Annotated in this window: 100 protein-coding genes, 3 tRNA genes and 1 pseudogene (2 of these 104 cut by a window edge); 37 read left to right on the top strand and 67 right to left on the bottom strand. The window is 60.2% G+C overall.

Going from position 1 to position 114364, the window contains the following annotated elements; genetic code table 11:
- Both ACQKIK_RS01050 and ACQKIK_RS01045 read right to left on the bottom strand, forming a co-directional pair.
- On the bottom strand, window positions 1-585 hold the 5' portion of the coding sequence (locus tag ACQKIK_RS01050; RefSeq protein ID WP_499134430.1) for a CaiB/BaiF CoA transferase family protein. Its footprint begins 618 nt before the window's first position; the window shows 585 of its 1203 coding nt (coding positions 1-585); it begins with the start codon at window positions 583-585; its stop codon lies beyond the left edge, outside the window.
- Window positions 586-852: 267 nt separating this feature from the next.
- Window positions 853-2196 carry a DUF2254 domain-containing protein gene (locus ACQKIK_RS01045; RefSeq protein ID WP_499134428.1) on the bottom strand — a complete coding sequence of 448 codons (1344 nt, stop codon included), beginning with the start codon at window positions 2194-2196 and terminating at the stop codon, window positions 853-855.
- Window positions 2197-2451: 255 nt separating this feature from the next.
- Here ACQKIK_RS01045 and acs point away from each other — a divergent pair, with 255 nt between their 5' ends.
- Window positions 2452-4410 (top strand): acetate--CoA ligase, encoded by a 1959-nt coding sequence (gene acs, locus ACQKIK_RS01040; RefSeq protein ID WP_499134425.1) that lies wholly within the window; start codon window positions 2452-2454, stop codon window positions 4408-4410.
- Window positions 4411-4455: 45 nt separating this feature from the next.
- Here the strand turns inward: acs and ACQKIK_RS01035 are convergent, their stop codons facing one another.
- From ACQKIK_RS01035 to ACQKIK_RS01025, 3 genes are all read right to left on the bottom strand, one after another.
- The gene (locus tag ACQKIK_RS01035) at window positions 4456-5577 is read right to left on the bottom strand and encodes a mechanosensitive ion channel family protein (RefSeq protein ID WP_499134423.1); all 1122 of its coding nucleotides are present in this window, start codon (window positions 5575-5577) and stop codon (window positions 4456-4458) included.
- Window positions 5578-5710: 133 nt separating this feature from the next.
- Window positions 5711-6079, bottom strand: coding sequence for a rhodanese-like domain-containing protein (locus ACQKIK_RS01030; RefSeq protein WP_499134421.1), 369 nt, complete (start codon window positions 6077-6079; stop codon window positions 5711-5713).
- 686 nt (window positions 6080-6765) lie between these two features.
- Window positions 6766-6855 (bottom strand) — tRNA-Ser (locus ACQKIK_RS01025).
- 225 nt (window positions 6856-7080) lie between these two features.
- Here ACQKIK_RS01025 and ACQKIK_RS01020 point away from each other — a divergent pair.
- The 5 genes from ACQKIK_RS01020 to ACQKIK_RS01000 all read left to right on the top strand — a co-directional run bounded on the left by ACQKIK_RS01020 (window position 7081) and on the right by ACQKIK_RS01000 (window position 11910).
- Window positions 7081-8385: an HD-GYP domain-containing protein gene (locus ACQKIK_RS01020; RefSeq protein ID WP_101153030.1), complete on the top strand. Its 1305-nt coding sequence runs from the start codon at window positions 7081-7083 to the stop codon at window positions 8383-8385.
- A gap of 131 nt (window positions 8386-8516) precedes the next feature.
- Window positions 8517-9212, top strand: a complete 696-nt coding sequence (locus tag ACQKIK_RS01015; RefSeq protein ID WP_463308027.1) for a crotonase/enoyl-CoA hydratase family protein — start codon at window positions 8517-8519, stop codon at window positions 9210-9212.
- A 118-nt stretch (window positions 9213-9330) separates the two neighbouring features.
- Window positions 9331-10551, top strand: coding sequence for an aspartate aminotransferase family protein (locus ACQKIK_RS01010; RefSeq protein ID WP_499134419.1), 1221 nt, complete (start codon window positions 9331-9333; stop codon window positions 10549-10551).
- Window positions 10552-10619: 68 nt separating this feature from the next.
- Window positions 10620-10907 carry a hypothetical protein gene (locus ACQKIK_RS01005; protein ID WP_045428440.1) on the top strand — a complete coding sequence of 96 codons (288 nt, stop codon included), beginning with the start codon at window positions 10620-10622 and terminating at the stop codon, window positions 10905-10907.
- 10 nt (window positions 10908-10917) lie between these two features.
- Window positions 10918-11910, top strand: a complete 993-nt coding sequence (locus tag ACQKIK_RS01000) for a succinylglutamate desuccinylase (protein ID WP_499135159.1) — start codon at window positions 10918-10920, stop codon at window positions 11908-11910.
- A 280-nt stretch (window positions 11911-12190) separates the two neighbouring features.
- On the opposite strand, the gene ACQKIK_RS00995 is transcribed toward ACQKIK_RS01000, so the two are convergent.
- The 3 genes from ACQKIK_RS00995 to ACQKIK_RS00985 all read right to left on the bottom strand — a co-directional run bounded on the left by ACQKIK_RS00995 (window position 12191) and on the right by ACQKIK_RS00985 (window position 15139).
- Window positions 12191-12550, bottom strand: coding sequence for a YgaP-like transmembrane domain (locus tag ACQKIK_RS00995; protein ID WP_064482055.1), 360 nt, complete (start codon window positions 12548-12550; stop codon window positions 12191-12193).
- Window positions 12551-12670: 120 nt separating this feature from the next.
- Complete coding sequence (locus ACQKIK_RS00990) at window positions 12671-14704, bottom strand: S9 family peptidase (RefSeq protein ID WP_463308025.1); 2034 nt, start codon at window positions 14702-14704, stop codon at window positions 12671-12673.
- A gap of 114 nt (window positions 14705-14818) precedes the next feature.
- Entirely contained in the window at window positions 14819-15139 is a 321-nt protein-coding gene (locus ACQKIK_RS00985) for a hypothetical protein (RefSeq protein WP_499134416.1), read from the bottom strand.
- A 17-nt stretch (window positions 15140-15156) separates the two neighbouring features.
- Between ACQKIK_RS00985 and fadB the strand changes: the two genes are divergently transcribed.
- The 5 genes from fadB (at window position 15157) to ACQKIK_RS00960 (ending at window position 22315) form a co-directional block, all read left to right on the top strand.
- Entirely contained in the window at window positions 15157-17304 is a 2148-nt protein-coding gene (fadB, locus tag ACQKIK_RS00980) for a fatty acid oxidation complex subunit alpha FadB (protein WP_499134415.1), read from the top strand.
- A gap of 17 nt (window positions 17305-17321) precedes the next feature.
- Window positions 17322-18497 (top strand): acetyl-CoA C-acyltransferase FadA, encoded by a 1176-nt coding sequence (fadA, locus tag ACQKIK_RS00975; RefSeq protein WP_073301589.1) that lies wholly within the window; start codon window positions 17322-17324, stop codon window positions 18495-18497.
- 80 nt (window positions 18498-18577) lie between these two features.
- Window positions 18578-18805 carry a DUF1653 domain-containing protein gene (locus ACQKIK_RS00970; protein WP_045431948.1) on the top strand — a complete coding sequence of 76 codons (228 nt, stop codon included), beginning with the start codon at window positions 18578-18580 and terminating at the stop codon, window positions 18803-18805.
- A 302-nt stretch (window positions 18806-19107) separates the two neighbouring features.
- On the top strand, window positions 19108-21720 hold the full coding sequence (topA, locus tag ACQKIK_RS00965) for a type I DNA topoisomerase (protein WP_127838949.1): 2613 nt from the start codon (window positions 19108-19110) through the stop codon (window positions 21718-21720).
- A 76-nt stretch (window positions 21721-21796) separates the two neighbouring features.
- Window positions 21797-22315 carry a DUF6586 family protein gene (locus ACQKIK_RS00960; protein WP_463308022.1) on the top strand — a complete coding sequence of 173 codons (519 nt, stop codon included), beginning with the start codon at window positions 21797-21799 and terminating at the stop codon, window positions 22313-22315.
- Between the two features lie 37 nt (window positions 22316-22352).
- On the opposite strand, the gene ACQKIK_RS00955 is transcribed toward ACQKIK_RS00960, so the two are convergent.
- On the bottom strand, window positions 22353-23192 hold the full coding sequence (locus ACQKIK_RS00955; protein WP_499134413.1) for a DMT family transporter: 840 nt from the start codon (window positions 23190-23192) through the stop codon (window positions 22353-22355).
- Between the two features lie 177 nt (window positions 23193-23369).
- On the opposite strand from ACQKIK_RS00955, the gene ACQKIK_RS00950 reads away from it, so the two are divergent.
- On the top strand, window positions 23370-23606 hold the full coding sequence (locus tag ACQKIK_RS00950; protein WP_045428419.1) for a hypothetical protein: 237 nt from the start codon (window positions 23370-23372) through the stop codon (window positions 23604-23606).
- Window positions 23607-23682: 76 nt separating this feature from the next.
- On the opposite strand, the gene sulA is transcribed toward ACQKIK_RS00950, so the two are convergent.
- Window positions 23683-24162: an SOS-induced cell division inhibitor SulA gene (sulA, locus tag ACQKIK_RS00945; RefSeq protein ID WP_046163814.1), complete on the bottom strand. Its 480-nt coding sequence runs from the start codon at window positions 24160-24162 to the stop codon at window positions 23683-23685.
- A gap of 10 nt (window positions 24163-24172) precedes the next feature.
- On the bottom strand, window positions 24173-24781 hold the full coding sequence (lexA, locus tag ACQKIK_RS00940; protein ID WP_045428414.1) for a transcriptional repressor LexA: 609 nt from the start codon (window positions 24779-24781) through the stop codon (window positions 24173-24175).
- A 197-nt stretch (window positions 24782-24978) separates the two neighbouring features.
- Here lexA and ACQKIK_RS00935 point away from each other — a divergent pair, with 197 nt between their 5' ends.
- From ACQKIK_RS00935 to ACQKIK_RS00900, 8 genes are all read left to right on the top strand, one after another.
- The gene (locus ACQKIK_RS00935) at window positions 24979-25686 is read left to right on the top strand and encodes a TetR/AcrR family transcriptional regulator (protein ID WP_045428412.1); all 708 of its coding nucleotides are present in this window, start codon (window positions 24979-24981) and stop codon (window positions 25684-25686) included.
- Window positions 25687-25725: 39 nt separating this feature from the next.
- The gene (locus ACQKIK_RS00930) at window positions 25726-26250 is read left to right on the top strand and encodes a L,D-transpeptidase family protein (RefSeq protein ID WP_499134409.1); all 525 of its coding nucleotides are present in this window, start codon (window positions 25726-25728) and stop codon (window positions 26248-26250) included.
- A 16-nt stretch (window positions 26251-26266) separates the two neighbouring features.
- The gene (gene nagZ, locus ACQKIK_RS00925; protein WP_499134407.1) at window positions 26267-27265 is read left to right on the top strand and encodes a beta-N-acetylhexosaminidase; all 999 of its coding nucleotides are present in this window, start codon (window positions 26267-26269) and stop codon (window positions 27263-27265) included.
- Window positions 27266-27279: 14 nt separating this feature from the next.
- Complete coding sequence (locus ACQKIK_RS00920; protein WP_499134405.1) at window positions 27280-28017, top strand: S-methyl-5'-thioinosine phosphorylase; 738 nt, start codon at window positions 27280-27282, stop codon at window positions 28015-28017.
- A gap of 184 nt (window positions 28018-28201) precedes the next feature.
- Window positions 28202-28699 carry an LEA/WHy family protein gene (locus tag ACQKIK_RS00915; protein ID WP_045428403.1) on the top strand — a complete coding sequence of 166 codons (498 nt, stop codon included), beginning with the start codon at window positions 28202-28204 and terminating at the stop codon, window positions 28697-28699.
- 8 nt (window positions 28700-28707) lie between these two features.
- On the top strand, window positions 28708-28899 hold the full coding sequence (locus ACQKIK_RS00910) for an SEC-C metal-binding domain-containing protein (RefSeq protein ID WP_499134403.1): 192 nt from the start codon (window positions 28708-28710) through the stop codon (window positions 28897-28899).
- A gap of 7 nt (window positions 28900-28906) precedes the next feature.
- A complete protein-coding gene (locus ACQKIK_RS00905; protein WP_064482065.1) occupies window positions 28907-29371 on the top strand; it encodes a DUF2489 domain-containing protein in 465 nt (154 codons plus the stop codon).
- A gap of 61 nt (window positions 29372-29432) precedes the next feature.
- Window positions 29433-31970 (top strand): penicillin acylase family protein, encoded by a 2538-nt coding sequence (locus ACQKIK_RS00900; protein WP_499134401.1) that lies wholly within the window; start codon window positions 29433-29435, stop codon window positions 31968-31970.
- A gap of 41 nt (window positions 31971-32011) precedes the next feature.
- On the opposite strand, the gene ACQKIK_RS00895 is transcribed toward ACQKIK_RS00900, so the two are convergent.
- Together ACQKIK_RS00895 and tsaA are read right to left on the bottom strand one after the other, a co-directional pair.
- The gene (locus tag ACQKIK_RS00895) at window positions 32012-32611 is read right to left on the bottom strand and encodes a DJ-1/PfpI family protein (RefSeq protein WP_045428394.1); all 600 of its coding nucleotides are present in this window, start codon (window positions 32609-32611) and stop codon (window positions 32012-32014) included.
- A gap of 95 nt (window positions 32612-32706) precedes the next feature.
- Window positions 32707-33405, bottom strand: a complete 699-nt coding sequence (gene tsaA / locus ACQKIK_RS00890; protein ID WP_499135157.1) for a tRNA (N6-threonylcarbamoyladenosine(37)-N6)-methyltransferase TrmO — start codon at window positions 33403-33405, stop codon at window positions 32707-32709.
- Between the two features lie 416 nt (window positions 33406-33821).
- Here tsaA and betT point away from each other — a divergent pair, with 416 nt between their 5' ends.
- From betT to betA, 3 genes are all read left to right on the top strand, one after another.
- A complete protein-coding gene (betT, locus tag ACQKIK_RS00885; protein ID WP_499134399.1) occupies window positions 33822-35888 on the top strand; it encodes a choline BCCT transporter BetT in 2067 nt (688 codons plus the stop codon).
- 96 nt (window positions 35889-35984) lie between these two features.
- The gene (gene betB / locus ACQKIK_RS00880) at window positions 35985-37457 is read left to right on the top strand and encodes a betaine-aldehyde dehydrogenase (RefSeq protein ID WP_499134398.1); all 1473 of its coding nucleotides are present in this window, start codon (window positions 35985-35987) and stop codon (window positions 37455-37457) included.
- Between the two features lie 55 nt (window positions 37458-37512).
- Window positions 37513-39189, top strand: coding sequence for a choline dehydrogenase (gene betA, locus ACQKIK_RS00875; protein ID WP_499134396.1), 1677 nt, complete (start codon window positions 37513-37515; stop codon window positions 39187-39189).
- 119 nt (window positions 39190-39308) lie between these two features.
- Here the strand turns inward: betA and ACQKIK_RS00870 are convergent, their stop codons facing one another.
- The 3 genes from ACQKIK_RS00870 to ACQKIK_RS00860 form a co-directional block, all read right to left on the bottom strand.
- Entirely contained in the window at window positions 39309-40283 is a 975-nt protein-coding gene (locus ACQKIK_RS00870; RefSeq protein WP_499134394.1) for a 2-oxoglutarate and iron-dependent oxygenase domain-containing protein, read from the bottom strand.
- A gap of 152 nt (window positions 40284-40435) precedes the next feature.
- Window positions 40436-41527, bottom strand: a complete 1092-nt coding sequence (locus ACQKIK_RS00865) for a BMP family ABC transporter substrate-binding protein (RefSeq protein WP_046163801.1) — start codon at window positions 41525-41527, stop codon at window positions 40436-40438.
- A gap of 265 nt (window positions 41528-41792) precedes the next feature.
- The gene (locus ACQKIK_RS00860) at window positions 41793-42473 is read right to left on the bottom strand and encodes an SDR family oxidoreductase (protein WP_499134392.1); all 681 of its coding nucleotides are present in this window, start codon (window positions 42471-42473) and stop codon (window positions 41793-41795) included.
- A 200-nt stretch (window positions 42474-42673) separates the two neighbouring features.
- On the opposite strand from ACQKIK_RS00860, the gene ACQKIK_RS00855 reads away from it, so the two are divergent.
- Window positions 42674-45388: a cation-transporting P-type ATPase gene (locus ACQKIK_RS00855; RefSeq protein WP_499134391.1), complete on the top strand. Its 2715-nt coding sequence runs from the start codon at window positions 42674-42676 to the stop codon at window positions 45386-45388.
- An 84-nt stretch (window positions 45389-45472) separates the two neighbouring features.
- On the opposite strand, the gene ACQKIK_RS00850 is transcribed toward ACQKIK_RS00855, so the two are convergent.
- From ACQKIK_RS00850 to ACQKIK_RS00775, 16 genes are all read right to left on the bottom strand, one after another.
- Entirely contained in the window at window positions 45473-46399 is a 927-nt protein-coding gene (locus tag ACQKIK_RS00850) for an ABC transporter permease (protein WP_045428370.1), read from the bottom strand.
- Window positions 46400-46454: 55 nt separating this feature from the next.
- On the bottom strand, window positions 46455-47561 hold the full coding sequence (locus ACQKIK_RS00845; RefSeq protein WP_064482074.1) for an ABC transporter permease: 1107 nt from the start codon (window positions 47559-47561) through the stop codon (window positions 46455-46457).
- A 10-nt stretch (window positions 47562-47571) separates the two neighbouring features.
- Window positions 47572-49116 carry an ABC transporter ATP-binding protein gene (locus ACQKIK_RS00840; RefSeq protein ID WP_499134390.1) on the bottom strand — a complete coding sequence of 515 codons (1545 nt, stop codon included), beginning with the start codon at window positions 49114-49116 and terminating at the stop codon, window positions 47572-47574.
- Window positions 49117-49353: 237 nt separating this feature from the next.
- Entirely contained in the window at window positions 49354-49809 is a 456-nt protein-coding gene (locus ACQKIK_RS00835) for a carboxymuconolactone decarboxylase family protein (protein ID WP_499134389.1), read from the bottom strand.
- Between the two features lie 10 nt (window positions 49810-49819).
- The gene (locus ACQKIK_RS00830) at window positions 49820-50557 is read right to left on the bottom strand and encodes an SDR family oxidoreductase (protein WP_127838965.1); all 738 of its coding nucleotides are present in this window, start codon (window positions 50555-50557) and stop codon (window positions 49820-49822) included.
- Between the two features lie 127 nt (window positions 50558-50684).
- A complete protein-coding gene (locus ACQKIK_RS00825) occupies window positions 50685-51155 on the bottom strand; it encodes a nucleoside deaminase (RefSeq protein ID WP_046163794.1) in 471 nt (156 codons plus the stop codon).
- 36 nt (window positions 51156-51191) lie between these two features.
- Window positions 51192-51965: an ABC transporter permease gene (locus ACQKIK_RS00820; RefSeq protein WP_499134388.1), complete on the bottom strand. Its 774-nt coding sequence runs from the start codon at window positions 51963-51965 to the stop codon at window positions 51192-51194.
- Entirely contained in the window at window positions 51955-52755 is an 801-nt protein-coding gene (locus tag ACQKIK_RS00815; protein WP_499134387.1) for an ABC transporter ATP-binding protein, read from the bottom strand. Before ACQKIK_RS00815 ends, ACQKIK_RS00820 begins: the two co-directional genes overlap by 11 nt.
- Window positions 52756-52759: 4 nt before the next feature.
- Window positions 52760-53740, bottom strand: a complete 981-nt coding sequence (locus tag ACQKIK_RS00810) for an ABC transporter substrate-binding protein (protein ID WP_499134385.1) — start codon at window positions 53738-53740, stop codon at window positions 52760-52762.
- Window positions 53741-53780: 40 nt separating this feature from the next.
- Window positions 53781-54542 carry an alpha/beta fold hydrolase gene (locus ACQKIK_RS00805; protein WP_499134383.1) on the bottom strand — a complete coding sequence of 254 codons (762 nt, stop codon included), beginning with the start codon at window positions 54540-54542 and terminating at the stop codon, window positions 53781-53783.
- Window positions 54535-55515: an isopenicillin N synthase family dioxygenase gene (locus ACQKIK_RS00800; RefSeq protein WP_499134382.1), complete on the bottom strand. Its 981-nt coding sequence runs from the start codon at window positions 55513-55515 to the stop codon at window positions 54535-54537. Before ACQKIK_RS00800 ends, ACQKIK_RS00805 begins: the two co-directional genes overlap by 8 nt.
- Before the next feature lie 387 nt (window positions 55516-55902).
- Window positions 55903-56847 carry a LysR family transcriptional regulator gene (locus ACQKIK_RS00795; protein ID WP_499134381.1) on the bottom strand — a complete coding sequence of 315 codons (945 nt, stop codon included), beginning with the start codon at window positions 56845-56847 and terminating at the stop codon, window positions 55903-55905.
- Window positions 56848-56889: 42 nt separating this feature from the next.
- The gene (locus ACQKIK_RS00790) at window positions 56890-57555 is read right to left on the bottom strand and encodes a TetR/AcrR family transcriptional regulator (RefSeq protein ID WP_499134380.1); all 666 of its coding nucleotides are present in this window, start codon (window positions 57553-57555) and stop codon (window positions 56890-56892) included.
- 225 nt (window positions 57556-57780) lie between these two features.
- Window positions 57781-58587, bottom strand: coding sequence for an outer membrane protein OmpK (locus ACQKIK_RS00785; protein WP_045428342.1), 807 nt, complete (start codon window positions 58585-58587; stop codon window positions 57781-57783).
- Window positions 58588-58978: 391 nt separating this feature from the next.
- Complete coding sequence (rimO, locus tag ACQKIK_RS00780) at window positions 58979-60301, bottom strand: 30S ribosomal protein S12 methylthiotransferase RimO (RefSeq protein ID WP_045428339.1); 1323 nt, start codon at window positions 60299-60301, stop codon at window positions 58979-58981.
- A gap of 133 nt (window positions 60302-60434) precedes the next feature.
- Window positions 60435-62039, bottom strand: a complete 1605-nt coding sequence (locus tag ACQKIK_RS00775; protein WP_499134378.1) for a sensor domain-containing diguanylate cyclase — start codon at window positions 62037-62039, stop codon at window positions 60435-60437.
- A 298-nt stretch (window positions 62040-62337) separates the two neighbouring features.
- On the opposite strand from ACQKIK_RS00775, the gene ACQKIK_RS00770 reads away from it, so the two are divergent.
- Both ACQKIK_RS00770 and ACQKIK_RS00765 read left to right on the top strand, forming a co-directional pair.
- Window positions 62338-63816, top strand: a complete 1479-nt coding sequence (locus ACQKIK_RS00770; protein ID WP_045428334.1) for an ATPase domain-containing protein — start codon at window positions 62338-62340, stop codon at window positions 63814-63816.
- Window positions 63809-64219 (top strand): response regulator, encoded by a 411-nt coding sequence (locus ACQKIK_RS00765; RefSeq protein ID WP_045428331.1) that lies wholly within the window; start codon window positions 63809-63811, stop codon window positions 64217-64219. The genes ACQKIK_RS00770 and ACQKIK_RS00765 overlap by 8 nt, the downstream gene beginning before the upstream one ends.
- A gap of 20 nt (window positions 64220-64239) precedes the next feature.
- Here the strand turns inward: ACQKIK_RS00765 and ACQKIK_RS00760 are convergent, their stop codons facing one another.
- The 17 genes from ACQKIK_RS00760 to ACQKIK_RS00680 all read right to left on the bottom strand — a co-directional run bounded on the left by ACQKIK_RS00760 (window position 64240) and on the right by ACQKIK_RS00680 (window position 82649).
- The gene (locus tag ACQKIK_RS00760) at window positions 64240-65310 is read right to left on the bottom strand and encodes an acyltransferase family protein (protein WP_499134374.1); all 1071 of its coding nucleotides are present in this window, start codon (window positions 65308-65310) and stop codon (window positions 64240-64242) included.
- A gap of 39 nt (window positions 65311-65349) precedes the next feature.
- Window positions 65350-66348: a glycosyltransferase gene (locus ACQKIK_RS00755; protein WP_499134373.1), complete on the bottom strand. Its 999-nt coding sequence runs from the start codon at window positions 66346-66348 to the stop codon at window positions 65350-65352.
- A 125-nt stretch (window positions 66349-66473) separates the two neighbouring features.
- Entirely contained in the window at window positions 66474-66698 is a 225-nt protein-coding gene (locus tag ACQKIK_RS00750) for a hypothetical protein (protein ID WP_499134372.1), read from the bottom strand.
- 384 nt (window positions 66699-67082) lie between these two features.
- Window positions 67083-68300: a glycosyltransferase family 4 protein gene (locus ACQKIK_RS00745; RefSeq protein ID WP_463307998.1), complete on the bottom strand. Its 1218-nt coding sequence runs from the start codon at window positions 68298-68300 to the stop codon at window positions 67083-67085.
- 145 nt (window positions 68301-68445) lie between these two features.
- A complete protein-coding gene (locus ACQKIK_RS00740) occupies window positions 68446-69564 on the bottom strand; it encodes a glycosyltransferase family 4 protein (protein WP_499134370.1) in 1119 nt (372 codons plus the stop codon).
- Between the two features lie 16 nt (window positions 69565-69580).
- The gene (locus ACQKIK_RS00735) at window positions 69581-70918 is read right to left on the bottom strand and encodes a hypothetical protein (RefSeq protein ID WP_499134369.1); all 1338 of its coding nucleotides are present in this window, start codon (window positions 70916-70918) and stop codon (window positions 69581-69583) included.
- Window positions 70915-72234 (bottom strand): hypothetical protein, encoded by a 1320-nt coding sequence (locus ACQKIK_RS00730; RefSeq protein WP_499134368.1) that lies wholly within the window; start codon window positions 72232-72234, stop codon window positions 70915-70917. The genes ACQKIK_RS00735 and ACQKIK_RS00730 overlap by 4 nt, the downstream gene beginning before the upstream one ends.
- On the bottom strand, window positions 72179-73438 hold the full coding sequence (locus ACQKIK_RS00725) for a glycosyltransferase family 4 protein (RefSeq protein ID WP_499134365.1): 1260 nt from the start codon (window positions 73436-73438) through the stop codon (window positions 72179-72181). The genes ACQKIK_RS00730 and ACQKIK_RS00725 overlap by 56 nt, the downstream gene beginning before the upstream one ends.
- A gap of 44 nt (window positions 73439-73482) precedes the next feature.
- Window positions 73483-73986: a transcription/translation regulatory transformer protein RfaH gene (rfaH, locus tag ACQKIK_RS00720; RefSeq protein WP_045428307.1), complete on the bottom strand. Its 504-nt coding sequence runs from the start codon at window positions 73984-73986 to the stop codon at window positions 73483-73485.
- A gap of 47 nt (window positions 73987-74033) precedes the next feature.
- Window positions 74034-74777: a WbqC family protein gene (locus ACQKIK_RS00715; protein ID WP_064482095.1), complete on the bottom strand. Its 744-nt coding sequence runs from the start codon at window positions 74775-74777 to the stop codon at window positions 74034-74036.
- Window positions 74778-74797: 20 nt separating this feature from the next.
- Window positions 74798-77008 (bottom strand): polysaccharide biosynthesis tyrosine autokinase, encoded by a 2211-nt coding sequence (locus ACQKIK_RS00710; RefSeq protein ID WP_499134363.1) that lies wholly within the window; start codon window positions 77006-77008, stop codon window positions 74798-74800.
- A gap of 64 nt (window positions 77009-77072) precedes the next feature.
- Window positions 77073-78002 carry a glycosyltransferase family 2 protein gene (locus ACQKIK_RS00705; protein WP_499134361.1) on the bottom strand — a complete coding sequence of 310 codons (930 nt, stop codon included), beginning with the start codon at window positions 78000-78002 and terminating at the stop codon, window positions 77073-77075.
- Between the two features lies 1 nt (window position 78003).
- Entirely contained in the window at window positions 78004-79530 is a 1527-nt protein-coding gene (locus ACQKIK_RS00700; RefSeq protein ID WP_499134359.1) for a lipopolysaccharide biosynthesis protein, read from the bottom strand.
- 22 nt (window positions 79531-79552) lie between these two features.
- Window positions 79553-80734, bottom strand: coding sequence for a DegT/DnrJ/EryC1/StrS family aminotransferase (locus ACQKIK_RS00695; RefSeq protein ID WP_499135155.1), 1182 nt, complete (start codon window positions 80732-80734; stop codon window positions 79553-79555).
- A gap of 60 nt (window positions 80735-80794) precedes the next feature.
- On the bottom strand, window positions 80795-81568 hold the full coding sequence (locus tag ACQKIK_RS00690) for a hypothetical protein (protein WP_499134357.1): 774 nt from the start codon (window positions 81566-81568) through the stop codon (window positions 80795-80797).
- A 745-nt stretch (window positions 81569-82313) separates the two neighbouring features.
- Window positions 82314-82390 (bottom strand) — tRNA-Met (locus ACQKIK_RS00685).
- Window positions 82391-82572: 182 nt separating this feature from the next.
- Window positions 82573-82649, bottom strand: a tRNA-Met gene (locus tag ACQKIK_RS00680).
- A gap of 410 nt (window positions 82650-83059) precedes the next feature.
- Here ACQKIK_RS00680 and ACQKIK_RS00675 point away from each other — a divergent pair.
- Complete coding sequence (locus tag ACQKIK_RS00675) at window positions 83060-83365, top strand: hypothetical protein (RefSeq protein ID WP_499134356.1); 306 nt, start codon at window positions 83060-83062, stop codon at window positions 83363-83365.
- 335 nt (window positions 83366-83700) lie between these two features.
- Here the strand turns inward: ACQKIK_RS00675 and ACQKIK_RS00670 are convergent.
- Window positions 83701-84430, bottom strand: a pseudogene (locus ACQKIK_RS00670) (EAL domain-containing protein); the annotation flags it as partial.
- Between the two features lie 95 nt (window positions 84431-84525).
- Complete coding sequence (locus ACQKIK_RS00665) at window positions 84526-86622, bottom strand: carboxy terminal-processing peptidase (protein WP_499134354.1); 2097 nt, start codon at window positions 86620-86622, stop codon at window positions 84526-84528.
- Window positions 86623-86917: 295 nt separating this feature from the next.
- On the opposite strand from ACQKIK_RS00665, the gene ACQKIK_RS00660 reads away from it, so the two are divergent.
- Complete coding sequence (locus ACQKIK_RS00660) at window positions 86918-87880, top strand: NAD(P)H-quinone oxidoreductase (protein ID WP_499134352.1); 963 nt, start codon at window positions 86918-86920, stop codon at window positions 87878-87880.
- 33 nt (window positions 87881-87913) lie between these two features.
- On the opposite strand, the gene ACQKIK_RS00655 is transcribed toward ACQKIK_RS00660, so the two are convergent.
- The 5 genes from ACQKIK_RS00655 to minC all read right to left on the bottom strand — a co-directional run bounded on the left by ACQKIK_RS00655 (window position 87914) and on the right by minC (window position 91947).
- On the bottom strand, window positions 87914-89203 hold the full coding sequence (locus ACQKIK_RS00655; RefSeq protein ID WP_499134350.1) for a M18 family aminopeptidase: 1290 nt from the start codon (window positions 89201-89203) through the stop codon (window positions 87914-87916).
- Between the two features lie 130 nt (window positions 89204-89333).
- Complete coding sequence (locus ACQKIK_RS00650) at window positions 89334-89969, bottom strand: RluA family pseudouridine synthase (RefSeq protein WP_499134348.1); 636 nt, start codon at window positions 89967-89969, stop codon at window positions 89334-89336.
- Window positions 89970-90054: 85 nt separating this feature from the next.
- Entirely contained in the window at window positions 90055-90312 is a 258-nt protein-coding gene (minE, locus tag ACQKIK_RS00645; protein WP_019341568.1) for a cell division topological specificity factor MinE, read from the bottom strand.
- The gene (gene minD / locus ACQKIK_RS00640) at window positions 90309-91124 is read right to left on the bottom strand and encodes a septum site-determining protein MinD (RefSeq protein ID WP_499134345.1); all 816 of its coding nucleotides are present in this window, start codon (window positions 91122-91124) and stop codon (window positions 90309-90311) included. The genes minE and minD overlap by 4 nt, the downstream gene beginning before the upstream one ends.
- 91 nt (window positions 91125-91215) lie before the next feature.
- Window positions 91216-91947, bottom strand: a complete 732-nt coding sequence (minC, locus tag ACQKIK_RS00635) for a septum site-determining protein MinC (protein ID WP_045428283.1) — start codon at window positions 91945-91947, stop codon at window positions 91216-91218.
- A 159-nt stretch (window positions 91948-92106) separates the two neighbouring features.
- On the opposite strand from minC, the gene ACQKIK_RS00630 reads away from it, so the two are divergent.
- Window positions 92107-93057, top strand: a complete 951-nt coding sequence (locus tag ACQKIK_RS00630; protein WP_499134343.1) for a lipid A biosynthesis lauroyl acyltransferase — start codon at window positions 92107-92109, stop codon at window positions 93055-93057.
- Here ACQKIK_RS00630 and ACQKIK_RS00625 read toward each other — a convergent pair.
- From ACQKIK_RS00625 to ACQKIK_RS00610, 4 genes are all read right to left on the bottom strand, one after another.
- The gene (locus ACQKIK_RS00625) at window positions 93047-93892 is read right to left on the bottom strand and encodes a pirin family protein (RefSeq protein ID WP_499134341.1); all 846 of its coding nucleotides are present in this window, start codon (window positions 93890-93892) and stop codon (window positions 93047-93049) included. The genes ACQKIK_RS00630 and ACQKIK_RS00625 overlap by 11 nt on opposite strands.
- Window positions 93893-93983: 91 nt before the next feature.
- A complete protein-coding gene (locus ACQKIK_RS00620; protein ID WP_101153055.1) occupies window positions 93984-94727 on the bottom strand; it encodes an MlaA family lipoprotein in 744 nt (247 codons plus the stop codon).
- A 19-nt stretch (window positions 94728-94746) separates the two neighbouring features.
- Window positions 94747-96039, bottom strand: a complete 1293-nt coding sequence (locus ACQKIK_RS00615; protein WP_045428273.1) for an alpha/beta fold hydrolase family protein — start codon at window positions 96037-96039, stop codon at window positions 94747-94749.
- A gap of 431 nt (window positions 96040-96470) precedes the next feature.
- Complete coding sequence (locus tag ACQKIK_RS00610; RefSeq protein ID WP_499134338.1) at window positions 96471-96695, bottom strand: DUF2061 domain-containing protein; 225 nt, start codon at window positions 96693-96695, stop codon at window positions 96471-96473.
- 268 nt (window positions 96696-96963) lie between these two features.
- Here ACQKIK_RS00610 and ACQKIK_RS00605 point away from each other — a divergent pair, with 268 nt between their 5' ends.
- The 5 genes from ACQKIK_RS00605 (at window position 96964) to ACQKIK_RS00585 (ending at window position 101739) form a co-directional block, all read left to right on the top strand.
- A complete protein-coding gene (locus ACQKIK_RS00605; RefSeq protein WP_045428267.1) occupies window positions 96964-97278 on the top strand; it encodes a DUF485 domain-containing protein in 315 nt (104 codons plus the stop codon).
- Window positions 97278-98933, top strand: a complete 1656-nt coding sequence (locus ACQKIK_RS00600; protein WP_499134335.1) for a cation acetate symporter — start codon at window positions 97278-97280, stop codon at window positions 98931-98933. Before ACQKIK_RS00605 ends, ACQKIK_RS00600 begins: the two co-directional genes overlap by 1 nt.
- Before the next feature lie 191 nt (window positions 98934-99124).
- A complete protein-coding gene (locus ACQKIK_RS00595) occupies window positions 99125-99931 on the top strand; it encodes an SDR family oxidoreductase (RefSeq protein WP_064482107.1) in 807 nt (268 codons plus the stop codon).
- 108 nt (window positions 99932-100039) lie between these two features.
- On the top strand, window positions 100040-101185 hold the full coding sequence (locus ACQKIK_RS00590) for an MFS transporter (RefSeq protein WP_499135152.1): 1146 nt from the start codon (window positions 100040-100042) through the stop codon (window positions 101183-101185).
- A gap of 131 nt (window positions 101186-101316) precedes the next feature.
- Window positions 101317-101739 carry a hypothetical protein gene (locus ACQKIK_RS00585; protein WP_046163764.1) on the top strand — a complete coding sequence of 141 codons (423 nt, stop codon included), beginning with the start codon at window positions 101317-101319 and terminating at the stop codon, window positions 101737-101739.
- Window positions 101740-101742: 3 nt separating this feature from the next.
- Here the strand turns inward: ACQKIK_RS00585 and ACQKIK_RS00580 are convergent, their stop codons facing one another.
- The 5 genes from ACQKIK_RS00580 to ACQKIK_RS00560 form a co-directional block, all read right to left on the bottom strand.
- The gene (locus tag ACQKIK_RS00580) at window positions 101743-101973 is read right to left on the bottom strand and encodes a YheU family protein (protein ID WP_046163763.1); all 231 of its coding nucleotides are present in this window, start codon (window positions 101971-101973) and stop codon (window positions 101743-101745) included.
- Window positions 101974-101983: 10 nt separating this feature from the next.
- Window positions 101984-104749 carry a hybrid sensor histidine kinase/response regulator gene (locus tag ACQKIK_RS00575; RefSeq protein WP_499134331.1) on the bottom strand — a complete coding sequence of 922 codons (2766 nt, stop codon included), beginning with the start codon at window positions 104747-104749 and terminating at the stop codon, window positions 101984-101986.
- Between the two features lie 187 nt (window positions 104750-104936).
- Window positions 104937-106136 carry an osmoprotectant NAGGN system M42 family peptidase gene (locus ACQKIK_RS00570; protein ID WP_045428247.1) on the bottom strand — a complete coding sequence of 400 codons (1200 nt, stop codon included), beginning with the start codon at window positions 106134-106136 and terminating at the stop codon, window positions 104937-104939.
- A gap of 142 nt (window positions 106137-106278) precedes the next feature.
- Window positions 106279-108021 carry an N-acetylglutaminylglutamine synthetase gene (gene ngg, locus ACQKIK_RS00565; RefSeq protein ID WP_499134329.1) on the bottom strand — a complete coding sequence of 581 codons (1743 nt, stop codon included), beginning with the start codon at window positions 108019-108021 and terminating at the stop codon, window positions 106279-106281.
- Between the two features lie 82 nt (window positions 108022-108103).
- Complete coding sequence (locus ACQKIK_RS00560) at window positions 108104-109876, bottom strand: N-acetylglutaminylglutamine amidotransferase (RefSeq protein ID WP_064482111.1); 1773 nt, start codon at window positions 109874-109876, stop codon at window positions 108104-108106.
- A gap of 221 nt (window positions 109877-110097) precedes the next feature.
- Here ACQKIK_RS00560 and ACQKIK_RS00555 point away from each other — a divergent pair, with 221 nt between their 5' ends.
- On the top strand, window positions 110098-110571 hold the full coding sequence (locus ACQKIK_RS00555; RefSeq protein WP_499135151.1) for a MarR family winged helix-turn-helix transcriptional regulator: 474 nt from the start codon (window positions 110098-110100) through the stop codon (window positions 110569-110571).
- A 28-nt stretch (window positions 110572-110599) separates the two neighbouring features.
- Here ACQKIK_RS00555 and ACQKIK_RS00550 read toward each other — a convergent pair whose 3' ends face one another.
- Window positions 110600-111454 carry a LysR substrate-binding domain-containing protein gene (locus tag ACQKIK_RS00550; protein ID WP_045428240.1) on the bottom strand — a complete coding sequence of 285 codons (855 nt, stop codon included), beginning with the start codon at window positions 111452-111454 and terminating at the stop codon, window positions 110600-110602.
- Between the two features lie 95 nt (window positions 111455-111549).
- Here ACQKIK_RS00550 and ACQKIK_RS00545 point away from each other — a divergent pair, with 95 nt between their 5' ends.
- Window positions 111550-111789: a DUF1127 domain-containing protein gene (locus ACQKIK_RS00545; RefSeq protein WP_046163759.1), complete on the top strand. Its 240-nt coding sequence runs from the start codon at window positions 111550-111552 to the stop codon at window positions 111787-111789.
- Between the two features lie 52 nt (window positions 111790-111841).
- Here ACQKIK_RS00545 and mnmC read toward each other — a convergent pair whose 3' ends face one another.
- The gene (gene mnmC / locus ACQKIK_RS00540) at window positions 111842-113815 is read right to left on the bottom strand and encodes a bifunctional tRNA (5-methylaminomethyl-2-thiouridine)(34)-methyltransferase MnmC2/FAD-dependent 5-carboxymethylaminomethyl-2-thiouridine(34) oxidoreductase MnmC1 (protein ID WP_499134325.1); all 1974 of its coding nucleotides are present in this window, start codon (window positions 113813-113815) and stop codon (window positions 111842-111844) included.
- Window positions 113816-113998: 183 nt separating this feature from the next.
- Between mnmC and pap the strand changes: the two genes are divergently transcribed.
- Window positions 113999-114364 carry the 5' end (the start) of a polyphosphate:AMP phosphotransferase gene (gene pap, locus ACQKIK_RS00535; protein WP_046163757.1) on the top strand. 1116 nt of this gene lie beyond the right edge of the window, so only the first 366 of its 1482 coding nucleotides appear in the window; its start codon is at window positions 113999-114001; its stop codon lies off the right edge, out of view.

The following is a 114364-nucleotide window of genomic DNA, read 5'->3' as shown; positions in this document are numbered from 1 at the left end:
GCTGCGGTTACGCTCTAGCACGGCGAGTAGCACCCCGATCACGCCATACAGCGACGACAGCGAATCGCCAATGCTGACGCCCACTCGCACTGGGGGCTGACCAGGGTAGCCAGTGAGGTGGCGCAGGCCGCCCATGGCTTCGCCAATGACGCCGAAGCCGGGCAGGTCACGATAGGGGCCGGTCTGGCCGTAGCCGGAAATGTGCAACATGATCAGGCGCGGGTTGAGCGCCGACAGCTCGTCCCAGCCAAGGCCCCAGGCTTCTAGCGTGCCGGGGCGGAAGTTCTCCACCACCACATCGGCTTCGGCGACTAGCTGACGGACGATCTCCTGGCCTTCTGCGGCTTTCAGATCCAGCGTCAGGGACTGTTTGTTGCGCGATTGGACGTGCCACCAGAGTGACGTCCCGTCCTTGAGTTTGCGCCATTTGCGCAGCGGGTCGCCAACGCCCGGCGGCTCGATCTTGATCACCTCGGCACCGAACTCGCCGAGCATCTTGCTGGCAAAGGGGCCGGCAATCAGCTGGCCCATTTCTATGACCTTAAGGCCATGAAGGGGCAAGCTGTTGTCATTCTGTTCGTTCATCGCAACACCTTATGCCCGGTCGTTTTGTCTTCGAAGGATGACCGAGCGGCACCCTGGGGGCAATTACGGAATAGCCATGGAAGGCTTTCGAAACGGAGGAGAGACGATCGAAACATCGCGTCGCTTGCAGACCGGTAAACGGGCAAGTCGGTCCGATCTGGCTAGGTAGCCGAAGAGGCCAGCCTGCCGCACCGGCCACTCGCTCAGTCCGTGGAGCTCCAATACCAGCCTTTGACACTGGCGCCCGCCGAGCCGAACGAAGCTGTGCTAGTCAGTTGGTCTCGTTTGGCGCTCCCGGTCGATCGGCAGAAGCGCTACGGCCGGTTGTCTGATCTGAAGTTCCGCCACCCGCTCGATCACTTCGTTTACCGCTTGACGGTCATGCGGGTTTCCCACCTTGGCATCGGCGTCGTCTCGCAGGGCTCGAATTTCGTCATGAAGCGCTTCCCGCTGCGCGTCGCTTGGGTTGCCATGTAGCGCGTTCTTCAGGCACTGCAGCAGCGTGACCAGTACTTGCGGATCATGGCCGCCGTAGATGCGGATTGGCGCGATGACCGTCTGCAGCATGCGGGGCATGCCCAGTTGCGGATAGAAGAGGCGCGGACGCCCTTCGTCAATGCAGCCCAGGTCGTAAGCCGGCAGGCCACCGAGCCGTTTCAGCAATACGCCGAGCAGGTTGATCGCCCGCATAGCCGTGCCCGGATCGTTGATCGCTGGGCTGATCGCTTTGACCGCTATTTCCGAAATCTGCCGCATGCCGTAAGAGACGTTGGCGCCGGCGAATTCATTGTCGTGAAAGTCGAAGCAATCGAGCATTTCGTTTGCCTCTGTGTCGCTTAGCCGGGTGCTGAGCTTGATCAGCGGATGCCCTTCGATCAGGAAGAAGCCCGGCTCTACCTGAATCATTGCGGTCAGGTTGTGCTTGCGCAGCACCTTCCCCAGGCGGCGTTCGTTTACCTCGCGCAGATAACCCGGTCGAGCTGCGGGCAGGCACCACCAGTCGGTGGCGTCGGGAATGTCAGCGACGCCCGCGATGCGTTTTTTGCGCTTCTTTAGATTGGCCGATGCGTCGTTGTAGAGCTGGCTGAGGATCCATTCGACTTGAATTGACTGCGAGACCGAGCGAATGAACACGACGAATAGCGCCATACAAAACATGCCGAACACCAGTGCCAGCAGTAGCCCGAGTGCAGGCACGCTTGCTGGAGCTTTGCCGTTCAGCGTGCCGATCATCATCAGGCAATAGACGATGCTGCCCAGATAGATGCCCAGTATCACTTGGTTGCGCAGATCGCTAACGAGGCCGGGCAGCACTCGAGGTGACAGGCGCGCCGCGGCACCATTGAGCACGACCATCACCATGGAGAAGCTGAATACGGTAAGGGAAATGATGCCGGTAATGAGCGTGCCTAGAACCTCCCGGCTGTTGTCTGCATCGACCAGCCCGGGTGGCAGCCTGTCGCGCAGGGCGGGAGCAAGGCTGGTCGACTCGAACGCCAGAACCAACATTGCCAGCACCGCATAAACCGCGGGAATCAGGACCGGGTAGAAGGCGATGCTGTCGGTTACGCGTTTGACCGCACGAAAGACCATATTAGCTGGCGCAGACATGACTGAGACCTGGCGTGACGGGCGTTTGGCCCTGGCAGGTATATGACCACGGAGCGGGAGGGAGTACGCCTTGGCCGAAGCGTCTATGCTCTATAGCAGCGTGGTGTTCCGCGACGGCTTAACGTCTTTGGAACGCTGTTAGGCCCGTGTAGCTCGAACGTGAAGTCGCTCAGGCGCTTGGTTTGGTTCGTATGGTTCGCCTGTGAGGCAGGGTTATTCGAGACGATAACAAGACCGACGAATGAGGTGTTCGCCATGAGTGCTGCGTCCCTGTATCCGGTAAGTCCAGAGGTGGCGGCCCAGTCGCTGACCGATGAAGCCACCTACAAAGCCATGTATCAACAGTCGGTGGTCAATCCTGACGGCTTCTGGCGCGAGCAGGCCGAGCGCATCGACTGGATCAAGCCGTTTACCCGAGTTAAACAGACGTCCTTTGACGACCACCATGTCGATATCAAATGGTTCGCCGACGGCACCCTGAACGTTTCGGCCAATTGCCTGGACCGCCATCTCGAAGCTCGGGGCGATGAGATTGCGATCATCTGGGAGGGCGACGATCCGGCAGATCACCGCGAAATCACCTACCGCGAGCTGCATCACGAGGTGAGCAAATTTGCCAACGCGTTGCGCGGACAGGACGTGCATCGGGGCGACGTGGTCACCCTCTACATGCCGATGGTTCCGGAGGTCGCCGTGGCGATGCTGGCTTGCGCGCGCATCGGCGCCATCCACTCCGTGGTGTTCGGTGGTTTTTCGCCGGAAGCCCTAGCCGGAAGGATTATCGACGGCAATTCCAAAGTAGTGATCACGGCCGATGAAGGGCTCCGTGGTGGGAAAAAGGTGCCGCTGAAGGCCAACGTGGATGAGGCGTTGACCAACCCGCAGACGCACTGCGTGCAGAAGATCATTGTGGTGCGGCGCACTGGTGGCGACATCCGCTGGCACCCGCATCGCGACATCTGGTACGAGGACCTGATGCGCGTGGCTGGGGATGTTTGTGCGCCGAAGGAAATGGGCGCGGAAGAACCCCTGTTCATCCTGTACACCTCGGGCTCCACCGGTAAGCCGAAAGGTGTGCTGCATACCTCCGGTGGTTATTTGCTCTACGCGGCCCTGACCCAAGAACGGGTATTCGATTACCGCCCTGGTGAGGTCTATTGGTGTACCGCCGACGTCGGTTGGATCACCGGGCACAGCTACATCATCTACGGTCCACTGGCCAACGGCGCCACCACCCTGATCTATGAGGGTGTACCCAACTATCCGGATGTCACGCGGATCGCCAGGATCATCGACAAGCATCAGGTGAATATCCTCTACACCGCGCCGACTGCGATTCGTTCGATGATGGCCGAAGGCCCGGCTGCGATGGAGGGGGCCGACGGGTCGAGTCTGCGCTTGCTCGGTACTGTGGGGGAACCGATCAACCCTGAGGCCTGGCATTGGTATTACGAGACGGTCGGCAAATTGCGTTGCCCGATCGTCGATACCTGGTGGCAAACCGAGACGGGCGGCATTTTGATCAGCCCGCTGCCAGGCGCGACCGCACTGAAGCCAGGCTCCGCAACTCGCCCCTTCTTCGGCGTAGTGCCCGGCCTGGTGGACAATCTCGGCAACCTGCTCGAAGGGGCAACGGAGGGCAATCTGGTCATCCTGGATTCCTGGCCTGGGCAGATGCGCAGCATCTATCGAGACCACGATCGCTTCGTCGATACCTACTTCAAGACCTTTCGCGGCATGTATTTCACTGGCGATGGCGCCCGCCGTGATGAGGACGGCTACTACTGGATCACCGGGCGGGTCGATGATGTGTTGAACGTTTCCGGACATCGCATGGGCACTGCGGAAATCGAAAGTGCGATGGTCGCGCACCGCAAAGTGGCCGAGGCGGCGGTGGTTGGCGTACCGCATCCGCTCAAAGGGCAAGGCATCTATGTGTACGTGACGCTGGTGGCGGGTGAGGAGGCTTCGGATCAGTTGCGCCAGGAATTACAACAATGGGTCCGTAAGGAAATCGGGCCGATTGCGGTGCCCGATGTCATCCAGTGGGCGCCGGGCTTACCCAAGACGCGTTCAGGCAAGATCATGCGCCGCATTCTGCGCAAGATCGCCACAGACGAACACGACGCACTAGGGGATATTTCGACCTTGGCTGATCCGGGCGTAGTGCCGCAGCTGATCGAAACCCACAAGCAAATGCGTCCGATGAGTTGAGCGGTCGGCGGTGATCGGCTCTCGGCCGGTCGCCGCCACCGACTGTCAGCCATTTGTCAGCGAGCGTTGCGACTCCTCGTTGGCGGCCGGTTTTTCCTTCGGGACACCGGCAACCGTCACCTCGGGAAAGCTGCCACCGATGAACTCGACACTGCGGGTCGGGAAGGCGAATTGCAGGCCCATCTCGCGGATGCCGTCGAGCAGCTGCAGGTTGATCTCTTGCTGGGCGTCCATGTAGGCGTTGTAGTCCGAAACCTGCATGATGTACACGACTTCGAACGTCAGCTGGCTGTCATCGAAGGCAAGGAAATGCGCCCGGTCAAAGTTCGCATTCTCCACGCCATCAACGATCCGCCTCACCAGCGCTGAGACTTCGCGCACCTTATCCGACGGCGTGCTGTAGGTGATGCCGAACTTGAACACGATGCGGCGTGTGTTCATGCGCTTGTAGTTGTGCAGGATCTGCTTGAGCAGATCGGCATTGGCACAGACGATCTGTTCGCCGCTGAGGGCGCGAATCCGTGTCGTCTTCAGCCCAATGTGCTCGATGTTTCCCGCGACTGCACCAAAAACGACGAAGTCGCCGATCTCGAAGGGCTTGTCGACGCCAATCGATAGCGAAGCAAAAATATCGCTGAGCAGTGTCTGTACGGCCAGGGCAATAGCGATACCCCCGACGCCCAGGCTGGCGACCATCGCCGTGATGTCGACGCCGAGGTTCGCCAAGATCGAGAGCAACATCATCGTCCAGATCACGATGCGGATCATGATCCCGATGATCGTCGTAGTGACTGGGTTTCGAGCTTTGCCGTCGTGGGTCAGGCTTTCCATCCACAGGCGAACGGCCGTATCCATCCATAGTGCAATCTGGAATGCTAGCGCGATGAACCAGCCGTGGGACATCGCCGTTTCCCACCGTTCTGGCAGCTCAACGACCTTGAGGGCGATCAGCAGCGATAGGGCAATCAGCAGTATGTGGCTGGTGCGGCTGAGCATCTCCGCGGCAAGACCAACGAAACCGCTTCTGGAGCCCTTTGCCATCTTGCGAAGGCGGTTGGTGATGATCCGCAGGATGGTCTGCAGGATGAGATAGCTGGCAATCGTGATGCCAGCAATTATGGCGATGTTGATCCAAAGGCCTTCGTTCAACACCACATCCCAATTCATCAAGTGGTTTCCTCCCGGTATGCGCGACCAAGCGCTTAAGCAGTGGCTCCTTTTTCAGTAGCCACTGCGGCGCATTAGTTCCCACGATAAGGGTAGGCGAAACGAGGATGGGGCGCGGTGAGGGCGCGTGCTCTCAGCGAAGCGGCACGAGCCCGTTCAGATCCTGATAACCGCCAGCGTTGATCACTTGGCTATAGCCCAGCTCCTGAAGCAGATCCTGCGCGGCTTCCGCTCGGCGGCCGCTACGGCAGTAGAGGACTACGGGAGCATCTTTGTCCGGAGCAATCGCGGCGATGCGCTCGGCAAGATTCTCCGTCTCGATACGTGTTGCACCGGGTAGGGCACCTTCGGCGAACTCCTGTTCGGTGCGCACGTCGATCAAGACGGTGTTCGTGTGCTGCAAGGCTTTCAACGCGGCAGACTGATCGACCTGGGCAGCAATGGCTGCAGTGGTCGTTACCGTTGCCATCAATGCAATCAACAGTCGGTACAGGTTTTTCATTGGTTCCCTCATTCTTGCAGTCTTAGCTGATCAGTCGAGTGAGGTTCGGCAGGATCAGAATCACCGCGGTGGCGAACAGGATCATCGTAGCCTGCCTGACCTTTTTGTGTTTAAACATGATGGCGGCCTTTTGATTTTTCTGATTGTTCTGGCGGAGCAACTTAGCTGTTACAGAGCGGGTTAGCTTGGCGAGTTCTGGTCTAAGCTCCAGCGTAAACAAAGCAATATGCGGGCCATGAGAAAATGATGAGGATGTACCGAACGTTGTCGTTCGGGCGAAGGTTCGCGGGCGAGCGGGCAGGTGCCCTGGTTTCGCCGCGGGGCACTCTGCCTGGCCGGGCGGTTCGGTTTAGAGCGCTGGTGCACCTGGTCTACCACTGACGCTGGTTTTATTCGGGTCGTCGTCGAGACGAGGCTTTTGCTCCATGGCCTGGCAGAAGCCACTCGGGATGTTCGCTTGCCGCATCGCCAAACTCAAATGGCTACTGACTCGATTGGAAACGTCTACTTTTTTGCAGCTTTAAATACGGGTGGAATCGAAACACTAAGGTAGCGGTGGGGCCGTTCAGCGCTGCGCTCATCCTGGTGAAGGGCGCGGCCTATGACCGGCGGCTGAGCGCGATTCTGGACGGATTCTTTGCGGCAGAAACGACAAAGCCCCGACAGGCGGGGCTTTGTGTTTGATCTGGCGGTGAGGGTGGGATTCGAACCCACGATACGATTTCTCGTATACACACTTTCCAGGCGTGCTCCTTCAACCGCTCGGACACCTCACCGGGTCTCGAAAGACGCGATGTCCTTCGAGGCGCGCTAATGTAGCGGAAGAGCATGCGGATGGCAAAAACTTTTTTAGTTTTTTCATGCGCTTAAGGGTTTGTTGGAAATCCCGACAGGCGCGCGTGGCAATGAACCTATCGTTGCTCTAGGGTTCGAACTACAAAGAAATGCTGTGCCTGTGCGCAATCATGCGTGGTGAATATTGAGAGCCAGGAAAGGCTTTGATGAAGTTATTCAAAACAAAGCGTAAACGGCCGGAGGTGGTAGAGATCGCCACCAAGCGTCGTCTGCACGTCAGCCACTTAGAGCTCGGGATGTATATCTGCGAGCTGGATCGCCCGTGGCGGCAGACAGACTTTCTCTTTCAAGGCTTCCCCCTGCTTAAGCTGGAGCATATCCACGCGGTGCGCGAACGCTGTGATTACGTGTTCGTTGACGACACACGGCGCGTGCTGATCGATCAGGGCCAAATGATTGTGCCAACGGCGACTCCGCTGCGCGTGACGCGCAAGATGACCCGCATTCCGCTCTCGCTTGAGGTGCAGGAAGCACGAGAGGCCTATCTCAGCAGCAGCTTGGTTCTGGATCAGGTGCTACTGGACGTCCAGCAAGGGCGGGCGATCGATACTAAGGCCTGTCAGGCACTGGTTAAGCGAAACCTCGAAAGCATGCTGCGTAACGAAAGCGCCATGCTCTGGCTGACGCGTCTGAAGTCACAAGATCTCTATACGAGTCTGCATTGCCTTTCTGTGTCCATACTTGCCATGGGATTCGGTACGCACCTTGGGTTGGCCGACGATAAGATCGAACTATTGGGCATCGCTGGGCTGCTGCACGACGTGGGCAAGATGAAAATCGACCCGACGATCCTGAACAAGCCAGGCAAGCTGACCGAGGAAGAATTTCAGCACATCAAGCTGCACCCGACGTTTGGTTATCAGGCCTTGTGCAGCCAGGAAGACATTCCTGCCGCTGCGATTCAGGCGGCGCACGGCCATCACGAACGGTTGGATGGAAAGGGTTATCCGCAAGGGCTCGCGCATTACCAGATCCCGTTCACGACCCGGGTGATTACCATTGTTGACGCCTTCGATGCGATTACCAGTCATCGAGCTTACGACGACGCACGCCCGATCCAGACGGCGTATGACGTGTTGCGCAGCAGTGCCGGGCAGCAGTTCGACGAAGCACTGGTGCATGAATTTATTCGCTGGCTCGGCGTGTTTCCGGTCGGAACTTTGGTGGAACTGCACACGGGTGAGGTTGGGTTGGTGCTTGAGAAACACCCACATTTGCACCTCAGGCCGAAGGTGGTCGTGTTACGGAGTTCGAACAAGACGCCTTGCGAGCCTCGTTATCTGGATCTGTCCCAGTTGACTGTCGATGCCGATGGGACGCCATATCGGATCAGTAGCGGGATCCCGGATGGGTCCTATGGACTGTTTATTGCTGATCCGCAATTGCAGAGGATCCTGCATCCCGAACTGCTTGCCGTCCTTGAGCTCGAGCCGGAGCCGGTCGACGACTAACCGTGCTCGCTTTTCCCGCTGACGCCCGTCCAGCGAAGGTTGCGAACCATGACTTGCCGGTCAGTCACGATGCTTTACCTCTTGGGTTCTGCTGGGTAACGTCTGCGAACTTTTAACAAGGAATATTCATCATGAGTGATCTGGTTTCCTACGAACTCGAAGACGGTATCGCCACGCTGACGCTGAATAACGGCAAGGTCAACGCTCTGTCTCCGGCCATGTTCGACGCGCTCAATGCGGCTTTCGACCGTGCCGAGCAGGACCGCGCCGTGGTGATCCTCACTGGCCAGCCGGGCATCCTGTCCGGTGGCTATGATCTCAAGGTCATGACCTCAGGGCCAGAGAACGCCATTGCGCTGGTGACCACGGGCTCGAAGTTCACGCTGCGAATGCTGGCTCATCCTTTCCCGATTGTCGCGGCCTGTCCGGGGCACGCGATTGCCAAAGGCGCCTTCCTGCTGCTTTCGTCGGATTACCGCATCGGTGTCGAAGGCGCGTTCAATATCGGCCTCAATGAAGTACAGATCGGTATGACCATGCACCATTCGGGTATCGAACTGGCTCGAGACCGTTTAACCAAGCCTGCCTTTCAGCGATCGGTGATCAACGGTGAGATCTTTAATCCGCAAGCTGCAGTCGAGGCGGGTTTCCTCGACAAGATAGTCCCGGCCAATGAGCTGATGGATGCCGCCAAAGCGGCGGCGGCCCAGTTGAAGAAGATCAACATGACCGCGCACAAGAACACCAAGCTCAAGGCACGCAAGGCCTTGCTCGAAACCTTGGAACGGGCCATTGAACTCGACCAGCAGCATTCAGTCGTGTCCTGAAGAGAATTTTCGCCGGGCCGCCCATTGCTGGCGGGCCTGCGTTTAAACTGCGCATGCAACGCCCCGCTATGGCGGGGCGTTTTATTTCCTATCCGTGTCGCATCCCAGGAGAGTCCTGATGTCCGCCCCGCACACCCCGGTAGAACGCGCTGATTTCGACCAGGTCATTGTTCCCACTTTCGCACCCGCCGCTTTCATTCCCGTGCGTGGCCAGGGTTCACGAGTCTGGGATCAGAGCGGGCGAGAGCTGATCGACTTTACCGGTGGCATTGCCGTCAATGTGCTCGGTCATGCCCATCCGGCGCTGGTAGCAGCGCTGACCGAACAGGCTGGCAAACTCTGGCACATCTCCAACATCTTCACCAATGAGCCGGCGTTGCGTCTGGCCAAGAAGCTCACTGCAGCGACCTTTGCCGACCGGGCGTTCTTCGCTAACTCCGGCGCCGAGGCCAACGAGGCGGCCTTCAAGCTGGCGCGCCGCTTCGCGCATGACAACCACGGGCCGGAGAAATGCGAGATCATCTCCGCAATCAACAGCTTCCACGGCCGGACGTTGTTTACCGTGACGGTGGGCGGCCAGCCGAAATATTCCGATGGGTTCGGGCCCAAGATTCAGGGGATCAGCCACGTCCCCTATAACGATCTCGAAGCACTCGCCGCGATGATTTCGGACAAGACCTGCGCCGTGGTGCTGGAACCGATTCAGGGCGAAAGTGGTGTTGTGCCCGCTGATCAGGCTTATTTGGAAGGTGCTCGCAAATTGTGTGACCAGCACAACGCGTTGTTGATCTTCGATGAAGTCCAAACCGGTATGGGCCGTACCGGCGAGTTGTACGCCTACATGAACTATGGCGTCACGCCGGACATCCTGACCAATGCCAAGAGCCTTGGCGGCGGCTTTCCGATTGGCTTGATGCTGACCACTGATGAGATCGCTGCGCATTTCAGCGTGGGTACTCATGGCACCACCTACGGCGGCAACCCGCTGGCGTGCGCCGTGGCCGAGGCGGTGGTCGATATTGTCAACACGCCGGAGGTGCTGAACGGCGTGAAGGAACGGCACGAGCGCTTCAAGCGTGGTCTGCTGGAGATCGGCCAGCGGCATGGCCTGTTCAGCCAGGTCCGCGGCATGGGCATGCTGATCGGCTGTGTACTTGATGACGCTTGGAAAGGTCGCGCGCGCGAGATCTTCGATGCGGCTGAGCGCGAAGCGCTGATGATCCTGCAGGCCGGACCCGATGTGATCCGCCTGGCCCCGAGCTTGATCATCGAAGAGGCCGATATCGCTGAAGGGCTGGCCCGTTTTGAGCGCGCTGCGGCAAAACTGAGCCAGGCCTGAGGCATAGGCTTTGAAACCGGCAGGGCAGTGATTTGTCCTGCCTTTTTTCCTTATCGAGAGTGTTGAGTATGAGCGACAGCCTGCAATTGATTCTTGAAGACGTAGACGGCACCCAGCTTGAGACGTCGTGCACCCGTTTTGCCGTGATGTGGCAGGGTCGGGAGGTCTGGATCCAGCAAGTCGGCAACAACCAGCTGATGATCGGTGTCGACGTGGAGGACGGCGACACTGAGTACGCCAATCTGCTGCTGCGTCCGCTGGCGACCAACTTGGTCAGCCTTGAGCTTGAGATGGAGCCGGTTGAGTCCGGCGAGGATGAGCACGTTCATGGTCCAGACTGTAACCACGACCACTGACGGCTCCGAAATGCCGACGCTGGGTCGGCTATTGGCGCTGACGGTTTCGGGTGACGTGCCGGCGGAGAGCGTCCAGTTCACTGATGGCGGGGCCCGGCTGCAATGGCTGGGAGAGGGTGCCTTAGAGGTTACTCCGGCGCGCGGTCAGGATGTGGGGCTTGATCTGGTGCTATCGGCGGGCGTGCATGGCTGTGAAGCCATTCCGATTGAGCTACTGGATCGCTTGATACGGGCGATCGCGCGCAACGAGATTCGCCCCCGCGCGCGGCTGTTGTTGCTGTTCTGCAACCCGCCCGCCATGCGGCAGGGCGTGCGTCGTTTAGGCCAGGATCTGAATCGGCTTTTTTGTGGCAAGCACGCGGCGAGCGAGCTTGGCGACGAGACGCGCCGCGCGGCGCAGCTGGAGGAGTGGGTTGCAGCGTTTTTCCAAGAGCCTGGCCGTCGGCGCTGGCATTACGACCTGCACTCGGCCATGCGTGCATCGGTGCTGCCGCAGTTCGCCGTCTGCCCTTGGGTAGACGGTCGCGAAGTCGCCCCGCAAAGCCTGACACGTCTTCAGCACGCTGCGGTCGATGCAGTGCTATTTCAGGAAAAGCCTTCCGGTACCTTCAGTGCTCACACGGCGACGCGACATGGGGCTGAGGCTTTTACACTGGAAATGGCCGAAGCCCCAGAGGGCGTATGGCCTCAGTGTCTGGACGAATTCCTGCAGACCGCTCGGGGCTGGATCGAAGCGGTTGAACCGGTACGGGACGAGTCGCACCATCGGCCCTTGCTGAAGTTTCGGCTGGCGCGTGAAATCATCAAGCAGAGCGATCAGTTCGTTCTGCGGCTCCCTGCTGACATCCAGAACTTTACCCCGCTGTTGCCCGGCACTCTGCTGGCGGAGGACAAGCAAGGTGTGCACTGGCTGGCGGACGAGCAGGATGCGCGGATCCTGTTTCCGTTATCGGATGTTGCGATCGGCGAACGTGCCGGGCTGATTGTCGTCCCGCGCGAGTGAGCTGCAATCTGTTTGATCTCTTTGCGGCATACCTGTCTCAAGGCGAAGCGTTGGCTTTTGCTTCGAATCGACGGGAGCCGCTCTTAAAGACCTACCGCCCCAAGGCGCGCCTTTTACACAGGGCTCGGGAGCGGTTCTGCTTTTTGATTAGTGTGGGGGGATGCTGGCTCGGGGCGCCGCTTTCGTTTTTGGCCAGCAAGACGGCCCGCTTTCGCTGGCGGGGCGAGCTTTCCATGCGAGCGGATTTGGAGCAATTACCGCTCGCGTAGCAGAAGCCCGATCAGACACCCGCTCGCGGATTGTCGAGCGAGTCGTTGCCGGTCACCGTCGCAGTGCCGGTGGCCGCCTGGGCATTGGTTTTCAGGCGCACGTCATCTGCCTCACTGCGCTCGAGCGGCATGCTTCGTGAATTGCCCTCGGCCATTCTGGCTTGTTCGTTCACCTCACTGAGCATGCGCTTGGCTTCGCACTGGCCGGAAACGCCTCTCGCCAATGCCATCCCGCCTACCGCCAGCTGCAGGACGCCACCCAAGCCGCCGCGCCCAAGGCCTTTACCAAGGAAGTACAGGCCGCCAATGATCGATGCTGCGCGCTCCCAGCCGTGCACGTTCTGTGAAGCCTGGTCAGATGTCCTGCTCATGGGTAATCACTCCGAAACGATGGTGTGATAGATGACCCCCGGGCGCGGGTCTCGTTCCTACCGCAAGTCGGCAAGGCCGCGCCGCCAGCAAGGAGCGGCGGCAACTGTGCAGCACCGCTGCTAGCGGGTTGTCTTGTCAAAGACCTTGAGCACAAAGGCATATTCCAGCGCTACGTCCTTCAACGCCTGATAACGACCGCTCATGCCGCCGTGTCCGGCACCGAATTCGGTTTTCAGTAGCAGTAGGTTGTCGTCAGTCTTTTGGGCGCGCAGCTTGGCGACCCACTTGGCGGCCTCCCAGTACTGCACTCGGCTGTCGTTGTAGCCAGCTACCGCAAGGATTGCCGGGTAAGGCTGGCTGCCTACGTTCTCATAGGGCGCATAGGCCTTGATGCGCGCATGCACCTCGGGCTGATTCGGGTCGCCCCACTCGTCGTACTCGGTCACTGTCAAAGGCAAGTCGGCGTTGAGCATGGTGTTCAGGACGTCGACGAATGGCACTTCGGCGATCGCCGCACCGAAGAGGTCCGGCCTCAGATTGAGCACGGCGCCGATCAGCAGACCGCCGGCGCTCCCGCCGCTGACGGCGAGTCGAGCCGGTTCGGTGTAGCCGTCGGTTATCAGTTTCTCGGCACAGGCAATGAAATCGCTGAAGGTGTTCGGCTTGTGCTCCAGCTTGCCGGCCCGGTACCAGGCCTCGCCAAGGTCGCCACCGCCTCGGACGTGGGCAATGGCGAAGATAAAGCCGCGATCTAGCAGTGACAGTCGGGCATGGGAAAACCAGGGGTCCAGGCTGTGGCCGTAGGCGCCGTAGCCATAAAGATACAGCGGCGCGGGTTTGCCAAATCGCTCTCGACGTCCGACCAGGCTGATCGGCACCTGACTGCCATCGTCGGCTGTTGCCCAGATACGTCGGCTCTCATAGGCATCGGCATCGAAGGGGCCTTCGACCGGAGTCTCCTTGAGTACCTCCTGCTTACCGTCGGAGAGGTTCAGCTGGCGAATCTGAGCCGGGCGGTTCAGTGCTTCGTAGCGCAGCCGGATAACCGGGCTATCGAATTCAAGCGTGTTGTGTACATGGAGGCTGTAGGCTGCATCCGGCAGTTGCAGCCGGTAGGGCGCGCCGGTTGATGGGCGAACCTCGATGATAGGAAGCCCGGCCTCGCGCAGGCTCAGCGTGACCGCATCGGCGTTCAGGCTGATGTCTTCCAACATTACCGAGTCACTGTGGCCGATCAGCTCGTTCCAGTGCTCGCGCTGCGGCGTGCACCCCGGGGCCTGATACAGCGCGAAATTGATCCCTGCCTGGTTGCTGCGAATCAACCAGCTCCACTCGTCATCGAGAAGGCCATGGTCGGGGTAGTACTCGTGGTCGTCTTGGCGCGGAGCAAGACAAAGCCAGTTTCCCTCGGGCTCATCCGCAGACAGCACCCAGGCTTCGCTGGTTGTTTTGCTGTTCGAAAGGATCACCAGTTGGCGTTCGGAGCTGGTCCGGTAGCAGTGCACGAAATAGCGCCCGTCCGGATCGTGGTAGACCTCCGTGCGCTCCTTGTCGCCCAGCCGGTGGCGGTAGATCTTGTGGGGTCGATGGGTGTCGTCCAGCTCGCCGAAGAACAGAGTACTGCTATCGTTAGCCCAGGTCATGCTGCCGTCGCAGTCATCAAAGGGCAGGGCGGTCACTGCGCCTGTGCTCAGATCCTTGACGAACAGTTGATAGATCTCATCGCCCTGAGTATCGAGGCTGTAGGCCAGTTTGCAGTGATCTTGGCTGACACTGAACGCACCTAGCGAGAGGAAGCCACCTGCGGCCAATTCGTTGGGATCAAGCAGCAATTGCTCCTGATTTTCATCGACATTGAATGAGCCATCTGCCGGCCGTGGGCATCGGTAATGACGCGGATACTCATCACCCGCAGTGGTGCGCTGGTAATACAGCCAGGGGCCCCAGGGCGACGGCAGCGAAAGGTCGGTCTCACGGATACGGCCTTTAATCTCTTGAAACAGCGATTCACGCAGTTGAGCTTGGTCAGCCAGCTGTTCTTCCAGATAGGCGTTCTCTGCCCTCAGGTATTCGAGTACCTCGGGTGCGTCGCGGTTCTCCAGCCACTTGTATGGATCCTGGCCTGTTTCGACGCGGGCAATGGGGGCAGACATGCGTAACTCCTGGAGCGCGGCCGCGAACTGGCGCAGCTGTACGAAATTTGGGTAAGAGCACCGAGTGTACAAGGTGCCCAGAGAGTTGTGACGGTGCGTGAAGGCGGTGGTCTATCAACGATGTGGCTGGCGATCAGCTGCATGAATGACCGTCCATGCAATAAAAGCTGGGCCTGCTGGCCGCGTGAGGGCCTGGTCTTGGCTAGGCTTATTGGTCTTGGTCCGGGTGAAGCGTCTTTGCAGCTTGGCCTGTCGATTGACATTCCGGTGCTTTTCAAAGAAGGTGTGCTCACCCAAATCAAACGGGCGTATGAATCGAGCGTTTGCCACGCAAATGCCGTCAGCCCGGTTTATCGTGTCGGTGGGTGTCGTTTCACCGGTAACGGTGACGGTCTTCGGACCGATGACGTGCGACACGTAACGTTCAGCTTCCATACCGTGGAGATCAGTTGATGATTTACGAAGGTAAAGCCATCACGGTTAAGGCTCTTGAGAGCGGCATCGTCGAATTGAATTTCGACCTCAAGGGTGAGTCCGTCAACAAGTTCAATCGCCTCACCCTCAGCGACCTGCGCCAGGCAGTCGACGCCATCAAGGCGGACGCTTCGGTTAAGGGCGTCATCGTTACCAGCGGCAAGGATGTTTTCATTGTCGGCGCGGACATCACCGAGTTCGTCGATAACTTCAAGATGTCCGATGAGGAGCTGGTCGCCGGTAACCTCGAAGCGAACAAGATCTTCAGCGATTTCGAAGACCTCGGTGTCCCGACCGTCGCGGCCATCAATGGCATCGCGTTGGGCGGTGGTTTCGAGATGTGCATGGCCGCTGACTACCGCGTCATGTCCACTGTTGCCAAGGTCGGCCTGCCAGAAGTGAAGCTGGGCATCTACCCAGGTTTCGGCGGTACCGTTCGACTGCCGCGTCTGATTGGCGTGGACAACGCTGTCGAGTGGATTGCCTCTGGCAAGGAAAACCGCGCTGAAGACGCCCTCAAGGTTCGCGCCGTAGACGCCGTGGTTGCCCCCGAGCAGCTGCAGGCCGCCGCGTTGGATCTGATCAAGCGCGCCATCTCCGGCGAGTTGGACTACAAGGCCAAGCGTCAGCCGAAGCTGGACAAGCTCAAGCTCAACGCCATCGAGCAGATGATGGCTTTCGAAACCTCCAAGGGTTTCGTGGCCGGTCAGGCGGGTCCGAATTATCCGGCGCCGGTCGAAGCGATCAAGACCATTCAGAAAGCCGCCAATTTCGGACGCGACAAGGCGATCGAAGTGGAGGCCGCCGGCTTCGTCAAGCTTGCCAAGACGTCGGTCGCGCAGAGCCTGGTCGGTCTGTTCCTGAGCGATCAGGAGCTGAAGAAAAAGGCCAAGGCCTACGATAAGCAAGCCCGTGACGTGAAACTGGCTGCCGTGCTTGGTGCCGGCATCATGGGTGGTGGTATCGCCTATCAGTCGGCTGTCAAAGGCACGCCGATCCTGATGAAGGATATCCGCGAAGAAGGCATCCAGATGGGCTTGAACGAGGCCTCCAAGCTGCTCGGCAAGCGCGTCGAAAAAGGTCGCCTGACTCCGGCGAAGATGGCCGAAGCCCTCAATGCCATTCGTCCCACCATGTCCTACGGCGACTTCGGGCACGTCGACATCGTCGTCGAAGCCGTTGTCGAAAATCCGAAGATCAAGCAGTCCGTGCTGGCTGAAGTCGAAGGCCTGGTACGTGATGATGCGATCATCGCCTCTAACACTTCGACCATCTCCATCAGCCTGCTGGCCCAGGCGCTCAAGCGTCCGGAAAACTTCTGCGGCATGCACTTCTTCAACCCGGTGCACATGATGCCGCTGGTGGAAGTGATTCGTGGCGAGAAGACCAGCGAAACCGCGATCGCCACCACCGTTGCCTACGCCAAGAAAATGGGCAAGAGCCCGGTCGTGGTCAACGATTGCCCGGGCTTCCTGGTCAACCGCGTGCTGTTCCCGTACTTCGGCGGCTTCGCCCGTGCCATCGCTCACGGTGTGGACTTCGTCCGTGCTGACAAGGTGATGGAGAAGTTCGGCTGGCCCATGGGCCCGGCGTATCTGATGGACGTGGTCGGCATGGACACTGGCCACCACGGCCGTGACGTGATGGCTGAAGGCTTCCCAGATCGCATGAAGGACGACACCCGCACGGCTGTCGACGTCATGTATGACGCCAACCGCCTCGGCCAGAAGAACGGCAAAGGCTTCTACGTCTACGAGATGGATAAGAAGGGCAAGCCGAAGAAGGTGGTCGATCCGCAGTCCTACGAGCTGCTCAAGCCGGTGGTCAGCGAGACTCGCGAGCTGTCCGACGAGGACATCATCAACTACATGATGATCCCGCTGTGCCTGGAAACGGTCCGCTGCCTGGAAGACAACATCGTCGAAACCGCTGCCGAAGCTGATATGGGCTTGATCTACGGCATCGGTTTCCCTCCCTTCCGTGGTGGTGCACTGCGCTACATCGATTCGATCGGTGTCGCCGAGTTCGTGGCCTTGGCCGACAAGTACGCCGACCTGGGCCCGCTGTACCAGCCGACTGCGAAGCTGCGTGAAATGGCTGCCAACGGCCAGAGCTTCTACGGTTAATTGAGGAATAAAGAGATATGAGCCTTAATCCGAGAGACGTCGTCATTGTCGACTTCGGCCGTACCCCGATGGGTCGTTCCAAGGGCGGCATGCACCGCAATACCCGCGCCGAGACCATGTCCGCGCACCTGATCGATGGCTTGCTGGCACGCAACTCCAAGGTCGACCCGGCCGAAGTGGAAGATGTGATCTGGGGCTGCGTCAACCAGACCCTTGAGCAGGGTTGGAACGTGGCCCGCATGGCCTCGCTGCTGACCCGCATCCCGCACACCAGTGCCGCGCAAACCGTCAGCCGCCTGTGCGGCTCCTCCATGAGCGCATTGCACACCGCCGCTCAGGCGATCATGACCGGTAACGGTGATGTCTTCGTCGTTGGCGGTGTCGAGCACATGGGCCACGTCGGCATGATGCATGGTGTCGATCCGAACCCGCAGCTGTCGCTGTATGCCGCCAAGGCGTCCGGCATGATGGGCCTGACTGCAGAAATGCTGGGCAAGATGCATGGCATCACCCGTGAGCAGCAGGATGCATTCGGCGAGCGCTCGCATCGTCTGGCCCACAAGGCCACCGTCGACGGCATGTTCAAGGATGAAATCATCCCGATGGAAGGCTACGACGAAAACGGTTTCCTCAAGGTCTTCGACTACGATGAAACCATTCGTCCCGAGACCACCCTCGAAAGCCTGGCGGCACTCAAGCCGGCCTTCAACCCGAAGGGCGGTACCGTGACTGCAGGTACGTCTTCGCAGATCACCGACGGTGCGTCGTGCATGATCGTCATGTCGGCGCAGCGCGCACAGGATCTGGGCATCCAGCCGATGGCCGTGATTCGCTCCATGGCCCTGGCGGGCGTGGATCCGGCAATCATGGGTTACGGCCCGGTGCCGGCGACTCAGAAGGCGCTCAAGCGTGCTGGTCTGACCATGGACGACATTGATTTCGTCGAGCTCAACGAAGCCTTCGCCGCTCAGGCGTTGCCTGTGCTGAAGGATCTCAAGCTGCTCGACAAGATGGAGCAGAAGGTCAACCTGCATGGCGGCGCCATCGCGCTGGGTCACCCGTTCGGTTGCTCGGGCGCTCGTATTTCGGGCACCCTGTTGAACGTGATGAAGCAGAACGGCGGTACGCTGGGCGTTTCCACAATGTGTATCGGCCTTGGCCAAGGCATCACCACAGTGTTCGAACGCGTCTAAGCTAGTTGGCGACACGAAAACCGGGGCCTCGTGCCCCGGTTTTCATTTTGATGAGCGATTTTTTTTCAGAGGCAGCCGCGATGCACGTCACGCCAGGCCGTTACCGCCATTACAAAGGCCCCGAGTACCGCGTATATGCAGTGGCTCGGCACTCCGAAACGGAAGAGTCGCTAGTCTTCTACCAGGCGCTATACGGGGATTACGGCTTATGGGTGCGCCCGCTTTCGATGTTCACCGAGACGGTGGAGGTCGACGGTGAAACGCTTCCCCGTTTCGCCCTGATCGAAGCCGAGTCCAGCCGTTTTTAGGCGTCGCCCGGACGAGCTGGCTTAAGCCCTGCGCTTGACCTCGGCTCTATCGCCACTATATATAGCGGTGCTTTCGAACCGAGTGAAGACGACTCCCCTCGGTTTCGGACGATAAAACCCCTGCCAGGCAGTTAGGCTGCCAATGGATTTGGGTACGGATGATTCTGGAGCAATTGATTGCTCTTCGCAGGCTGGCTAGGCTGCTTCGCTTCTTAACCGGCAGGCCGGGTGACGTTTCGACGTCGGGCTGCGGCCGGTTCAACACTCTCAGTTCACCTCTCGATTCAGGAACTCTCCTCTCCATGGGTAAATCGCTGGTCATCGTGGAATCACCGGCCAAGGCCAAGACAATCAACAAGTATTTGGGCAACCAATACGTGGTGAAGTCGAGTATCGGCCACATCCGCGACCTTCCCACCAGCGGCTCTGCCAACAAGGAGCCGGTCAAGCGCGGCAAGGCCGCAGCGGCCGAAGCCCCGGCGCTTTCGCCGAAGGAGAAAGCCAAGCGTCAGCTCTTCACCCGCATGGGCATCGATCCCGAGCACGGCTGGAAGGCGAAGTATGAAATCCTGCCCGGCAAAGAAAAGGTCATCGACGAGCTTCGTCGCCTGGCCAAGGAAGCCGACACTATCTATCTCGCGACCGACTTGGATAGAGAAGGGGAGGCCATCGCTTGGCACCTGCGCGAATCCATTGGCGGCGACGACAGCCGTTACAAGCGCGTGGTATTCAACGAGATCACCAAAAAGGCGATCCAGGAGGCCTTCTCCAAGCCGGGCGATCTGGACATCAACAGGGTCAATGCGCAACAGGCGCGGCGCTTTCTCGACCGGGTGGTGGGCTACATGGTTTCCCCGCTGCTCTGGGCAAAGATCGCTCGCGGACTCTCTGCAGGACGCGTGCAATCGGTTGCGGTGAAGCTGGTAGTCGAGCGGGAGCGCGAGATCCGTGCGTTCGTGCCTGAAGAATATTGGGAAGTACACGCCGACCTCAACACGAGCGGCAATGCCAAGGTCCGCTTCGAGGTTGCTCGCGAAAATGGCGAAGCCTTCAAGCCGCTCAACGAAGCGCATGCAATGGCGGCGCTCGAGCAGCTCAAGGATTCCACTTACAGTGTCACCAAGCGTGAAGACAAGCCGACCAGCAGCAAGCCGTCCGCGCCGTTTATCACATCGACCCTGCAGCAGGCCGCAAGTAACCGCCTAGGCTTCGGCGTGAAGAAAACCATGATGATGGCGCAGCGGCTCTACGAAGCCGGCTACATCACTTACATGCGTACCGACTCGACCAACCTGTCGGCTGATGCTCTGAGCATGGTTCGTGGCTTTATTGAAGACGAATTTGGCGACAAGTATCTCCCTGAGAAACCGAACTTCTATTCCAGCAAGGAAGGCGCTCAGGAAGCGCACGAGGCGATTCGTCCTTCGGACGTCAATTTGCGCCCGGCACAACTGACCGGCATGGAACGTGACGCCGAGCGCCTCTATGACCTGATCTGGCGCCAGTTTGTCGCCTGCCAAATGCCGCCGGCTCAGTATCTTTCAACCAGCGTCACAGTGACCGCCGGAAATTACGAGCTGCGCGCGAAGGGTCGGATCCTCAAGTTCGACGGTTACACCAAGGTCATGCCGCAGCAGAGCAAGAGCGGTGAAGACGACGTCCTGCCGGACATGAATAAGGGCGACGGGATGAAGCTGATCAAGCTCGACCCGAGCCAGCACTTCACCAAGCCACCTGCGCGCTTCTCCGAAGCGAGCCTGGTCAAGGAGATGGAAAAGCGCGGAATTGGTCGGCCGTCGACCTATGCGGCGATCATCTCGACGATCCAGGATCGCGGCTATGTCTCTCTGCATAACCGCCGCTTTTATTCCGAGAAGATGGGCGACATCGTTACCGAGCGTCTCTCGGAAAGCTTCAACAACCTGATGGACTATGGTTTCACTGCCGGCATGGAAGAGAACCTCGACGATGTCGCACAGGGTGAGCGCGAGTGGAAACATGTACTCGACGAGTTCTACGGCGACTTCAAGAAGAAGCTGGAGGTGGCTGAGGCGAGCGAGAACGGGATGCGTGCCAACCAGCCCACGCTGACCGACATTCCGTGCAAGGTCTGCGGACGTCCGATGATGATTCGCACAGCCTCCACTGGGGTCTTTCTCGGTTGCTCCGGCTACAGCCTCCCGCCTAAAGAGCGCTGCAAGTCCACAGTCAACCTCATTCCGGGCGATGAGATTGCCGCTGATGACGAAGGGGAGTCCGAATCTCGCGTGCTCTTGGGCAAACATCGTTGCCCGATCTGCAGCACGGCGATGGATGCTTACCTGCTCGACGAAACCCATAAGCTGCATATCTGTGGCAACAACCCCGATTGCACGGGTTACGAGATCGAAGAGGGCCAGTACCGCATCAAGGGCTACGAGGGGCCGAGTCTGGAGTGCGACAAGTGCGGCAGTGAAATGCAGCTCAAGACGGGCCGTTTCGGCAAGTTCTTCGGTTGCACCAACGGCGAATGCAAGAACACGCGTAAGTTGCTCAGAAGCGGTGAGGCGGCTCCGCCGAAGATGGATGCGGTGAAGATGCCTGAGCTTAAATGTGAAAAGGTCGACGACACCTATGTACTGCGCGATGGCGCTTCCGGTTTGTTCCTGGCCGCCAGCCAGTTTCCGAAGAATCGCGAGACCCGGGCACCGTTAGTACTGGAGTTGATTCCTCACAAGGATGAGATCGACCCGAAGTATCACTTTCTGCTGAGTGCGCCTCAGAAGGATCCGGAAGGCCGCCCGGCTGTGATCCGCTTCAGCCGCAAGACCAAGGAGCAGTACGTGCAAACTGAGGTCAACGGCAAGCCGACTGGCTGGAAAGCCTTCTTCGATGGCAGCAAGTGGAAAGTAGAGGACAAAAGCACCGGTAAGTAACTGGCAGCCTCGGGTCGGAGCCAGGTTTGTAGCGGGCTTCGACCTGTAGCGTTTCAAGTCTTGGGAGAGCGTCGCCATGGCTCATGAGCTGTACACCCGTACCAACCAGAAAATTTACTTCGCCGGACTCGCACTCGAGAATTGGCGGCGGGCCGAGGAGAAAGGCGCGCTGAATGCGCCAGGCCTGATCCAGGCCGAGCGCGAGGCTAGTCTTTTTCATCTATATGGCGCGCTGCTGGGGCTATGTCACGAGATTGCTGGCTACTACCGCCTGCCTGGCGCTAGCGCACCGCGTCCAGAGCTATTGCTGATGCCATCAGTGCAGGGCTCGTCATCGAGCCCGGAGCTCGCCGAGCTGATTGAGTTGGCCGAGCATCCTGAAACCTGGCTGGCACAACTGCTGAAAGCGTACTCAGCACTCTTCGAGCCGCCTCGTGCGCCTGCTAAGACCAAAACCGATCCAACCATGCCGTTGATCGAGGCGGTCAGTGTAGATGCGCAAGTCCCGGCGCTGGCGCGTGAAGAGCTGGAGGCTTGGCGAAGCAGCCTGAAAGAGCTGGCCTTACGCTTTCGCGAGTCGCTTACCGAGTGGTAAGCGACTAGACATGCAACGTTGCTGTGTCTGTACTGGATCAAGTACTTGGTTTAAGGCGCATGACCAGCGCAATGCCTCCAAGAATCGCAAGGCCGGCGGCCAGCAACTTCCCGGTCAAGGGCTCCTCTAGCAGCAGGCTCCCCGCCAAGGCGGTAAGAAGTGGCACGCTCAGTTGCACGCTGGCCGCCTGGATGGCCCCCAAGCCGGGGAGCGCTGCGTACCAGATGGCGTAACCGATGCCAGAGGCCAAACCGCCAGACAGCAGCGCATAGATCAATCCGGCGCTGTCCCACTCCAGCGTGTTCAACGCAAGCAGGCATAACAGGACGGCGATTGGCAGGGTGCGAATGAAATTGCCCGCAGTAGCGGCAAGTGAGTCCGGCGTTCCTTTACCCAGTAGCGAATAGACCCCCCACGCCGCTCCTGCCAGCACCATCAGAAGTGATGCCGATAGCGGCGGTGTGTTTGTTCCTGGCAGCAGAAGCACAAGCAGCCCTGCTCCTGCCAGGAGCATCCCGGCTGTCTGCCCCCGATGCAAGCGTTCACCGTGCAGCATCCCCCAGGTGATCATGCTTAGCTGCACGGCTCCGAACAGCAGCAGCGCGCCGGCGCCAGCGTCAAGGTCGAGGTAGGCATAAGAGAACGAGGCCGCATAGGCGAAGAGTACGAGAGCGCCCCGCCAGCTGCCTGAGCTTGAAGAGGACCTCGCACGCAGACACAACAAAAGCCACAACACCAGTGCACCGGCAAATAGGCGTAGCGCAGTGAAGCTGGCCGGATCGATCTGGCTGTCCCGCAGAGCTGCGCGACAAAGCAGCGAATTGCCGGCGAAGGCGAGCATGGCCAGCGCGGTCAGTAGCAAGGTTCTTATTGTCATCCTGCGGTCCGGTCTCAATAGGCAGCCATCCTACTGTGCCGTCGCGTTAACGCGCATCTGCTTCCTGCCTGCGCGAGACTATGTAGCAGTTCAGCATCGTGTTTTGGCAGCTAAACCCAAAGGCTGCCGCCTGGGCGGTCGGCTGTTACAATGCGCCGTTTCAAGGGGAGCATGCCAATGCCAACGTCTTTTCTGGAAATCGTCGAGCTACCCGACGGCAGCATTGTGCTGCGTCGTGCCGAGGACGAAGGCGTGTTGGTCACGCTGGATTTTTCTGACGATGCCAAGGCGTTCCTGCAAGGTCAGCATGTTGAAGTCGCTAAGGCCATGTTCAACATTGGCGTGCAGATGGCGGGGCGCGTATCGGAGGGTGATTTCGAGCGGGAGGAAGAAGGGCCGCGCGTGTTGCATTGAGGGGTAAAGACGCCTGGTCGCCTTTGCGGCTCCTGGCGGGTTTCGGCACATCCTTATGCCAACCGGTTGGGGCGTATTAGCTACCCAGACGTATGTTCAAGCTCTGTGCATTGCCTTGGGCCGCCGCCACGCGCAGCTTCAGGCGGCCCGCCTTGTCGATGCGTGGGAACCAGGTAATGACCGTGTGGCTGCAGCCTGATACCAACGCCTTGCATGCCAGCTCAAGCGCAGTCTGGCTATCGCGGGCCTGGAGCAACAGAATGCGGTCACGATTCAGTCCGGTTTCTCGCAGCCAACTCTGTGAAAGCGATACAGGCGGTGCGATCAACGTGAGCCAGCGAGTATCCGCTGCCTCACTGAGCTCGCGCAGCATGGGAGCCAGCAACTGGCGGCAGTGATCCCCGCTACCGGTCAGGGTCATTTCACTCAGGCAGTCGTCGGCGGGCTGTGGGGCGTGCGTTATCTCTGCGAAGGGTGTCAGGCGATGCGCGATCAGCCCTTCGAACAAGGAAAGCTGCGGTGGTTTGCCTGCGGTGGGTTGGGGATGGTACTGCATGAACCTCTCCTTAGCGGCGTATTACGCCGACGCTCAAACCTTCGATAACCAACTCTTGCTGTTCAAGATCAACTTCAATAGGCGCAAACTCGGCATTTTCGGCAAGCAGCCAGACCTTGCTACCTTCACGTTTAAAACGTTTAACAGTTACTTCGTCATCGATTCGGGCCACGACAATCTGTCCATTCCGTGCTTCACGCGTGGTATGGACCGCTAGCAGATCCCCATCAAATATGCCGATATCCTTCATGCTCATACCGTGGACGCGCAGTAGGTAATCAGCCTTCGGCTGGAAAAATGAAGGATTGATCTGGCAAGATTCTTCGACATGTTGCTGCGCCAGAATTGGCGCACCGGCAGCAACCCGGCCGATTACCGGAAGGCCGTTGTCCTCGGTAGCCGGTTCGAAGCCTGGAATACGTATCCCGCGAGAGGCGCCGGGCGTCATTTCGATGGCGCCTTTGCGAGCCAAAGCCTTGAGGTGCTCCTCTGCGGCGTTGGGCGATTTGAAACCCAGCTCCTGAGCGATCTCGGCACGTGTCGGCGGGTAGCCGTTGTCTTCAAGGCAGCGCTTGATGAAGGCGAGAATTTCCGACTGGCGAGGGGTCAGCTTGATCATCAAAAGGGTCTCTGTTCTTTTATACAGTGACTGGGATTATATACAGTACCGAATGCTTGGCAATCGTTGTTTGACTGGGCGACAGGTAGGCTGTGCGCGCGCAGTAAAGGGGCGCCGAAGCATTTCGGCGCTATGTCGGTTGACTTGGTGTAGGTTGAAACGTAAGTTTCAAACAGATGTTTGTCGGGGGAGAGGGCATGGCGCAGTCCGAAACAGTCGAGCGTATCCTGGATGCGGCGGAGCAGCTATTCGCTGAGAAGGGGTTCGCCGAGACGTCGCTGCGTCTGATCACCAGCAAAGCCGGCGTCAACCTGGCCGCAGTGAACTATCACTTCGGTTCGAAAAAGGCACTTATTCAGGCAGTTTTCTCGCGTTTTCTAGGGCCGTTCTGCATCAGCCTTGAGCGGGAGCTGGATAGGCGCGAAGCGCAGTCTGACAGGAAGGAAAGCCTCGAAGAGTTACTGGAGATCCTGGTCGAGCAAGCGCTGGCAGTGACGCCGCGTAGCGGCGATGACCTGTCCATCTTCATGCGTCTGCTGGGGCTTTCCTTCAGTCAGAGCCAGGGGCATCTACGTCGCTATCTCGAGGACATGTACGGCAAGGTGTTTCGCCGTTACATGCATCGAGTGCACGAGGCCGCGCCGTCGATCCCGCCGATCGAGTTGTTCTGGCGTGTGCATTTCATGCTGGGCGCTGCGGCTTTCAGCATGTCGGGTATCAAAGCGTTAAGGGCTATCGCCGAGAACGATTTCGGCGCAAGAACCTCGATTGAGCAGGTCATGCGCATGATGGTCCCGTTTCTTGCGGCGGGTATGCGGGCCGACTCGGGTGTCGCAGATCCAGGCCTGGCGCAGGCCCATCCAATTGCCCGACGCAACGCCTTGGCAATGCCAGCCAAGGGCTAGGGTGCATCCTCAAGGGGCGATCGGCTAAGCTAGCCGCCCATGAATGACCTCGATTTCCTCCATATCTCGATCGCTGACCAGACGCTCTACGGGTTTGCCAACTCCTGCCTGCGCCTCCGTTTCCCAGTTTCTACCGCGCTTAATGGTGCTGGTGAACGCAATGGCACCGGTTGTACGCCACGAGGCCGTCATCAGGTGCGCGTGCGCATTGGTGAGGGCTTACCTCCGGGAGCCGTTTTGCGCGGACGGCGTTGGACCGGGGAGGTATGGGATGCCGATCTGCATGAACGGTTTCCTGGCCGTGACTGGATTCTGACCCGGATCCTCTGGCTCAGCGGTTGCGAGCCGGGGTACAACCGGATGGGGCCAGTCGATACTTTTCGCCGCTACATCTATCTGCATGGCACGCCGGATTCGGAGCCTATGGGAATTGCGCTCTCCCACGGCTGCATCAGGTTACGCAATGCCGACCTGCTCGAACTCTTTCCCCGTGTGCCCGCTGGCTGTGCCGTGTATATCGGCGAAGCTGCATGCCCGGATTGGTCAAGCGCAACGCTGATATAAGGATTCGCTCGATAACATGCATGGCTCTTTGATGCTGGATATTGCCGGTACTTGGCTGACCGCCGAGGACCGACAATTGCTACGCCAACCGGAAGTAGGCGGGCTTATTTTATTTGCCCGGAATATCGAAAACCTTACTCAGGTCCAGGAGCTTTGCCGAGCGATTCGAGCGGTGCGGCCTGATCTGCTGCTAGCGGTCGACCAGGAAGGAGGGCGCGTCCAGCGGCTGAGGCGTGACTTCGTCCGGTTACCGGCGATGCGCGAATTCGCCTCCCGTCCCAATGCGCAGGAGCTGGCAGAAATTTGCGGGTGGGTGATGGCGACTGAAGTGCTCGCAGTCGGTCTCGATTTCAGTTTCGCGCCAGTGCTGGATCTCGATTACCAGCGCAGCGCTGTGGTTGGTTCGCGTGCATTCGAGGGTGATCCACAACGGGCCAGCGAGCTGGCCGGCGCTTTCATCAGGGGCATGCACAGCGCCGGAATGGCGGCCACTGGCAAGCACTTCCCAGGTCACGGCTGGGCCGAAGCGGATTCTCATGTCGCAATACCGGTCGATGAGCGTGGGCTGGATGAACTGCGCGGCCAGGATCTCGTTCCTTTCCGCAAGCTGGCCGCCGAGCTTGATGCCGTGATGCCCGCCCATGTTATCTACCCGCAAATAGATGACAGGCCCGCTGGTTTTTCTCGGCGTTGGTTGCAGGATGTCCTTCGCGATGAGTTGGGATTCCGCGGCTTGATTTTCAGTGATGACCTATCGATGGCTGGTGCGCATGTCGTCGGTGATGCCGCGAGCCGCATCGAGGCGGCGCTGATGGCGGGTTGCGATATGGGGCTGGTGTGTAACGATCGCGGGGCTGCTGAGCTTGCATTGTCGGCGTTGCAGCGGCTTGGGGCGCAGCCATCACCGGCTTTGGGCAGGATGCGCAACCGGGCTTGCGGCTCCCTTGAATACAAACAGGATCCACGCTGGCGCGCATCCGTCGCTGCACTCAAAGCGGCCGAACTGATCGCTTGACCAAGGAAACACAGATGACTGTCCATGCCATTATCGGCGGCACGGGGCTTACCGAGCTGCCTGGGCTGACCCTGCTTGAAGCGATACCCATGGAAACGCCCTACGGTCCGCCATCGGCCGAAATCTTGCGTGGAGAGTATGCCGGTCGCGAAGTGCTGTTTCTCGCTCGGCATGGTCACCCGCACCGGGTTCCGCCACATCAGGTCAACTATCGCGCCAATCTGTGGGCGCTGAAGCGTGCCGGCGCGCAGGCCGTTATCGCAGTGAATGCGGTCGGAGGCATCCACTCGGCCATGGGGGCCGGTCACCTCTGCGTGCCGCATCAGTTGATCGACTACACCTACGGCCGCGAGCACACGTTCTTCGAAGGCGACATCGAGCATGTCACCCATGTCGACTTCAGCTATCCCTATGACGAGCCCTTGCGCCAGCGCCTGATCGCCGGTCTGGCTGCTGAACGTTACCTGTTCAGCAGTCATGGCGTGTATGGCTGTACTCAGGGGCCGCGGCTGGAGACGGTCGCTGAAATCGCCAGGATGGAGCGCGATGGTTGCGACATCGTCGGGATGACCGGTATGCCCGAGGCGGTGCTTGCGCGTGAACTGGAGCTGCCCTACGCCTGTCTGGCGCTGGTGGTCAATCCGGCTGCGGGCAAAAGCAGTGGGATCATCACCATGGCGGAAATCGAGGCTGCGCTGGCTGAAGGGATCGTGAAGGTACGTGCGGTGCTGGCTCGCGCGCTGGCTAGTTGATTGCAGTCCCGCCAGCTGGTGCCGTGGCTAGCCAGTGGCATGCTGGCGCTAACGGCGTTGACGGCTTCGCCAGGCGTCGTCAGAACGGTCGCAAAGACGTAGCACGTCACTGCTAGTTTCGCCAAACAACCCATTGCGGGCGATTCGCTGCTTGCTACACTTGGCCGTCCTTTGGAGTACCGGAATGCTTTGCCACGCACCCATAAGAAGAATATCCAGAACGGTGATGTTGTTGAGTCTGCTGGCCGGCCTTGCAGGCTGTTCCACCTGGTTCAGCAGTGATTTCCGGGATCCCCGCGTCCAACTTAAAAACGTCGAAATCATCAAAGCCAGGCTGCTCGAACAGGAGTTCATGCTGCGCTTTCGCATCGACAATCCCAACGAGCAGAGCCTGCCGGTTCGCGGTTTGGTGTATACCGTCCACCTCAACGACATCGAGCTGGCAAGCGGAGAGTCTAGCGGCTGGACAACCGTTCCAGGAAACGGCTTCGAGTATTACGAGGTGCCGATACATACCAATCTCTGGCGGCACATGAAGTACATTGTGCGTCTGTTGGAAAAGCCGGATCGCCCGATTGCCTATCGTCTGGATGGTGAGTTGAAAACCGGTCTAATGCTCGGACGGCGCGTGCACATCTCAACCAATGGCGAGATAATCCCCGGCAACTTTATCCCGGAGTAGCAGTACCGATGAACCACGAAACACACGTGCACGGTCCCGATTGCAATCATGATCACGCACACCAGGACCACGGGCATGTACACGGCCCGCATTGCAACCACAGCCACGATCCGGTGCGTAATCCGCTGAAGGATGTCGGTCGGAACGATCCCTGCCCATGCGGCAGCCAGAAAAAATTCAAGAAGTGCCACGGAGCCTGATCCGCGCATGACACCCTTCGCCATAGTGTTGCTCATAGCTGCCCTGCTGCTGATCGCGGCCCTGGCGGGATACGCCCTGCATCTATGGCGCAGGGTATGGCGCAGAGAGCAACAGCTAGCGGAGATGCAGGCGCAGCAGCACGCAGCGCTTGCCGCAGACCTGCGCGTGCTCGCGAGCAGCCTGCTCGAAGAACAGGTCCCTCTGATCGAAGGTGCTATCCGGATCAAGGTGCTGCTGGATAACTTCGATTCCGCGCTGGGTCAGGACCCGCGCTGTCAGGTTTTTCAGGTGCTCTTCGAGGAGACCTCGCAAGTCCCTACTCATGACGCCTGGAAAGCGCTGGATCGTTCTGAGCGTCGCCATCATGAGGCACGCTTCAGTGCGCTCGAACTGCAGCACAAGGCCGAGGCGCGCCGCTCCGCCCGCTGGCTGCTTGATGAAGCACTGCCAAAGAATCACCAAGCCGCCTGAGCGCGACGGCAGACCACATCCTTTTTCATATCTCTACTGCCCTGCCCGCAAGGAGCCGTTGATGCCACTGCGCCTGCCGTTTTTTCTGGTTCGCCTGACGTTGGGCGCCGTATTTGTGGGCGGAGCCCTTAGCGGCTGCCAGGCCTATCTGGACAGTCGCTACAGCGACAGTCTGCCGCCTGCCCAGGGCGTCCAGGCGATTACGGGGCTGGACAAGAGCGTAAGCATCCGTCGCAACACGCTGGGTATGCCGCTGATTGAAACGGCGAGTTTTCATGATGCGCTGTTCGGGTTGGGTTACGTACATGCCACTGACCGGCTGAGTCAGATGGTCAGCATGCGGCTCATGGCCCAAGGGCGCTTGGCTGAAATGGCCGGGCCTGGAGTGCTTGAGGTCGACCGCTTCATGCGTGCGGTAAACCTTCGGCAAAGCGCTGCGGTGCTGTATCGGGAAAGCTCGCCGCGGATGAAGCGCTTCTTCGAGGTGTATGCCAGAGGCGTTAACGCCTACCTGTTCCGTCATCGCGACAAGTTGCCGATGGATCTTGCAGTCACAGGCTATACGCCCGAGTACTGGAAGGCTGAAGATTCGGCACTGGTGTTCTGTCTGTTGAACTTCGGCCTGGCGGTCAATCTTCAGGAAGAAATCGCATCGCTGGTCATGGCGCAGAAAGTCGGTGCGGACAAGGTCGCCTGGCTGCTGCCCACCTACCCAGACGAGGCGTTGCCGTTTGAGGAGGCCGACAAGCTCAAAGGCTTGAAGCTTACCGGCGATATTGCTGGGCTTGCTGCGCTTGAGAGCGCTGCCGCCCAAGTTGCCTCGCTCAACATGCTGGGGGTCGCCGCTTCGAACAATTGGGCCATTTCCGGCAGCAATACGCGCAGTGGCAAGCCGATCCTGGCCAATGACACGCACTTGCCGCTGTCCATGCCGTCGTACTGGAACTTCGTGCAGATTCGCTCGCCGAAGTTTCAGGCTGCGGGCGTGACGATTGCTGGCGTGCCTGCTGTGGTCGCCGGGTTCAACGGCAAGCTGGGGTGGGGCATGACGATGGTCATGGGCGATACCCAGGACCTCTTTCTCGAGCAGGTGCGGCGCGAGGGTAGCCGTTTGCTGTATCTGGCCGATGGCAAGTGGGTGCCGGCTCGCGAGCGAAATGAGACCTTCTTTATCAAGGGCGCGCGCCCTGTCCGAGAAACGATCTATGAGACACGCAACGGGCCGTTGCTCAATAGCGTTCTAGGGGAGCGCAAACACCCCTTGCAGCCGCTGCAGTTGAGCAGTGGTTACGGGCTGGCTCTGAAGACCAACCAGTTCGAGGCTGATCAAACGCTGGATGCATTTTTCGACCTGACCCGTGCGCAATCCGTCGACCAGGCGTTCGAGGCGACCCGCGATATCCGTGCTGTGGCGCTGAACATCGTGTTTGCCGACCAGCAAAGTACCGGCTGGCAGGTCACCGGACGCTATCCGAACCGGCGTGAGGGGTTGGGCCTGCTTCCGTCGCCCGGTTGGGAAGGGCGTTATGACTGGGACGGTTACGCCGATCCCATGCTTCACCCCTATGATCAGGATCCGATACAAGGCTGGCTGGGGACCGCCAATCATCGCACCGTGCCTAAGGGCTATGGCATGCAGCTGTCCAATTCCTGGTACTACCCGGAGCGTGCCGAGCGTATTGCCGAGCTGCTTGGTCGGGGCAAGCAGGACACCCGCAGTGTGATCGCAATGCAGTATGACCAGACGACAACCTTTGCGGCCAAGCTGCAGACCATGCTGCAGGCGCCGGGAATGGCGGAGCCGCTGAAAGCCGCCATCGATACGCTTGCCGAACCTGAGCGGCGCCGGGCACGTGAAGCGCTTTCGACCCTTCTGCGCTTCGATGGCAAGCTCGCTGCTGGCTCTGCGGACGCAGCGCTGTATGAAACCTTCCTGATGGAGGCGGCACGCCAGACCTTTCTCGACGAGTTGGGGCCGGAGGGTAGCGCCGCTTGGAAGGCCCTGGTCGAGGCCGCAAACGCCTCCTATTCGGCACAGGCCGATCATCTGCTCGGCCGGGACGACAGCCCGTTCTGGGACGATATCGGTACGCCCCAACAGGAAGACAAGCCGGCCATTCTGGCGCGCTCACTTGCCGCTTCGGTCAGTCGTATGGAAACTGCCCTGGGTGCTGACCGAAGTGCCTGGCAGTGGGGGCAGCTGCATACCTACACCTGGAAGAGCGGCACTACTCAACTGGCGCCTTACATGTCGCCCAGCCAGCGTGCCGGCATCAATGCGATCAACGGCTATCTGGATCGGGGGCCGGTAGCGGCTGGTGGCGATCACAGCACGCTGAACGTGTCGGCCTACCGCTGGGGCGACAATTTCGATACCTGGCTGATCCCGGCAATGCGGATCATTGTCGACTTCGGTCGTGATGAGCCGATGATCGGGCTAAACAGCACCGGTCAGTCGGGCAACCCGGCCAGCCCCCACTACGCAGACGGCATCGAGGCCTGGTTGAAAGGCGGCTACATGAGCTTCCCATTTAAGTCGGAGAATCTCGACAAGGTCTACGGCACCCAGCGATTGCTGCTCACGCCGGCGTCTAAATAGCCGCTGATCGGTGGACGAAGCAGTACTGGTGCTGTTTCGGGTCAGCTGTTCTTGCGCCAGTCGAAATCCATTTGTCGGGCGGTGGCTTCGGCCAGTTCGCGGCCAGCGATACGCTCGACCAAGTGCAGGCTCATGTCGATACCGGCCGAAATACCTGCCGAGGTTACGTAGCGGCCGGTATCAACCCAGCGGCAGCCTTCGACCACTTTGAGCAGCGGGAACATCGCTTTCAGTTCGCTGATGTCTTCCCAGTGCGTGGTCACCTTATGCGCGTAGAGCACGTTGGCTTTCGCCAGCAGGAATGCGCCCGTGCACACCGAGGCGGTGAGTCCGGCCTGCGCGGCGGTTTTCTCGATCCACCGAACCACCTCTGGGTTCTCCAGTTCGTTGGTGACCACTCCGCCCGGAACGATCAGCAAGTCGATGGTGGGGTGGTTGGCAAAGTTGTAGTTGGGTTGGACGACCAGGCCCGCCCTGGCGCGCACGAGCCCCTTGCGCGCAGCGATGGTTGACGTCGAGAAGGGCGGTGGCTGACCGTCGCGCAGCGCCAGCCGCGTCGCGGTGGTGAATACCTCGTAAGGCCCCGTAAAATCGAGCACCTCGACGTCGGGGTAAACGTAGATACCGACGAATGTGGGCATGACGGGCACCTGTCGTATGCGCTGAGCTTAAGAGGCGATTACTCGAGCCGGTATGCAGGATATTCCTGAATGGTCTTGCGAAGGTCTAGGTCAGCCTAGCTGGCTGCTCGTGTCACTTCCAATACCGTGATGGTTGATGGCTCTGGGTAGTGCCATCGGACCTCGACATCCCAGAGCTGGGTGCCGTAGCGGCGTTCCGGTGCTGGCGTCTGATAGGCCGGTCGTGGGTCCTGTGCCAGGCATTGTTCGATCAAGGCTTGCAGCGGCTCGCCCAGCCGCGCCGCTTCGCAGTGCGCCTGTTGCAGGCTGGCCTCGGTCCAGCTCACTGCAATGAGGTTGGGTGCGTCCTCGGCCAAGCCGTTATGGGCATCCGTCACCACGTCGGCATAGGGGACATAAGGCTTGATGTCCAGCACCGGTGTCCCATCGAGCAGATCGATTCCCGACAGATAGAGACGGCCTGGCTCGATCCGGTCCAGTTTCACCACCGACTGCCCGATGCCGTTGGGCCGGTGCGTCGCCCGTGTCGCGAATACGCCAACCATTCGGTTGCCACCTAGACGTGGCGGCCGTACTCGCAGACGGGGTTCGGCCTCCAAGGCTTGATGAAAAAGAAACAGCAGCCAGACATGGCTTACCTGTTCCAGTCCCTCCAGCGCATGAACCTGATCGAACGGTGCGACCAGTTCCAGTACGCCTCGAGCCGCGGGTGCCAGTTGCGGCTGGCGTGGAATGGCGAACTTTTCCTTGAAACAGGAGCGGACGAAGCCGACGGGGGAAACGAAGTAGGACATGGTGATCAGCCAGGCGCGGAGGGGCGCCATCTTACCCGTTGCGGTGGCGGATCGCGCCTACGCGCAAGGCTGGCGCAGCGATCTGCAATAGCTTCAAAGCCCGACCCGTGCGTACGCATGCTCCCGCTTTGCCCCCGCTCGCTATCTGCGGCCCCATGCAGAGTTTCGATAATTCGTGTAGGATAGCCGCCCTTTTTTCGAACATAGGCTACGTTTGTTTTACGGCTGTACGCTTCACACTTTTCCAGTGCCGCGCTCGCCAGAGCTTTACGGCAGTTTTTGGCGCGTCGCCCCTGACGCAGCCCCGCATACAGGCAGCAGCAGTGCAGCCGCTTGGGCAGTCGCAAAACGTGGCAGCCGCATTTCGTCGCGTCGCGATGTCCTAAAAGCCAGAACAAGTTCAGGAGATAGAACTGATGAACGAGGCTGAGCTCTCACCCAGTCACACTGACCCAACCCGAGATCGTATCAATCCGGTCGTTTTCTACAGTTCGGCGGTTGCCATCGTACTGTTTGCGATCTGGACGATGTTTTTCACGGAGCCATCCCTGACGGTCATCAATACCGTCCTAGGCTGGATTTCAAACACCTTTGGCTGGTTCTACTTTCTAGCCGTACTGGTGTACCTACTGTTCGTGATTGTCATTGCGACCACGCGCTACGGCAAAATCAGGCTAGGCCCTGATCATTCGAAACCGGAATTCAATGTCGTTACCTGGGCGGCGATGCTGTTCTCCGCCGGTATCGGCATCGACTTGCTGTTTTTCTGTATCGCTGAACCGATCACTCAGTATCTGGAACCGCCGGTAGGCGTAGGCGGCACCGCGCAGGCGGCAAGGCATGCCATGGAGCTGACGTTCCTGCACTGGGGGCTGTCTGGCTGGGGTGTCTACACCCTGGTGGGCATGTCGCTGGCTTACTTCAGCTTTCGCCAAGGGCTTCCTCTTTCGATCCGCTCGTCGCTGTACCCGATTTTCGGCAAGGCCATCTACGGCCCCATCGGGCATACCGTGGACACGGCCGCAGTGCTAGGCACCGTGTTCGGAATCGCCACAAGCCTCGGCATTGGCATCATTCAGCTCAATTTCGGCCTCAACTACATTTTCGGCGTGCCTGAAAGCACGCTGACCCAGTCGGTGTTGGTCGTGTTGATCGTGGTGTTCTCCGCGATATCGGCGGCGACCGGGGTGGAGCGGGGCATCCGTCGGCTCTCCGAGTTCAACATGCTCCTCGCAGTGTTGCTGCTGCTGTTCGTGTTGTTCGCCGGCAAGACCACCTTTTTGCTGAACGCGTTGGTGATGAACATTGGCGACTACTTCTCCAATTTCATCAGCCTGTCGTTCGATACCTACGCTTATGACCAGCCCACCGATTGGCTGAATGCCTGGACGGTATTTTTCTGGGCTTGGTGGATTGCATGGGGTCCCTTCGTCGGGCTGTTCCTGGCGCGTATCTCGCGGGGGCGCACCATCCGTGAGTTCGTGATTGGTACGTTGCTGTTGCCGCTGGCTTTCATGATGGCGTGGATGTCGATCATGGGTAACAGCGCCATCGACATGGTCATGAACGGTGCCGTTGAGTTCGGCGCGCAGGCGGTGAGTAATCCGGGGTCTTCGATCTACCTGTTCCTGCAAAGCCTGCCCTGGGCCGGCCTGACGACCGCCGTGGCGACCATCCTTGCCATTGTGTTCTTCGTGACATCCGGTGATTCGGGCTCGCTGGTGCTGTCCAATTTCACCTCGATTCTCAAGGACGCCAACAGCGATGCGCCGGTCTGGATGCGCATACTCTGGGCCGCGATCATCGGCGTGCTGACCCTGGCGCTGCTGATTGCCGGCGGGCTGAGTGCGCTGCAGGGCACCGTGGTCATCATGGGTCTGCCGTTCTCCATTGTGCTTTTGTTCATGATGGTCGGCCTGTTCAAGGCGCTGCACGTCGAAGGCGTGATGGCGGACAGTTATCAGAAGAGCCTCTCAGGACAGCTGTCCGGCCGTGCGACGCTTGAGCATGCTCACATGAACTGGAGTCAGCGGCTGTCCCGGGCGATGAGTTTCCCGAGTCTGTCGCAGATCCGCCGCTATCTGAAAGAGACATGCCGGCCAGCGATGGAGGAGATCCAGAAAGCGCTCGGCGAGAAAGGCGTGCCGGTGGAAATCATCGAAGGCGAGGCTGGCAACGAGCACCTGATCCTCAACGTACATCTTGGCAGCGAAATGGACTTCACCTACCAGATCTGGCCTGTTCGCAGCTCGATGCCGTCTTTCGCGGTGCGCACATCCAGCAGCAGTGCGCACTATTACCGGCTTGAAGTGCACCTGCGACAGGGGAGCCTTGGTTACGACCTGATGGGCTACTCGAAGCGCCAGCTGATCGAAGACATCCTCGATCACTACGAGCACCACATGCAGTTCCTGCACCTGCAGCGCGAGAAAGGCAGCCTGGCGGACGGCTCGTCCGAACCCGGTACCGCAAGCGCCACCTGAGTGCGACCACGACGGACCTACAGGTTCGTCTTGGTACCTGAAACGTGGCAATGGCCTATCCGGTCGTTGCCACCTGGACATCCGAAGAGGTAAATCATGGCCCGTTACCCACGGCAACAACTCTATATCGATGGCGCTTACGTCGAGGCCAGCGGTGGAGACGTCTTCGAGAGCGTCAACCCGGCCAACGGCGAGGTTCTCGCCGAAGTGGCGCAGGCCTCGCGTACCGATCTTGAGCGCGCGGTGGTCAGCGCTGAGAAAGGTCAGAAGATCTGGGCAGCACTGACCGGCATGGAGCGCTCGCGTGTGCTGCGCAAAGCGGTCGACATCCTGCGTGAGCGCAACGATGAGTTGGCGCTGCTGGAAACCCTCGATACCGGCAAACCGCTGATGGAGACCCGTAGCGTCGATATTGTCACCGGTGCTGATGTGCTCGAGTACTACGCAGGCCTGGCGCCGGCCATCGAAGGCGAGCAGATTCCACTGCGCGACACCAGCTTCGTCTATACCCGCCGTGAGCCGTTGGGTGTGGTGGCCGGAATCGGCGCTTGGAACTATCCGATCCAGATCGCATTGTGGAAAGCCGCACCCGCTCTGGCTACCGGCAACGCGATGATCTTCAAACCGAGCGAAGTGACCTCGCTGAGCGCGCTCAAGCTGGCAGAGATCTTCACCGAAGCCGGCTTGCCGGCGGGCGTGTTCAACGTGCTGACCGGCACCGGGGCGGAGATCGGTGCGTTGCTCACTGAGCATCCGCGCATCGCCAAGGTTTCCTTTACCGGCGGCGTGGCAACGGGCAAAAAGGTCATGGCCAGTGCGGCCAGCTCATCGCTCAAGGACGTGACCATGGAGCTGGGTGGCAAGTCGCCGCTGATCGTCTGTGACGATGCCGACCTGGACCGTGCCGCCGACATCGCTGTCATGGCCAACTTCTTCAGCTCCGGTCAGGTCTGCACTAACGGCACCCGCGTTTTCGTGCCGCGCGCCTTGTTGAGCGAGTTCGAGGCGAAGCTGCTCGAGCGGGTCAAACGTATCCGCATGGGCGATCCGCAAGACGAGCAAACCACCTTCGGCCCCATGGTCAGCTTCGCCCACATGCAGAACGTGCTCGGTTATATCGCCAAGGGCAAATCGCAAGGTGCGCGCCTGCTCTGCGGCGGTGAGCGCGCCACCAATGGCGAGTTCGGCCGTGGCGCCTACATCGAGCCGACCATCTTCAGCGACTGCACCGACGACATGATCATCGCCCGTGAAGAGATCTTCGGCCCGGTACTCAGTCTGCTGGCCTACGACGATGAAGACGAGGCAGTGCGCCGCGCCAACGACAGCGACTACGGTCTGGCTGCTGGTGTTGTCACCCGTGATCTGGCGCGTGCCCACCGCATCATTCATCAGATGGAAGCCGGAATTTGCTGGATCAACACCTGGGGTGAATCCGCCGCGCAGATGCCCGTCGGCGGCTACAAGCAATCCGGGATTGGCCGCGAAAATGGTATCTCGTCGCTGGCGCATTACACGCGGTTGAAGTCCGTACAGGTAGAGCTGGGCGAGTTCGCGTCGGTTTTCTAAGCGAGCAGGCTGAGACGAGCGCAGGACAGCGCTCGCCAACGCGACAGGAGGATTCATGGAATACGACTACATCATCATCGGTGCCGGCTCTGCGGGTAATACGCTGGCTGCACGCCTGACCGAGGACGCGGATGTCAGTGTCCTGCTGCTGGAGGCCGGCGGTCCTGACTATCGCCTCGATTTCCGCACTCAGATGCCGGCAGCACTGGCCTACCCGCTGCAAGGCACGCGCTATAACTGGGCTTACAAGACAGACCCAGAACCCCACATGAACAACCGCCGCATGGACTGTGGCCGCGGCAAGGGCCTGGGCGGCTCGTCGCTGATCAACGGCATGTGCTACATCCGAGGCAACGCGTTGGACTATGACAACTGGGCGACCATGCCCGGTCTCGAGGGCTGGTCCTACTTGGATTGCTTGCCATATTTCCGCAAGGCCGAAACCCGCGACATCGGCCCCAACGACTATCACGGTGGCGATGGGCCGGTCAGCGTGACCACGCCCAAGCCCGGCAACAATATTCTGTTCCACGCCATGGTGGAGGCGGGCGTACAAGCCGGCTATCCCAAAACCGAGGATCTGAACGGCTACCAGCAGGAAGGCTTCGGCCCGATGGACCGCACCGTCACGCCCAATGGCCGTCGTGCCAGCACGGCACGTGGCTACCTCGACCAGGCCAAGGATCGCCCGAACCTGACGATCATCACTCACGCCGTGACGGATCGCGTGCTGTTCGAAAGCAAGCGCGCTGTTGGCGTGAAATATCTGCGCGGCCGTGAGCAGGCGACCACTGCACGAGCGCGCCGCGAGGTGCTGCTCTGCGGCGGTGCCATTGCCTCGCCTCAGGTGCTGCAACGCTCCGGCGTCGGTCCGGCAGCATTGCTCAAGGGGCTTGGTATCGAGGTGGTTCACGACTTGCCTGGCGTCGGCCAAAACCTGCAAGACCATCTCGAGATGTATCTGCAGTACGAATGCAAGCAACCGGTTTCGCTGTATCCCGCTTTGAAATGGTGGAACCAGCCGGCAATCGGCGCTCAGTGGCTGTTCGGTGGCACGGGCATCGGCGCCAGTAATCAGTTCGAGGCGGGCGGCTTTATTCGCAGTCGCGATGAGTTCGAATGGCCGAATATTCAGTTCCACTTCCTGCCGGTGGCGGTCAGCTACAACGGCAGCAACGCCCACGACGGCCACAGCTTCCAGGCGCACGTCGGTTCGATGCGCTCGCCCAGTCGCGGGCGGGTCCAGATTCGTTCGACCGACCCGAACGTCGATCCCAGCATCCTCTTCAACTACATGGCCCACGAGCAGGACTGGCAGGAGTTTCGTGATGGCATTCGCCTGACCCGCGAGATCATCAATCAGCCGGCGCTCGATCCCTTCCGTGGCAAGGAACTGAGCCCTGGCATTGATGCTCAGAGCGATGCGGATCTGGATACTTTCGTCCGTGAGCATGCGGAGACGGCTTATCACCCGTCCTGTTCCTGCAAGATGGGCACGGACGACATGGCAGTCGTCGATGGGCAGGGCCGCGTGCACGGCGTGGAAGGCTTGCGTGTAGTGGATGCGTCGATCATGCCGCAGATCATTACCGGCAACCTCAATGCCACCACCATCATGATCGCCGAGAAGATCGCTGACCGGATTCGTGGCCGTCAGCCATTGCCGCGCAGCACAGCGGCTTACTACGTCGCCAAGGATGCACCGGTGCGCAAGGCACCTGTGCGGGGCTAAGTATCGCCGGGGTTGGTACGGGCTGGCGGGCACGTGATGTGCCCGCCAGTTCTTTGCTGGACCCTTGAAAGGCGTTCCTGCCAAGGATGCTTGCGGCTCATCCCCGTGGTGCAGTGCGGTCAATTCACTGCAGCTGAAGCTTCCCGGCGATAGGCGTAGGTCTCGGCGAAACGCGAAAGCATATAGGCACTACAGGTTGTGTCCGGATACTTGGGCGGATTGTCCTGGCTCTGGCAACCGGGCAGGCAACTAATGATCGTGTCCGGGTTCGGCTCGGCAAAGAAGGGCATCGAGTAGCGATCGACGCCCAGCGGGCTGATCACTCGATGCGGCGTTGACTTGTACCGGTCGTTACTCCAGCGCGCCATCATGTCGCCGATGTTGACTACGAAGGTGCCCTCGATTGGCGGCGCATCGATCCACTCTCCGCGCACGTTCTGTACCTGCAAGCCGCCAGCCTGATCCTGGTACAGCAGCGTGATACAGCCGTAGTCGGTATGGGCGCCGGCACCTTGTTGCTCGGGCGCCGTTGCGGTCTGGCGTGGCGGGTAGTGGATCATGCGAAACACGCTGATCGGCTCGATGAAGCGCTCATCGAAAAAGTTTGATTGGACGCCTAGTGCGTTGGCCACGGCGCGAAGAAGGGTACAGGCCAGCGCATGCATGTCTTGATAGTGCTGTTCGAACAGCGCCGGCCATCCTTCGAGCTCGGGATGGCGATTCGGCCCCCGCAACGGCTTGCTCGCCAGCACCTCCGGATGATCGGGAGGCATATGGAAACCCATATCGAAGGTTTCCTTGAGGTCACTTGGCTTGGAGGGGTCGAGTTGTTCGGTCGCAATCGCTCCGTAACCGCGGTGATGGGTGCTCTTGGTGATATCGATTTGTAGTTTCTGCTCGACGGGCAGTCCGAAGAACTGTTCGGCAGCACCCTTCAGCTGGGCGATACGCTCGGCACTGATCGGATGGTTGCGGATATAGAAAAAACCCCAGTCACGGCAAGCCGTGTCGATTTGACGGGCCACTTCGTGCCAGCCCTTAACATCCGAGGCGTAGAGCGGCGCGATGTCGATAATGGGGAGTGGTGTGTGCATGGATAGCTCCGAGGAATGCTCGCTGCGGTCTTCTCGTACCGTCAGCCATATAGGGTTTCACCCCTTGCCAGCGGTTCTCCGGAGGGAGGGACGGCACGGCAAATTCCAGGTGCCGCGCCTGTTCTGGCGCGGCTAGCGCAGCGGCCGCTGGGTTACTTCGGCAGATCGGCAGTGATGCCGTTGACGTAGTAGTTCATCGAGGCCAACTCGCCGTTGCTGGCGGTGGCACCCTCGGCAATACGCACGGTGCCGGTCTGATCCTTGATCGGGCCGGTGAATGGGTGAAACGCCCCGCTGCGGATGCTGGCGATGATGTCTTCTGCCTCGGTTTTCACCTCAGCGGGTACCAGATCGCTGATCGGCAAGCTGATGGTTTCCTCTGCCAGACCACCCCAGAAGTCCTGCGGCTTCCAGCTGCCGTCGACGACTGCCTTTGCCGATTTGCTGTAGTGCGGGCCCCAGTCGTTGACGATGGACGTCAGCACGGCCTTCGGGCCGAAGTGGGACATGTCCGATGCATAGCCGACCGAATAGACGCCTCGGCGCTCGGCGGCCTGGATCGGCGCCGGGCTGTCGGTGTGCTGGAAGACCACATCGACGCCCTGGTCGATCAGTGCGTTGGCAGCATCCGCCTCCTTGCCCGGATCGAACCAGGAGTTCACCCACACCACCTTGATTTCGGTGCCGGGGTTGTACTTATCGAGCGCTAACTGGATGGCGTTGATGTCGCGGATCACTTCAGGAATCGGGAAGGAGGCGATGTAGCCGACCTTCTTGCTCTTGGTCATCTTTGCCGCGAGGAAGCCCCCGACGTAACGACCTTCATAGGAGCGCGACAGGTAGGTGCCAAGGTTCTTGTCCTGCTTGTAGCCGGTGGCGTGCTCGAAGGTCACCTTGGGGAATTGCTTGGCGACCTTGAGCGTCGGGTTCATGTAGCCAAAGGACGTGGTGAAGATCAGGTCATAGCCACCCTTGGCCATGTTGCGGATCACTCGCTCGGCATCGGCGCCTTCGGCAACGTTCTCGACGAAGGTGGTCTCGACCTGCTCGCCGAGCTCTTTTTCCAGATACTGGCGGCCCATCTCATGCTGGTAAGTCCAGCCGTGGTCGCCGATCGGGCCTACGTAGACAAAGCCGACCTTCAGCGGATCAGCGGCGAAGGCTGCGCCAGTGGAAAGGGCACTGGTGAAGCCGATGGCAACGGCAAGGCTGCGCAGCAAGGCGCTCCGTGGTTTCTTCTGCATGTGAATGACGCTCCTGTGTGTCATGACGCGAGGGCCGTAGCGGCTGCCTGTCCGATTGCAAAAAGCTGACCAGATGGACAGATCGCCGTGTTGCCGGCTCGCGGATGTCAGGAGGTGCCCACCAGCGCTGTGCACTGGAGCGCTAGTGGTGCGTCATTCGTTCGGGCTGCCCCAGGGCAGTGCACTGCTTGCTCGGCAGGGGCTACCAGCTCTCAAGCGTCAGCGCCGGCTGATGCAAGTCGAGCAGCCGACGCACCTTGTTGCATTACCAGGGCAGTTGATCGCCTTTGTAGTCGAGGTAGTGATGCCCGCCACGGCCCAGCGCCAGGGTGACCTGCTCGACCATTCCGCGTGTACTGGTCTGAACATCCAACGGCGCTTGGTCACCGCCCATGTCGGTCTTCACCCAACCGGGGTGCATGGACAATACGGTCAACCCGGTCTCGCCCAGCTCGGATACGAAAGTGCGGGTCATATGGTTGAGCGCGGCCTTGCTCGCGCCGTAGAGCGACATGCCCATGCCGGGACCGGTCCCGACGCTGCCGAGGATGGAGCTCATGAACACAATGACGCCTCGCTCGGGATTGACCGCTGGTCGCAATTTTTCGGCCAGGCGCAGCGGCGCGACAGCATTGGTGAAGAACAGCTGACCCACTTCCGCCTCGGTGGCCTGAGTGGCCGGCTTGTCTTGCGGCCCGGCAATGCCAGCGTTGACGAACAGCACATCCAGCTGTGTGCCCTCTAACCGCTTGGCCAGCGCATCTACGCTTGCCGCATCGTTCATGTCGAGTGTTTCCACGCTCACTCGTGGAATCTGGCTGAGCGCGTCGGCCTGCTGCGAGTTGCGAACCGTGGCAATGACCTGCCAGCCTTCGCTGGAAAATTGCTTGGCGAGGCCTAGGCCCAGACCGCGGGAAGCGCCAATCACGAGTACGGTTTTTTGCATGAGAGATCCTTGTGGTGAAGGGGGGTTCAAGCATAGCGCGGCGCAACGACATCAGCGCGTGCGGGGCGGCTGCGACATTCGACCGCTGCCTCTGTGTTGCAACGCGTGTCCCCGCGATAGCTATGTTGATCTTTATTGGGCTCTCATGAGACCACTGCGTTGCCGGATTTGGCACCGCAAATCAACACCAGGGGGATCCAATGCCCGAACAGCAAATCCAATCGCGCCGCTGGCATGCCTGCGAGGCTGACGAGACGTTGTGTGAGCTTGAATCGTCGGCTACCGGACTGACCCGCCAAAGCGTAGAGGAACGGCTCTCTCGATACGGAGCGAACCGTCTCGACGAAGCCAAACCTGCAAGCGTGCTGCAACGGCTGATGCGTCATCTCAACAACGTGCTGCTGTACGTGCTGATTGCTGCCGCGGTGGTGACCGGTTTGATGGGGCACTGGGTCGATACCTTCGTGATCCTGGTCGTGGTGGTGCTTAACGTCGCCATCGGGTTCGTGCAGGAAGGCAAGGCGGAGAAAGCATTACAGGCGATCCGCCACCTCCTGGCGCCCCATGCGGTGGTGCTCCGCGACGGACATCAGCAGGATATCGATGCGGCTGAACTGGTCCCCGGTGACGTGGTGCTGCTGGCGTCCGGCGACAGCCTGCCGGCAGACGTGCGGCTGCTGCAGGCGCGCAACCTGCGTATCGACGAGTCGGCGCTCACCGGTGAATCCGTCCCGGTGGACAAGCAAGTCGACACCGTGGCCGATGACGCGCCCATCGGCGATCGGCTCTGCATGGGCTACGCCGGTACGCTGGTAACCCAAGGTCAAGCGCGCGCCGTGGTCGTTGCCACCGGGGCGGCTACCGAGATCGGCCGCATTGGTCGCATGCTGGAGTCGGTCGAGCAGGGCACGACGCCGCTGCTGCGCAAGATGGAGCAATTCGGCCGCATCCTGACGATGGTGATCCTCGCGACCAGCGCCGTGCTCTTCCTGTTCGGCACGCTGGTACGCGGCATGGGCGCCGGCGAAATGTTCATTGCGGCGGTGGGGCTTGCGGTAGCGGCAATCCCGGAAGGGCTGCCGGCGATCATGACCATCACCCTGGCCATTGGCGTACAGCGGATGGCGACGCGAAACGCGGTGATTCGGCGACTGCCTGCGGTCGAAACGCTGGGTTCGGTGACGGTGATCTGCTCCGACAAGACCGGCACCCTCACACGCAACGAAATGACCGTGCAGGAGGTGATCTGCGCCGGCCAATCGCTGGAGGTCGAAGGTGCCGGCTATGCACCGCATGGCGCGCTGCTGGTCGATGCTGTGCCCATCGAGCCGGCTGCGTTGCTGGCCCGATCGCCAGCGGTCAATGCACTGATGCATGCGGCAGCGTTGTGCAACGACGCCAGCCTGCACGAGAAGGATCAGGTGTGGACGCTGGCCGGCGATCCCACCGAGGGCGCACTGCTGACCCTTGCAATGAAAGCGGGGTTGTCACCGACCAATCTCCATGTCGATCATCCTCGGCTGGATGTGATTCCCTTCGAGTCCGAGCACCGCTTCATGGCGACGCTGCACGCTACCGATAGCGGCAGCGAGGTGCTGGTCAAGGGCGCGCCGGAGCGCATTCTGGCCATGTGCTCACATCAGCTTATGGCCGATGGCGAGGAGCTGTCGCTTGAACAGGCTCAGTGGCATCAGCAGGTCGAGGCGCAGGCGCAAGCCGGTCGCCGCGTTCTGGCGCTCGCTCGGCGCCAATTGCCCGCCGACAAGGACATGCTCGAGCACGCCGACGTCGCCAACGGACTCACTTTGCTCGGGCTGGTCGCCATTATCGACCCGCCGCGCGAGGAGGCGATACGCGCAGTTGCGGAGTGTCGCGCTGCCGGAATTCGGGTGGTGATGATTACCGGCGACCACGGCGTCACCGCGAGTGCCATTGCCAGACAGCTCGGGATGGGGGATGACATCAAGGCCATCACCGGACCTGAGCTGGAACGGATGGGCGAAACGGCGATGCGTCAGGCAGTGGCCGAAGCCCGGGTGTTCGCGCGCGCCAGCCCGGAGCACAAGCTGCGCCTGGTGCGGGCGCTACAGGCCAATGGCGAAGTGGTCGCCATGACCGGCGATGGCGTCAACGACGCGCCGGCGTTGAAGCAGGCCGATGTGGGCGTCGCCATGGGCATGAAGGGGACGGAGGCGGCCAAGCAGGCCGGTGCGATCGTGCTGGCGGACGATAACTTCGCCTCGATCGCGCATGCCGTGGAAGAAGGCCGCACCGTTTACGACAACCTGCGCAAGACGGTGACTTTCCTTCTGCCCATCAATGGCGGCGAGTCGTTGTCGTTGCTGCTGGCCGTGCTGCTCGGCATCGCCTTGCCGATCACGCCGGTGCAGGTGCTGTGGGTGAACATGGTCAGCTCGGTGGCGCTGGCGATGGTCTTGGCGTTCGAACCCACCGAGGCGGATGTCATGCAGCGTCCGCCGCGCCGGCCGGACGAGCCGATGCTGTCGCGATTCGTTATCTGGCGGATCTTCTTAGTCTCCGCGCTGTTCCTGGCGGGCATTTTCGGCATGTTCGAGTGGATGCGCGCTCAAGGCGCTACGGTTGAGGCAGCGCGTACCGTGGCGGTCAATACGCTGGTCTGCATGGAAGTGTTCTACCTGTTCAGCGTGCGCTACCTGAAGGCGCCCTCGTTCACTGCGGAAGGCGTGAAGGGCACGCCGCGGGTGCTGATGGCAGTATTCGGCGTTTTCCTCCTGCAACTGATGTTTACCTATGCGCCGTTCATGCAGTCACTGTTCGCCTCCGAGGCGTTGTCGCTGACCACTGGCATGTTCGTGGTACTTGCCGGGGTGGCGGTGCTGGTCATTCTGGAGATCGAAAAGGCGCTGCTACGGCGTTTGGGCCTCGGCCTGTAGGGACGACGTATTGCGCAGGGAGCGCATGGAAACGAATGGCCGCAGATGGAAAGCGAGGCCTGGAAGGCCCGCTTTCCTGGCCGATCAATGACCGGCTTTCCAAGGTTGCCCCAGCGACACCGGTGCATACAGGCGGGTGCGAATCGCGTCGCGTGAGAGCAGCACCAGCACGACGATGGTTGCCACATACGGCAGCATCGCCAGCAGGTTGCCGGGGATCGACAAGCCGATCCCTTGAGCCACCAGATGCAGGATGCTGGCAAGGCCGAACAGATAGGCGCCAAGCAGCACACGCCCTACACGCCAGCTGGCGAATACCACTAGCGCCAGGGCGATCCAGCCGCGCCCGGCAGTCATATTTTCGGCCCACATCGGGGTATAGGCCAGCGACAGATAACCACCCGCCAACCCGGCCATGGCGCCTCCGAACAGCACCGCCAACGCCCGAACCCGCAGGACCGGCAGGCCCATGGCGCTTGCCGCGTTGGGGTTCTCACCGACTGCTTGAATGATCAGGCCGACGCGGCTTTTCAACAGCACCCAGGCAACCAAGGCGAAAAGCGCGAAGGACAGGTAGACCAGCAGGTCCTGGGCGAACAGCATGCGACCGATCAACGGAATGTCGCTCAGGAAAGGAATGGCGATCGGTTCGAAACCGGCCAGCGGCTTGCCGACCCAGCCGGCACCGATGAATGAGGACAGGCCGACGCCAAAGATGGTCAGCGCCAGGCCGGTAGCCACCTGGTTGGCATTGAAGCCCAGCGCCACCAGCGCGAACAGCTGCGACAGCAGCATGCCGCCCAGGCAGGCAAACACCACGCCCAACCAGAGGTTGCCAGTGGCAAAGGCGGCGATGAATCCGGCCACTGCGCCGAACAGCATCATGCCTTCCTGACCGAGATTGAGGACGCCGGACTTTTCGCAGACCAGTTCGCCGAGTGCGACCAGCAGCAGCGGCGTGCCGGTCCGGATCATGGCGTAGAAAATGTTGGTGAGTAGGTCGATATCCATCAAATCAGCCCTCGAGCTGTAATCGGCAAAGCAAAAGAGAAGTGGGGCATGAGGGTCATGCGGCTGGCTCCGGCTCGAGCGCCGAAGTGTGCGGCTTGCGGCTCCAGCCTTTCAGACGCGGCCGATAGAGAATCAACACGTCGCAGGCCAGCAGGAAAAACAGGACCATGCCCTGGAACAGCTGAGTGATCGACTGCGGCAGGTTGGCCGCCATCTGGGCGTTTTCGCCACCCAGATAGAGCAGTGCCATCAGCAGGCTCGCAAACAGAATCCCGATGGGATTGAGCCGACCGAGGAAGGCGACTGTGATGGCGGCATACCCGTAGCCAGGCGATACCTGGGGCACCAATTGGCCGATCGGGCCGGTGACTTCCGCAACTCCGGCCAGTCCAGCCAATGCACCACTGATCAACAGGGCAATCCACACCAGGCGCTTTTCACGAAAGCCGACGAAGCCAGCGGCACGCTTGTCGAGGCCAAGTACCTTGATCTGAAAGCCGAGAAAGCTCCTGTGCAGCAGCACCCATATCACCACCAATGCCAGCAGGGCGAAGTAGAAACCGCCATGCACGCGCAGATCTTCGAACAGCTGGGGCAGACGGGTGGCGTCGCCGAACATCGCCGACTCGGGGAAGTTGAAGCCTTCAGGATCTTTCAACGGCCCATGCACCGCGAACAGCAACAGGTTCAGCGCGATGTAGTTGAGCATGATGCTGGTGAGGATTTCGTTTGCATTGAACTGAGTACGCAGCCAGGCGCAGAGACCAGCCCAGGCGGCGCCACCGAGGGTGCCCGCCGCGAGCGTAAGGGGCAGCGCCCAGCGCGAGTCCCAATCGATGATGTTCACCGCCAGCGCACTGCCGGCCAACGCGCCGATGAGCAACTGACCCTCGGCGCCGATATTCCAGATACGGGCGTTGTACACGACAGCCAGGCCCAGGGCGCAGAGCAGGATCGGTAACGCCTTGACCAAGAGTTCGGAGACGCCGTAGAGGTCACTGACCGGATCGATCAGCAGCACCCGCAGCGTCTCCAGCGGCGGGTGACCCAGTGCGACGAACAACAGCGCGCCGCTGATCAGCGTCAGCAACGCAGCAAGCAGTGGCGACAGCCAGAGCATTGGTCGCGATTCATAGCCGCGGGGTTCTAGGGATAACAACATACGAAGGCTCTCAGGCAGCGGTGGGCGTGGGTTGATCGAACTGACCGGCCATCCAGCGACCCACGTCCGTGGGGCTGGTCTCGCGTGTGGCACGCAAGGCCGACAACCGGCCGTGGCTCAGGGCGGCGATGCGATCACTGATCTGGAACAGCTCTTCGAGGTCTTCGGATATCACCAGGATGGCGGCGCCGGCGTCGCGCAGCTCGATCAGTGCGCGGTGGATCGCGGCCGCGGCTCCGACATCGACGCCCCAGGTCGGATGCGCGGCGATCAGCAGCTTCGGTTGCTGGAGAATCTCGCGGCCGAGAATGAATTTCTGCAGATTGCCGCCGGACAGGCTGCGTGCCGGGGTGTGGCTGCTTGGCGTCTTCACTGCGAATGTCTCGATGATGCGTCGCGCGAACGCCTCGACGCGGCTGTGCCGGATCAGGCCACCTCGCACCATTCCGTCCTGCTGGAAACCGGTGAGCAATGCGTTGTCGGCCAGGCTCAGTTCAGGCACCGCACCATGGCCGAGCCGCTCGGCTGGAACGAAGGCCATGCCATGACGGCGTCGCGCATCGGGGCGCAAATGCGCCACCGGAGCGTCGAGAAAGCGGATGTGCTGACCCTGCTGTCGGCTCAGCCGCTGCTCGCCGCTCAGCAGGGCCAGCAGCTCATCCTGACCATTGCCGGCGACACCGGCGATGCCCACGATCTCCCCGGCACAGACTTCCAACATCAAGTCCTGCAGCGAGACCCCGAACGGATCGGCGTTGTGCCAGGACAGCGATTCGACGCGCAGGAACGGCGTGCCACCGCGGGCTTTCGGGTATTCGGCTTCAAGCCCCTCGGCATCACCTACCATCAGCCGCGCCAGATCCATATCGGTGCACTGCGCCGGTACGCAATCGCCGGAGACACGGCCGCCACGCAGCACCGTCGCGCTCTCACAGAGCGCGCGCACCTCGTTGAGCTTGTGGCTGATGAACAGGATGCTGCAGCCTTCGGCAGCAAGCCGGCGCAGCACGACGAACAGATCATCGGCCTCTTGCGGCGTGAGGACCGACGTCGGCTCATCGAGAATCAACAGCTTGATGTCCTGCATCAGGCAACGAACGATCTCCACCCGTTGGCGTTCGCCGATCGACAGGCTGTGCACCAGCCGCTGCGGCTCCAGCGGCATGCCGTAGCGCTGCGACACCTCGCGGATCTTCGGCTCCAGCTGTCTTGGCGTCCCCGCGCCGGTGCCCAGCGCCAAGGCAATGTTCTCGGCCACGCTCAGGGTTTCGAACAGCGAAAAGTGCTGGAACACCATGCCGATCCCCCGGTCGCGCGCCTGCGCCGGGTCGCGCATGATCACTGGCTGGCCTTCCCAGCAGATCCTGCCGGCGTCGGGTTGCGTCACGCCGTAGATGATCTTCATCAGCGTGCTTTTGCCTGCACCGTTCTCGCCCAGCAGGGCGTGGATTTCGCCGGCCTGGATCGAAAGGTCGATGCGGTCGTTGGCCAGGCAACCTGGGTACGCTTTGGTGATACCGGTCAGTTGCAGGCGTGCGGTCTGTGGTTCGGGCATGTCGGCGTCCGCTGAAATTCTCATGGCATGGCAGTAGCAAAAAGCTGGCCAGCCAGTCAGGAAATGCCGAGAAGAACGGGGTAGCGAAGATGCGCCGCTGGACGCTGGTCAACCGAGCGCTGTGGGTGCTTCGCTTTGGTGCTTGCTTGTCGGATGGGTCCGGCATGTGCACCGTTGCAGGGCGTGGCAACTGATGCACGTGAAGCATGCCGCGCCGGCAGGCGCGGCGTTTGCGTGCTACGGCGCGACTGGGTCAGGCACCTCGCGCAACGCCTGCGCCGCATCGATGGCTCGAGGAAAGCCCGCGGTGACGGTGGTCAGGTACACCACTTCTTTCAGTTCATCCCGTGTAACGCCAAGGCGCAGCGCGTAGCCGGCGTGAACTTTCATATAGGGCAGGTTGCCCTGTGCGGCGAAGGCTGCGACCACCGCCAACTGACGAGTGCGATCATCCAGGCCGTCGCGCCGCCAAACATCGCCCAGCGCGTACTCGGTTATGCCGTCGGCAAGAAATGGATAGTCCTCGCGCAGCGCCTCGAGGACGGGTTGACCGGCACCGCCAGACAGATGATTGATGACGTCGACACCACGATCGTGGCGCTCGTTGCCGACCGCATCCAGCGAGGCGAATGGTAGCGAGCCGAGCAGGCCGAGGCAGGCCGCGCTCAATGTGTTTCCCGTGAGCAGGGGCATCGCGGCGTCCTCAGTAGGGGCTTGCGGTTGGCCGGACCACCAGTTCGCTGACATCGACATCAGCGGGTTGCTCGACGGCATAGGCGATGGCCCGAGCGATGGCCTCAGCGGGAATGGCAATCCGGCGGAAGTCATCCATGGCTGCCCGCGCGCCCTCATCGGAGATGCTTTCGGCCAGTTCCGACTCGGTGACACCGGGCGACACCAGCGTGACGCGGATATCGCCGCCGACCTCCTGGCGCAGCCCTTCGGAAATGGCGCGAACCGCGTATTTGGTGGCGCAGTAAACAGCAGCGGTGGGGCTGACTGCATAAGCGCCGATGGAGGCGATGTTGATGAACTGACCTGAACGCTGGCGCTGCATCAGCGGAAGGCCGGCCGCGATGCCATGCAGCACGCCACGGATGTTCACGTCGATCATCCGGTCCCATTCGTCGACCTTCAGGGCATCGAGGCGCGACAAGGGCATTACCCCGGCGTTGTTGATGATCACGTCGACCCGACCAAAGCGCTGCTCGGCGAAATCGACGAAGGCCTGGGTATCCTCGCGGCGGGTCACATCCAATGCACGACAGGCCGCGATACCGCCTGTTTCGGTGATGCTGGCGACAAGTTTCTCTAGTCGTTCGACGCGTCGTGCGCCCAGTACGACCGTGGCGCCTTCGGCGGCCAGCAGCCGCGCCGTCGCTTCGCCGATACCACTGCTGGCGCCGGTGATGAGTACGATTTTTCCGTTGCTGTTTGACATGTGCAGCACCTCCGCTAGGTCATTCGAATCGACGCCCATGCGCCGTGATTTGAATGCTAGGCAGAGGGTCGCACCTGGCGTTATGTCGATCCTGCCGAGGGCTTGCCTGATTCTGGCCCTGTGCAGCTCACCAGATACCGTCGTGCAATGCAGCCGCTTCCTCTTCAAGCAGAGGACCGATCACTTCGACCTTGCGTTGGCCGGCTTCGAAGACCACGCGGCAGGGCAGATCCAGCGTCGGGTTTTCCGGATGATTACCGGTAATGGCTTTCAGGCTGCGTTCGGAGAGGCCGTACACCACCCGCCCAAGGCCCACCCAGTACGCGGCACCGGCGCACATGGCGCAGGGCTCGGCGGAGGTATACATGGTGCAGCGGGAGAGGAATTCCGGCGTGTAGCGGGTCGAGGCGCGCGTCATCAGCACGCGTTCGGCGTGGCCGGTCATGTCGTGATCCGGCATGTAGGCGTTGCCCTGTTCGAGCAGGGTTTCACCGTCGGGGCCCACCAAGATGGCGCCGAAGGGATGCGTGCCCTCGGCCAGGGCACGACGGGCGACATCGAAACTTTTGCGTAGCAGGGCGGCGTCGTCTAAGGGCATGTCGAAATGTCCATGGATAGTAAAGAGGCGGCGGGGTCAGCCTTCGTTCTTCGGCACGCTCCAGGTGAACAGCAGGCGCTGCACCAGGCCGACCGTTTGAAACAGGCCCAGGCTGATGATCACCAGCATCATCAGAGCGGCGAACGCCTGCGGAACCTGGAACATCGACGTCGAGAAGTTGATGAAGTAACCCAACCCTTTGTCCGCCGCGACGAATTCGGCGACCACTGCGCCGATCACGGCCAAGGTGATGGAGATGCGCAGTGCCGAGAACAGGTGAGGGATGGCATAGGGCAGGCGGATGTTGCGGAACTCGCGTGCCCGGGATGCGCCCAGCGAGCGCGACAGTTCGATCAGTTCCGGCGGGGTCGCCAGCAGGCCGGTTACCGTCGACACCACGATTGGGAAAAAGGCGATCAGAAAGGTGATAAACACCCGTGGCATGTCTCCTGCGCCCATCACCACGACGATGATCGGCGCCACCGCGACAATCGGCGTCGACTGGACGATAACCAGCAGCGGGTAGAGCGTGCGAGACAACAGCCTGGACGAGGCGAGGGCGATGGCCAGCGGAATGCCGATCAGAATCGACAGGCCATAGCCGAGCAGGGTGACACGCAGGGTCGCGAAAATGTGCTCGGCCCAGATCGTTGGGTCGAGTTTCCAGGTGGCGGTGAGGATGGCGCTGGGGGAGGGCAGCACGAAAGCGGGCAGGCTGAACGCCCAGCAGGCCGCCTCCCAGAGTAGTAACAGGCCGAGCAGCGCCAGCCCTGGGGCGAAGCGTTCGCCCATTGCTCGATTAAAGGCCATGGCGGCTGAACACCTTGCGACGGATGTGATTGGCGAGCTCGTTGAAGCGGGGCTCGGTAAGGGTGTCAAGGGACCGTGGCCGTGGCAGGTCGACGTCTATGATTTCGGTTATCCGCCCTGGGCGCGCCGACATCACCAGAATGCGGTCAGCCAGCAGCAGCGCTTCGGGGATCGAATGGGTGATGAACAAGACCGTCTTCGGACGCTGGGTCCAGATGTTTAGCAGTTCCAGGCTCAGCTCGTCGCGGGTCAGGGCATCGAGCGCCGAGAAAGGCTCGTCCATCAGCAGGATTTCGGGGTCGTGTAGCAGCGCACGAGCAATGCCTGCGCGCTGCTGCATGCCACCGGACAGCTCGTCCGGGCGCTTCCCTCCGAATTCCTTGAGGCCGACCAGCTCGAGCAATTCTTCGCCGCGCTCACGCTCTTGAGCGGTGACCCGGCCGTATTTGTGCTTCATCGGAAAGGTCAGGTTGTCGCGGATCGTCAGCCAGGGCAGCAAGGTTGGCTTTTGGAACACGATGCCGACTTCGTCACGCGGGCCATCGAGTTTCTTGCCGTAAATGCTCACCTGGCCGCTGGTGGGACGAATGAGGCCGGCGAGGATGCGCAGCAACGTCGACTTGCCGCAGCCCGAAGGGCCGATCACCGCGATAAACTCGTGGCGATCGATGGCGAAGCTGGTGTCGGCGAGCGCCACTACTTCGCTGCCGTCCGAGGAAGTGAACACCTGCCGAACCTGCTCGAAGGTGATGCTCGGCCGGGCAGCCGAGCGGGTTTCGATCTGATTCATGCGGTTACTCGACGAAGCCGTTGGCAATGACCTGGGCCGGGTCGAGGCTGTCGCTCGGCAGGTTCTGCGCGCGGGCGACCCATTGCCAGGTGGTCTCCAGGCGCTTGGCATCGAACTGGGCAGTGCCCTCGGCTTCGCTAATGTCGTTCTGCATCAGCGGGACCGACGCGGTGAACTGCTCCACGGCCTGCTGCTCGTCGATCTCCGGGACCATTTTCTTGAGCGCAGCCGCGGCTGCAGCCGGGTCCGCAATAGCCATTTCTTGGGCCTGGCGGTAGGCCTTGATGAATTTCTTGGCGACCTCGGGTTTGTCCTTCAGGAAGCGCTCGGAGGCGATCAACGACAGGCCATAGCCGTCGAAGCCGTAGTCCGACCACGGGATGACCTTGAGCTGTTTCCCGGCTTCCTGCATCGAACGGGCAAAACCGGGCGCTACGGTGACCCAGTTGATGGTCGCGTCAACCTTGCCGGTGGCCAGCATGGGCGCTAGCGCGCCGGGGTCCAGCTTGAGCAGCTTCACCCCATCGCGAGCGATGCCGTTGGCTTCCAGGACCAGCGGAAACACCACATTCGAAGCAGAAAACGTCGGGGTGGCGACAGTCTTGCCGGCGATGTCCTTGAACTGATTGATGCCCGAGCCTTCGGCGGTGAAGAAGGCGTCTGGTTGTTTGTTGTAGATCGGCGCCACGGCGACCACCGGTACGGGCCCTTGCGCTCTCGCCTGCAGCACTGACGCCAGCCCAGCGCTGCCAAAGTCAGCGCTGGCGGTTGCCAGTTTGGTGACCACGTCGCTGCCGCCGCGTGCACTGGCGATTTCCACTTCAATGTCCTGCTCGGCGAACAGGCCCTTGTCGACACCAAGATAGATCACCGCCTTGTCGCCAGCGGGTAGCCAGTCGTTCAACCAGCGCACGGTATCGGCCGCAAGCGCCGCTTGGGAGAACAGGGCCAGCAGTGAACTGGCGATCAGGGTTTTCTTGAACATGGGGCGTCGCTCCTTGATAGGCGTCACGAGAGGGTGTCGATCAGAAAACGGGGTTGGGATGACGTGAAAAGAACGGCAGCAAGCTGGCGAGCAATAACTCCGGGGCGGCCAGTTGCGGTGCATGGCCACAGTCGAGGGTGACCCGCTCTGCGCCCGGCACCAGCTCTTGCATCCAGCGCTGGACGGCCGGGACTACCGAGCGGTCCGTACCGCATTCGATGTACAGGCGTGGCAGGCGACCAAAGCGCTCGGCTGTCCAGCGCGCCACGACTGCGCGCCCACCGTCCGGCTGTGAGCCCAGCCGTTGCGCGGCGGCCAGTGCTTGGGGCAGCTGTACGTCATGGAAGAACAGCGCACAGGCAATCTCGGCGGGAACGCGAGTGCCGAGCCCGTCGACGCTGCGTTGCAGAAAGGGGCCCACTCCAGACACTTCTGGCGCTGTGCTGACCAGCTCTGCGCAGGCATCGGCAAAGGACAGGCCGCTGGGCAACATCATGCCGGCTACATAGGTGACGCCTGCGATGCGTTCGGCGCGCTTTTCGGCCACGGCTGTCGCCGTCATCCCGCCACCGGAGTGCGCCACCAACTGCACGGGCCCTTCCAGCTGATCGATCAGGGCACATACGTGCGCGGCGTAGATGTCGAGGCTTACCGCGGCGGCTGGCGTGTCATCGCTACCGTTTCCGGGCAGGTCCACGGCGTGAGGCCTGAATCCGGCAGCCCGCAGCCCGTCGAGCAAACGGTCCCAGACCCAGCTTCCGGCCCAAGCGCCGTGAATCAATACGACATGACGGTCAGGCATACGTCCTCCTGTACATCTCGCGGTAGTGTTCTTCCACCGTCACGCCGGGGTAGCGCGGCGTTTCGCCGGCTTCGAGGCAGGTCGGGATGCAGCTCACCTGATGGTCAGGGTTGCCGCCGTAGAAAAAGGGCACGCTGTAGCGCTCGTGCCCGGATAGATTCACCACGCGATGCAGGGTCGAGCGGTAACGGTCGTTGGTCCAGCGAGCGATCATGTCGCCGAGGTTGACGACGTATGTACCGGGCAGCGGCGGGGCGTCCATCCAGGCTCGCGCGCTATGGCTCCAGACCTGCAGGCCAGGATTATCGTCCTGCAGCAACAGCGTCAGGCCGCCGAAGTCGGTGTGCGCGCCGCACCCCTTCTCGCCAGGTGCTGCCATTTCGGGTTGCGGTGGATAGTGCAGCAGGCGCAGGGTGGCCATGGCTTGATGACAAAAGCCGGCGAAGTAGTTCTCCGGCAACTCAAGCGATAGCGCCAGGCCTGCCATCAGACGCTCGGCGAGATCGGTCATGGCGGCGTGATAACGCTCCATGGCGGGGCGGAAGCCATGCAACGCCACCGGCCACTGGTTCGGCCCGTGATTGAAGCGCCCGGCTTGCACGCGCGGATCGTCTGCCGGCAGGTCGCGGCCGAGGTAGAAGCCTTCCTTCAGGTCAGCCGGCGCGCCGGGCTCCAGGCACTGGCCTCGCAGCGCTTCATAGCCGCGGTTGGCTGGTGACGTGGCCTTGTCGAGTGCTCGTTTGGCCTCGTCAGGCAGGTCGAATAAATGCCGCGTCTGCTCGAGCACGGCCGCTTGTAACCTCGCATCGATGCCATGCTTGTATATGTAGAAGAAGCCCCACTCACGGCAGGCCTGTCCGATCTGCCCGGCGACGGCATTGCGTTGCTGTGAATCGCTGCTGAGCAATCCGGTCAGGTCGATCAGCGGCAGGTAGCACGCTTGGGCTGGGTCTGAACTAAGTGGGTAGGCCATGACATGGCACCTGCAACGGAGGGGCGGGGGCCCGTTGTGGCGCAGTATCCGGTGCGTTAGCTGTACGCAAAAGAAGAGAATATCGAGCATCCCGATGCCGTTTCGGCATCGGTTGTGACTGCCTCTTTTGAGGGCGGGAAACGCTCTAATACGGGGCTTATGACACCCTGCGCCGGCGTTGGGTTGGGTTGCTTGGCGTCATTGTTTGGCGAGGCGCTGCGCCCCGGAATGGAGCACTCAGGGTGCCTGCCAATGAGGTTGAAAAATTTCACATGCCAGGGTTGGCGCGTCGAATACAGAGCGCGCCGGCGATTGAAATCTGAGCGCGCAGAGAGATAAGGCGAGGAGGGGGATCGGACGGTGCGGGTAGAAGGTGAACAGAGGGAATCAGGTGCACTCGGTCTCGGCGCGCTCGTATTGTTCGCGGCGGGTGATTTCCTCGCAGAGCGCGCGAACGAACGCGTCCACCGCCACCGGGAGGTAGCGCGAGCTGCGCACGTACACACCGAGATCACTGAGCACCTGACCATTGTCGTTTAGTGGCAAGTGCACAAGCGTGCCAGTGGACAGTTCCGCTTCGATGCCGATGCGCGTCTGGAACGCGATGCCGGCGCCACGTTTGGCCATTTGCGCTGCAAGCTCCACCGAGCTGGTTTCCAGTGCGGCTTTCTGCGGCGAGCGGGTGCGCGCCAACACCGGGGCGAGCAAGTGATGAATCGAAAGGTCGCTTTTCGCCAGGATCAGGCGGTGTTCGGCACAGGTTGAGAAACTCACCTCGCGGCGTCCCGCCAACGGATGATTGGCAGGCACAATGGCACCGAGTCGAAAGTGGCCGACGCCCAGTTGCTGCAAATCAGCGGTTCGCCGCAGCGCAAAGGCGATCCCGATATCGGCCTGGCCGCTGGTAACCGCCTCGGGAATGGCTTGCGAGCCCAAGCTGGTCACCCCCACGGTGATATGCGGATAGCGCGCTGTCATGCTTTCGAGCACCGAAGGCAGCAGGTCGACCGTGACGCCCGAAACGGTGGCGATTTCCACATGGCCGGTGCGCAGCCCCTGCAGTGCGTCCAGCTCGGAGCTGGCCCGCGCAGCGTCCTGCAAGACCACGAGCACGTGGCGAGCGAATACCTCTCCTGCAGCGGTCAGACGCAGCCCGGCCGGCAGCCGCTCGAACAGCGGTGAACCTATTTCGGCCTCAAGTTTGAGGATCTGCCGGTTCACGGCAGAGGAGGCCACGTTGAGCCGACGCGCGGCTTCGCGGATCGACTGACAGCGTCGCACCATGTCGAAGTAATGGATCGCGGGGGAATGAATGCGCAGACGACGGGACATACAGATTGGCGGCTCGGGGTGGGCGGCGGAATGGCGCTGGGATCAGGGGGGCGGCGTCAGGCCACAGCCTTTGAGAATCACCCTGATCAGCGTCTCGGTGCCACGTTCGAAATCGTCCTTGGTGATGCGGCGCTGGCCAGTGATGCGCCGTATCTGGTCGGAGAAATCAGCGTAGTGCTGAGTGCTGCTCCAGATCAGGAAGATCAGATGCATGGGGTCGATCGGGTCCATCTTGCCGGCATCGCTCCAGCCCTGCAGTACGGCGGCGCGACCGCGAAACCACTCGCGATAATCCTCGTTGAAGTGTGCGGACAGGCATTCGCAACCGCTGATGACTTCCATGGCAAAGATTTTCGAGGCCTGTGGCTGTTTGCGAGAGAACTCCATCTTGGTGCGGATGTAGTCCGCCAGCGCAATGGCTGGGTCGTCTTCCACGGTCAGATGATCGAATGCGCTATCCCAGAGCTCGAGGATATGGCGCATCACTTCGACATAGAGGCCGAGTTTGTTGGTGAAGTAGTAATGCAGGTTGGCCTTCGGCAGCCCGGCGCGAAGCGCAATCGCATTCATGCTGGTGCCCTTGTAGCCGTGGCGGGCGAATTCTTCGGCTGCGGCTGAAAGGATCAGCTCCTCGTTCTTCTGACGAATCCGTCCGGTGCGTTTACCATCGGTGGGCGTCTGCGGCAGCAAAGCGTCGAAAGTAGTCATAAGGTCCTTTCCCTGTGTCGGCGGCATCAGGCCCGATGCGCTATCGAATGCTAGCCTACGCGGGCTACGGAGAAGGTGGCTACAGACCTTCGGACGGGTCGTGTACCCACGCCGAACTGAAGCGGGGGTCGAGAAAGCACAACAGCGGCACCGTTTGGGCGCCGCTGCTGGTGAACAAGACCGTTCAAGGCGGCATGCCGCCCGTGGAACGAGCGGCTGTGCATATTAGAAATGCACCTTCACGATGGCGTTCCAGGCGCTCTGGTCGGTCGGGCCGACAAAGTTTTCGCTGACGAAGCCGCCATCTTTGATGCCGTACTTGTTCGACCAGTAGTCATATTCGATACCGACATAGAGCTGACCGGCCTTCTGGTACACGGCCTTGCCGAGGTCGTATTTAACCTGCGGGTTGATGTGCAGGTTCTTCGATTGGAAGTCGTCCGAGCCTTCATTCCCGGCGTCATTGACCACCCAGTCGATATAGCCATCGATGAGAATGTCCGAGCTGCCGACGGGAATGGTGATGGCCCAAGTCGGGGTGATCTGCCACTGGCCGGAGGCCTTGTTACGAATGCCGTCAGGCTTGCGGTAATAGGTGTTGATGGCCAGACGGTCGAAGCCCGGGACTGCTAGATCAACGGCGGGGCCGAGCAGGTAGTTCTGCACTTCGTTCTCGCCGCGCTCGTAGGTGAAGGCCACCAGCACATCCTTGATCGGGCCGTACGAGAAATCCATTCCGGTGGTCTTGCCGAGCGACAGACGCGGGCTGAACTCGCCGTAGTAGGTGCGTGCGGCCTCGCTGTCGTCCTGGCTTTCATTCCACTTGTAGTCGACGAACAGGAACACGTCGCCATAGGTCCAGCCACTGGCATGTTCAAAGGTCAGGGTGTGCTGGGTATCGGGGTCGACCTTGAAATCGTTCCCGTACAGATAGGTCAGGCTGTTGTTTTGCCAGAGCATCGGTGCGGCGATTGCCTGGCCAGCGAGCATCATGCTGCTTGCGAGTGCGGCAGTGGTCAGTATGGATTTCATGTGGCGCTCCTGTTGCGTTATGTGTGCTTTTTCTTGGCCGAACGGTCAGATGAATCTGACATAGCAAGTCTTGAGCCAAATGCTATGGGCTGCCCGTATTTTCGGCTTATTTGTTATTTTTCAATAGGTTGTAGTTATCGGTTAGCGGCGATTCCGGCATCGTGCGCTCGCGGGTTATCTTCCTGCCCCAGAAAGAACCTGACCGAACGGACAATGCTTCATCTCGATGCAAGCCTTTCGCCATCCGCCCGGCTCGGGCGAGCTGGTATTCATTGACGGGCTGCATGTTGAACCTGTCGTTAGGGCCATCTAGAAGTGTCGGGACGGTGGCGCGTTGCTGAACACAAAAAAGCCCCGCGGGTACGGGGCTTCACGTTTCGCGCGGTAATGATCAGATCACTTCGGCCCAGAGATCGTATTCGTCGGCGTTGGTCACGCGGACGCGGACCTTTTCGCCCGCCTGAAGTGGACGCTCGCTGTCGATGTAGACCATGCCGTCAATTTCAGGGGCGTCGGCCCATGAGCGACCGATGGCGCCGTCCTCGTCCACCTCGTCGATCAGCACGTCCAGTTCTTGTCCGATCTTGCGTTCCAGGCGCGCCGCGCTGATGGCTTGCTGATGGGCCATGAAACGGTCCCAGCGGTCCTGCTTGACGTCGTCCGGTACGGCTTCAAGGTCCATCGCTTCAGCGGGCGCGCCCTCGACCGGCGAGTACTGGAAGCAGCCAACACGGTCGAGCTGGGCTTCGGTCAGCCAGTCGAGCAAGTACTGGAAGTCCTCTTCGGTCTCGCCGGGAAAGCCCACGATGAAGGTGGAGCGGATGGTCAGCTCTGGGCAGATTTCACGCCACTTCTTGATCCGGGCCAGGGTCTTGTCTTCGAAGGCTGGGCGCTTCATGGCCTTGAGCACCTTCGGACTGGCGTGCTGGAAGGGAATGTCCAGGTACGGCAGGATCTTGCCCGCAGCCATCAGCGGGATCACGTCGTCGACGTTCGGGTAGGGATACACGTAGTGCAGTCGCACCCACACGCCCATGCTCGACAGCGCCTGGCACAGCTCGAGCATGCGCGTCTTGACCGGCTGGCCATTCCAGAAATCGGTCTTGTACTTGACGTCAACACCATAGGCGCTGGTGTCCTGGGAGATCACCAGGATCTCCTTCACGCCGGCTTTGACCAGGCGCTCGGCCTCGCTGAGCACGTCGCCCACCGGACGGCTGACCAGCTTGCCGCGCATGGAGGGGATGATGCAGAAGCTGCAGGTGTGGTTGCAGCCTTCAGAAATCTTCAGGTAGGCATAGTGACGCGGGGTCAGCTTGATGCCCTGCGGCGGCACCAGATCGACGAAGGGATCGTGATCGATGTTCGGCGGCACCACTTGGTGTACGGCGTTAATCACCTGCTCGTACTGCTGTGGGCCGGTTACCGCCAGCACGCTGGGGTGCACGCTACGGATATTGTCTTCAGCAACGCCCATGCAGCCGGTGACGATCACCTTGCCGTTCTCGGCGATGGCTTCACCGATGGCATCCAGCGACTCGGCCTTGGCGCTGTCAATGAAGCCGCAGGTGTTGACCACCACCACGTCGGCGTCCTCGTAGGACGGCACGATCTGGTAACCCTCCATGCGCAGCTGGGTGAGGATGCGTTCAGAGTCGACCGTTGCCTTGGGGCAACCCAGGCTGACGAACCCGACTGTTGGCGTTTTGCTCATCGACTTTGAACCTCGAAAACCGCGCATGAAAAAGGCGCGCGAGTATATAGAGCTGGGCATTTTTTAGCCATGTCTGCCGTCGCCCGGCGAGACCAGAACGCTGTGAGCACCGAGCAGTGGATGCTCGCAGAGGTCAGGTGCCCGGTTCGGACTCTTGCGGCGAGAATTTGTCCGGTTCAGCGATCTCGGAGCGATTCCGACCGTTTTGCTTGGCCCGGTACAGCGCAGCATCGGCCAGCTTGAGGGCACGCTCAATAGCCTGCGCATGCACGGGCCAGACCGCGATTCCCAATGAAATAGTGATGTGTTCGACCACGGGGATTCGTTCCTGCTCGACGCTACCGCGCAGCCGCTCAGCTACCCGCGTGGCGGACTCGATATCGGCATCGGGCAACAGCATCAGAAATTCTTCGCCACCGCTGCGACAGAGGATGTCGGCGTCGCGTGAGCACGTCTTCATTAATTGAGCCATGTGGCGAATTACCTCATCGCCTGCATCATGGCCAAAGGTGTCGTTGATTCGCTTGAAGTGATCAATGTCCAGCGCGATCACACCAACCGGTCGGCCTGCAGCGCTCAGCAAATCCAGGGCGAGGGCGAGTCCTCGACGATTGTGCAACCCTGTCAGCGGATCGGTCTGTGCATCCAGCTTGAGCTTGCCGATGCGCTGGTGGAGCAAGGTAATACCGACCTGCATGGCGCGCTTGAGCTGCGCCGCTTCGAAATACCAGGAGCGGATACGCTGAATGCGCTCAGCGCTATCTGGGGCATCCATTTCGCTGGCGCGCTGGGCCAGCTGAGAAAGCGGTCGCGTTATCAACGTCGCCAGTCCCCAGATGCAAAGCAGCGTCAGCAGGGCGAGCGGTGCCGTCTCACGGATGACTTTTAGCATCAGATCATCGAGCGGCTGCAGCGTGTCGGCGGTTGGTCGCTGGGCCACGATGCCCCAGCCTGCTGCCGGGGAGGCCGCATAGCCAGCCAGCATATCCACGCCTTGACTGTTGATCACTCGAAGGCTGCCGGACTCCCCTTGCAGCACCCTGTCGATGACTTCGTTCTCGGCCACTACTGTACCCAGGCGTTTCGGCTGCGGGTGATAGAGGAGCCTTCGTGACTGGTCGACGGCATAAAGGTAGGAGCCGTCCTGATAGAAGTGCTCGCCCAACATGCTATGGAGGATGTTGCGCTCGCGCAGAGAAATCACCCCGCCTATGTAGCCGAGGTAGGTACCGTCACGGGCGACGATAGGATGCGAAATAAGGATTACCAACCTACCTATTGCCGACGTGTACGGGCTGCTGATCAGCGGCTCGCGCTTAGCCAAGGCTCGGAGAGCACCCTGTGAGTTCAGTTTCTGCCCAACCAATAGGCCGGTATTCGGAGCGGTCGCCAGCACTTCGCCCTGTGCGCTGACAACGACGATGGCATTGAAGCTGTCTGTCTGCTGCCGAAGCCGTCTGGCTTCCTCGTGCAGTACATCGTTGTCAGAAAACTGGGCGGCAATATTCTCAGCGCTGACGGCCAATTGCTGCTGGGCAGAATGAAAGAACAATTCTGTCCCGTCTGCCAGTTTTGCCGCATAAGCGCGGTTGGCAGCCAGCGTGCTGCCGATCAGCGAGTCACGCTGGACGTTATAGCTGGCGTAGAAGCCGATACCGAGCGTGATCAAGCCACTCAGCATTGCCAACAGGATGATCAGTCGGCGCAAGTCCAAACGGGGTAGGCGAACGGTTTGCATAGATCTAGCTGTAATCAGTCTCGGTGAGCGGCGTGATGTTAGGGGTTTTGTTGATGTGTCTCCAGCGCTGCCGGCGATCAGCCGGATATAGGCCTGGTTGCACAGGCTTGAACGTCTAGTTCGCGAGACCGTACCACGGCCATAGCTTGGGCGAGCAGGCTGTTAGCTTATTTCGGATCAGCGCCGTGTATGGAACATGAACAACCGAGCGCGGCAGGTGACCAATGTTCACCGGCAAGTAATTAGGTCCGGGGTCCCTTTGCTACCATGCGCTCATTGATCGAAACGGAAAGCTGCTGTGACCGACAACTCTACCTATTCGCCAACCGCGCCGACTCATGTTCCGACCGGCGTGCCAGGGTTGGACGCTGTCCTCAAAGGTGGGCTGCTACCCCGAGCGGTCTATATCGTTCAGGGTGGGCCTGGCGAGGGAAAGACCATTCTTGCCAACCAGATCTGTTACAGCTGGGCGGCTCGTGGCGAGCGCTCGCTGTATGTCACCTTGCTGGCTGAAACCCACCACCGTCTGCTTCGTCATTTGCAGAACATGCGATTCATGGACAACCAATTCGCCGGAACTTCGGTGGTCTATGAAAGTGCTTTCGACATTCTGCGTACCGACGGATTGGAAGGCATCCTTCGCTACCTCACGCGCAACGGCAAGCGCCAGCAGGCTTCGCTGATCGTGATTGACGGCCTGTTCGCGCTGGAAGAAAACGCCGCCTCAGAGCGAGCGTTCCGTGAGTTCATCAACGACTTGTCGATCTACGCTGACGTGGTTGGGTGCACCATTCTGTTGCTGACCAACAGCAAGCGCGACTCCGGTAGCCCTGAGTTCACTATGGTTGATGGTTGGTTGCACCTGGGGAGCGACGAGGACCAGTTCCGCACCTACCGCTATTTACAGGTGCGCAAGTTCCGCGGCAGCGACTTCATCTCCGGTCGGCACATGACCTCGATCACCAGCGACGGTTTTCGCGTGTTTCCGCGGCTCGAGGCGGTCACTGGCGATTTACAGTCGGCAAACATGCGCGACGAGCGCTTGAGCACAGGCGTCGCCGGTCTCGACGACATCATTCAGGGCGGCATTCCTTTTTCCTCGACAACCTTGCTGGTAGGCCCGACAGGGGTGGGCAAGACCACCTTGGGACTGAGCTTCATCTGCGAGAGCAGCGAAGCCGAGCCTGGGCTCATTTTCGGCTTCTACGAGGACGCGCACAGACTGCGACGTCGTGCGAAAGCGCTGGGCCTTGAGCTAGGCGCGATGATCGACAGCGGCGTGGTTGAGGTGGTCCATCACTCCCCGACGGAGCTGTTACAAGATCAGCTCGCTGAAGAAATCATCGAGGAGGTCCGCCGTCGGGGCGTCAAACGGCTGTTCATCGACGGCATCGACGCGTTCAAGCAGGCGGCGGTGAACGAGCAGCGGCTGGGCCGTTTTGTCAGCACGCTCACCGCTATCCTGCGTTGCGAGGGCGTGACTACGGTATTTAGCGCCGAGCTGGCCGAGATCGTCGGTGGCGAACATGGGCTGCAGTTCGCGGCGGTCTCGGCGATAGCGGAGAACATCATTCTGCTGCGGTACGCGGAACTCGAGTCGAGGCTCTACCGTACTCTAGCCATTTTGAAGATGCGTGAAAGCGGCTTCGATCCCTATGTATATGAGTTCTATCTGGGCGAGGGAGGATTCAAGCTCGGAGGGAGGATGGAGCGTACCGAGGGGGTCGTGACGGGGCAGCCCCACCGTCAGACCCTAACGGGAGGGCGGGATGCGTGACGAGCAGCCGCAAGAGCTCGACCCGCTCGTGTTGCTGGTCGAGGACGAACTCGGCCTCAGCAAGCTGATGGTGATGATTCTCGAGGACGAGGGCTACCGAGTCGTTGAAGCGGCAAATGGCGCGCAGGGCTTGGCCAAGCTTGAGCAGGAAAAACCGGCGCTGATCATCACTGACTATATGATGCCCGAGCTCAATGGCTACGAGATGGTTTGCACGATACGCAAGAACCCGGCGTTCGACGACGTGCCGATTCTGATGATGAGTGCTGCCTTGCCTCAGCAGTTGCCGGTCGACGATCTGGTCGATCATTTTCTGCCCAAGGGCACCGGGCTTGAGAAGCTGGTGACCACCATTCGCCATCTCATCGAGACTGGCGGCAAGCCTTTAGAGCCGGCTCCCTAATGGCCGGCCGGCTGCTGCGCTCAGGGCGCCGGGGTTAGGCCCGCACCGCTGATACCTGGGCGATTGCTTGGCAGGAAGCGCTTTAGGCGCAACGCTGGCGACTCGATCAGATGCCAGGACAACGCAGCCATGGCGATGCTCGCTGCCAGGCTGATCGCCATGAACATTGGCAGCGAAAGCTTCGGGTCCAGCCAATGAACCAACAGCTGCTGTACTGGGAAACTGAAAATGTAGATGCCATACGAAAAGTCACCGTATCGGCCGAAGCGTGACAGTCGCGGAATTCTCAGGTGCGCCAGGTAAATGGTCAGGTAGGGCAATGTCAGCACATGAACGAGGAACCACCACTCGGTCCTCGCGCTGATCAGCGAAAGCGTAAGCAGCACGACCGCGATCTTCCAGTTCCAGGGCAGGATCTTGCGATACAGATAGAGCGCTGATCCGAGAAAGAAAAACATGCCCAGGCGAGTCACCTTGCGCAGCATGTCGCTCTCCAGCCCAAGGTTAGGCGCCAAGTGGAAATGGATGAACATAAGCGCGATTGGCACTGCCAGTACGGCGATTCGTCCGAACAGTTTGAGCAGCCCCAGCAACAACAACATCGTGTACATCAGCACTTCATAAGGCAGCGTCCAGACTGATCCATTGACCGTCTCGGGGAACGGGTTTTCGGTGAACACGCCAGGCAGGTGGAACTGGGTGAACAGCGCCACATTCGTGAGATAGCGGACGGTCTGGCTATTGAGCAGGTACTCGCTCAGCGACAGTTCGGTGGCCAGCGGGCCGACAATGAAAGCCGTGAACAGCGTCGATACCGCCAGCGCCGGAAATATTCGCAGCGCTCGTTTGCCGGCGAAGTCCAGGCTGCTGCGGCTGTGAATCCAAGATGCGGCAATCAGAAAACCGCTCATGACGAAGAATAGATTCACCGCTATGTCGGCCGTATCCATGGAACCGGTGAACAGCCGCACCGGTTCGACAGCGCCCAGTCCCGATAGCCAATAACAATGGCCAAGCACCACTGCGGATGCAGCGAAGAAGCGTAGGAAGTCAAAGTTGTTTTCGTCGCGTTGCACCGATGCGATATCCACACGCGTCTCCTAATCAAGTCCACACTCGGGTGGACCGAGTCAACGCAATGGGAAGGTCTTGTTCATGCCCAATGCACCGCTCTCGCCGTCATGGATGGCCTGCTCGAGAAGCGCCAGGCGCTCCCGGCTGTTACGCAAGCGCGCAAAGAGGCGCAACAGGGTGAGAAAGACCGCTCGGTTGAGCCAATGGAGGCGGGGCGAAGCGGCCCAGACGTTTTTGTCGAACCATGCTTGATTGCGCGCGGTGTAGTAGGCGCGGAAATCGGATTCACCGAGCAGGAAGGTTTCGTAGATGTTGCTGGTGCGCTCCTTGATGTTCCAGGACTGCTCCAGCTCCTCGATCACGGCTTCGGTAAAGAGATACAGTCGTCCACCGCTGGCGGTAATACGCCGGGTGTACTCGGTATCGTCAACGTAGAGGACCAGTTCCTTGAGCGGCAGACCTATCCGTTCATACAGGCTTCGATGGGCGAGCATGCCGCCGTAGGGGGCGAATGGCAGGCTGATGCTCGTGGGTCGCCTACTGGGCCGCTTGCCCCAGGGCAGCCGACGCCAGAGTTTGTAGGGCAGCTGGGCGATATGAAAACCGAAGTAGCTGGAGCGCGGTTGGCGGATGTACCGCGGGGGCACGCCTTGCGCAACGTCGGCTTGTTGCGTTGCCCGATAGCCCAGCACCGCGACCCGATCCTTGCCGAGCAGGCCAGTGAGGCGCGCAAGCTCGCGGTGCAGAATCGATACCGCGGCAGCCGTGGGCGCGTTGTCGTCGTCCATCATCCAGATGTAATCGGCATCCGTAGCCAAGGCGGCCTGAAGGCCCACCGCGTAGCCATTGGCCGAACCGGTGTTCTCTATCAGCTCGATCAGGCGGACCTGGTTCGGCCAGCGCTCCGTCAACTGATCGAGTGGTGCCAGCGCCGCGTTGCTTACCACCACCACGTCGCTGATGGCGGTAAAGCTCAGGGCTCGTTCGATCAATTGCTGGAGATAGGGCAGCCGGTCGCCGTAGGTCACGGTAACCACAGTGGTTTTCGAAGTCATGGTTGTCTCGGCGTGAATCCTGAGGATGCCCGCTACCTTGATAGCGTGGCTCCATCTGGCAAGGCCCTTGCGGCGATGCGGTGGGAGCGATAGCGGGAACTCGTTGAGCGTGGTCTACAGCTGAATCAAACGATCTTGCCGGATGCGTTGCTGATTGCTAAATACGGTCCATTGGCCGATTGATCGGCGGAAGAGGGGCTATCCTCCTCTGCGGTAAAGAACGCGTGGAAGACACTGATCAATGGGTTATTACCGGGCATGCCGGCGATTGCCGGAGCCTGGAATATTTCCGTATAGGAATACCCGTCTGCATACACCAGCGTTTTCTTGGTTTGGTCTGCACTGTCCATGGCGTCTCCAAATAGGTCGCGGGTTAAAACGAGTAACGAATGCTTTCGCCTGAGCGGATGTACTGGCTGCCGGAAAGCGGCTTCGCCAAGCGAATCGGGGCAGGAGATGGTGTTTCGGCGTGGTTGACACCGATGCATGGGCTAACGCTCTGGCGTGGCCCGAGGTTGTAGGAGTTTTTTCCAGCCGTACAGTGGGACGTGCCCTGCGCAGCACTTTCATACTCGTGCAGGTGCTGCTCATCGTATGCTGAGCCGGATTTGTGGCTGGCGTTTGTCGTCCCGCTGATCAGCAGCGCGAGGCTTAAAGCCGATAGGGTCTGAATGCGTTGTGTTGCGGTGGTTGTGCTCATCCTTGAAGCCTCGCAATGGGGAATGAGGGCTCGGTCAGGCGTGCTTCATCGGTACAGCCGTCGGGTAAATCTGAGCCACGCTCAGAGGGGTTACCGTTGGTCGATGCAACAGCGCGTCCTGCCCTTGAAGCAACGAAACCTCTCGAACCTTAGTATCAACGAACGCCTTAATCTCCTGCCTGAATCGTTCGGTTGAAAATCGCTCTGCGCTTGTGCGGCAAGTCTCAGGCAGGATCAGATGCGCTTGCGCCTCGAATTGCCCCACAGCGGCTATCAGTGACTCCGGCGTCTGTTCGGTATAGAACACGCCCGTCGGCTCGGGGTGGTCGATTCCTCGTACGGTTTCCAGTACACCCCCCCTGCCATAGGCGATAACGGGCGTGCCGCATGCCTGAGCTTCGATGGGTGCTATGCCGAAGTCTTCTTCCGCTGCAAAGACGAAGGCGCGGGCGCGCTGCATGTGGTGCAACAGCACCGCGAAGCTCTGATACCCCATCAGCGTTACGTTCGACGTGGCGAGCTCCTTGGCCTTTTCCATCTCAGGTCCGCTGCCGATCACGACCAGCTTCTTGTCCGGCATCCGCGAAAACGCCTCGACGATCATCGGGATGCGCTTGTAAGGCACCATTCGCGAGGCGGTCAGGTAGTAATCCTCTTTCTCCGCGTGGAGCGTGAACTGGCGCGTGTCGACCGGCGGGTAGATCACCGTGGATTCGCGTCGGTAGCTCTTATTGATTCGCCGCCCAATGAAGTGCGAGTTGGCGACGAAGTCATCCACGCCGCTGGCGGTGCGCTGATCCCACATGCGCATGTAGTGCAGGAGCATGCGTGCCAGCTTGGCCTTGAAGCCATGGTCCAGGCTCGCTTCGTGCAGGTATTGATGTTGCAGATCCCAGGCATAGCGAATCGGCGAATGCACATAGCTGATATGCAGTTGGTTGGGGCCGGTCAATACGCCCTTGGCGACGGCGTGACTGCTGGAGATCACCAGGTCATAACCCGACATGTCCAGCTGCTCGATGGCCAGTGGCATCAACGGCAGATACTTCTGGTAGTGCGTCTTCGCCTTCGGCAGTTGCTGAATGAAGGTCGTGGTGGCGCGCTTGCCGCCGAGGTTGGCGCGGTCCTCGTCAGAGAGGAAGTCGATCACGGAATACAGGTCGGCTTCCGGCCAGACGTCCAGCAGTCCGGAAAGCACCCTCTCGGCACCGGCGTAGGTCACTAGCCAGTCATGAATTATGGCGATTTTCATTGCGATGGCCTTTTGTAGGTTGGGGAGTGGCGGCCGTCACCTCAGTTGCCGTGACGGGAATCGCAGTCGCAGCCGATGGCTTTACTGCTGTACCGGCGGGCGGGGTGGTGCGTCGGAACAGTCAGGTGGCGGACCGGGCCTCGGGCTAGTGCTTTGGCTGGCTGAATGGCAGCGAATGGATGCCCGCAACATTGGTATTTCGTGCTCCAGTGAACGCTTTGTCGATGAGCCTGGAAACCTGACGAGCCGAGGTGTTCCAGCAATACCGCGCGACGTTAGCCTTGCCTCGTCGCCGCAGGTCCTGACGTAAGGCGGCGTCGTTGAGGATTCGCTGCATGCTCTGTGCGATGTCCTCGACGCTCAGGGGGTCGAAGTACAGTGCGCTGTCGCCCAGAACCTCCGGAATAGATGCGGCGCGCGCAGCGATGACTGGGCAACCGCAGGCCTGGGCTTCGAGCGGCGGGATGCCGAACCCTTCATACAGCGAAGGAAACACGAAGGCAGTCGCACCCTGATAGGCCTCGACCAGTTCCTCATCGGTTAGCCTGCCCAGCATGCGAATGCGCCGACTACCTGGCACATCGTGAAGGCTGCCCGAGAAGATCCGGTTCGAGTCGCCAATGATGCGTAGCTCGACTTCACTCCGACCTTCCATGCTGAGGAATGCCGCCACCATACGGGCGAAATTCTTGTGTGCACTGGGTGACGACACCGCCAGCAGGTAAGGCGCCGCCTCGCGTGGGCATTGCTCTGCGCAAAATGGTTGGAAACGCCCGTCCACGGCGTTCGGCACGACACATATGCTGCTTGCCGGATAACCGTAATGGCGGGCTATTTCCTTTTTGGAAAAATCGCTGACGGTGATCAATGCTTTGGTTCGTCGAAGCAATAACGGGGTCAGGTTTCGGTACATGGCTCTGAATGTCCTGGAATAGCTTTCCGGGTGCCTGATGTAGGTGATGTCGTGGTGCGTTGCGATCTGGTTGCCATAGAACAGAGGGGCGGTGTTGCACAGCGAGACCAGGGGGGGGTAGCCGTTGCGTGCCAGCCACAGCGGGAGGTCCAGCTGCTCCCATACATGCCCTCGGTGTCGGCCAATACGTCGGACCTGCAATTGCTCCGCGCTTTCGTGCAGGCGTATGTCTTCGGGTGCGACGAAGACCAAGTCGTCGCGCAGGTCCTTAAGCTGCAGGGAAATCTGTTCAGCGAACCGCTGTACGCCCCGCATGTCCTGGGTCAGGAAGCGAGCATTGATCACGATCATCTTGAGTTCCTTCTGTTCAACGAGTCGAGATGGGTTGCAAGGGCTCGGATCCGACCGAATCAGGCCCGAGGCTGAGGATTTTCGGAAACGCGCTGAGTTCGACGCGGGCGGCGCAGTGGTCCGCGTTGCTCGGGCATTGCCAGGCGATAGCGGTGGTCCATCCCTTGTCGGGCTGAGCGGTATCCAGCAGTTTCAGGTTGCTGGCTGACTTGCCTGCCGAGGTGATGGTGACGGGGCGGGTCTGGTCTGTAGTGCTCCAGGCCACCAGAAGCTGTTCTTCGTCGTTGCCGAAGCGCAGCAGAACGCTGTTTCTGGATTCCTCGACCCGCCCTAGGAACTGGTAATCCTTGATGATCGGACTGATCGCTTCGAGCACCCGGTACGCAGGTTTTGGCGAGTAGTCCTGCCTGAGCAGGCCGAAGTTGTGTTCCCGTTCGCGCTTTTCGGTGCCGTCGTTGCGGAAGTCGTACCACCAGTATCCGCGCACGTTGGCTAATGTTCTGGCGAGGAAAAAGCTCCGTGCCAGATAGGCTGCCTGTAGGGTTTCGTCGATGCCGCAGGCACCTTGGTGCGCAGGCCAGGCCATTTCCGTCAGGTAAAGCGGCACCGGTTTATTGGCGGCACGGGACAGTTCCATGTCGACGCCGGCGAGCCATTCGATCCAGGCTTCCGGTGTGTTCTCCCCTCGACGCCTGCAATGAACGTAGGGGTGCAACGAGAGGCCATCGACCGATTGCATGATTCCGGCTTCGATCAGGCGCAGCGCGAAGCCGGATTCGATGCCCTTCGTGGTCACTGCACCGGCCAGTACCTTGGCGTACGGGTCATGCTGGCGGATGATGCCCGCGGCATCGGTGATCAGCCGGGCGTAGTCCGCGGTGAACTGCGGATCGACCGGGTCCTCGACGTCCCATTCGTTCCAGATCTCGTAGTGCTTGATGCGGCCGCGAAACTGCTCGGCGGTGAACGCCACGTAGCGGTTGAATGCGGAGCGTACCGGTTCGCTGCGTGGCTTCTCGCCGTCGCCGTGAAAGCGATTGCCGTAGCCAAGAATGAACAGGCTGTCGATCCCCTGCGCTTCGTTGCCGGCAAGATACTTAGGCCAGTGCGGTTCCACCTTGAGCTGATCGCGCCTGCGCTCGAGGAAGGCCCAGTGCGCATCGGTGCGCACGGACTCGATGCCAGCTTGTTTCAGCATCTGCACGCCCTTGCTGGTGCTGTCGCGCAGGTGCAGATCATGCGAGCAGACCCCCAGGATGAACGGGTCCTCAGCTGGCTGTGCCGGTGCCTGCATGGCAAAGACGGTCACAGCGGCGGCAAGTGCCAAACGGTGCAATGGATGGCGACATTTCATGACCGGTCGTCCCTGTTTCTTCGCTTGTCGAGCTCAAGGCCGTAGCGCGTTGATACCGAAGCAATCGGGTGGTGACGCTCACGCGGTGTCAGGGCATGTGCGATGGCCATGCCGAGGAATAGGGTGGCCGTAGTGACTTCCAGTACGTCGGTTGCCCAGCCAATCAGGATGGTGCAGAAAACGATCCCCAGCAGCGCGTCGCGAATGCGCGGGCCACGGTCATGCAGGCGCAACAGCAGCGGAAACAGCAACAGATACAGCAGCACGCCGAATACGCCGAGCATTCCCCATAGATACAGCGCGGTGTTGTCGGCGATGCTCAGCAATTCCAGCCAGGCCAATGGAAAGGCTGCCGCGCTGCTGCCTACTGCACCGAAACCCGCGCCCCACCAGCCCCAATCTTCATTGGTTACGACGTCGATGAAATTCGGCCAGCTGTGAATCAATCGATCATTGAAGGACGCCAGCAGGCTGGCGCTATAGGCCTCGCTTTGTGGAATGTTCAATAGCAGGCTGGCGATCGGCAATGCCATTCCGGTCAGCACGGCAATGAAAAATGCCGTGGCGCTGGGCAGGCGATAGCCGGCCAGAAACAGCATCATCAGGGTCAACAGGTAAGCCGCCGCGGTGGACTTATTGGTCGTCAGAAAGATTGCGCCGAAGGCCAACGGGTACAGCGCCATCCGTAACAATCGCGACTGCAGGAACGCCGCCAGGAACAGGCTGTACAAGGCGATCATCACGGCCAGGTTGGTCGACATCCTGGCGAACCCGGCGAGACGGTCGGTACTGCCGAAGGCCCATGATTTGTTAGCGGTCAACTCGACGTCGCCCATCATGTAGCTATAGCCCTTCCACGGCACGCTGGTGAACATGTCCAGCGCAATGCCGAGCAGGGACGCGATCAGGCACAGGCCGATTACCCAGCTGAGCAGGCGGGTCCTCTGTTCCAGGTAGCCGCCGCAGAACAAGCCGAACAGCAGCGGAATGTAGATGAACAGACTGAAGCCGACATTGCCGAGCGTGGCGCCGTGCAGCAGCGCGAACAGGCTCGAGACCAGCACAGCAAACAGCACCAGCCACACGCCGGGTTTGCTTTGCGTCCTGGGTAATTCCAACGCAACTGCGGCGACGCAAGCCAGCTTTGGCAGGTAGAGCAGGGCGGACACGCCAGCAACATCCAGGTAGTAGCGAAGTGCGCCGGCAAAGGTTTCGCTGATCAGCAGCGAGGCCGCGATCAGCGTGAGCACAGTGGGTTTGTCAATCGCCAGCGGTCTCGACCTGCGGTGCGAAATGGTCAGCGAACTCGGGTTCATCGTGGGCGCTCCGGCCGTGCAGCGTGGAATACAGGATCGACTGGTACTGATCGAGCATTCGTTCCGTATCTAAGAAGGTGGCGACGCTATCGCGTGCCTGGCTGGACAATCGATGGCGCAGGCCACTGTCCAGATAGAGCTTGAGCATGGCCCTGCCGAGGGAGTCGGGATCGGTCGGCTTGCACAGCAAGCCATTCAGGTTGTCCCGGATGATCTCCGGCAGGCCGCCCATGTTCGTGGCGATGACGGGCAGATGCTGTGCGCAGGCCTCGACCGCCACCAGCCCGAAAGGCTCAGCCCAGATTGACGGTACGACCAGAACATCGATCCCCTGCATGAAGCGTTCTGAAGGCTGATAGCCGACGAACCTCACTTTGGAAGGGTCGGCCAGCTCGTTGAGCTTCGCTTCGTAATCCAGCTTGCCGCGACCGGCGATTTCCAGCGTGGCGTTGATGGACAGCGCCTGGAACTGCTCGATCAGCCAGCCCACCCCCTTGTTTTCAGACAGCGTGCCGATGTAACCGAAGCGCAGCAGGCCGCTGTGATGCAGGCGTGGCTTGGCCGAGTGGCTGTGGCTGGAGTCGACGCAGTTGTGCACTACATGCTGGCTGGCCCTGCTGAAGTAGCCCTCGGCCGTTATTCGATCGAGGACGAAACGACTCACTCCGATGACCGCTGCGACCTGAGCCGACGCAGCAGCATGCGGCTGGCGAAAGGCCGAACACATGCCGCACTGGCGCTCGCAGCTTCGGCCCTTGCTGAACATGGTGTCCTTGGGGCAAAGCAGGTAAAGGTCGTGCAGCACCTGAGCGATCGGCAGCCCGGCCGCGCTGATCTCATCCCAGGCCGATATCGACCACCCGGTGAGGTTGTTACACACCACAACGTCAGGCCGTTCATGCTCGATGACGTGGCGCACATGCCGCCGCATGCTTCGGTTGTAACGGTCTCGATAGTGCCAACCGAGCCGCAACAGTCGGCTGGGACGGGACTGGGTGAAATGCCAATAAAAGTTATCCAGCCCGGCTCGGTAGATCCGCACGCCGTCGAGCTCTTCTTCGTGCAGCCCGGCCTCTGGTCCGGTCGCCAGTACGACTGTGTCGCAGCCGCGTCGCTGGAGCCCTTCGGCGATCTGGCGGACGACGATTTCGGCGCCGCCGCCGATATGGGGCGCATACAAACTGTGTAGAACTAGAACTTTCATGGTGTGCCCCTCAATGAGCCGTCAATCCGATCGACAGGCCAGCGCTAGGCCAGAAGGGCGGCAATGCTGCAGAGGTAGCGCGTGGGCACACGGACCTTTTGTTCACGCTGCAGCAGGTTCAGCAAGATCACCGAACGCTTCTCGCCGTCAGCGCTGACAAAGATCGCCTCGAGCTCGTTGAAGCTGCCGCCGTGCAGCTGCACCTTTTCGCCGGGTTCGAACTGCGGCTTCTGGGACGGGGCCGCCAGGCGTTGGCGCAACTGCTCGATCAGCTCGTCTCTGACCGGCGTCGGCTCGCTACCGAAGGCCACCACTCGGGCGACGCCGCGAGTGGAGCGGATCGGATACCAGTTATCCAGCTGCCGATCGAGACGGATGAACAGGTAGCCCGGAAAGAGCGCTTCGTCCGCCTTTCCGTTCCCTGCGGCGTTTGGCTTTACTGGCCGGTAGCACTCGAAGTGCTGACGTCGAAGATTGTCTTCGGCGCGGCTTTCCTGGCGGGGTTTGGTCTGGATCAGGTACCAGCGAGCGCTGCTGAGCGAGGTCATATGAACTGCCTTCCGTAGTGAAAATTTCAATGTCCGTTCTGTCGACGTCATGCGCCTTGCAACGTGGCCGACTGCTCTATTCCCTCGACCAGAGAAAAGCGTTTGAGCAGTGCCTGCGCTTCGCTTCGGCTGTTGAACATCAATACGTCGATGATCGACAGCGAGGGCACGAAGGGATGGTTGAACTGCGGATAGCTCAAGTCATCCATGCGCAAAAAGCGCAGCACCAGTCCGTTCGATCTGAAGTAGGCAGGACAGTAGAGCGCCGTGCCGCCAATGGGGTTGATGTATAGCTCGGCGTTCATCTTGTGGGCGATGGTGACGACGCGTTCCTGCTTGTCCATGCGTGCCGGCAAGCCCAACTCCGAGCCGATACGGATCGGTGTGGCGATCTGCAAATAGGCACAGATCCGCCGAATGGAGTTTTCGATGAAGCGCGCCAGGTTGCGTTCCGGATGAGCCAGAATCTGGCGCACCAGCGTTATCACCTCGGTCTTGTGTGGTGCGCGTGAGTAGCTCAGCTCCAGCGTTTTCAACAGTTTCTGAGCTTCCTGCTCGAACTCGTCGCATAGCCAGCGCTGGTTGATCGGGGAGAACTGGCTCGCTTTGCGCAACGGGAACGTGATCAGTTTTGGCTGCCCGTTCGCCAGCACGCGGTTACGGTTAATCCAGGAGCCCTTGACGTACTGAAGGTCGTCGCCCAGCACAAAGACATCGCTGCGCGCGATCAGCTGGAAATAGCCAAGGTAGGGGAACAGGTAGGGCTGCATCATCGAGACGGTTCTGAGCACGGGCTTATCCCTCGCGTGTGTCAGGCTTTTTGAGAATAGCTGTAGTAACCGTAGGCCCCGGTCTCGTAGGCGGAGCTCGAGGCCCGGCGTTTGACGCCGTTGAGGATGGCGCCCTTGAGCAGTACGCCGTTCTGCGCCAAGCGTCGCTTGGAGGCTTCGACCTGGCCGGCGGTGCTCAGCCCATAACGGGCCACCAACAGGCAGGTGCCGGCTTGTTGTGCAACCAGGACGGCATCCGTTACTGCCAACACCGGTGGTGTATCGACGATCACGAAGTCGTATTCACGCTCGGCTTCTTTCAGCAACCGGGCGAAGTTCTCGTGCATCAAGAGTTCCGAGGGGTTGGGCGCGGAATGCCCGCTAGCGATGAAATGCAGGTTGGCCTGATCGGTTTTGTTGACGACGGCGGCGAGTTGCAAACCGCTGGCTAGGGCGTCGGACAGCCCGTTGCGTGGCGCCAGGCCGAACATGCCGGCCAGATAGCCTCGCCGCATGTCGGCATCGATCAGTAGTACGCGCTGACCGGCCTGGGCGATGACCGAGGCCAGATTGCTGGCGACGAAGGATTTGCCCACCGAGGGAGTAGGGCTGGTGATGACCAGCACCTGATTGCGTGCCTCGAGCATGGCGAATTTGAGGCTGGTGCGCAGGCTGCGGAGAGATTCGATCGCCAGGTCGGCCGGATCGGCGCGACCCAGCAGCTTGCTTCGGCCATCGCGGATTTTCCGCAACCGGTACAGGTGCTCCTGTTTCGGCGAGAAGGGCAGCGCCGCATACACGGGAGTACCCAGATTTTCGATGGTTTCGGGGCTTTCAATACCGCGATAGAACACCTGTCGCAGCAAGATCACCATCGCCGACACCAGCAGCCCGACGAAGATCGCAACCAGTACCACCAGGGGCTTGATGGGCTTGGCCGGTTTTTCCACCACCGCGTACGCGCTGTCGATGACCCGCACGTTCCCGATGGTGCCCGCACGCAGGATGTCCTGCTCCTGTGCCTTGTCCAGCAACAGCGTGTAGGTGCGCGTGGTGACCTGCATGTCGCGGTTCAGGCGCAGGAGTTCCTGCTGCGTCATCGGCAGGGTGTCGATTTTCCCCATCAGCGCGGCTTTCTGCGCCTGCAACTGGCCGATCTTCTTCATCAGCGTCTGGTAGGTCGGGTGTTCCGGCGTGTAGAGCTGGTTGTATTCAGTGCGCTTGAGGTTGTGCTCGGAGATCTGGGATTCCAGCGCGACGATCTGATCGAGCACGCCCTTGGTCTCGATGCTGATATCCACCGACTGGGCGCTGGTCTGATAGTCGTTGAGGGCGGCTTCGGCCTTTTCCAGCTCCTTGCGCACCAACGGCACCTGAGTCCGCAGAAACTCCAGGCGCTGGGCTGCTTCGGCGGAGCTGCGTTCGATGTTCTGCAGCACGTACAGACGACTGATCTTATCGAGGACGCGATTGGCTTTCTCCGAATCCGGGTCCTCGAGCGTGAGATAGATAATTCCGGAGTCCTTGCCGGCTTCCCCCACTTTCAGTCGCTTCTGGTAGTCCAGCGCGGTGGTCTGCGGGCGGCTGCGCACGACGATGAACTCGGTGCCGGGACGGGCCTTGAGTTCGGCGACCTGTACCCGAAAACCGTCGTGCTGCACGGCCTCGTTGGTCTTGCCGGTCAGCAGCAACTTTTCATCAGCGTCGTACAGACGGTATGAGCCGGCAGTGCCTGCACGTAGCAGCATTTTCTCGCCCAGGTAGGCTTCCGGCACGTCCAGCTGGAAGATGTCCAGCTTTTCTCCGCCCCAAGCGTAGCTGTCCATTCCCAGTATCGGAGCAGCCAGCTCGCCGTCTTCCACGGGATCGTGTTGGCGGGCCAGGTAGCTGCCAAGCAGCGGGACGTACTTGGGCCGTGCGGTGATGTACAACTTCAGATCATTGACCGTGCTTCCCAGCACAGCACGGGATTTGATCAGCTCTATTTCGGTAATCGCCTGGGATACCGAGTTCGGTCTGGGCACGGCTTCCGGAATGCCGGTGATACCCGCCTTCTTCGGCTCGATCTGGATCATCGCGGTGGCTTCGTAGATGGGGGTGGCGACGATGGCATAGGCGATGCCGAGCAGCGCGAAGAGGGTGGTGATGGTGAAAATAAGACGCTTGTGATCGAACGCCACGCGCAGAATGCGCGCCAGATCGATCCGGTTATCGCCGTCGTAGTCCAGCGAAGAGCGGGCCATTGCAGTCATTGCGGGTTCCTTCCTTGAGTGTTGCGCCATCGGTGCAGCAGCGGGCGTGACGGCCAGGTGTTCGTCAGACACCTGGGGTCAGCCTGCGCAAAAGATTGATGCTGATGTTCTGGAAGACCTGGCCCAGCGCCTGGAGCTTGCTGAGTGGGGAGATCGAAGCGAGTACCTGAGCGAACACCTGAATCATGAAGTACTCGTAAAGCGACGGGTCGCCGATGCGCTGGTAGTAACGAGCGAGGTTGTAATAGGCGTGCGTGGTCATCTGGATGCGTTGCTTGCTGCTGCGCATCGAGAAGATGCCGCCTTCGTGCACCCGGTAGGCCGCAGGTTTGATCTCTTCGATGAACTTGCCCTTGCCATGAGCACCAAGCAATGACCACCAACAGATGTCCAGAACCTCGACACCGTGCAGCTCCGGCGGAAGCTCATGCAGCAGATTGCGAAAGCAGACGGTCAGGGTTGAAATCGGGCGCGCCTGTTTCAGCTGTAGAGCGCTCGCGTCCTTTCGATATTTGCCGGTCAGATGAGGGGTACGGACGACGCCCTGACTGTTGAACATGAATGCATCGTGATAGGTCATCACGTAGTCGCGATGTTTTTCGAGGAAGTCCACCTGTAGCTGCAGCTTGCGCGGGTCCGTCCAGTAATCATCCCCTTCGCAATAGGCGATGTACCTGCCGCCGGCCTGAGCGAACAGGCGCGTGCTGAACGGCACCCCTAGGCTGTACTGGTTCTCCCGCTGATAGATCGGCTTGATCAGGTTCGGGTAGCGCGCGGCGTATTCACGGATGATTGCCGTGGTGCTGTCCGTCGAGGCGTCGTCATGGACGATCACCTCGAATGGGAAATCGGTTTCCTGCCGGATGAATTCTTCCAGCGTTTCCTTTATGAACGCTGCATGGTTGTAGGTCAGGCAGATGATGCTCAGCAGGGGAGATCGTTGATTGCCCCACGCTGCCATGACGTCCTGTTCGGTTTTCGATTGGGTATCCATTTCAAACGCTCGACTTGGTCATCATTACGTAAAGCCGCATCACTACCGGCCTGGAGGTGAAGGCCACCAGCGTCAGGCAGATCAGTCCGCTGACGGCCAGCCCTAGAAGAATGTCGAATCGGTTTTCGCTGGCGATGGCGGCGAACACCGGTTCGCCGATCAGCAGACCCAGGCCGGTCATGGCCGTGATACGCAACAGATCTTGTAGCCAGGGTCGATGCAGGCCGGCACCGAAGCGCTTGTGCACCATCGACGGCCAAATCAGAAAGGTCAGCATGCGTAGCCCGAACCAGGCCAGCGCTGCGCCGTACACGCCATGCTCAAGGGTTGCGTAAATGACCACGGGAATGCTCAGCACTGCACTGACCAAGCTGAACCACACATGGAGGCGCAGCTGACCGTAGGCGTATTGCAGATAGAACTGAAAGGCGGTGACGGCCATGATCGCGCTGCCGACCACGTACCAGGGCAGTATCTGGCGGCTCCATTTCGCTGCCTCTGCGTCACCGGTCCAGGCGAAAACCAGATCGGCGGCGTGAAATGCGATCACGCCGGCCAAGGGAAACAATAGGCTGCAGACGAACCGGGTCGCGTTCAGGTAGAGCGCCTGCATATCGGCGATCCGGTCTTCAGCGACGAGCATCGTCATCCGCGGCAGCAGCGTCTGCACCAGTGGATTGGTCAACGTCATGATGCCGGTCGCCATCAGAGCGACCAGCGAGAAATAGCCGTACTCTTTAAGCGGTAGCACGTTGGACAGCAGCACCTTGTCCAGCTGCGTCAGGACGATCCACAGCACCGAGGTCAGCGAAATGCCAGCAGCGAAGGGCAGAACCGGCTTGATCACTGCCCAGTTGAAGCCGGTCAGCAGCTTCGGATTGGGCATCAAACTGTACGCCTTGACGGCGAAGATAAGCGTTTCGAGCAGTCCGACAGCGGCCTGGAATACAAAGAAGTCCTGTGGGTTCTGGCTGATATTGGCCACCAGAAACAGCCCACCGAAATAGCGCAGCGTGGCGACGATGACATTTGCGCTGTTCAGCCATGCATGTAGCTCAAGGCCTTGCAGGCCACTCTTGTAGAGGGTGGCGTAGAGTTTGAGGCCGATCATCAAGCCCATCAGGCTGATGCAATGGACGATCGTGGCGCTGCTCAGCTCCTCTGCCTGCAACCATTGGTGAGCGATCCAACCACTGGCGAAATGGATGCTGAGCGCGGTGAGCAGTGCCAGCGGCAGAAAGATGAGTTCGAACGAACGCAGCAGCTGTCCCGGTTCGTAGCGTTGCGCCGCGGAGCCGTTACGACCGCGAAAATGCGCTATTTGACGAACCAACGAAGGGGACAGGCCGGCGTCCAGCAGCTGCAGCCAGGCCTGCAGGACTGCGAAAAAACCGATCAGGCCATAGGCCTCGGCGCCCAGGTGCCCGAGATAGAAGGGCAGGATCAGAATCCCGATGAGCATGGCGTACGCTTGGCCTGCGTAGCTAAGGCCGGTGTTGCGAAGCATCGATAGATTTCGATCGGACATGTCGTCAGCCGTTCTGATTGAGTCAGTAAATGCGCTTGTACGCTGGGGCTGGCGCGCTTAAACGGTCTTCCAGCAACAGACTGGCAGCGACCTGAGGCCAGACGCGTTCGGTGGCCAGGCGTCTGCCCTGCGATGACTGATTCAATAGCGTTTCGATAACCGTGTTCTGGACGTGCCGTGGCAGGCCCGGGTAGATCGGCAGGCACAGCACCCGGCGACTCAGGGCGCGGGACTCGGTTTGTGGGATCTGCGGCTGCACGTAGCTGAGCGTGTCTAACGAGGGGTAGAAGTAGCGCCTCGGGTTGATACCCTTGTTCTTAAGCGCCGCCCGGCACTGCAGTAGTTGGTTTTCATCCGTCAGGGCTATCGGGAAGTAGCTGTGGTTGCGTTGTGAGTACGGCTGCTGGCGCTGCAAGTCGAAATGATCACCGAGCTGTTGTTCGTAGCGGCTGGCGATTTCCTCGCGTTGCTCCAGAATCAACGCCATCTCGTCGAGGATGCACAGCCCCATTGCGGCGGCAAATTCGTTGAGTTTGGCGTTGATACCGATGCCGTCGATGATGTCGGTGTCGACAATGCCGAAGTTGCAGAGCAAGCGAATCCTTTCCGCCAAGGCGTCATCATTGGTGACGATGGCGCCGCCCTCGATGGTGTGGAACAGCTTGGTAGCGTGAAAGCTGAGCGTGCTGATGTCGCCCCAGTTGAATACCGACTGGTCCTTGTAGCGGACGCTGAACGCGTGGGCGCCGTCGTAGATCACCTTCAGGCGATGCCGCTGCGCAACCTGCGAGATAGTCTCAACGTCGCACGCATTGCCGAAGACATGGGTGGCCACGATCGCTTGGGTGTCGGCCTCTATCCTCGCTTCGATCGCCTTGGGATCCAGGTTCCAGGTGGCCTTGTCGATGTCCGCGAATATCGGCCGGACGCCCTCCCACTGCAGCGAACTGGTGGTGGCGACGAAACTGAACGGAGTTGTGATGGCGCTGCCGGAGAGATTCAGAGCCCGATAAGCGATCTGCAGCGCCAAGGTCCCGTTGTTGGTCAGGATGATATTCCTGACACCCAGGTAATCGCGCAGCCGCTCCTCCAGCTCAGTCACCAGCGGACCATGATTGGTCAACCAACCGGATGCGTAGATGCTGTCGACGTAGCCCAGGAATTTGGTTTTATTGCCCAGATACGATTTGGTGACATTGATCATCTCGATGTCCTTATCGGTCGTCACGTCGGATAGCAGACGCAAAAAAGTGCGTCTGTCAGATCACGCAGTAGGTTGCGTACCCAGGGCTGTTGCGCGTCGTGCCCGACGCTGGTTCAGCTTGAGGATCATGCGGGTCGCGAAGCTACCGGCGTGGGGATCGCCATAGTGGAAGATGGCTGTTGCGCGGCGGTGGGAGGGATCGCAGGGTTCGTTCGCATGCAGTGTGCGGTAGCCCCAGAACAGATAGAGGTTGCCCGGGACAAGTTGAAGCTTTTCGGGTCGCAAAAGCTTGTGGCGGATGGCCGCGCTGATCAGTTTTCGACTCAGTGCGTTCTGCAATAACGCTTTTTCCACAACGTTAACCAGGACATTGGAGCGTATGCGGCGACCGTTGGGGAACAGAATGAGATCACCCCGATCGACCCCGTCTTGAGGAATTTCGATGGGCAGTAGTGCGGTGACCAGACTGGCGTCGTAGTGAAAGCAATTGGACTCGCGCCGGCCTGAGGTCCCCTGCACACAGCGCAGGACTTTAAGTATTTCATCGCTATAAGCGGCTTGCCCTGCGCCCGCCTGATAGACACTTGCCAACATATTCCGAAACTCTGGCGAAGCGCCTAGCGCGCCCAATAGACAACTCTCTATTTCGCCGCCACCATGATGAGCGAAATAACTTCCCTTATGTTTTTCGGCCTCGACCCGGACGCTTTCTTTAAGCGATGCCAGTTGTTCGCTTGATAGGAAGTTGGTAATGCAGGAACTTCCTTTGTTATTTATTTCGCTGGTAATTAACTGAAGGGCTGACGCTTCCAAGTTGCGAAAAGATGTATTCACGATGCACTCCAGTTGGATAATACAGTCGAGTAAGCGTTTTAGTCAGGTATTAGGAAAGTCAAATCTTCTCGACAACGGTATTGGCTGGTGCAGGTGGCATTACCGTTGAGAAAACTATGAGCCCAAGTAGCGCTGCATAGACTTCCCGCTAACGTAATTCGTCCTGGCGAACCTACCGCCACCAGCCGCTTAGGCGCCTGTGGCCCTGTCTGCGTTGTTGTTGAACCAGAGTTGCGGGCTCCGCAGTAGGCTTCAGGCAGAGCTACCGCACTCGGCTAGAATTCGAGATAAGCATCAAAGTATTTATTGTCGCAGGCAGCCCAGCTACAACTGGGGAAACGCCATCCATGTGCATCAGCGCAGTACCGGCTTCCTTTGGTTTGCCGCCCTAAATGAACTGCTGCTGATTTATGTGATGTAGTTAACATTCAGAACCTGACGGCAGTCAAGATCCGAAAAAAAAAATAAATGCACCAACAGGGTGCTTTGTCTCAATTCATTGATAGCAAAGGGAGTTATTACTCTGATAGGCAGGCGAAGGTCGGGAGGGGCTTAGTTTGGCTCAATCTTCGGAACTAATCCGTTTGATCTACGACCATTTGCGCAACAAATAGATGTGCGCTGAAAGCTTCTTCATTTATTCCGAAAAATTAAAAGAAGGGGCGGGTTTTATATGCGAGATAAGTTATTTATGTGGCAAAGCGAACAGCAAAAAAAAGGCCACTCAATGAGTGGCCTTTCTATTTGGTTGCGGGAGCCGGATTTGAACCGACGACCTTCGGGTTATGAGCCCGACGAGCTACCAGACTGCTCCATCCCGCGTCTGTGGGCGGCATTCTACAGGCTGACGAACCCGTGTCAACCTTCCGCGGCGATAAAGCGTTTTATTTTCAGGTGGTTAGCCAGGTTGGCTGGCTTGGCACAACGAGCTGAGCGTATCCGCTCAGGCGTCATGCGGCGATACAAACGAAAAAGGCCACTCGATTGAGTGGCCTTTTCGTATTTGGTTGCGGGAGCCGGATTTGAACCGACGACCTTCGGGTTATGAGCCCGACGAGCTACCAGACTGCTCCATCCCGCGTCTGTGGGCGGCATTCTACATCTTTCGGTTGATCTGTCACGGTTTTATTGCCAAACGGACAATCTTTCGTCAGGCAGTTAGCGAAACATGCGCGGCGTGGGGCTCGGCCGAGGCGGGCTGGTGTCGAGCTGGTCGTGCGCTAGGGGACGCTTTGTGATGGTGACGCGCGATTCGCAGCATGCCCCAAAGCATCGCCAGGGCGGCTGCACTCCAGCCAATCACTATCAGAAGAATTACCAGTGGCGGTGTGATCATCGTTGGATTCCTTTCTAACTAGACATCATCTGCTCTCGATGTAGTGGACCGCGAAATGCAAACAACGGTTCCGCTTTCCATCTGTCGGCAACGTGGACCTATGCCGGCAGCCGGCTGCCTAAATAGCTGGGAGCGCTCGAATAGAGGAGAAGGGTATGCGGAGCTATTTGCCTATCGCGCTGGTAGCGGCGCTTGCAGCTACAGCCACGGCTACAGCTGGCGTCACAATGCCAGGCACCGTTCAGCTGGCGCAGAACTCGGGCTCGGTCGATCGAACCCTAGGTAATGGGTCTATGGGCACCGGTGCGGGTATCGAGCGACTATCGGAAGATTCCGAGAAGGATCGCAAAGTACCCGACCAGCGACCGCAGCAGGCGTATGAGCAATCCAATCATGGCGACACGGATACCGATATGGAGCATCGCCCGCGCCGGACGTTGGGTGATCGAGATCAGGATTAATCGAACCCGTTTTATGAGCCGATAACGGCAAAAGGAAAATGTCGTCGCCCGATGCTGCCTCCACTGCTGCTAGCTTCGACGAGATCATCCATCGTCAGTGGTGGCGCTGCTGTGACAGGTCGCCGGACAGCAGCTGTTACTTACGTTGAAGCCCACTTGCGTGTCGCGCTGCGATGTTCAAATTTGCCTGTTGATGGAACAGCTACAACAGGCTGCCCGAATGGAAGGGAAGGAGCGCGCTTTGCTTGGCTGCCAGAGCGCCCAAGCCGGGTGGTCGTCCCCTAATGGCTTGCCATGGTTTTCAAAATTGGGCAAACGAAGGCTAGCACTGGCGCTTGGCTCCTCCTCAGGTCGCCCCAACAGATAGCCCTGAACCAGGTCGATGCCCATATCTGAAAGGACGTGCAGTTCTTCACTCAGCTCGATGCCTTCCGCGATGACCTGAGCCTGTGACGCTCTGGCTATCTTCATGATCGATTCGACAAACTCGCGCTTCACGGCGTCGCGGTGAAGACCGTCTATGAAGTAGCGGTCAATCTTGACGTAATCGGGGCGCAGCTCCGACCACATGCGCAGGCTGGAATAGCCAGCACCGAGGTCGTCCAGAGCGATGGAAAAGCCCATGTCACGGTAGTGATGCAAGGCTGCACGCAGCAGCTCGAAATCGTCGGTGGGCGTCTGCTCCGTAAGTTCGATCACCACCTTGTCGGCAGAGATGCCGTATTGATGCAGTAACTCTAGAGTGCGGCCCGGCTTGTGCTTAGCATCCAACAACGTTTCCGGAGACACGTTGAGGAACAGTTTGCTCTGCAGCTGCTGCTGGCTGTAGCGACGACAGGCGTTCTCGCGACAGGTCATTTCCAGCTCATTGAGTCGGCCGGCATGTCGAGCTGCTGCGAGCAGGTTGATAGGGGAGTGTAGCGAGGTGTTCGATGGCCCTCGTGTCAGCGCTTCGTATCCAAGGATCAGTCGTTCGGAAAGCGACACGATGGGCTGGAACAGGCTGGTAACGCTGCCGTGAGCAAGGATGGAATCCAGCGTGCTCAACTGCTCGGTAACGGTCATGATGGTCTCGTGCGGCCTTAAAATGCGAAGGGCCGCACAATGGCGGCCCTTCGCATTTCACGACACTACGATGTCATTTTGATGACATCTGTTGTTTAGCGCTCGACAGGCTGGTTCTTAGCCATCGTCTCTTGCAAGCCCAGGTAATCCAGCAGAATTCTGCCGCTTTCTGACAGATAGGCATCGTCCTCGGGTTTGATTTTTTTATCTTCAACGTGCGGCGTCGTCTCATCTTCTTTTTCGAGCTTGGCCAGTGGCTCCTCGCCCTTGGCCTTGCGCAAGGTGTTTTCCAGTGTCAGCTGACGCTTCTCGATCCGCTCCTGCTGCGCCCGGCGCTTTTCCTCGTTGAGACTGATAGTCGTCTCGTGAGTAAGCTCCTGCGTCAGTGCGAGGCGATCCCGAGTAAATACAAAGTCTGGATTCTCATTGGTCCGCCCCTCATGACGAGCCTTGAGTTCGGCGAGGAACGGCTTGAACGGATTCATGTCCGGGCTGACCGCTGCTCGAATGCTGTCCCATGGCATCGCTTCAGGCAAAGCGCTTTCGCCAATTTCCTTGGTATCAACCTCGGCGGGGTAGGAGATGTCCGGGATGACGCCTTGATGCTGAGTGCTTTGTCCGGAGACTCGGTAGAACTTGGCGAGCGTCAGCTTGAGTTCGCCGTGATTAAGCGGTTGGACAGTTTGTACGGTGCCTTTGCCGAATGTCTGTCCACCGACGATCAGTGCCCGGTGGTAATCCTGCATGGCGCCAGCGAAGATCTCCGAGGCCGATGCGGACAGTCGGTTAACCAGCACTGCCAGCGGGCCCTTATAAAACGCGCCTTGCTGCTCATCAGCCAGAACGTCGACGCGGCCATCACTATTGCGGACCAGGACCGTAGGGCCTTGATCGATGAACAGACCGGTCAGCTCAGTGGCTTCCTGAAGGGAACCGCCGCCATTGTTACGCAAGTCGATGACGACTCCATCGACGTTTTCCTTCTCCAGCTCCGTGAGCAGTTTTTTCACATCTCGGGTCGTGCTCTTGTATTCCTTGTCGCCGGCACGCAGGGCCTTGAAATCGAGATAGAACGCCGGAATTTCAATGACCCCGAGCTTGTAGTCACGACCGTCTTGATTGAGTTTAAGCACCGACTTCTTAGCCGCCTGCTCCTCAAGCTTGACCGCTTCGCGGGTGATTGCGACGACTTTGCTGCTCTGGTCGTTTGGCGCGTTGCTCGCCGGGATGACTTCGAGTCGGACAACTGATCCTTTGGGACCGCGGATCAGTTTGACGACTTCGTCGAGCCGCCAGCCGATCACATCGACCATCTCTTCGTCGCTCTGACCAACGCCTACGATCTTGTCGGCAGGCGCGATCTGCTTGCTCTTCTCGGCAGGGCCAGCCGGGATCAGGCGCACCACCTTCACGTGCTCGTTGTCGCTCTGCAGTACAGCCCCGATACCTTCCAGAGAAAGACTCATGTTGATATCGAAGTTTTCGGCATTGTCAGGAGACAGATACTGGGTGTGCGGATCGTAGGATTGCGCGAAGGCGTTGATGTAGGTCTGAAATACGTCTTCGCCACGGGTTTGCTCAAGCCGCGCCAGCTGATTCTTGTAGCGCTTGGTGAGCAGTTCCTCGATGGCCTTGGGCTCCTTGCCGGCGATCTTCAATCGCAGCACTTCGTCTTTCACACGCTTGCGCCAGAGGTCGTCCAGTTCCTTTTCGTTCTCGGGACGCGCTGCGTTCTCGCGATCGACCAGCAGCTCCTCGTCGAGGGAAAAGTCGAAACTGTCGACGCCTTGGTCCAAAAGGCTCAACGCGTACTCCAGCCGGCTTTGCAGCCGCTCCAGATGCACTTTGTAAATGATGAACCCAGGCTCGAGGTTGCCGTTCTTCAAGAAGTCATCGAACTGGTTGCGCCAGGCTTCGAATTCGGCGACGTCGCCTGCGGTGAAATAGCTGCGTGAGGGGTCGAGCATCTCGAGGTAGCTGTCGAAGATCTTCGCTGAGCGGGCGTCGTTCAGCGGGGGCTTGTTGTAGTGATGGCGCTTGAGCAGCTCGACCACGTTGAGGCTGGCAATGACCTGATCACGGTCAGGCTGCAGATAGTCCCATGCATTCGAGTCGGCAGGTTTGGCGAAGGTGGCAGTGGCCTGAAGGCCAACCAGCAGGGCTAGAAAGCCTGCGGTCAATGATCGTTTCATATCGAGGGGGCGACGCGAGGCTGAGTAATAACGCATATTAGGCCATCAAATCAGGCGCCAGGACGGAATCCGCCCGGCGGGAAAAACACAGCCCGATGTATCTGGCGGCTGGCATGCCGCGATGCAGATCGCACCGAGGCGGCAGGGCGGTTCGCCGCACCAGAGGATACCGAAAAGGCAATCCTTGGTTTTAGACGGGCGTATCGCTATGTAGCCTTGGTAGAACTTAATCAGCGGCCTGCACTGCCGGAGTCACGGTTTAGCGGGCGCAGGTGTGAACCACTATGGAGGCAGCATGAAGGCATTGCAAGGCGTCGAGGGACAGGTGGCGTGGGCGGAGCGTACCGCTGCGAAGAGCGGCGATGGAGAGGTCAGGATCCAGGTAGCCGCAGCAGGCCTGAACCGTGCCGATTTGCTGCAACGCGCAGGACACTACCCGCCGCCGCCCGGCGTGACCGATATCCTTGGTCTGGAATGCGCTGGGGTGATCAGCGAGGTGGGCGCTGGCGCTTCGTACCAGGTCGGTGACCGTGTCTGCGCGCTTCTGGCAGGTGGCGGCATGGCCGAGGAGGTTGTCGTCGATAGCCGGCATGTTCTTCCCGTACCGCAAGGCCTGTCGTTGACGGAGGCGGCGGTTATCCCTGAGGTCTATGCCACGGCATGGCTGAATCTGTTCCGCCTGGGTGGGCTGCAGCCTGGTGAAAAGGTCCTGCTGCACGCTGGCGCCAGTGGTGTCGGTTCGGCCGCTATCCAGTTGTGCAAGGCGTTTGAAAACCCATGCTGGGTCAGTGTTGGGTCGGCCGATCGCCTGGCCTACTGCGAGTCGCTGGGTGCCCAGGGCGGTGTGCTTAGGGATGAATCACTGGAAGCGCTTCGCGACTTCGGGCCGTTCAATTTGGTTCTCGATCCGGTTGGCGCAAAGTATGTAGCGCTCAACACTCAGCTGCTTGCGGCGGACGGGCGTTGGGTAGTCATTGGCCTGATGGGCGGGCGCAAGGCCGAGGTCGACCTGGGAGTCCTGCTGAGCAAACGAATCCAGCTGATCGGCTCGACGTTGCGCAGCCGCACGGCTGACGACAAAGCCGGTTTGCTAGCCGAAATGCAGGAGAGGGTCTGGCCGCTTTTCGCCAACCAGAGCCTCTCGCCGCGGTTGGAGCGCAGCTTCCCGGTCGGCGACGTGGAAGCGGCCTTTGCCGCGTTGGCGAGCAACCAGGTGTCCGGCAAGGTTGCGTTGATCATCGACAAAAGCCTCGTGTGAACAATCCAGGCGCATGCGCCTGGATGCCTCGTCTCAAGGCAGTTCGGCGCTGGAATAGAAAGCGCTGAGTACCTTCACCAGATGCGCCAGATCCTGGCTGCCGGCCAGCTCGCGGATCGAGTGCATGCCAAACGTCGGTAGCCCGATATCCACCGTGCGCACGCCCAGCTGGCTGGCGGTGATGGGGCCAATGGTCGAGCCGCAGCCCATGTCGCAGCGGGTGACGAAGCTCTGCACCGACACTTCGTTTTCCAGACAGAGATGGCGGAAAAAGCCGGCGGTTTCGCTACTGGTGGCGTATCGCTGGTTGCTGTTGACCTTGATCACCGGCCCAGCATTGAGTTTCGGCCCATGATTGCCGTCATGTTTGTCGCTGTAGTTGGGATGCACCGCATGCGCGTTATCGGCCGAGATCATCAGGGAGCGGTTGATGCTGCGCTGGAAGGATTCGCCGTCAGGCAGTACGCGGCGCAGTACTTGCTCGAGAAACGGCCCGTCCGCACCGCACATCGAAGTGGAGCCGACTTCTTCATGATCGGTGCACACCAGCACACAGGTTTCTTCGGGCCCGGCGCGCAATAGGGCCTGCAGGCCGGCGAAGCACGACAGCAGATTATCCAGGCGGGCACCGGCAATAAAGTCGCCGTTCAGGCCGATCACCGCAGCGCTTTGGGTATCGTAGAAACTCAACTCGAAATCCAGTACGACGTCGGCAACCAGGCCATGCTCGCGGCTCAGCTGGTCCGCCAGCAGCGCCCGGAAATCCGGGCTTTCTTCACTGGCGACTTGCGCCAGGATCGGCGGCAGCTCGTTTTGCGGATTGATTGCCCAGCCCTGATTGGCTTCCCGATTGAGGTGAATTGCAAGGCTCGGAATCACTGCGATGGGCAGCTTGAAATCGATCAGCTGGCTTTCGATCCGGCCGTCGCGGCTGTAGGTCACGCGCCCCGCCAGCGACAGGTCACGGTCGAACCATGGAGCAAGCAGCGCACCGCCGTAGACTTCCACTCCGAGTTGCCAGAAGCCCTGACGCTGCAGTTCCGGCTGGGGTTTCACCCGCAGGCAGGGACTGTCAGTGTGCGCACCGACCAGGCGCATGCCATGTTCGATGACCGATTGGCTGCCCAGCTGGAACGCGATGAGCGCGGAGTCGTTGCGGGTAACGTAGTAGCGACCGCCGGGTTCGGTATGCCATGTCTCGCTTTCATCCAATGCTTTGTAGCCGGCGGTCTGCAGGGCCTGGGCGAGGCTGGCGGTGGCGTGGAATGGGGTGGGAGAGGCCTTGAGGTAATCAATCAGACCCTGGTTGAGTTCTTCGCGCATGGTGGGCTCCGGACGGCAATGGCTCGGAGTTTATCGCGGAACAAGGTGCGAGCTACAGGCCGCAAGCTCCAAGCGGCGAAAACCCTGCCCTGTGCTTTGCTTGCAGCCTGAGGCCTTGCGCCCCTTCTTTCTAGAACGGCGCTGGGCAGTCGAAGCGCATCCGTTCGCCGCTTTGAGGATGGGTCAGGGCGAGCATGCTGGCATGCAGGCAGAGCCGGTCATGCGCGGTGAGCGCCTGTTCGTGCGCATACAGGCGGTCGCCCAGCAGGGGATGGCCGATCGAGAGCATATGTACACGCAGCTGATGGGAGCGGCCGGTGATCGGGGTGAGTTCGACCCGGCTGTAGTCACCGCAGCGTTCTAGGACTCGCCAATACGTCAGCGCATGCTTGCCCAGTTCAGGGTCAACCACATGCCGCGGTTTGGTCGGTGGGTCATAACGCAGCGGCAGATCAATGCTTCCGCTCTCTTGCTCCGGCTCGCCCCAGCACAAAGCGGTATAGGCCTTTTCAGTCTCGCGGTCGTGGAACTGTCGAGACAGCTCGCGGTGGCTGTCGGCGTCGCGCGCCAGCACGATCAGGCCTGAAGTTTCCCAGTCCAGGCGGTGGACGATGCGCGCCTCCGGATAGCCGTTTTCCTGCAGGCGAGTGACCAGACAGTCCTTATTGTCTTCCGCGCGACCGGGCACGGACAGCAGCAGGGTAGGCTTGTTGATGACCAGCAGAGCGGCGTCTTGGTGAACGAACTGGATGTGACTGAGGGGCATTTTTCAAATTCCGCAAACGACATCGGCGACCGAAGTCGCCGATGAATCTGTCGCTACACAAGAGTGCTGGCGACTACCCGGTCGATCAACGATCCGGCAAGGTGATGTTCAGCTCAAGGATCGAACAGCTGCCCTGATCCTCCAAGGCGACCTGAACCTGGTCGCTGTCAATGTTCACGTACTTGCGAATCACCTCGACCAGTTCTTTCTGCAGGGCCGGCAGGTAGTCCGGCTGGGTGCGCTGGCCGCGCTCGTGGGCGACGATGATCTGCAGGCGTTCCTTGGCGATGTTAGCTGGCGTTTCCTTCTTCTTGCGTTCACGAAAGAAGTCGAGAAGGTTCATTCGCGGCCTCCGAACAGGCGTTGCAGGAAGCCCTGCTTCTTCACGTCGAGGAAGCGATGATTCACGTCCTTGCCCAGCAGTCGATCGACCGCGTCGCTGTAGGCCTGACCGGCGTCGCTCTGGTCGTCGAGAATGACCGGAACACCCTGGTTGGAGGCTTTCAGTACAGCCTGGGATTCGGGGATGACGCCCAGCAGACGGATCGAGAGGATTTCTTCGACGTCCTCGACACCGAGCATTTCGCCTTTGACAACGCGCTCAGGGTTGTAGCGGGTTAGCAGCAGGTGCTCCTTGATCGGATCATCGCCGTTCTCGGCGCGGCGGGATTTGCTTGCCAGCAGACCCAGCATACGATCGGAGTCGCGAACAGAGGAGACTTCCGGGTTGGTCACGACGATGGCTTCGTCGGCGAAGTACATCGCCAGATGCGCACCTTTTTCGATGCCGGCCGGGGAGTCGCAGATGACGAACTCGAAGGTCTTGGCCAGCTCGTCGATGACCTTGCCGACGCCTTCGAGCGTCAGCGCATCCTTGTCGCGGGTCTGGCTGGCGGCGAGGACGTAGAGGTTTTCGAGACGCTTGTCCTTGATCAATGCCTGGGTCAGGGTGGCATCGCCCTGAATGACGTTGACGAAGTCATACACCACGCGACGCTCGCAGCCCATGATCAGGTCCAGGTTACGCAGACCGACGTCGAAGTCGACGATGACGGTCTTGTGGCCGCGCAAGGCGAGGCCGGTACCGATGGCGGCGCTGGAAGTGGTTTTACCGACGCCACCCTTGCCGGAAGTGACTACGAGGATCTTGGCCAAGGTGATTCACCCTAAATATGAAGTCGGGACCGTAGCCGAGTCGGCTTACAGTGCGCCCGTTTTGGTGCTTGAAAATTCGCGGCAGTATCCGTTAAAGGCGGGTGATGTTCAACACGTCGCCGGATAGCTTCATTTGCACGGCTTCGGCCCATAAAGGGTCGCGTCTAAGGTCTTCGGCGACCTTGTAATGCCCGGCAATCGAGACCATTTCAGCAGCTAGCTGCTGACAGAAAATACGTGCGTTGGCATCGCCCTTGATGCCTGCCAGCGCACGCCCGCGCAGCGGGCCGTACACATGGATGTTCCCATCGGCGAGAAGTTCCGCGCCGGGGCTCACCGCGGCCAGCACGATCAGATCGCCACCCTGGGCATAGACCTGCTGGCCGCCGCGGATGGGGGTGGTGATCACGCGGGTGGGGCGGTAGGCGGGCTCTGCCGGTTTGGCGGGTTCGCTTGGGGCCTTGCTGGTGACGTCGAGCTTGCGTTCACGAGCGCCCGACGGCGGTAGCACGGGCAAATCGAGCCGGCCGGCGGCGTCGACGATTTGCGGGTCGGCTGAACGCAACGCAAGAGTACGCAGGCCATGCTTTCGGCAGAGCGCGATAAGGGCAGGCAGGTCGAGGTTGCAATCGCTGGGAAGCTTGTCCAGCGCTAGCACCAGCGGCGTGTTATTAAAAAAGTCCGGGGCCTGTTCGACCTTGACGGCGAGCTGCTGATCCAGACGCTGCAGGTCGTTCTGTGTCAGCTCCAGCACGGTGATGGCGAGCATGCTGCCCTTGAGCTGGAATACGGGGGCTTGGTCGGTAAGATCGGCTTGGCTCATGGTCTGCCTGCTGCGGTAAATGGCGAGGACTTATAGCGGGGCGAACTGCCGCCTGCAAGTCTCGCCCACACTCTCGGACGGGTGCCGTGCATCGCAACGCTGCCGCATTGGCGGATGATTTATCGCTAGAATGCGCGCTTTTATCGGTTCGGACTGCCAATGGATCGTCCTCGTTTTCGCGCATCATTTCTTCATCCTCGCTTCTGGTTGCTGTGGCTTGGCCTCGGTCTACTGTGGCTGGTGGTGCAATTGCCCTATCGGATTCTGCTGTTGCTTGGGCGTGGACTGGGCGCAGTTATGTATCGGGTTGCCCGCTCGAGACGGCAGATCGCCCGGCGCAACCTGCAGCTGTGCTTTCCGGAGTTGAGCGAAAAGGAGCGTGAACGACTGCTGCGCGAGAACTTTGTCTCGACCGGGATTGCCTTCTTCGAAATGGCCATGAGCTGGTGGTGGCCCAAGTCGCGTTTGCAGCGACTGGCGCAAATCCAAGGGCTTGAGCATCTGCAGCAGGCGCAGGCAGAAGGGCAGGGCGTGATCCTGATGACGCTGCATTTCACCACGTTGGAAATCGGCGGAGCGCTGCTCGGCCAGTGGCACACCATCGATGGAATGTACCGTGAGCACAAGAATCCGGTGTTCGATTACGTGCAGCGGCGTGGCCGGGAGCGGCACAACCTGGATGCGACAGCGATAGAGCGTGAAGATGTGCGTGCCATGCTCAAGGTTCTGCGTGCGGGCCGGGCAATCTGGTATGCGCCAGATCAGGATTACGGCCGCAAGCAAAGCATCTTCGTACCCTGGTTCGGCATTCAGGCGGCAACCGTGACCGCAACGACCAAGTTCGCACGCCTGGGTCGGGCTAGGGTGATCCCTTACACGCTGGAACGCCTGCCTGAAGGAAGAGGCTATAGCCTGGTGGTGCATCCGCCATTGGACGATTTCCCCGGCGAAAGCGAGGATGCTGATTGTCGCCGCATCAACGAGTGGATTGAAGACGCGGTCAGACAGCACCCTGAGCAGTACCTGTGGGCTCATCGGCGCTTCAAGACCCGACCGGAGGGGGAGTCGAGTCTGTACCGCAAGCGCCCGAAGAAGCCGGTTAGTCTGTAAACACACCGTCGCGGAAATCACGCAGCGCCTGTTCGATCTCTTCGCGGCTGTTCATCACGAACGGCCCGTACTGCACAATCGGCTCGCCGATCGGGCGGCCTGCCAGAAAAAGGACGCGGGCGCCGCTGCTGGTTGAAAGCGCCAGTTCACCCTGGTCGGAGAGTCGAGCGAGCTGATTCTTTGCAAGGCGTTGCCCACCCACCATCAGCTCGCCGTCAAACACATACAAGATGACTCGCTGCCCGTCGGACAGCTGCGGCGTCAGCCGCGTGCCGGCTGGAAGGCAAAGATCGAACAGCTGCGGCTCGGTATCAGGGCGTTGCACAGCGCCGGCTTGTGTGACGCCTTCGGCGAAGAGCTGGCCGGCAATCACCACTGCTTCGACACCGCTCGGCAGCGTTATTCGGGGGATTTCGGCGGGAGAGAAGTCGCGGTAGCTCGGTTCGTCCAGCTTGTTTTTCGCCGGCAGGTTGAGCCACAGCTGAAACCCGCGCATCGCGCCGTGTTCTTGCTGAGGCATCTCGCTGTGAATGACGCCGCGTGCGGCGGTCATCCATTGCACACCGCCGCTCTCTAGCAGGCCGACATTGCCGAGATGATCCTCGTGGCGCATGCGACCTTCAAGCATGTAAGTGATGGTCTCGAAGCCACGGTGCGGATGCGCCGGGAAACCGGCGATGTACTCGTCCGGGTTTTCCGAGCCGAACTCATCGAGCATCAGAAAGGGATCGAAGCGCTCCGGCGCGGCGCCGCCGAACAGCCTTGTCAGGCTGACGCCGGCGCCATCGGAGGTGGCGCGCCCGGTGCTGACAGAAAGGATTTCACGCGTGGTCATAGCATCGCTCCTAGAACAGATGGGCTAAGACTACGACCAGCAGCTCGATGCGTTGACGCGAAATTCGAACCTTTCGTATCGATTCAGCCGATCATTCCTCGATCTGCAACTCCCGCGCGCGGGTGTAGACGTAGCGGACCTTCTCGTATTCGAACGGCGAATTGAGCTGGCCGTAGCGCAGGGGCGTCGTGTGACGGATATCGATCAATCGCAGCGCGGTGAGACCGAATTCACCACCGCTGGCTTCGGCATAGCTGAAGTAGTCGACCTGTCGCTCAACGCCAAAATCCACTGCCTGGCCAGCGGTGTCCCGCAGGTTCGACGGGCCGAGTGCGGGCAGGATCAGATACGGGCCGTGAGGTACGCCATAGAAGCCGAGGGTTTGGCCGAAATCCTCATTGTAGCGGGGCAGGCCCATACGCGTTGCAGGGTCCCAAACACCACCGACGCCGAGAATCGTGTTGAACAGCAGGCGCGCAGTCGTGGTCATGGCCCGCTCGCCCTTAAGTTGCGCGATGCTGTTAAAAAGCGTCGGGATTTCACCGAGGTTATCGAAGAAATTGCTGACGCCGGTCCTCACGATCTTGGGCGTTACATAACGGTACCCGCGGACGGCAGGCAACATCACAAACTGATCCAGGCGGTAGTTGAAGTAGTACATGCGCCGGTTCAGCGACTCCCAGGGGTCGTAAATGTTCAGCGCGTCGAAGGTCGCGCGTTCAAATTCGCGCTGGTCGAGACCGGGGTTGAACTCCAGGTTACGCAGCGGATGGGTGAAACCATCCTCATCGACAGTCCCCGTCTGGGCATGGGTCACGCTGCTGATTAGCAGCATGACGGCAAGCAAAGCGCGTTTAGCCACGGAAGAACTCCAACATATCGTGGGCGTTGACCCGGTAGGTGAGGTTGCCGCAGTGGCCACCGCGAGGATAGAGCGTCATGCGATCACCGAAGGTGCGGCGAAGGAACCCCAGATCTCCAGCGCCGAGAATGATGTCGTCGGCGTTATGCATGACGGCGATTTTCGGACTGTTGCGCATGTAATCCTCGAGCGCATACAGGCTCACTTGTTGCACCAGTTGCGCCATGCTGCCGCCGTCCTGCTGTGCGCGCCACATGGGAATCAGCTGCTCGGTGATATAACAATCGAAATCACAGAGCAGCGCGCGCCGGAAGAACGGCTCGAGACTGGTGCCTTCATCGATTGGGTATTTCGGTGGCACGATCAGGCCGCGTCGGTTGATCAGGTCGGAGGTGAAGGCAATATCGGCCGCCGAGAAGCGGAAAACCGAGCCGATCAACATGGCCATCTGCTCGTCAGTAAGTCGCAGCGCCGATTGCTGGAAATCGAAAAGCATCGCCTCGTCCAGGTTGATCGTGCCTTGCTGGCGGTAGTACCGAGTAAGCTTTTCCAGGACGACTTCGTAGAAGGTAGTGGTGCTGTCGATGGCATCGACCTGTGTCTGCACCAGCTTGTCGAGGTTGCTGATCGAGGTGTATAGGTTCACAGGGGGGTTGATCATCAGCACGCGCTTGAAGTTGAAACTCTGTCGCGTCTCGTCGAGCTTGCTGACAAATGCAGCGTTAAGCGCCCCCAGGCTATAACCGACCAGGTTGAACTCAGTGACCGGCAGCTCATGCTGCTGCGCGCGAACGGCTTGCATTACCCGATAGAGGTCTTTGGCGTCACCCGGGCTGTAGCCTGGCGTCGCGTAGCGCGAGGCAGCGGCGATGAAGTCGAAGCTGGTGGGAGAGGACAGTTGCACCACGTGATAGCCAGCCCCGTAGAACAACCGCTTCAGCGACTCGGTCTTGCCGGCTGAGTAGCTCGCGCCCGTGCCAGAGATGATGAACATCAGCGGAGCTGGACCAGGCTGTTTTGCTAGCCGATATGTGAGTCGTTTTACCGCCCAGAAGTTATCGGGCAGGGTGAACTCCCGCTCGGGACGTAGCCGCAGGCTGTAGTCTGCCTGATCAATGTCGTCATCTTCAGGCAAGTCGACGCGAAATGGCGCCGGTGTCGTGGCTATCGTCGCCTCGAATGGGTTGCTTAAGGGATAGCCATATTGCTCGACGCTGATGTCTGCCGCGTGGGCAGGCGTAACGACCAGTGCAAGCAGTGCGCTCAGGCACAGCAGCAATCGCATATGAGGTGATCTCCGGTGACTACGGTGGGGTTTGGCTGGTTGATATTCGGTTTTCCGGGGCCGGCGGCGGGGCCGTGGTCCGTTCGGTGCACTCGACGATGATTGCGACACCGGTTGGCGTGTCGGCAGCGAGTTTGGCCTGATCGCGGTGCAATGCATTTTCGCGCTCAGATAATGCCTGGAATTGCCCGCGCTATGTGGTTTCGCTAAGCATTGACCGCAATTAAGCCGGCAGGTTGCGTCGCTTTTAAGGAGTGATAGCAAAAGCCGGTTGCGAACTGGCTGGTGTGGATTAGTGACCGCTTGGTCACCGATCGGCAAACGCCAAACGTTTGAGTCGAGAATCATTGCGCAAGGCTGCCGGGGCGCTTCTTAACGGCCCAGGTGCTTCGTGGGATTGCAGCTGTAGCGCTGGATGAGAGCGGTAGCGCTTACGCCTGGTGATGCAGCCAGGCGTGAGCGGGAATGTGACTCTGGAAAGCCTGACGCTTGTCCAGACGCTGCCAGACCTTCTCGTGAAAGTAAAAGCCCACCGAGTTGCACAGGGGCTCGATAGCGGCAACCAAGCCTCCTGCTGCTGCGCTGCCGGTCAAGGCGTAGGTGACCGAGAACGCGATGCAAAAGTGCATCAGGGTAAAGGTAACGGTCTTGGTCATATTCGATTCTCCGCAGCGATCGAGAATTATTCTCTGTTGCTGTGAAGTGTGCTCGTGCCTGCGAAGCGTAGGAAATCGCCGTGTTCGATGGACCAGATAGGCCAGCGCTATAGCCTTCCGTTTGCGTAGACCTGATCGGCACCAACGCCTCTGGCACGGGCCTCCCACGAAATAAAAACAAGACCATGGTCGAGTGGCGTTAACACGGGCCGGCCCTAAAGTAGCCGCCCTGCCTTCATGTGTGGGCAGAGACCGTGTGGAGACCCCAATGAACAACGAGACAGTTATTCAGCAGATCAATGCTGATCCACGATTCCACGACCTGGTTGCCAAGCGTGGTCGTTTCGCCTGGATGCTGGCGACCATCATGCTGACCGCTTACTTCGCATTTATTCTTGTCATCGCGTTTGACCCTGCGGTGCTGGGAACACCTCTGAGCACTGGCTCCGTCACCACCTGGGGTATCCCGGCGGGTCTGGGCCTGATCTTCCTGTCGTTCGTGCTGACCGGAATCTACGTGCAACGCGCCAATGGCGAGTTCGATCGTATCACCCAGGACATTCTCGACGAGGCCCAGAAATAATGTTCGCTCGCCTGCTGACTGCAGCTGCTCTGATGGCAGTTGCTCCGGTGCTGTTTGCTGACGCCCTAACCGGCGATGTACAGAAACAGGCCACCAACTGGACCGCCATTTCGATGTTCATCGTATTCATCGTGTTCACGATGGGTATCACCAAGTGGGCGGCCAAGCGCAACACCTCCACTTCCGACTACTACACCGCTGGCGGCAGCATCACGGGTTTCCAGAACGGCCTGGCGATCGCGGGTGACTTTATGTCGGCTGCCTCGTTCCTCGGAATATCCGCGCTGGTCTTCACCAGCGGCTACGACGGCTTGATCTATTCGATCGGCTTCTTGGTGGGCTGGCCGATCATTCTGTTTCTGATGGCCGAGCGACTGCGCAACCTGGGTAAATTTACCTTCTCCGACGTAGCCTCCTACCGCCTGGGACAAACTCAGATCCGTATCCTCTCTGCATGCGGTTCGCTGATCGTGGTGGCCTTCTACCTGATCGCGCAGATGGTCGGTGCCGGCAAGCTGATCCAGCTGCTGTTCGGCCTGGACTATCTGGTCGCGGTGGTGATGGTTGGTGTGTTGATGGTCATGTACGTGATGTTCGGCGGCATGCTGGCGACCACTTGGGTGCAGATCATCAAGGCTGTGCTGCTGCTGTCTGGCGCAACCTTCATGGCGGTCATGGTGATGTACAACGTCGGCTTCGATTTCAGCCGTCTGTTCTCCGAGGCGGTGGCGCTGCATCCGAGCCATCAGGCGATCATGAGCCCGGGCGGCCTGGTTTCCGACCCGATTTCCGCGATCTCGCTGGGGCTGGCATTGATGTTCGGCACAGCTGGCCTGCCGCACATCCTGATGCGCTTCTTCACCGTTGCTGATGCCAAAGAAGCGCGTAAGAGCGTGTTCTATGCGACCGGCTTCATCGGGTACTTCTATATCCTGACGTTCATTATCGGTTTTGGCGCGATCCTGCTGGTCAGCACCAACCCGAGCTTCAAGGACGCCACAGGCGCCATCGTCGGCGGCACCAACATGGTCGCCATCCACCTGGCTTCGGCAGTCGGCGGCAATCTATTCCTGGGCTTCATCTCCGCGGTGGCCTTTGCCACCATCCTTGCGGTGGTTTCGGGCCTGGCGCTGGCGGGTGCTTCCGCTGTCGCCCATGACCTCTATGCCTGCGTGATCATGAAGGGCAAGGCCAAGGAAGAGGACGAGATGAAGGTGACCAAGCGCACCACGCTGGCCCTCGGCGTGCTGGCCATCCTGCTTGGTGTGGCCTTCGAGAACCAGAATATTGCCTTCATGGTGGGTTTGGCATTCTCGGTTGCCGCGAGCTGCAACTTCCCGATTCTGTTCCTTTCGATGTACTGGAAGAACCTGACTACCCGCGGTGCGCTGATCGGTGGCGCGATGGGCCTGGGCACGGCGTTACTGCTGACCATTCTCAGCCCGACGGTATGGGTCGATGTGCTGCACTTCGAGAAGGCCATCTTCCCGAACAAGTACCCGGCATTGTTCGCCATGATCGCGTCGTTCGCGGGTCTATGGTTCTTCTCGGTTACCGACAAGTCGAAAGCGGCTGCTGAAGAGCGCGCACGTTTCTTCCCGCAATTCATCCGTTCGCAGACCGGTCTAGGCTCGAGTGGTGCGGTCGCGCACTGACCTCACAGGTCACCCAAAAAAAGCAGCCTTCGGGCTGCTTTTTTTATGCGCCTTCGCCCGTTTATGGGCGGCTCAGAGGCCGGTCAATCGGGTGCGAGGTATGCCAGTCATTCAGCATTTCGATAGAGGCCGGAGCCTGCAGCGGCTTTCGCTAGACTCGTGGCAACTCCACGAACAAAAGGTTACAAACGATGCAAAATCGGATGATGGTCACAGGGGCCGGTTCTGGCCTGGGTCGCGAAATTGCGTTGCGCTGGGCGCGCGAGGGTTGGCAGCTGGCATTGTCAGATGTCAACGAGGCCGGCCTGGCCGAAACTCTGAAGATGGTCCGTGAGGCGGGCGGCGATGGTTTCACTCAACGCTGTGACGTGCGCGACTACAGTCAGCTAACGGCGCTGGCACAGGCTTGCGAGAGCAATTTTGGCGGCATCGATGTAGTGGTCAATAACGCTGGCGTCGCTTCGGGTGGCTTTTTCGACGAACTGTCGCTGGAGGACTGGGACTGGCAGATCGCGATCAACCTGATGGGCGTGGTCAAGGGCTGCAAGGCGTTCCTGCCATTGGTGCAGAAGAGCCAGGGCAAGATCATTAACATCGCGTCCATGGCGGCTCTGATGCAAGCGCCAGGAATGAGCAACTACAACGTCGCCAAGGCCGGCGTAGTGGCGTTGTCCGAAAGCCTGCTGGTGGAGCTGAAGCAGCAGGAAGTCGGGGTTCATGTGGTCTGTCCGTCGTTCTTCCAGACCAATCTGATGGATTCCTATCGTGGGCCGACGCCCAACATGAAAGCGCAGATCAGCAAGCTGCTCGAAGCGTCGCCTATTTCTGCTGCCGACATCGCCGACTACATCTACCGTCAGGTTGCCGAAGGCGTGTTTATGATCCTGCCGCATGACGAAGGCCGGGCGGCTTGGAAAATCAAGCAGCAGAACCCTCAGGCGATCTATGACGAGATGGCGCTGCTGGCAGAGAAGAAACGTAGCAAGAGCAAAACCTGACCAGTCGGTCCGTTTTGCTTGCCCTGATCCAGGGGCGGGAGTAGGGTTGCCGGTCCTACCCAGTCTGCCTCTGGACTCACTGTGAAAAATCCGTCTCGCTGGCTGCTCATGCTGGCTCTAGTGCTGGCCGCGATCAATCTTCGGCCCGGTATTACCTCGTTCGCACCCCTGATCGAACGCATCGCCGAGGAGCTCAGTCTCAGCCGCAGCGTTATCAGCCTTACTACCGCCTTGCCGGTGCTGCTGATGGGGTTGCTCGCGCCGTTGGCGCCACGTCTGGCGGTGCGGTTCGGACTGGAGCGCACCATCAGCCTGTGCCTTGGCTTGATCGGCCTGGCGCTATTACTGCGTCTGTTCGGTAAAAGCGCGCCGGTGTTGATCGGCACGGCGGCCATGGTGGGTGCCGGAATCGCGGTTGCCGGGCCGTTGTTGTCAGGCTTCATCAAGCGTTATTTCCTTGAGCAGATGGGTAAGACGGCCGCCTACTATTCGTTGAGCATGGCTGTTGGCGGCACCATCGGCGTGGTGCTTACCGCACCGGCGGCCGAACTGCTGGGCGATCGCTGGACCTGGGGGCTGGCGTTGTGGGCTATTCCCGCAGTGCTGGCGCTGTTGATCTGGCGGCTCCTGCCGAACCAGTCGGAGCCGGCATTCGAGAGCCGCGCCGGACTGCCGTGGCGTGAGCCACGCGCCTGGTTGGTGAGCATCTATTTCGCCTTGCAGGCCGGTCTGTTCTACGCACTGGCGACTTGGCTGGTGGCGCGTTACCACGAGGTTGGCTTCAGCCTGCTGCAGAGCAATGCATTTTTCAGTGGCTTCATGCTGATCGGTTTACCCAGCGCGTTCATCATGCCGTGGCTGGCGCAGCGCTTCGGTCGGCGGCACCTGCTGATGGCTTGCTGCGGCGTACTGGCGACGGTGTGTCTGCTGGTCATTGCCTGGCTCCCTCAGGTCAATCCTTTGCTGGTCTGCATGCTGCTGGGCGTGGCTTTGAACGGGACCTTTTCGATGTCACTGGTATTGCCGATGTACGAAGCGAACTCACCGCTTGCGGTTAGCCGCCTGACGGCGATGATGCTTTGCACCGGTTACTGTCTGGCCTGTTTCACGCCGGTGCTGACCGGGTTGGGCCGCGATATCGCCGGGGATTATCGTGAGCCCTTCCTCGTGCTCGCGACCATGTCAGCGGCAATGTCGCTGCTTGCCTTGCGGCTGGCGCCCCGCCGAGATCTGTCTGCTGCGACGACGCCCTAAAGGTGCCGCTATTACCTTAGGTTGTGGTCTGCGTCACCTCTGCGACTCGGGTGCGGGCCATGTCCGCACGGGGCGCTGGAAGGCCGAGCGGATTTGATCGAACATGTCGGACTTTCGCCTGGAGTGTTCCTGTGGAGCCGGAATCCATCGTCTACGGCAGCATTCGTGACTGGCCTTCGACCGACCCCGAGCAGTGTCGGCTGCGCCGTGCAGTCAACCGCCGTGCGCTGTACAGCTTGCCGCAAGGTGAGGGTTGGCCTTTTCTCGGAAGAGAAATGTTTTCCTGCTGCATGGATGAAGGCGTGTATCAGACCCAGATCATTCACTTCGGCGCCAGCTACCGCGCGGTCGAATATGAATGGGCGCTCTGGGTGCGTCACTTCGAGGCACTGCTGAACGAACTCTACTGGACCAGCGCGGTGGTTCACCTCGAGACCGAACTCAACGGCATTCATACCTTCCGCTGGGAAACCGAAAGCGGTTCGCACAGCCCCCATCAGCGCGATTTGCGTATGCGCTGTGCCTGGGAGCGTGACGGCGGGGTATTCAGCTGAAATCTAGTCTTCCAGCCATTCCTTCGGCACCTCGCGCCTGAGCGCGAGCTGGCACTGCTGATGATCAACATCGAACACGATAACCGCGGTGCCTTTGCGCAATGCTTGGCGTACCCGCTCGACGCGGGTTTCCTGCGGCGTCTCGTCGCCATTATCGGTGCCCTCGCGGGTCACGAAGTCTTCGATGAGGCGGGTCAGGGTGTCAGGTTCGAGCTGGTCGTAAGGGATGAGCATCGGCGTCGGATCAAGTGGGATGGTGCAGGTCGGGTTCGCTAATCGGCGCGTTGAGGAACCGATCCAGGTAAGCATACAGCTGCTCGCTGTCCAATGGCTTGCCAATGAAATCGTCCATGCCGGCCTCGCTGCCAGCGCGGCGATGCTCCTCGAGCACATGAGCGGTCAGTGCGATAATCGGCACGGGGCGCAGCTGCAATTGCGCTTCGAGTCGGCGGATCTGTCGGCTGGCCTCGAATCCGTCCATTTCCGGCATCTCGCAGTCCATCAAAATCAGCTGCACAGCGGCCGGGTTCTCGCTGTACGCACTGATTGCCCTGTGCCCGTTTTCAGCAACCATGACCTCATAGCCGCGTTTGCGCAGCAGGCTGGACACGACCATCTGGCTGACCGGGTTGTCCTCGACTACTAGGATGAGCGGCTTGCGGCCTGTCAGGCTGTCGGCGGCCACCATCGCAGCGCCATTAGGCGTTCGGGTTCCTTGATAGAGGCGATGCAGTGCTTCGCGCAAGGGGCCGAGCAACAGGGGCAACGGCAGGCTTGCCAGGTGCAACGATGACGACGCAGGTGAGGGCTCGCTTTGTGGCGGGTAGAGCAGCATTACGCGTTGATTTGGTTCGAGCTCGTCGGCCACGGCGTTGAGCCATGCCTGTGGTTTGCCAGGCCAGGGTGCCATGATCACCAGCAGCGGGGCTGAAGCCTGATCGTCGAGGTAGCGGCGCAGTCGTTGCGGCTCCTCGCAACGGACGATTCGCATGCCCCAACGGTGGAGCAGATTGCCCATCGCATCCAGTGCACAGATATCCCGAGACGCGATAACGGCGGTTCGGCCTTCGAGCAAGGTCGTGAGTGGGTCAGAGTTATCGCTCGCCTCCCGCAGCGGAATGTCGAAGCTGAATTGGCTACCCTGGCCAGGCGTGCTCTGCACTTCGATCTGGCCGCCCATCATTTCCACCAGTTCCTTGCTGATGACCAAGCCCAGGCCGCTGCCACCGTAGCGTCGGGTTGTACTGGAATCACCTTGTGCGAAGGACTCGAACAGCTGGGCCAGCACCTCGGCGCGCATGCCGATGCCGCTGTCGGTGATCGAAAATACCAGGCTTCGGCCGCCCTCCGGTCCCTGACAGACGACCTGCAGCACCACGCAACCCTGTTCGGTGAACTTCAACGAATTGCTCAGCAGGTTCATCAGGACTTGCTTGAGACGGGTCGGGTCGCCGCGAAGACGGCGTGGCACACCGGGCGCAAGGCTGAGATGCAGGTTCAGCTGCTTCTGCAGCGCTTGGGCTGTGAACAGGCTGATGGTTTCGGAGGCCAGCGCTTCCAAGTCGAACTCGATGTCCTCCAAGACCAGTTTGCCGGCGCCGATCCTTGCGTAGTCGAGGATGTCGTTGATGACCGTCATCAGCGAGTTGCTGGAGCTGGCAACCGTATCGAGGTAGAAGCGCTGGTTACGATCCAGCGGGGTCTCACGCAGCAATTGCAGCATGCCCAGTACGCCGTTCAATGGCGTGCGGATCTCGTGGCTCATTTTCGCCAGAAAGCGACTTTTTGCCTGGTTCTCGCTTTCTGCCCGCTCGGCTGCCTGGCGCGAACGGAAGCCTTCTTCCTTGAGCAGGTTGATACGGTCGGCGAGCCCGATCGACAGCGTGATCAACTCGAAGGCGATGCCAACTTTGACAATCGACGCGCCATACAGGCCCAACAGGTTGAAGCCCAGTGAACCAGCTGTGACGATGACGAACGTCGCCAGCAGGACGCCCCAGGCCAGCGTGTAATAAAGGCCATAGCGCACGCCGCGGCTCCAGACGAAAGCGCCAGTCAGCAACAGGCCGATCGAAGAGCCGATGACCATCACACTGGCGAGCACGCTCCAGACCTGCGTTTCCAGAACGAATCCGGACAGCAGCGCACCCATCGACAGGATCAGCACCACACGCAGGGCGAAGTCCAGGCGCGGGAAGTACTCTCGGGTATGCAGAAAATGGCGGCTGAATTGGACTGACACCAGGCAATGGCTGAACATCAGCGCGTAGATGCCTAACGCGACCACGCCGCCTGCATCGTTCAGCCATTTGACCAGCAAGCCATCGAAGCTGAGTGCGAACAGGCCCACGTTGAGGTTGTAGATCAGATACCAGAAATACGCTGGCTCACGCAGCGAGAGGAACAGGAAGAAGTTGTAGCAGAACATCGCAAACAGCACGCCATAGAAGGCCCCGGCCAAGCCCATTGAGTCTTCGGTTGCTTCGGCGTTAGCGGCGTAGGTGCTGAAATACAGCGGGACGTACAGGGTGCTGGTGCTTTGCACACGCAACAGCAAGGTCGAGGTGCCGGGCGCGAGCTCTACTGGAAACAAGAAGTTGCTGACCCTGACCGAGCGCTCACTGAACGGATGGTTGTCCCCCGAGTGCTGTCGGCTGATACGACCGTCCGGGTGACGGAGATACAGCTGGATATCGTCAAGCAGCGGGTAGTTGATTTCGACGAAGCCGCCGAGAGGGCCGTGGAGTTGGTTGTCCAGCTCGACACGGAACCACCAGACCGAATCGTTCTTCCCCTTATTGGGGTGTAGGCCTGACACTGGCTCGAAGGTTTTTTCGGGTAGCGCGAACACCTCGGCCACGCTCAGTTCGGCGGCAGGGTCTCTCAGAAAGTAACTTGAGCTGCCCAGTGCTTGGCGAAAATGCTGTGAATCCACAGGCACGGGCTCAAAGGCCGATGCCTGAGCGGTCAGACAGAATAGGAAGACGGCCAGAAAAAGACGCGGCAGCATGTTATTGACCCAAGGCGTGCAAACTCGCAAAACGCAGTTTCCAGTCGCGCGAAGGACAAATCCCTTCGCTTCATGCCTGACTGGCCAAGCATCCATATATTTCAGAGGTTTGCGACTTTGCCCGGATCAGCGCCGCCCCGCAATCGGCAATTGCCTTAAGTTGGCGGCGCATCATGAAACGTGGCCATCAACCGGACGAATCATCGGTTTGCTTATCGAAGATCGAATCGACTGCCGGCACGCGCGTGTCGTTCTCCATTTGAGTCACGTGTTCGAGTTGATGGCTGAAGTTTTCCAGCGAATCTTTGCTCGTATGGGCGTCACTGGTGAAGACCGGTGGGCTCAGCAAGTAGGCTGAAATCAAGCGGCTCATGGCCGCCAGGCTGTCGATGTGGGTGCGCTCATAGCCATGCGTCGCGTCGCAACCAAAGGCCAGCAAAGCGGTGCGGATGTCGTGACCGGCTGCAATCGCCGATTGCGCATCGCTGTGGTAATAGCGGAACAGATCCCGACGCACCGGTACCTCATTGGCTTCCGCCAGTTTCAACAGGTGCCGCGACAGGTGGAAATCATAAGGCCCGCCTGAATCCTGCATGGCTACGGTGACGGCGTGTTCGCTGGATTCTTGACCCTTGGCCGTCGGAGCGATGTCTATGCCGACGAACTCGCTGACATCCCAGGGCAGGGCGCCGGCTGCACCAGAACCGGTTTCCTCGGTAATGGTAAACAGCGGATGGCAGTCGATCGGCGGCTCACGGCCGCTTTCAACCACGGCTTTGAGCGACGCTAGCAAGGCTGCCACTCCGGCCTTGTCGTCCAGATGGCGGGAGCTGATGTAACCGCTGTCGGTGAACTCGGGCATCGGGTCGAACGCGACGAAATCACCCACATTGATTCCTAGCGCAAGCGTGTCGGCGCGGCCTGCGGTGTACCCGTCCAGGCGCAGTTCGACGTGGTTCCAGCTGATTGGCATCTCGTCAACCGCAGTATTGAATGCATGTCCCGACGCCAGAAGAGGCAGCACGCTGCCCCGGACCACGCCGGTGTCGGTGAACACGCTGACGCGGCTGCCTTCGGCGAAACGACTCGACCAGCAGCCCACCGGAGACAAGCCAAGTCGGCCATTGTCCTGGATCTCCCGGACGCTGGCGCCGATGGTATCCAGGTGTGCGGCGATGGCTCGATCCGGGCTGTACCGACGACCTTTAAGTGTGGCGCGGATGGTCCCGCGACGGGTCAGCTCGAAAGGAATGCCAAGCTCCTTCAGCCGCTCCGCCACGTAGCGAACAATGGTGTCGGTGAAGCCGGTGGGGCTGGGAATGGCGAGCATTTCCAGCAGCACACGCTGCAGGTAGTTGAGGTCTGGTTCTGGAAGCTTGGCAGTCATGATCATTCCTTAGCGGCAAAAAACGGGCTGCCGCCATTCAGGTGAGTGAAGTTGAGCTGCGGTAGTGCCGCAAGCGAGGCGGCTGGGCCATTCCGGCACCTGAGGGCGCCGGAGCCAGGCCATCAACGGCCTGGTTGCCCCGCTAATGGGTGCCGTAGCTGAGTGGAAAGAGCAGGTCGACGAAGCGTTCGGCGGTCGGTTGCGGATGATGATTGGCCAGGCCGACTCGCTCATTCGCTTCGATGAAAACGTACTCAGGCTGGTCTGCCGCCGGCACCAACAGATCGAGACCAACCACCGGGATATCCAGCGCACGGGCCGCGCGGACTGCAGCGTCGATCAGCTCGGGGTGCAACTGATCGGTTACATCGTCGAGCGTGCCGCCAGTATGCAGATTGGCGGTACGACGAACCGTCAAATGCTGGCCACGTGGCAGCACGCTGTCGTAATCGAAGCCGGCTTCACTGATGCACCGATGGGTTTCCTCATCCATCGGGATTTTACTTTCGCCACCCGTCGCGGCCTGGCGACGGCGACTCTGGGTTTCGATCAGTTCTTGGATGGAGTGGCTGCCGTCGCCAACCACTTCAGCCGGACGACGAATTGCCGCAGCGACCACCTCATAGCCGATCACCACGATGCGCAGATCGAGGCCGGGATGGAAGCTTTCGAGCAAGACGCGTTGATCGAAGTGGCGTGCTCGGGTAATCGCTTCTTCCACGTCCTCAGAGCTACGCAGATCAACCGAGACCCCGTGGCCCTGTTCGCCATCGAGCGGCTTGACCACGACACTGCCATGCTTTTCCAGAAACGCCTCGTTATCCTCTGGTGTCCCTGCGAGCTGCTGCGCTGGCAGTTTGAGCCCAGCGCGGGCGAGGGTGCGGTGCGTCAGGCTCTTGTCCTGGCACAACGTCATGCTCACCGCTGAAGTAAGGTCCGACAATGACTCGCGACAGCGAACCTTTCGGCCGCCCTGGGTCAGGGTGAACAGGCCCGCTTCGGTGTCGTCGATGGTGATTTCTATGCCGCGGCGCCGTGCCTCGTCGACGATGATCTTGGCATAGGGATTCAGCTCGGCTTCCGGGCCAGGCCCTAGAAACAAGGGCTGGTTGAAGGTGTTCTTGCGTTTGACCGTGAAGGTCTGCAGGTCACGGAAACCGAGTTTGGCGTAGAGCGCCTTGGCCTGCTTGTTGTCGTGCAGCACCGACAAATCGAGGTAGGCCAGCCCGCGCCCCATGTAGTGTTCGATCAAATGGCGAACCAGCGCTTCGCCAACGCCAGGGCGGGTGCAGGTTGGCGCAACCGCCAGACACCAGAGGCTGGAGCCGTTTTCCGGATCGTTGAAAGCCTTGTGGTGATTGATGCCCATGACACTGCCGATGATCTGGCCGGAGTCGTCGTCTTCGGCCAGCCAATAAACCGGACCACCTTGCTCTCGTGGGGTGCACAGCTCCGGGTTGACGGGCAGCATATGGCGGGACTGGTACAGGCTATTGATCGCTTTCCAGTCCTCCTCGCTCTGGGCGCGCCGAATGCCGAAACCGCGGAAGCTGCGGCGGGCCGGGCGGTAATCGGTGAACCAGATGCGAGAGGTGTCCGAGGGGTCAAGGAACAGCTGCTGCGGCGCATAGGCGAGCACCTGGTGCGGCGCGGCAACGTACAGCGCAATGTCCCGCTCTCCGGCCTGTTCATGGAGCAGGTCGGCAGCGAGCTTTTCAGGGTCGGAGTAGGTGTGTCCGATCAGGATGCGGCCCCAGCCACAGTGCAGGGTTACGGGCGCCTGAGGTTCCGCCTGGCCATCTTCCGCGAGTCGTTGCTGCAGGCGCTCGTAGGTCGGTGTCTGGCCGCGTAACAGCCGCTGTCCATAGGCTTGAGACTTCTGCATGGTACGTTCCTTGGAGCTTGTCACGACGTCACGGCATTTGTCGTATCAACCGGCCTGGCGCCGTGCCGTCATGATCGGGTTCTTAAAGGCCTTGTTCGCTCAACCATAGATTGACCGCTGCCAGCTGCCACAATTTCGAGCCGCGTAGGGGCGTCAGTTGGCCCTCGGGGTCGTTGAACAGCTTGTCCAGCATTGCCGGGTTGTACAGCCCCCGATCCTGGCTCGGGTCCGTCAGCAGCTCGCGCACCCAGTTCAGCGTGTCACCCTGCAGGTGCTTGAGGCCCGGCACCGGGAAATAGCCCTTGGGGCGGTCAATGACCGCGGCCGGGATGACCTTGCGCGCGGCTTCCTTGAGCACATATTTGCCGCCATCGGGCAGCTTGTACTTCGCAGGTATTCGTGCGGAAAGCTCGGCCACGTTGTGATCGAGAAACGGCACCCGTGCCTCGAGGCCCCAGGCCATGGTCATGTTGTCGACGCGCTTGACCGGGTCGTCGACCAGCATCACCGTACTGTCGATTCGCAGGGCCTTGTCGACCGCCGCATCGGCGCCCGGCTGCGCGAAGTGCTGACGAACGAAATCACCGGAGAAGTCGCCCTTGACCCACTGCTGCTGCACGGTGTCGGCGTACTCCTCGAAGCTGCGGTCGCGGAAGGCGTTGAGATAAGCCTCTACAGGGTCCTCGGCACCGTCCACCTGCGGATACCAGTGATAGCCAGCGAACAGCTCATCGGCACCTTGACCGCTCTGAACCACCTTGCAGTGCTTGGACACTTCCCGTGAGAGCAGGTAGAAGGCGATGCAGTCGTGACTGACCATCGGTTCGCTCATCGCGCGGAAGGCAGCAGGCAGCTGTTCGAGGATTTCCTTCTCTTGAATCCGCAGCTGGTGATGGCGCGTCCCGTAATGCTGTGCAATCAGATCCGAATACTTGAATTCGTCGCCACGCTCGCCACCGGCATCCTGAAAGCCGATGGAGAAGGTTTGCAAGTTATCCGCAGCGCCGGCTTCGCGAAGCAGGCCGACCAGCAAGCTGGAATCGACGCCACCGGACAGCAGGACGCCCACGTCGACCGCCGCGCGATGACGCAAGGCGACGGACTCGCGCAAGGTTGTCAGGGTGCGCTCCTGCCAGTCTTCGAAGCTGTAGCCTTGTTCCTCTTCTGATGCCCCGAACTCCAGCGTCCACCAGCGGTGTTGGCTGGTCTTGCCGTTGGCATCAATACGCATGAAGGTGCCGGGAGGCAGCTTCTCGATGCCTGCAATCAGAGTGTCCGGTGCCGGCACCACGGCATGGAAGCTCATGTAGTGGTTGAGTGCCACCGGGTTCAGCACACCGGCAATGTCACCGCCCTTGAGCAACGCCGGGAGCGTCGAGGCAAAGCGCAGGCGCTCGCCAGTGCGTGACAGATAGAGCGGCTTGATGCCGAGGCGATCACGGGCGATGAACAGTTCCTGTACGTCGCGCTGCCAGATGGCGAAGGCGAACATGCCGTTGAGGCGCGGCAATAAGGCTTCGCCCCAGGCATGAAAGCCCTTGAGCAATACTTCAGTGTCACCCTCGGAGAAGAAGCGATAACCCAGTGCCTCGAGCTCGGCGCGCAATTCCGGATAGTTGTAGATGGCGCCGTTGAAAACCATCGACAAACCGAGTGCCGAATCGACCATTGGCTGACCCGAGGCCTCGCACAGGTCCATGATTTTCAAGCGTCGGTGACCGAGCGCCAGGGGGCCTTGGCTGTTGAAGCCACAGGCGTCTGGGCCGCGAGCAGTCAGGGATTGAGTGATGCGTTCAACCGCGGCCAGATCGGCCGGTTGATTATCGAAGCGAAGTTCGCCAGCTATGCCGCACATAAGATCCTTACCGGTGTTGCCGTTGGGGAGTGTGACTGATGCTCGGATCGCGAAGTTCAGGTTTTCAGACCAGCGTATAGCGCTCTGGCTCGCCGGCTGCGGTGATCATTCAGGTGCGTCCCGCACAGGCTGAATCGCGCCCTGCTGCGTCAGTCAGGTTTTACAGGGAAACAAAGGAAGTGCTTTCATGTCAAACCGTGACCCAGCTGATTATGTTGTTTATGAACGAAGAAAATATTCGAGCTGAAACTGTCGAAAAGCCGGAGAGCAGGCTTGAACTGTCGCTGTTTCAGGCTCTGCGCCGGTTGCAGCAGGACGCCGAAATGCATGCCAAGCGGCTGGCACGTTACGGTGGACTGAGCCCGGTGCAGCTGATGATTCTGCAGGTGCTTGCGAGCGAACGACAGCTCACCGCGAGCGCGCTGAGCAAGCGCGTCAGCCTCACGCCTGCAACCCTGTCCGGGAAGCTCGACCGGCTCGCCGAACGTGGACTGCTGTCGCGCCAGCGCGATGATCAGGACCGCCGCCGCCAATGGTTGCTGTTGACTGACGAGGGTCGCGCACTGCAGCAGCAGGCCCCGTCTTTGCTGCCGCCGGAGTTCGTCGCACGTTTCGCGGCGTTGCCGGAATGGGAGCAGCACGGAATCACAGCGGCGCTGCTTCGCGCCGCCTCGATATGCGGATCTAGGGAATAGTCAGCAGCCCGGCTGAGCCTGCCGTCTGCTATAGGCGAAAGCCTTCGACGATATGCTCGGCCAGTGTTTCGCTGACTTGCGACTGACTACGTTCGTTGCGCAGCAGGACAATGCTGCTCAAGGGTAGCTCCGGCATGCCCTCCGCTTCGCCCAGCAAGCGCATGTCCGCCGTGACCAGGCTCTGCAGCTGCGCGGTCACCGCGAGTCCGGCGTTAACCACGGCCATCAGCGCTGAAAGACTCGGGCTGGTATAGGCAACCCGGTAGGGAACGTCCAGGCTGTCGAGTGCGTTGCAGGCCCAGGCGCGACAGAAGCAATCGGTATTGAACATGGCCAGTGGCATGGGCCGTTGTTCATGGGTGTTGAAGCCAGGGGCTTCAGCCCAGACGAAGCGTTCGCGGCGCAGTAACTGCCCGATCTCGGTACCCGGCTCGCGGGTGACGATGGACAGATCCAGGTCGCGTCGCTGCAGCAACTGGTAAGACGGTTCGCAATGCACCTCCACCTGCACCAGCGGATAGGCCTGGGCGAAGCGCGACAGGATGCCCGGTAGGAAGCGCATCACATAATCGTCTGGAGTGCCGATGCGCACCGAGCCGACCATGTGCGGCTCACGCAAGGTGGTCAGCACCTCGCCGTGCAGCTTCAGAATTCTTCGCGCATAACCAAGCAGGATCTGGCCCTCTGCGGTGAGCTTGACCTGGCGCCCGTCGCGCTCGAATACCGAACGTTGCAGTACGTCCTCTTCCAGCCGCTTCATCTGCATGCTGATTGCCGACTGCGTGCGATTGACGGCTTCCGCAGCACGGGTGAAGCCGCCGTGGTCGGCAATTGCCACAAAGCTGCGCAGCAGCTCGGCATCGATACTCGGGTAGTTGGCCATTCATCAATCTCCGAGATGGACATCATCATAAACATTCGTTGGATTGATCATAAGCCCGGCGGGACACTGGCGCCATCCACTCGGAGGTGTACCCGATGAAAAGCCATGCTGAGTTCGTTCAATCTTGCGCCCGGAGCGCAACGCCCCATTTCTCGCTCGGACGGTCGCTGCGTGCGGCCTGGCAGCAGTTCGGCCGCTGGCACGCGCTGTATCGCCAGCGCCAGCAACTGGCCTCGCTGAGTGATGAGATGCTCAAGGACATCGGTTTGAGCCGGGCCGATATCGAAACCGAAATCACCCGGCCATTTTGGGATGAGCCGTTTCGCCGAGGCTAACCTTTGGCAGCTTGGTCACGAGGCTCGAATAGGCAGGCGCTCGATGAGACGCTCAGTCAATCCGTCGAATGAGCTTGCGCAGCAGGAATCGATTGGGGTGGCAGGCTTCGGCGATGGCGCGCGGTACGGGCAGCGGTTCGTCATTCAGCCACGCGGCGAGCAGCTCGCCCGACAGTGGCGCGGTGATCAGGCCGCGCGAGCCGTGTGCGGTATTGACGTACAGCCCATCAAGCCAGGGACACGGCGTATCAGGCACTTGCCGAGCATCCTTCGCCAGCACGGCATAGGCGTCGGCGAAGCGTGCTGGATCGGCCAGCGCGCCGATGATGGGTAGATAGTCAGGGCTGGTGCAGCGGAACGCGACGCGTCCATGCAGCTGGTCGATATCGACGGTGTCGGCCTCGAGGCGCTGATGCAGATCAGCGGAAATCTCCGCGAGCATCTCCAGGTTGGAGTGATGTTCCGCTGCGCTCGGAGCTGGGTCGGTTTCGGCGAAATTGAAGCTCGCCCCCAACGTGTGCTGACCCTCACGGGGCGGGGCGACGTAGCCCTTCGCACAAAGCACGGTGCGCAACGCGCTGCTTTGTTCGGTCACCGGCAGGGCGGTGATCTGTCCGCGGATTCGCTTGAGCGGCAGCCAGGCACTTTGGCTGAATTGCGCAACGTCGGCGGCGCCAGCCAGAATCACTACCGGCGCCTCGGCCAGCAGCTCATCGCCGATCAGTGCCTGCCACTGCTCGCCGGCGCGACGCAGCTCGACCGGGTGCCGGTGGCGAAGCAGCTCGATGGCGGGGTGCGCGATCAGCCAGCGACACAGCGCTGGCGGGTGCGCCCAACCCGCGTCCGGATAGAACAGCCCGCCATGGTCCAGCACCACGCCCGCTAGTTGCTCGGCTTCCTCGCGCTGCACCGCGCGCAGCAGACTGGGCGGAAAGGCATCGGACAGTGCTGCTTGGCGGGCGCTTTCCTTGTGGTCGAAGGCAAGCTGCAGCACGCCACAGGCATCCCAGTCCTGGCCTTGCTGCAGGTTCTGCAACAACCGACGGGTGTAGCCAAAGCCGTTGGCGACAAGCTGCGAAAGCGCGGTGCCGTGCGCTGACAGCTTCAGATAGAGCACACCCTGGGGATTGCCAGAACCCTCTCGGGCGACGTCGTCATGCCGCTCCAGCAGTGTCACCTGCCAGCCGCGCGCCGCCAGGCTGGCGGCGCTGGCGCAACCCGCCAGGCCTGCGCCGATGATCAGTGCCTTGCGCTGCGTTGGTTGATGCGACGGGCGCGCGAACCACGGGCTCTCCAAGGTTTTTGGCGATGCGGCAAGGTGGCCCTGGAGGTTTTCCCACTTCTGGCCGAAGCCCGGTATCCGCTTGATCTCAAAGCCCGCCTCCTTGAGGGCTCGTCGCACACTGCCGGCGCTGCTGAAGGTCGCCAGCGTGGCACCCGGGGCGGACAGCCGCGCCACCTGCTCAAATAGCTCGGGCTGCCACATGTCCGGGTTTTTCGGCGGTGCGAAACCATCTAGGAACCAGGCGTCTACCTGGGCATCCAGTTCTTTCAGCCGGTCGAGTGCATCGCCTACCAATAGCGTCAGCGTCACCTGGCCGAAACGGAACTGCTGGAATCCCGGATTGATCGCCACATACTGGTCCAGCAACTGGCGCGCCTGCAGCTGTAGCTCGGGCCACAACGTCAGCGCGCGACCCAGGTCGTCGCGCGTGAGTGGATGCTTTTCAACACTGACGAAGTGCAGGGCGCTATTGGCAGGCGCAGTGCGCTCGAACAGCGCCCAGGCGCAAAGGAAACTGAGGCCAGTACCAAAGCCCGTTTCGCCAATCACCAGGCGTTCCCCTGCCTGAAGAGCGGCGAAACGTTCGGCCAATCGGTTGGGTTGCAGAAATACGTGGGTGGTTTCGGCCATGCCTGAGCCACGAGAAAAATATACGTCACCATAGCGCCGCGATTGCGGTTGACCGTTCTCGTCCCAGTCGAGCTCGGCATGTTCAAAACCGGGTGGGATCGCGGCGGACATCGGCGTTTCCTGCGGAGAAAAATCGCGATTCTAGCAGCAGCGTGAAACCTGCTGCGGGCGCGCTTTGTCGCATCGGTAAGCGCGCAGGCCAGCGCACCAAGCGCTAACAGGCGGAGCTGCATCAGTACTGCAGCTACCTTGGCCTGCTAGGGTTCATCACAGCATCCATTCTTGGAGTACACGATGTTCGAGTCCGCAGAAATCGGCCACACCATCGACAAGGACACCTACAACAAAGAAGTGCCCGTTCTGCGTGAAGCGTTGCTGCAAGCGCAGTACCGCCTCAAAGAGCAGGCGCGGTTTCCAGTGCTCATCCTGATTAATGGCATCGAGGGTGCCGGAAAAGGCGAAACGATCAAGTTGCTCAGCGAGTGGATGGACCCGCGGCTAATCCGGGTCGACAGCTTCGATGTGCCGACCGACGAAGAACTCTCGCATCCGCCCGCCTGGCGTTACTGGCGTCGCCTGCCCCCGAAAGGGCAGACCGGCATCTTTTTCGGTAACTGGTACAGCAAGTTGCTGGAGGACCGGGTTCATGGGCGCATCAAG

The organism is Pseudomonas sp. NPDC047961 (assembly GCF_050272435.1).
In the GTDB taxonomy this organism is placed as follows: Bacteria; Pseudomonadota; Gammaproteobacteria; order Pseudomonadales; family Pseudomonadaceae; genus Stutzerimonas.
The sequence above is the reverse complement of the archived record's forward strand: the minus strand, read 5'-3'. Positions and strand labels throughout refer to the sequence as shown.

Bases quoted from the DNA above. Each gene is read 5' to 3' on its own strand.
- ACQKIK_RS01005 (WP_045428440.1), top strand. From the start codon at position 10,620: ATGAGCGACAGCCTGCAATTGATTCTTGAAGACGTAGACGGCACCCAG.
- ACQKIK_RS01020 (WP_101153030.1), top strand. From the start codon at position 7,081: ATGAAGTTATTCAAAACAAAGCGTAAACGGCCGGAGGTGGTAGAGATC.
- ACQKIK_RS00800 (WP_499134382.1), bottom strand. From the start codon at position 55,515: ATGGCCTACCCACTTAGTTCAGACCCAGCCCAAGCGTGCTACCTGCCG.
- ACQKIK_RS00795 (WP_499134381.1), bottom strand. From the start codon at position 56,847: ATGTCCCGTCGTCTGCGCATTCATTCCCCCGCGATCCATTACTTCGAC.
- ACQKIK_RS00810 (WP_499134385.1), bottom strand. From the start codon at position 53,740: ATGTTCAAGAAAACCCTGATCGCCAGTTCACTGCTGGCCCTGTTCTCC.
- ACQKIK_RS00575 (WP_499134331.1), bottom strand. From the start codon at position 104,749: ATGCTGCCGCGTCTTTTTCTGGCCGTCTTCCTATTCTGTCTGACCGCT.
- ACQKIK_RS00665 (WP_499134354.1), bottom strand. From the start codon at position 86,622: ATGAAACGATCATTGACCGCAGGCTTTCTAGCCCTGCTGGTTGGCCTT.
- ACQKIK_RS00750 (WP_499134372.1), bottom strand. From the start codon at position 66,698: ATGGACAGTGCAGACCAAACCAAGAAAACGCTGGTGTATGCAGACGGG.
- ACQKIK_RS00815 (WP_499134387.1), bottom strand. From the start codon at position 52,755: ATGAATCAGATCGAAACCCGCTCGGCTGCCCGGCCGAGCATCACCTTC.
- ACQKIK_RS00570 (WP_045428247.1), bottom strand. From the start codon at position 106,136: ATGACTGCCAAGCTTCCAGAACCAGACCTCAACTACCTGCAGCGTGTG.
- ACQKIK_RS00905 (WP_064482065.1), top strand. From the start codon at position 28,907: ATGACACCCTTCGCCATAGTGTTGCTCATAGCTGCCCTGCTGCTGATC.
- ACQKIK_RS00700 (WP_499134359.1), bottom strand. From the start codon at position 79,530: ATGTCCGATCGAAATCTATCGATGCTTCGCAACACCGGCCTTAGCTAC.
- ACQKIK_RS00915 (WP_045428403.1), top strand. From the start codon at position 28,202: ATGCTTTGCCACGCACCCATAAGAAGAATATCCAGAACGGTGATGTTG.
- ACQKIK_RS00850 (WP_045428370.1), bottom strand. From the start codon at position 46,399: ATGGATATCGACCTACTCACCAACATTTTCTACGCCATGATCCGGACC.
- ACQKIK_RS00745 (WP_463307998.1), bottom strand. From the start codon at position 68,300: ATGAAAATCGCCATAATTCATGACTGGCTAGTGACCTACGCCGGTGCC.
- ACQKIK_RS00605 (WP_045428267.1), top strand. From the start codon at position 96,964: ATGAACAACGAGACAGTTATTCAGCAGATCAATGCTGATCCACGATTC.
- ACQKIK_RS00675 (WP_499134356.1), top strand. From the start codon at position 83,060: ATGCGGAGCTATTTGCCTATCGCGCTGGTAGCGGCGCTTGCAGCTACA.
- ACQKIK_RS00790 (WP_499134380.1), bottom strand. From the start codon at position 57,555: ATGACTACTTTCGACGCTTTGCTGCCGCAGACGCCCACCGATGGTAAA.
- ACQKIK_RS01000 (WP_499135159.1), top strand. From the start codon at position 10,918: ATGCCGACGCTGGGTCGGCTATTGGCGCTGACGGTTTCGGGTGACGTG.
- nagZ (WP_499134407.1), top strand. From the start codon at position 26,267: ATGCATGGCTCTTTGATGCTGGATATTGCCGGTACTTGGCTGACCGCC.
- ACQKIK_RS00725 (WP_499134365.1), bottom strand. From the start codon at position 73,438: ATGAAAGTTCTAGTTCTACACAGTTTGTATGCGCCCCATATCGGCGGC.
- ACQKIK_RS01035 (WP_499134423.1), bottom strand. From the start codon at position 5,577: ATGAATTGGGATGTGGTGTTGAACGAAGGCCTTTGGATCAACATCGCC.
- ACQKIK_RS00705 (WP_499134361.1), bottom strand. From the start codon at position 78,002: ATGGATACCCAATCGAAAACCGAACAGGACGTCATGGCAGCGTGGGGC.
- betT (WP_499134399.1), top strand. From the start codon at position 33,822: ATGAACGAGGCTGAGCTCTCACCCAGTCACACTGACCCAACCCGAGAT.
- ACQKIK_RS00610 (WP_499134338.1), bottom strand. From the start codon at position 96,695: ATGACCAAGACCGTTACCTTTACCCTGATGCACTTTTGCATCGCGTTC.
- ACQKIK_RS00950 (WP_045428419.1), top strand. From the start codon at position 23,370: ATGCCAACGTCTTTTCTGGAAATCGTCGAGCTACCCGACGGCAGCATT.
- ACQKIK_RS00920 (WP_499134405.1), top strand. From the start codon at position 27,280: ATGACTGTCCATGCCATTATCGGCGGCACGGGGCTTACCGAGCTGCCT.
- ACQKIK_RS00650 (WP_499134348.1), bottom strand. From the start codon at position 89,969: ATGCCCCTCAGTCACATCCAGTTCGTTCACCAAGACGCCGCTCTGCTG.
- ACQKIK_RS00825 (WP_046163794.1), bottom strand. From the start codon at position 51,155: ATGCCCTTAGACGACGCCGCCCTGCTACGCAAAAGTTTCGATGTCGCC.
- lexA (WP_045428414.1), bottom strand. From the start codon at position 24,781: ATGATCAAGCTGACCCCTCGCCAGTCGGAAATTCTCGCCTTCATCAAG.
- rimO (WP_045428339.1), bottom strand. From the start codon at position 60,301: ATGAGCAAAACGCCAACAGTCGGGTTCGTCAGCCTGGGTTGCCCCAAG.
- ACQKIK_RS00935 (WP_045428412.1), top strand. From the start codon at position 24,979: ATGGCGCAGTCCGAAACAGTCGAGCGTATCCTGGATGCGGCGGAGCAG.
- minE (WP_019341568.1), bottom strand. From the start codon at position 90,312: ATGAACCTTCTCGACTTCTTTCGTGAACGCAAGAAGAAGGAAACGCCA.
- ACQKIK_RS00855 (WP_499134391.1), top strand. From the start codon at position 42,674: ATGCCCGAACAGCAAATCCAATCGCGCCGCTGGCATGCCTGCGAGGCT.
- betA (WP_499134396.1), top strand. From the start codon at position 37,513: ATGGAATACGACTACATCATCATCGGTGCCGGCTCTGCGGGTAATACG.
- ACQKIK_RS00860 (WP_499134392.1), bottom strand. From the start codon at position 42,473: ATGCAAAAAACCGTACTCGTGATTGGCGCTTCCCGCGGTCTGGGCCTA.
- ACQKIK_RS00695 (WP_499135155.1), bottom strand. From the start codon at position 80,734: ATGATCAATGTCACCAAATCGTATCTGGGCAATAAAACCAAATTCCTG.
- ACQKIK_RS00900 (WP_499134401.1), top strand. From the start codon at position 29,433: ATGCCACTGCGCCTGCCGTTTTTTCTGGTTCGCCTGACGTTGGGCGCC.
- ACQKIK_RS00740 (WP_499134370.1), bottom strand. From the start codon at position 69,564: ATGATCGTGATCAATGCTCGCTTCCTGACCCAGGACATGCGGGGCGTA.
- rfaH (WP_045428307.1), bottom strand. From the start codon at position 73,986: ATGACCTCGCTCAGCAGCGCTCGCTGGTACCTGATCCAGACCAAACCC.
- ACQKIK_RS00870 (WP_499134394.1), bottom strand. From the start codon at position 40,283: ATGCACACACCACTCCCCATTATCGACATCGCGCCGCTCTACGCCTCG.
- ACQKIK_RS00600 (WP_499134335.1), top strand. From the start codon at position 97,278: ATGTTCGCTCGCCTGCTGACTGCAGCTGCTCTGATGGCAGTTGCTCCG.
- ACQKIK_RS00735 (WP_499134369.1), bottom strand. From the start codon at position 70,918: ATGAAATGTCGCCATCCATTGCACCGTTTGGCACTTGCCGCCGCTGTG.
- ACQKIK_RS00555 (WP_499135151.1), top strand. From the start codon at position 110,098: ATGAACGAAGAAAATATTCGAGCTGAAACTGTCGAAAAGCCGGAGAGC.
- ACQKIK_RS01045 (WP_499134428.1), bottom strand. From the start codon at position 2,196: ATGTCTGCGCCAGCTAATATGGTCTTTCGTGCGGTCAAACGCGTAACC.
- ACQKIK_RS00710 (WP_499134363.1), bottom strand. From the start codon at position 77,008: ATGACTGCAATGGCCCGCTCTTCGCTGGACTACGACGGCGATAACCGG.
- ACQKIK_RS00580 (WP_046163763.1), bottom strand. From the start codon at position 101,973: ATGCTCATCCCTTACGACCAGCTCGAACCTGACACCCTGACCCGCCTC.
- ngg (WP_499134329.1), bottom strand. From the start codon at position 108,021: ATGCAGAAGTCTCAAGCCTATGGACAGCGGCTGTTACGCGGCCAGACA.
- ACQKIK_RS00550 (WP_045428240.1), bottom strand. From the start codon at position 111,454: ATGGCCAACTACCCGAGTATCGATGCCGAGCTGCTGCGCAGCTTTGTG.
- ACQKIK_RS00630 (WP_499134343.1), top strand. From the start codon at position 92,107: ATGGATCGTCCTCGTTTTCGCGCATCATTTCTTCATCCTCGCTTCTGG.
- tsaA (WP_499135157.1), bottom strand. From the start codon at position 33,405: ATGTCCTACTTCGTTTCCCCCGTCGGCTTCGTCCGCTCCTGTTTCAAG.
- ACQKIK_RS00995 (WP_064482055.1), bottom strand. From the start codon at position 12,550: ATGAGCAGGACATCTGACCAGGCTTCACAGAACGTGCACGGCTGGGAG.
- ACQKIK_RS00730 (WP_499134368.1), bottom strand. From the start codon at position 72,234: ATGAACCCGAGTTCGCTGACCATTTCGCACCGCAGGTCGAGACCGCTG.
- ACQKIK_RS01010 (WP_499134419.1), top strand. From the start codon at position 9,331: ATGTCCGCCCCGCACACCCCGGTAGAACGCGCTGATTTCGACCAGGTC.
- ACQKIK_RS00840 (WP_499134390.1), bottom strand. From the start codon at position 49,116: ATGCCCGAACCACAGACCGCACGCCTGCAACTGACCGGTATCACCAAA.
- ACQKIK_RS00835 (WP_499134389.1), bottom strand. From the start codon at position 49,809: ATGCCCCTGCTCACGGGAAACACATTGAGCGCGGCCTGCCTCGGCCTG.
- ACQKIK_RS00765 (WP_045428331.1), top strand. From the start codon at position 63,809: ATGCGTGACGAGCAGCCGCAAGAGCTCGACCCGCTCGTGTTGCTGGTC.
- sulA (WP_046163814.1), bottom strand. From the start codon at position 24,162: ATGCAGTACCATCCCCAACCCACCGCAGGCAAACCACCGCAGCTTTCC.
- ACQKIK_RS00560 (WP_064482111.1), bottom strand. From the start codon at position 109,876: ATGTGCGGCATAGCTGGCGAACTTCGCTTCGATAATCAACCGGCCGAT.
- ACQKIK_RS00910 (WP_499134403.1), top strand. From the start codon at position 28,708: ATGAACCACGAAACACACGTGCACGGTCCCGATTGCAATCATGATCAC.
- mnmC (WP_499134325.1), bottom strand. From the start codon at position 113,815: ATGTCCGCCGCGATCCCACCCGGTTTTGAACATGCCGAGCTCGACTGG.
- ACQKIK_RS00845 (WP_064482074.1), bottom strand. From the start codon at position 47,561: ATGTTGTTATCCCTAGAACCCCGCGGCTATGAATCGCGACCAATGCTC.
- ACQKIK_RS00830 (WP_127838965.1), bottom strand. From the start codon at position 50,557: ATGTCAAACAGCAACGGAAAAATCGTACTCATCACCGGCGCCAGCAGT.
- ACQKIK_RS00620 (WP_101153055.1), bottom strand. From the start codon at position 94,727: ATGCTGCTAATCAGCAGCGTGACCCATGCCCAGACGGGGACTGTCGAT.
- ACQKIK_RS00785 (WP_045428342.1), bottom strand. From the start codon at position 58,587: ATGAAATCCATACTGACCACTGCCGCACTCGCAAGCAGCATGATGCTC.
- ACQKIK_RS00775 (WP_499134378.1), bottom strand. From the start codon at position 62,039: ATGCAAACCGTTCGCCTACCCCGTTTGGACTTGCGCCGACTGATCATC.
- ACQKIK_RS00660 (WP_499134352.1), top strand. From the start codon at position 86,918: ATGAAGGCATTGCAAGGCGTCGAGGGACAGGTGGCGTGGGCGGAGCGT.
- ACQKIK_RS00545 (WP_046163759.1), top strand. From the start codon at position 111,550: ATGAAAAGCCATGCTGAGTTCGTTCAATCTTGCGCCCGGAGCGCAACG.
- ACQKIK_RS00955 (WP_499134413.1), bottom strand. From the start codon at position 23,192: ATGACAATAAGAACCTTGCTACTGACCGCGCTGGCCATGCTCGCCTTC.
- ACQKIK_RS00820 (WP_499134388.1), bottom strand. From the start codon at position 51,965: ATGGCCTTTAATCGAGCAATGGGCGAACGCTTCGCCCCAGGGCTGGCG.
- ACQKIK_RS00985 (WP_499134416.1), bottom strand. From the start codon at position 15,139: ATGGAAGCTGAACGTTACGTGTCGCACGTCATCGGTCCGAAGACCGTC.
- ACQKIK_RS00805 (WP_499134383.1), bottom strand. From the start codon at position 54,542: ATGCCTGACCGTCATGTCGTATTGATTCACGGCGCTTGGGCCGGAAGC.
- minC (WP_045428283.1), bottom strand. From the start codon at position 91,947: ATGAGCCAAGCCGATCTTACCGACCAAGCCCCCGTATTCCAGCTCAAG.
- ACQKIK_RS00930 (WP_499134409.1), top strand. From the start codon at position 25,726: ATGAATGACCTCGATTTCCTCCATATCTCGATCGCTGACCAGACGCTC.
- ACQKIK_RS00970 (WP_045431948.1), top strand. From the start codon at position 18,578: ATGCACGTCACGCCAGGCCGTTACCGCCATTACAAAGGCCCCGAGTAC.
- ACQKIK_RS00615 (WP_045428273.1), bottom strand. From the start codon at position 96,039: ATGCGATTGCTGCTGTGCCTGAGCGCACTGCTTGCACTGGTCGTTACG.
- ACQKIK_RS00990 (WP_463308025.1), bottom strand. From the start codon at position 14,704: ATGTCTGCCCCCATTGCCCGCGTCGAAACAGGCCAGGATCCATACAAG.
- fadB (WP_499134415.1), top strand. From the start codon at position 15,157: ATGATTTACGAAGGTAAAGCCATCACGGTTAAGGCTCTTGAGAGCGGC.
- ACQKIK_RS00655 (WP_499134350.1), bottom strand. From the start codon at position 89,203: ATGCGCGAAGAACTCAACCAGGGTCTGATTGATTACCTCAAGGCCTCT.
- fadA (WP_073301589.1), top strand. From the start codon at position 17,322: ATGAGCCTTAATCCGAGAGACGTCGTCATTGTCGACTTCGGCCGTACC.
- ACQKIK_RS00895 (WP_045428394.1), bottom strand. From the start codon at position 32,611: ATGCCCACATTCGTCGGTATCTACGTTTACCCCGACGTCGAGGTGCTC.
- acs (WP_499134425.1), top strand. From the start codon at position 2,452: ATGAGTGCTGCGTCCCTGTATCCGGTAAGTCCAGAGGTGGCGGCCCAG.
- ACQKIK_RS00865 (WP_046163801.1), bottom strand. From the start codon at position 41,527: ATGCAGAAGAAACCACGGAGCGCCTTGCTGCGCAGCCTTGCCGTTGCC.
- ACQKIK_RS00960 (WP_463308022.1), top strand. From the start codon at position 21,797: ATGGCTCATGAGCTGTACACCCGTACCAACCAGAAAATTTACTTCGCC.
- topA (WP_127838949.1), top strand. From the start codon at position 19,108: ATGGGTAAATCGCTGGTCATCGTGGAATCACCGGCCAAGGCCAAGACA.
- betB (WP_499134398.1), top strand. From the start codon at position 35,985: ATGGCCCGTTACCCACGGCAACAACTCTATATCGATGGCGCTTACGTC.
- ACQKIK_RS00595 (WP_064482107.1), top strand. From the start codon at position 99,125: ATGCAAAATCGGATGATGGTCACAGGGGCCGGTTCTGGCCTGGGTCGC.
- ACQKIK_RS00590 (WP_499135152.1), top strand. From the start codon at position 100,040: ATGCTGGCTCTAGTGCTGGCCGCGATCAATCTTCGGCCCGGTATTACC.
- ACQKIK_RS01030 (WP_499134421.1), bottom strand. From the start codon at position 6,079: ATGAAAAACCTGTACCGACTGTTGATTGCATTGATGGCAACGGTAACG.
- ACQKIK_RS00625 (WP_499134341.1), bottom strand. From the start codon at position 93,892: ATGACCACGCGTGAAATCCTTTCTGTCAGCACCGGGCGCGCCACCTCC.
- ACQKIK_RS01015 (WP_463308027.1), top strand. From the start codon at position 8,517: ATGAGTGATCTGGTTTCCTACGAACTCGAAGACGGTATCGCCACGCTG.
- ACQKIK_RS00755 (WP_499134373.1), bottom strand. From the start codon at position 66,348: ATGACTTCGAAAACCACTGTGGTTACCGTGACCTACGGCGACCGGCTG.